97 protein-coding genes and 2 pseudogenes (2 of these 99 running past the window's edge) are annotated in these 115343 nt (G+C 69.9%); 69 read left to right on the top strand and 30 right to left on the bottom strand.

Annotation, left to right across the window (positions count from 1 at the left end):
- A protein-coding gene (locus G361_RS0111085; protein WP_019927150.1) for a LuxR family transcriptional regulator crosses the window boundary here: on the top strand, positions 1–1207 show its 3' end. 1571 nt of this gene lie to the left of the window's left edge; 1207 of the gene's 2778 nt are visible here — the last part of the coding sequence; its start codon lies beyond the left edge, outside the window; the stop codon is at positions 1205–1207.
- A 12-nt stretch (positions 1208–1219) separates the two neighbouring features.
- Here the strand turns inward: G361_RS0111085 and G361_RS0111080 are convergent, their stop codons facing one another.
- Complete coding sequence (locus tag G361_RS0111080; RefSeq protein ID WP_019927149.1) at positions 1220–1960, bottom strand: MerR family transcriptional regulator; 741 nt, start codon at positions 1958–1960, stop codon at positions 1220–1222.
- 160 nt (positions 1961–2120) lie between these two features.
- Between G361_RS0111080 and G361_RS0111075 the strand changes: the two genes are divergently transcribed.
- From G361_RS0111075 to pdxS, 16 genes are all read left to right on the top strand, one after another.
- The gene (locus G361_RS0111075; RefSeq protein WP_019927148.1) at positions 2121–3572 is read left to right on the top strand and encodes an amino acid permease; all 1452 of its coding nucleotides are present in this window, start codon (positions 2121–2123) and stop codon (positions 3570–3572) included.
- Positions 3573–3697: 125 nt separating this feature from the next.
- Positions 3698–5557, top strand: coding sequence for a serine/threonine-protein kinase (locus tag G361_RS43180; protein ID WP_019927147.1), 1860 nt, complete (start codon positions 3698–3700; stop codon positions 5555–5557).
- A 42-nt stretch (positions 5558–5599) separates the two neighbouring features.
- Complete coding sequence (locus G361_RS0111065) at positions 5600–7039, top strand: aspartate ammonia-lyase (RefSeq protein WP_019927146.1); 1440 nt, start codon at positions 5600–5602, stop codon at positions 7037–7039.
- 56 nt (positions 7040–7095) lie between these two features.
- Positions 7096–7368, top strand: coding sequence for a hypothetical protein (locus tag G361_RS0111060; protein ID WP_019927145.1), 273 nt, complete (start codon positions 7096–7098; stop codon positions 7366–7368).
- Positions 7369–7482: 114 nt separating this feature from the next.
- Positions 7483–8022: a hypothetical protein gene (locus G361_RS0111055; protein ID WP_019927144.1), complete on the top strand. Its 540-nt coding sequence runs from the start codon at positions 7483–7485 to the stop codon at positions 8020–8022.
- Between the two features lie 134 nt (positions 8023–8156).
- Positions 8157–9047, top strand: coding sequence for a cyclopropane mycolic acid synthase family methyltransferase (locus G361_RS0111050; protein WP_026342922.1), 891 nt, complete (start codon positions 8157–8159; stop codon positions 9045–9047).
- A gap of 264 nt (positions 9048–9311) precedes the next feature.
- Positions 9312–11528, top strand: coding sequence for a bifunctional SulP family inorganic anion transporter/carbonic anhydrase (locus G361_RS0111045; RefSeq protein ID WP_019927142.1), 2217 nt, complete (start codon positions 9312–9314; stop codon positions 11526–11528).
- Positions 11529–11786: 258 nt separating this feature from the next.
- Positions 11787–14030, top strand: coding sequence for a bifunctional SulP family inorganic anion transporter/carbonic anhydrase (locus tag G361_RS0111040; RefSeq protein ID WP_019927141.1), 2244 nt, complete (start codon positions 11787–11789; stop codon positions 14028–14030).
- Between the two features lie 304 nt (positions 14031–14334).
- Positions 14335–15099 (top strand): (2Fe-2S)-binding protein, encoded by a 765-nt coding sequence (locus tag G361_RS0111035; RefSeq protein ID WP_155981647.1) that lies wholly within the window; start codon positions 14335–14337, stop codon positions 15097–15099.
- 169 nt (positions 15100–15268) lie between these two features.
- Entirely contained in the window at positions 15269–17368 is a 2100-nt protein-coding gene (gene thrS / locus G361_RS0111030) for a threonine--tRNA ligase (RefSeq protein WP_196814460.1), read from the top strand.
- Between the two features lie 29 nt (positions 17369–17397).
- On the top strand, positions 17398–18021 hold the full coding sequence (locus G361_RS0111025; protein WP_019927138.1) for an HIT domain-containing protein: 624 nt from the start codon (positions 17398–17400) through the stop codon (positions 18019–18021).
- A complete protein-coding gene (pgsA, locus tag G361_RS0111020; protein ID WP_019927137.1) occupies positions 18022–18693 on the top strand; it encodes a phosphatidylinositol phosphate synthase in 672 nt (223 codons plus the stop codon).
- 9 nt (positions 18694–18702) lie between these two features.
- Positions 18703–19707, top strand: coding sequence for a phosphatidylinositol mannoside acyltransferase (locus G361_RS0111015; RefSeq protein WP_019927136.1), 1005 nt, complete (start codon positions 18703–18705; stop codon positions 19705–19707).
- Entirely contained in the window at positions 19704–20828 is a 1125-nt protein-coding gene (locus tag G361_RS0111010) for a glycosyltransferase family 4 protein (RefSeq protein ID WP_019927135.1), read from the top strand. The genes G361_RS0111015 and G361_RS0111010 overlap by 4 nt, the downstream gene beginning before the upstream one ends.
- Positions 20828–21871 (top strand): NUDIX domain-containing protein, encoded by a 1044-nt coding sequence (locus G361_RS0111005; protein WP_026342919.1) that lies wholly within the window; start codon positions 20828–20830, stop codon positions 21869–21871. The genes G361_RS0111010 and G361_RS0111005 overlap by 1 nt, the downstream gene beginning before the upstream one ends.
- A gap of 370 nt (positions 21872–22241) precedes the next feature.
- On the top strand, positions 22242–23168 hold the full coding sequence (pdxS, locus tag G361_RS0110995; protein ID WP_019927132.1) for a pyridoxal 5'-phosphate synthase lyase subunit PdxS: 927 nt from the start codon (positions 22242–22244) through the stop codon (positions 23166–23168).
- A 129-nt stretch (positions 23169–23297) separates the two neighbouring features.
- Here pdxS and G361_RS48225 read toward each other — a convergent pair whose 3' ends face one another.
- Together G361_RS48225 and G361_RS0110990 are read right to left on the bottom strand one after the other, a co-directional pair.
- On the bottom strand, positions 23298–23561 hold the full coding sequence (locus G361_RS48225; RefSeq protein ID WP_196814458.1) for a hypothetical protein: 264 nt from the start codon (positions 23559–23561) through the stop codon (positions 23298–23300).
- Entirely contained in the window at positions 23558–24562 is a 1005-nt protein-coding gene (locus G361_RS0110990; RefSeq protein WP_019927131.1) for a GlxA family transcriptional regulator, read from the bottom strand. Before G361_RS0110990 ends, G361_RS48225 begins: the two co-directional genes overlap by 4 nt.
- A 70-nt stretch (positions 24563–24632) precedes the next feature.
- Here G361_RS0110990 and G361_RS0110985 point away from each other — a divergent pair, with 70 nt between their 5' ends.
- Positions 24633–25598, top strand: coding sequence for an NADP-dependent oxidoreductase (locus G361_RS0110985; protein ID WP_019927130.1), 966 nt, complete (start codon positions 24633–24635; stop codon positions 25596–25598).
- Positions 25599–25684: 86 nt separating this feature from the next.
- On the opposite strand, the gene G361_RS0110980 is transcribed toward G361_RS0110985, so the two are convergent.
- The 3 genes from G361_RS0110980 to G361_RS0110970 form a co-directional block, all read right to left on the bottom strand.
- A complete protein-coding gene (locus G361_RS0110980; RefSeq protein ID WP_019927129.1) occupies positions 25685–26437 on the bottom strand; it encodes a YebC/PmpR family DNA-binding transcriptional regulator in 753 nt (250 codons plus the stop codon).
- Between the two features lie 81 nt (positions 26438–26518).
- Positions 26519–27148: a pyridoxal 5'-phosphate synthase glutaminase subunit PdxT gene (gene pdxT, locus G361_RS0110975; RefSeq protein WP_019927128.1), complete on the bottom strand. Its 630-nt coding sequence runs from the start codon at positions 27146–27148 to the stop codon at positions 26519–26521.
- Positions 27149–27197: 49 nt separating this feature from the next.
- A complete protein-coding gene (locus G361_RS0110970; protein WP_019927127.1) occupies positions 27198–28019 on the bottom strand; it encodes an acyl-CoA thioesterase II in 822 nt (273 codons plus the stop codon).
- A 64-nt stretch (positions 28020–28083) separates the two neighbouring features.
- On the opposite strand from G361_RS0110970, the gene G361_RS0110965 reads away from it, so the two are divergent.
- Positions 28084–28701 carry a hypothetical protein gene (locus G361_RS0110965; RefSeq protein WP_019927126.1) on the top strand — a complete coding sequence of 206 codons (618 nt, stop codon included), beginning with the start codon at positions 28084–28086 and terminating at the stop codon, positions 28699–28701.
- 58 nt (positions 28702–28759) lie between these two features.
- On the opposite strand, the gene G361_RS0110960 is transcribed toward G361_RS0110965, so the two are convergent.
- The 3 genes from G361_RS0110960 to G361_RS48220 all read right to left on the bottom strand — a co-directional run bounded on the left by G361_RS0110960 (position 28760) and on the right by G361_RS48220 (position 32790).
- Entirely contained in the window at positions 28760–30223 is a 1464-nt protein-coding gene (locus G361_RS0110960) for an alpha/beta hydrolase family protein (RefSeq protein WP_081635354.1), read from the bottom strand.
- Positions 30224–30306: 83 nt separating this feature from the next.
- Positions 30307–31677, bottom strand: coding sequence for a DUF2254 domain-containing protein (locus G361_RS0110955; RefSeq protein WP_019927124.1), 1371 nt, complete (start codon positions 31675–31677; stop codon positions 30307–30309).
- Positions 31678–31815: 138 nt separating this feature from the next.
- On the bottom strand, positions 31816–32790 hold the full coding sequence (locus G361_RS48220; protein ID WP_196814457.1) for a phosphatase PAP2 family protein: 975 nt from the start codon (positions 32788–32790) through the stop codon (positions 31816–31818).
- A gap of 111 nt (positions 32791–32901) precedes the next feature.
- Between G361_RS48220 and G361_RS49315 the strand changes: the two genes are divergently transcribed.
- The 5 genes from G361_RS49315 (at position 32902) to ruvB (ending at position 36678) form a co-directional block, all read left to right on the top strand.
- On the top strand, positions 32902–33576 hold the full coding sequence (locus tag G361_RS49315) for a TetR/AcrR family transcriptional regulator (protein WP_019927123.1): 675 nt from the start codon (positions 32902–32904) through the stop codon (positions 33574–33576).
- A 175-nt stretch (positions 33577–33751) separates the two neighbouring features.
- Positions 33752–34264, top strand: coding sequence for an O-acetyl-ADP-ribose deacetylase (locus G361_RS0110935; RefSeq protein ID WP_026342917.1), 513 nt, complete (start codon positions 33752–33754; stop codon positions 34262–34264).
- 120 nt (positions 34265–34384) lie between these two features.
- Positions 34385–34954 carry a crossover junction endodeoxyribonuclease RuvC gene (gene ruvC, locus G361_RS0110930; protein WP_019927121.1) on the top strand — a complete coding sequence of 190 codons (570 nt, stop codon included), beginning with the start codon at positions 34385–34387 and terminating at the stop codon, positions 34952–34954.
- Positions 34951–35556, top strand: a complete 606-nt coding sequence (gene ruvA, locus G361_RS0110925; protein ID WP_019927120.1) for a Holliday junction branch migration protein RuvA — start codon at positions 34951–34953, stop codon at positions 35554–35556. The genes ruvC and ruvA overlap by 4 nt, the downstream gene beginning before the upstream one ends.
- Positions 35557–35562: 6 nt before the next feature.
- The gene (gene ruvB / locus G361_RS0110920) at positions 35563–36678 is read left to right on the top strand and encodes a Holliday junction branch migration DNA helicase RuvB (protein WP_019927119.1); all 1116 of its coding nucleotides are present in this window, start codon (positions 35563–35565) and stop codon (positions 36676–36678) included.
- Positions 36679–36718: 40 nt separating this feature from the next.
- Here ruvB and G361_RS51595 read toward each other — a convergent pair whose 3' ends face one another.
- On the bottom strand, positions 36719–37258 hold the full coding sequence (locus G361_RS51595; protein WP_019927118.1) for a DivIVA domain-containing protein: 540 nt from the start codon (positions 37256–37258) through the stop codon (positions 36719–36721).
- 130 nt (positions 37259–37388) lie between these two features.
- On the opposite strand from G361_RS51595, the gene G361_RS0110910 reads away from it, so the two are divergent.
- From G361_RS0110910 to G361_RS0110880, 7 genes and pseudogenes are all read left to right on the top strand, one after another.
- Complete coding sequence (locus tag G361_RS0110910) at positions 37389–38897, top strand: NAD(P)/FAD-dependent oxidoreductase (protein WP_019927117.1); 1509 nt, start codon at positions 37389–37391, stop codon at positions 38895–38897.
- A 165-nt stretch (positions 38898–39062) separates the two neighbouring features.
- Positions 39063–39401 (top strand): annotated as a pseudogene (yajC, locus tag G361_RS50865) (preprotein translocase subunit YajC); the annotation flags it as partial.
- A gap of 273 nt (positions 39402–39674) precedes the next feature.
- Complete coding sequence (gene secD, locus G361_RS0110900; RefSeq protein WP_019927115.1) at positions 39675–41567, top strand: protein translocase subunit SecD; 1893 nt, start codon at positions 39675–39677, stop codon at positions 41565–41567.
- Positions 41567–42769 carry a protein translocase subunit SecF gene (secF, locus tag G361_RS0110895; RefSeq protein ID WP_019927114.1) on the top strand — a complete coding sequence of 401 codons (1203 nt, stop codon included), beginning with the start codon at positions 41567–41569 and terminating at the stop codon, positions 42767–42769. Before secD ends, secF begins: the two co-directional genes overlap by 1 nt.
- Before the next feature lie 3 nt (positions 42770–42772).
- Entirely contained in the window at positions 42773–44485 is a 1713-nt protein-coding gene (locus G361_RS0110890; RefSeq protein ID WP_026342915.1) for an ABC transporter substrate-binding protein, read from the top strand.
- 26 nt (positions 44486–44511) lie between these two features.
- The gene (locus G361_RS0110885) at positions 44512–45084 is read left to right on the top strand and encodes an adenine phosphoribosyltransferase (RefSeq protein WP_026342914.1); all 573 of its coding nucleotides are present in this window, start codon (positions 44512–44514) and stop codon (positions 45082–45084) included.
- Between the two features lie 48 nt (positions 45085–45132).
- Positions 45133–45531, top strand: coding sequence for a hypothetical protein (locus G361_RS0110880; RefSeq protein ID WP_019927111.1), 399 nt, complete (start codon positions 45133–45135; stop codon positions 45529–45531).
- 34 nt (positions 45532–45565) lie between these two features.
- Here G361_RS0110880 and G361_RS0110875 read toward each other — a convergent pair whose 3' ends face one another.
- Positions 45566–45862 carry a hypothetical protein gene (locus tag G361_RS0110875; RefSeq protein WP_052172772.1) on the bottom strand — a complete coding sequence of 99 codons (297 nt, stop codon included), beginning with the start codon at positions 45860–45862 and terminating at the stop codon, positions 45566–45568.
- Positions 45863–46046: 184 nt separating this feature from the next.
- Between G361_RS0110875 and G361_RS0110870 the strand changes: the two genes are divergently transcribed.
- On the top strand, positions 46047–46460 hold the full coding sequence (locus G361_RS0110870; RefSeq protein WP_019927109.1) for a hypothetical protein: 414 nt from the start codon (positions 46047–46049) through the stop codon (positions 46458–46460).
- 13 nt (positions 46461–46473) lie between these two features.
- Positions 46474–48621 carry a hypothetical protein gene (locus G361_RS0110865; RefSeq protein WP_026342912.1) on the top strand — a complete coding sequence of 716 codons (2148 nt, stop codon included), beginning with the start codon at positions 46474–46476 and terminating at the stop codon, positions 48619–48621.
- Between the two features lie 490 nt (positions 48622–49111).
- Here the strand turns inward: G361_RS0110865 and G361_RS0110860 are convergent, their stop codons facing one another.
- The 3 genes from G361_RS0110860 to G361_RS0110850 all read right to left on the bottom strand — a co-directional run bounded on the left by G361_RS0110860 (position 49112) and on the right by G361_RS0110850 (position 53115).
- Positions 49112–50041: an NADP-dependent oxidoreductase gene (locus tag G361_RS0110860; RefSeq protein ID WP_019927108.1), complete on the bottom strand. Its 930-nt coding sequence runs from the start codon at positions 50039–50041 to the stop codon at positions 49112–49114.
- A 67-nt stretch (positions 50042–50108) separates the two neighbouring features.
- Positions 50109–51200: a hypothetical protein gene (locus tag G361_RS0110855; RefSeq protein WP_019927107.1), complete on the bottom strand. Its 1092-nt coding sequence runs from the start codon at positions 51198–51200 to the stop codon at positions 50109–50111.
- A gap of 151 nt (positions 51201–51351) precedes the next feature.
- The gene (locus G361_RS0110850) at positions 51352–53115 is read right to left on the bottom strand and encodes an FAD-dependent oxidoreductase (protein WP_196814456.1); all 1764 of its coding nucleotides are present in this window, start codon (positions 53113–53115) and stop codon (positions 51352–51354) included.
- 440 nt (positions 53116–53555) lie between these two features.
- Here G361_RS0110850 and G361_RS0110845 point away from each other — a divergent pair, with 440 nt between their 5' ends.
- The 3 genes from G361_RS0110845 to G361_RS0110835 all read left to right on the top strand — a co-directional run bounded on the left by G361_RS0110845 (position 53556) and on the right by G361_RS0110835 (position 55227).
- Positions 53556–54125 (top strand): TetR/AcrR family transcriptional regulator, encoded by a 570-nt coding sequence (locus G361_RS0110845; protein ID WP_019927105.1) that lies wholly within the window; start codon positions 53556–53558, stop codon positions 54123–54125.
- A gap of 103 nt (positions 54126–54228) precedes the next feature.
- Complete coding sequence (locus G361_RS0110840) at positions 54229–54678, top strand: nitroreductase family deazaflavin-dependent oxidoreductase (protein WP_019927104.1); 450 nt, start codon at positions 54229–54231, stop codon at positions 54676–54678.
- 60 nt (positions 54679–54738) lie between these two features.
- Positions 54739–55227 (top strand): GNAT family N-acetyltransferase, encoded by a 489-nt coding sequence (locus tag G361_RS0110835; RefSeq protein WP_036494903.1) that lies wholly within the window; start codon positions 54739–54741, stop codon positions 55225–55227.
- Positions 55228–55242: 15 nt separating this feature from the next.
- On the opposite strand, the gene G361_RS0110830 is transcribed toward G361_RS0110835, so the two are convergent.
- Positions 55243–55575 carry a YnfA family protein gene (locus tag G361_RS0110830; protein ID WP_026342911.1) on the bottom strand — a complete coding sequence of 111 codons (333 nt, stop codon included), beginning with the start codon at positions 55573–55575 and terminating at the stop codon, positions 55243–55245.
- Positions 55576–55894: 319 nt separating this feature from the next.
- Between G361_RS0110830 and G361_RS0110825 the strand changes: the two genes are divergently transcribed.
- Positions 55895–56926: a Gfo/Idh/MocA family oxidoreductase gene (locus G361_RS0110825; RefSeq protein WP_019927101.1), complete on the top strand. Its 1032-nt coding sequence runs from the start codon at positions 55895–55897 to the stop codon at positions 56924–56926.
- Positions 56927–56933: 7 nt separating this feature from the next.
- Here the strand turns inward: G361_RS0110825 and G361_RS0110820 are convergent, their stop codons facing one another.
- Together G361_RS0110820 and G361_RS0110815 are read right to left on the bottom strand one after the other, a co-directional pair.
- Positions 56934–57257, bottom strand: a complete 324-nt coding sequence (locus G361_RS0110820; RefSeq protein WP_019927100.1) for a hypothetical protein — start codon at positions 57255–57257, stop codon at positions 56934–56936.
- A 31-nt stretch (positions 57258–57288) separates the two neighbouring features.
- Positions 57289–57939 (bottom strand): TetR/AcrR family transcriptional regulator, encoded by a 651-nt coding sequence (locus G361_RS0110815; protein ID WP_019927099.1) that lies wholly within the window; start codon positions 57937–57939, stop codon positions 57289–57291.
- 139 nt (positions 57940–58078) lie between these two features.
- Between G361_RS0110815 and G361_RS0110810 the strand changes: the two genes are divergently transcribed.
- Together G361_RS0110810 and G361_RS43160 are read left to right on the top strand one after the other, a co-directional pair.
- Positions 58079–58939, top strand: coding sequence for an SDR family NAD(P)-dependent oxidoreductase (locus G361_RS0110810; RefSeq protein ID WP_019927098.1), 861 nt, complete (start codon positions 58079–58081; stop codon positions 58937–58939).
- A 62-nt stretch (positions 58940–59001) separates the two neighbouring features.
- Entirely contained in the window at positions 59002–59754 is a 753-nt protein-coding gene (locus G361_RS43160; RefSeq protein WP_019927097.1) for an alpha/beta fold hydrolase, read from the top strand.
- Between the two features lie 7 nt (positions 59755–59761).
- On the opposite strand, the gene G361_RS0110800 is transcribed toward G361_RS43160, so the two are convergent.
- The gene (locus G361_RS0110800) at positions 59762–61522 is read right to left on the bottom strand and encodes a serine/threonine protein kinase PknE (RefSeq protein ID WP_026342910.1); all 1761 of its coding nucleotides are present in this window, start codon (positions 61520–61522) and stop codon (positions 59762–59764) included.
- 378 nt (positions 61523–61900) lie between these two features.
- On the opposite strand from G361_RS0110800, the gene G361_RS0110795 reads away from it, so the two are divergent.
- A complete protein-coding gene (locus G361_RS0110795) occupies positions 61901–64192 on the top strand; it encodes a RelA/SpoT family protein (RefSeq protein ID WP_231387015.1) in 2292 nt (763 codons plus the stop codon).
- A 77-nt stretch (positions 64193–64269) separates the two neighbouring features.
- On the opposite strand, the gene G361_RS0110790 is transcribed toward G361_RS0110795, so the two are convergent.
- Positions 64270–65148: a DMT family transporter gene (locus tag G361_RS0110790; protein WP_026342909.1), complete on the bottom strand. Its 879-nt coding sequence runs from the start codon at positions 65146–65148 to the stop codon at positions 64270–64272.
- 718 nt (positions 65149–65866) lie between these two features.
- Here G361_RS0110790 and G361_RS0110785 point away from each other — a divergent pair.
- The 14 genes from G361_RS0110785 (at position 65867) to G361_RS50860 (ending at position 81326) form a co-directional block, all read left to right on the top strand.
- Positions 65867–66856: a hypothetical protein gene (locus G361_RS0110785; protein WP_026342908.1), complete on the top strand. Its 990-nt coding sequence runs from the start codon at positions 65867–65869 to the stop codon at positions 66854–66856.
- A gap of 16 nt (positions 66857–66872) precedes the next feature.
- Positions 66873–67742 carry a hypothetical protein gene (locus tag G361_RS0110780; RefSeq protein ID WP_019927093.1) on the top strand — a complete coding sequence of 290 codons (870 nt, stop codon included), beginning with the start codon at positions 66873–66875 and terminating at the stop codon, positions 67740–67742.
- Positions 67739–68389 (top strand): hypothetical protein, encoded by a 651-nt coding sequence (locus G361_RS0110775; protein WP_036494102.1) that lies wholly within the window; start codon positions 67739–67741, stop codon positions 68387–68389. The genes G361_RS0110780 and G361_RS0110775 overlap by 4 nt, the downstream gene beginning before the upstream one ends.
- Positions 68386–68682 carry a hypothetical protein gene (locus tag G361_RS0110770; RefSeq protein WP_019927091.1) on the top strand — a complete coding sequence of 99 codons (297 nt, stop codon included), beginning with the start codon at positions 68386–68388 and terminating at the stop codon, positions 68680–68682. Before G361_RS0110775 ends, G361_RS0110770 begins: the two co-directional genes overlap by 4 nt.
- Before the next feature lie 11 nt (positions 68683–68693).
- Positions 68694–68942 (top strand): hypothetical protein, encoded by a 249-nt coding sequence (locus G361_RS0110765; protein WP_019927090.1) that lies wholly within the window; start codon positions 68694–68696, stop codon positions 68940–68942.
- A gap of 19 nt (positions 68943–68961) precedes the next feature.
- Positions 68962–69798 (top strand): hypothetical protein, encoded by an 837-nt coding sequence (locus tag G361_RS0110760; RefSeq protein WP_019927089.1) that lies wholly within the window; start codon positions 68962–68964, stop codon positions 69796–69798.
- Between the two features lie 11 nt (positions 69799–69809).
- Complete coding sequence (locus tag G361_RS0110755; RefSeq protein WP_036494101.1) at positions 69810–71297, top strand: hypothetical protein; 1488 nt, start codon at positions 69810–69812, stop codon at positions 71295–71297.
- Positions 71294–72787: an SCO6880 family protein gene (locus tag G361_RS0110750; RefSeq protein WP_019927087.1), complete on the top strand. Its 1494-nt coding sequence runs from the start codon at positions 71294–71296 to the stop codon at positions 72785–72787. The genes G361_RS0110755 and G361_RS0110750 overlap by 4 nt, the downstream gene beginning before the upstream one ends.
- Positions 72788–73753: 966 nt before the next feature.
- The gene (locus G361_RS0110745; RefSeq protein WP_019927086.1) at positions 73754–75976 is read left to right on the top strand and encodes a hypothetical protein; all 2223 of its coding nucleotides are present in this window, start codon (positions 73754–73756) and stop codon (positions 75974–75976) included.
- The gene (locus G361_RS0110740) at positions 75973–76281 is read left to right on the top strand and encodes a transposase (RefSeq protein ID WP_026342906.1); all 309 of its coding nucleotides are present in this window, start codon (positions 75973–75975) and stop codon (positions 76279–76281) included. The genes G361_RS0110745 and G361_RS0110740 overlap by 4 nt, the downstream gene beginning before the upstream one ends.
- 76 nt (positions 76282–76357) lie before the next feature.
- Entirely contained in the window at positions 76358–78043 is a 1686-nt protein-coding gene (locus G361_RS0110730) for a peptidoglycan DD-metalloendopeptidase family protein (RefSeq protein WP_019927084.1), read from the top strand.
- A gap of 29 nt (positions 78044–78072) precedes the next feature.
- On the top strand, positions 78073–78615 hold the full coding sequence (locus G361_RS0110725; protein ID WP_019927083.1) for a hypothetical protein: 543 nt from the start codon (positions 78073–78075) through the stop codon (positions 78613–78615).
- 42 nt (positions 78616–78657) lie between these two features.
- Entirely contained in the window at positions 78658–80553 is a 1896-nt protein-coding gene (locus G361_RS0110720; protein WP_019927082.1) for a TraM recognition domain-containing protein, read from the top strand.
- Positions 80550–81326, top strand: a complete 777-nt coding sequence (locus G361_RS50860; protein ID WP_019927081.1) for a DUF4913 domain-containing protein — start codon at positions 80550–80552, stop codon at positions 81324–81326. The genes G361_RS0110720 and G361_RS50860 overlap by 4 nt, the downstream gene beginning before the upstream one ends.
- Before the next feature lie 65 nt (positions 81327–81391).
- Here the strand turns inward: G361_RS50860 and G361_RS0110710 are convergent, their stop codons facing one another.
- Positions 81392–81955: a hypothetical protein gene (locus tag G361_RS0110710; RefSeq protein WP_019927080.1), complete on the bottom strand. Its 564-nt coding sequence runs from the start codon at positions 81953–81955 to the stop codon at positions 81392–81394.
- A 307-nt stretch (positions 81956–82262) separates the two neighbouring features.
- Positions 82263–83126, bottom strand: a complete 864-nt coding sequence (locus tag G361_RS0110705) for a peptidylprolyl isomerase (protein ID WP_019927079.1) — start codon at positions 83124–83126, stop codon at positions 82263–82265.
- Between the two features lie 171 nt (positions 83127–83297).
- Here G361_RS0110705 and hisS point away from each other — a divergent pair, with 171 nt between their 5' ends.
- The 3 genes from hisS to G361_RS0110690 all read left to right on the top strand — a co-directional run bounded on the left by hisS (position 83298) and on the right by G361_RS0110690 (position 86575).
- Entirely contained in the window at positions 83298–84575 is a 1278-nt protein-coding gene (gene hisS, locus G361_RS0110700) for a histidine--tRNA ligase (RefSeq protein WP_019927078.1), read from the top strand.
- A gap of 98 nt (positions 84576–84673) precedes the next feature.
- Entirely contained in the window at positions 84674–85318 is a 645-nt protein-coding gene (locus G361_RS0110695) for a hypothetical protein (protein ID WP_019927077.1), read from the top strand.
- Between the two features lie 249 nt (positions 85319–85567).
- Positions 85568–86575: a malate dehydrogenase gene (locus tag G361_RS0110690; RefSeq protein WP_019927076.1), complete on the top strand. Its 1008-nt coding sequence runs from the start codon at positions 85568–85570 to the stop codon at positions 86573–86575.
- Between the two features lie 54 nt (positions 86576–86629).
- Here G361_RS0110690 and G361_RS0110685 read toward each other — a convergent pair whose 3' ends face one another.
- From G361_RS0110685 to G361_RS0110675, 3 genes are all read right to left on the bottom strand, one after another.
- A complete protein-coding gene (locus tag G361_RS0110685; protein ID WP_019927075.1) occupies positions 86630–87499 on the bottom strand; it encodes a TIGR03619 family F420-dependent LLM class oxidoreductase in 870 nt (289 codons plus the stop codon).
- Between the two features lie 855 nt (positions 87500–88354).
- Complete coding sequence (locus tag G361_RS0110680; protein WP_019927074.1) at positions 88355–90052, bottom strand: hypothetical protein; 1698 nt, start codon at positions 90050–90052, stop codon at positions 88355–88357.
- Between the two features lie 3 nt (positions 90053–90055).
- Positions 90056–90394, bottom strand: coding sequence for a type VII secretion target (locus G361_RS0110675; RefSeq protein ID WP_231386838.1), 339 nt, complete (start codon positions 90392–90394; stop codon positions 90056–90058).
- A 215-nt stretch (positions 90395–90609) separates the two neighbouring features.
- Between G361_RS0110675 and G361_RS0110670 the strand changes: the two genes are divergently transcribed.
- The 4 genes from G361_RS0110670 (at position 90610) to G361_RS0110655 (ending at position 95804) form a co-directional block, all read left to right on the top strand.
- Complete coding sequence (locus tag G361_RS0110670; protein WP_026342905.1) at positions 90610–91599, top strand: NAD-dependent epimerase/dehydratase family protein; 990 nt, start codon at positions 90610–90612, stop codon at positions 91597–91599.
- Positions 91600–91630: 31 nt separating this feature from the next.
- Positions 91631–92650, top strand: a complete 1020-nt coding sequence (locus tag G361_RS0110665) for an Rv2578c family radical SAM protein (RefSeq protein ID WP_036494895.1) — start codon at positions 91631–91633, stop codon at positions 92648–92650.
- A 110-nt stretch (positions 92651–92760) separates the two neighbouring features.
- Positions 92761–94725, top strand: coding sequence for a 2-oxoacid:acceptor oxidoreductase subunit alpha (locus tag G361_RS0110660; protein WP_019927070.1), 1965 nt, complete (start codon positions 92761–92763; stop codon positions 94723–94725).
- Positions 94725–95804 (top strand): 2-oxoacid:ferredoxin oxidoreductase subunit beta, encoded by a 1080-nt coding sequence (locus G361_RS0110655; protein ID WP_019927069.1) that lies wholly within the window; start codon positions 94725–94727, stop codon positions 95802–95804. Before G361_RS0110660 ends, G361_RS0110655 begins: the two co-directional genes overlap by 1 nt.
- A gap of 52 nt (positions 95805–95856) precedes the next feature.
- Here G361_RS0110655 and G361_RS0110650 read toward each other — a convergent pair whose 3' ends face one another.
- On the bottom strand, positions 95857–96777 hold the full coding sequence (locus G361_RS0110650) for a neutral zinc metallopeptidase (RefSeq protein ID WP_019927068.1): 921 nt from the start codon (positions 96775–96777) through the stop codon (positions 95857–95859).
- Positions 96778–96965: 188 nt separating this feature from the next.
- Here G361_RS0110650 and aspS point away from each other — a divergent pair, with 188 nt between their 5' ends.
- Positions 96966–98795 (top strand): aspartate--tRNA ligase, encoded by a 1830-nt coding sequence (gene aspS, locus G361_RS0110645; protein ID WP_026342903.1) that lies wholly within the window; start codon positions 96966–96968, stop codon positions 98793–98795.
- 54 nt (positions 98796–98849) lie between these two features.
- On the opposite strand, the gene G361_RS43145 is transcribed toward aspS, so the two are convergent.
- A complete protein-coding gene (locus tag G361_RS43145; RefSeq protein WP_019927066.1) occupies positions 98850–100112 on the bottom strand; it encodes a hypothetical protein in 1263 nt (420 codons plus the stop codon).
- A gap of 239 nt (positions 100113–100351) precedes the next feature.
- Between G361_RS43145 and G361_RS0110635 the strand changes: the two genes are divergently transcribed.
- Positions 100352–101521 (top strand): phosphotransferase family protein, encoded by a 1170-nt coding sequence (locus G361_RS0110635; protein ID WP_026342902.1) that lies wholly within the window; start codon positions 100352–100354, stop codon positions 101519–101521.
- Between the two features lie 91 nt (positions 101522–101612).
- Here G361_RS0110635 and G361_RS0110630 read toward each other — a convergent pair whose 3' ends face one another.
- The gene (locus tag G361_RS0110630; protein ID WP_019927064.1) at positions 101613–103277 is read right to left on the bottom strand and encodes a CocE/NonD family hydrolase; all 1665 of its coding nucleotides are present in this window, start codon (positions 103275–103277) and stop codon (positions 101613–101615) included.
- Positions 103278–103444: 167 nt separating this feature from the next.
- Here G361_RS0110630 and G361_RS0110625 point away from each other — a divergent pair, with 167 nt between their 5' ends.
- Genes G361_RS0110625 through G361_RS0110605 form a run of 5 tightly spaced genes read left to right on the top strand, consistent with a single transcriptional unit; the run spans position 103445 to position 111244 of the window.
- A complete protein-coding gene (locus tag G361_RS0110625) occupies positions 103445–104794 on the top strand; it encodes a replication-associated recombination protein A (protein WP_019927063.1) in 1350 nt (449 codons plus the stop codon).
- A 49-nt stretch (positions 104795–104843) separates the two neighbouring features.
- Complete coding sequence (gene alaS, locus G361_RS0110620; protein ID WP_026342901.1) at positions 104844–107507, top strand: alanine--tRNA ligase; 2664 nt, start codon at positions 104844–104846, stop codon at positions 107505–107507.
- Positions 107507–108097, top strand: coding sequence for a Holliday junction resolvase RuvX (gene ruvX / locus G361_RS43140; protein ID WP_036494100.1), 591 nt, complete (start codon positions 107507–107509; stop codon positions 108095–108097). The genes alaS and ruvX overlap by 1 nt, the downstream gene beginning before the upstream one ends.
- On the top strand, positions 108094–110397 hold the full coding sequence (locus tag G361_RS51775; RefSeq protein ID WP_019927060.1) for an endolytic transglycosylase MltG: 2304 nt from the start codon (positions 108094–108096) through the stop codon (positions 110395–110397). Before ruvX ends, G361_RS51775 begins: the two co-directional genes overlap by 4 nt.
- The gene (locus tag G361_RS0110605; RefSeq protein ID WP_019927059.1) at positions 110387–111244 is read left to right on the top strand and encodes a shikimate dehydrogenase; all 858 of its coding nucleotides are present in this window, start codon (positions 110387–110389) and stop codon (positions 111242–111244) included. Before G361_RS51775 ends, G361_RS0110605 begins: the two co-directional genes overlap by 11 nt.
- 5 nt (positions 111245–111249) lie before the next feature.
- Here G361_RS0110605 and G361_RS0110600 read toward each other — a convergent pair whose 3' ends face one another.
- A complete protein-coding gene (locus tag G361_RS0110600) occupies positions 111250–111468 on the bottom strand; it encodes a hypothetical protein (RefSeq protein WP_019927058.1) in 219 nt (72 codons plus the stop codon).
- A gap of 179 nt (positions 111469–111647) precedes the next feature.
- Here G361_RS0110600 and G361_RS0110595 point away from each other — a divergent pair, with 179 nt between their 5' ends.
- Positions 111648–112100 carry a B-4DMT family transporter gene (locus G361_RS0110595; protein ID WP_036494889.1) on the top strand — a complete coding sequence of 151 codons (453 nt, stop codon included), beginning with the start codon at positions 111648–111650 and terminating at the stop codon, positions 112098–112100.
- A 324-nt stretch (positions 112101–112424) separates the two neighbouring features.
- Here the strand turns inward: G361_RS0110595 and aroB are convergent, their stop codons facing one another.
- Both aroB and G361_RS50855 read right to left on the bottom strand, forming a co-directional pair.
- Complete coding sequence (gene aroB / locus G361_RS0110590) at positions 112425–113543, bottom strand: 3-dehydroquinate synthase (RefSeq protein ID WP_019927056.1); 1119 nt, start codon at positions 113541–113543, stop codon at positions 112425–112427.
- 1528 nt (positions 113544–115071) lie between these two features.
- Positions 115072–115343, bottom strand: a pseudogene (locus G361_RS50855) (shikimate kinase); its annotated part runs 241 nt beyond the window's last position; the annotation flags it as partial.

The following is a 115343-nucleotide window of genomic DNA, read 5'->3' as shown; positions in this document are numbered from 1 at the left end:
CTGCCCGCCCGACGACGCCCAGCTCACCGCGATCTTCAGCATCGCCGACCCGCTGACCGAGTACCAGACGGTGGCCGACCGCCTGGCGCGGGTGCGGCTGGAGAGCATCACCGACCCCGCGGCGCTGTGGCTCTACGGTATGGCGGCCGCCGCGATCGCCGACCCGGTGCTCTCGGTCGACTTCCTCGGCCGCGCCGAGACCGTGCTGCGGCAGCAGGGCCGGCTGGGCCTGCTGTCCCAGGTGCTGACCATGAGCGTGATCGACAGCATGGAGATCGGCGACTGGGAGCACGCCTGGGCGGCCGGCGAGGAGGGCCGCCGGCTGGCGGTGGACACCGGGCAGGCGATCTGGGACGCCAGCTCGCAGGCGCTGTACGCCATGTTGCTGGCGTTGCGCGGCGACCACGAGCAGGCAGAGGCGATCGCGGCCGACGCGGAGCGCTCGGCGGCGGGCCGGCGACTCAGCAACCTGCTGGCCCTCGCCCAACTCGCCCGCGGCTTCGCACACATGAGCGCCGGCCGCCCCGAGCCCGCCTACCACGCGCTGCGGCGACTGTTCGACCCCGACGACGCGGCCTTCCACGTGCACGAACGATTCCACGCCGTCAGCTTCCTCGCCGAGGCCGCCGTGCACGCGGGCCTGGCCGACGAGGCCCGCGTGGTGATCGCCGACCTGGAGGTGGAGGCCCGCACGGTCCGCTCACCCATCCTGGTCCGCCAACTCGGTTACGCCCGTGCGGTACTGGCCCCCGAGGACGAGGCGGAGGAGGCCTTCCTCGGCGCGCTCAGCGCGGACCTGACCCGCTGGCCGTGGCTGCGGGCCCGGCTGGAACTGGCCTTCGGTCAGTGGCTGCGCCGCCAGCGCCGGGTCGCCGAGGCCCGCCGGCCACTGCACTCGGCGCAACTCACCTTCGACCTGATCGGTGCCCGCAGCTGGGCCGAGACGACCAGGATGGAACTGCGCGCCGCCGGCGTCCGTACCCAGTCCGCCGCCGGCCAGGCCGCCGGGCTCGCCTCGCTGACGGCCCAGGAACTACAGATCGCCCGCCTCGCGGCAGAAGGTCTGTCGAACAAGGAGATCGGCGTCCGCCTCTACCTGTCGCATCGCACGGTCGGCTCCCACCTGTACCGCATCTACCCCAAACTCGACGTCAGCACCCGCGCCCAACTCGCCGCCCTCCTGGGCACCCGGAACACCGGCGCCTGACTGCCGGATCGGCTAATCGGTCAGTACTCCGGGTAGGTCCCGGCTCACCGCCGACCGGAGATAGCGGTCCACCATGCGGTCGATCAAACCCGTTGCCACCGCACTCGGGCGGGTGCGTGCGACGGCCAGTTCCTCGGCCAGCTTGTCGATGTCGCGCTCCGATCGCGCGGATCGCCGGTACGACCGAATTGCCGTGCGGGCGAACAGGTCGGTGAACTGCCGGGCAATGTGGTCGCAATCGGTGCGCAGCATGTCGATCTCGTCGAGCGCGCGATCGATCGGCAAACCGTCCGCCACCAGTTGGTCGAACAGTTCGATGAGCGCGGGATCGCCCGGCCGGTAACTGATCTCGTCGATCGGCTCGTACAGTCCGGCGGCGACGGCGGCGGCCAAGCCGTCCGGGACGGTTCGGAACCGCTCGGCCAGTTCGGCGGCGGAGATCGTGGCGGTGGCCGAGACCACCGGTGGCGGTGGTGATGTGGCGCCCGCGGATACGCCGAGGATGTCGGCGAGGTCCTCGCCCCGGTCCCACGCTTCCAGGAGGCTCCGCACCCCGGTCAGGGTGATGCCACGGTCGAGCAGCCGGGTCACGATGCGGACCCGGTCCAGGTGCTCGGCACTGTAGAAACCGGTGCGGCCCTTCATCTTCGCGGGCGGGAGGAGGCCGCGCTCGTGGTAGTCGCGCAGCGTGCGAACCGTCATTCCGGCCTGTTCGGCCAGCTCGGCGATCGTCAGTTCGTCGTCCACACTCATGTCCCCCAGCAAACCACAGCGGCACAGGCGAACCGCGCAGACCGCGGCCAGGTTTCGGCGACGTTACGGCTTCGCCGAACTCTTGCTATCTGCCGTCAAATGACGGTAAATAACATCAATCAATGGCACGATCCACCGTTCACCGAAGGAAGACCACCTCATGACCACTGTGAAACCGCCGCGGAGCCAGGACGCTCCCGCGGTGACGTACGACGAGGACGCCGGGTATCACAAGGCGTTGCGGCCCCGGCAGTTGCAGATGATCGCCGTCGGCGGCGCCATCGGCACCGGCCTGTTCCTCGGCGCGGGCGCCCGGTTGAAGGATGCGGGCGCGGGACTGTTCCTGACCTACGCGGTCTGCGGGATCTTCGTGTTCTTCATATTGCGCGCACTGGGAGAACTGGTGCTGCACCGTCCGTCCTCCGGCTCGTTCGTGTCCTATTCCCGTGAATTCTACGGGGAGAAGATGGCTTTCGGCGTGGGCTGGATGTACTTCTTCCACTGGTGCATGACCGGGATCGTCGACATCACCGCGATCGCGACCTACGTGCACTACTGGGGGGCGACCAAGGTCATCCCGCAGTGGACGATCGCGCTGATCGCGCTGGTGATCGTGGTCGCCGTCAACATGGTGTCGGTCAAGTGGTTCGGCGAGATGGAGTTCTGGGCCGCGCTGATCAAGGTGGTCGCGCTGGTCGCGTTCCTGGTCATCGGCATCGTTTTCCTGGTGGGGCGCTTCAAGATTGCGGGCGAGGTCACCGGGCCGAGCGTGATCTCCACGCACGGCGGGCTGTTCCCGCGTGGGGTACTGCCCCTGGTGCTGACCACGACGGGTGTCGTCTTCGCCTATGCCGCAGTCGAACTGGTCGGCACCGCCGCCGGTGAGGCGGAGAATCCGGAGAAGATCATGCCGCGGGCGATCAACTCCGTGATCGCGCGGATCGCGCTGTTCTACGTCGGTTCGCTGGTTCTGCTGTCGATGTTGTTGCCCTACACCGCGTTCAAGTCCGGCACCAGCCCGTTCGTCACGTTCTTCTCGCGGCTCGGCGTGCACGGCGCCGGTTCGGTGATGAACCTGATCGTGCTCACCGCGGCGTTCTCCAGCCTGAACGCGGGGCTCTACTCGACCGGGCGGATCCTGCGCTCGATGTCGGTGAACGGCAGTGCGCCGGCGCTGGCTTCGCGGATGTCGAAGGGTGGTGTGCCCTACATCGGCATCCTCGCCACCGCCACGGTCGCGCTGGCCGGGGTCGGGCTCAACGCGGTGGTACCGGCCAAGGCGTTCGAGATCGTGCTGAACATGTCGGCGCTGGGCACCATCGCCGCGTGGGGCGCGATCCTGCTGTGCCAGTTGAAGTTGTGGTACCTGGCGAAGCAGGGCAAGGTCGAGCGGCCGTCGTTCCGCCTGATGGGCGCGCCGTACACCAGTATCGCGGCGCTGCTGTTCCTGGTGGTGGTGCTCGGCATCATGGCCTTCGGCAAGGACGGCACGCAGCGGGGTGCGCTGATCTCCATGGTCGTGGTGGTGCTGCCGATGATGGTGGGGGGCTGGTTCCTGGCCCGCCGCCGGGTCGCGGCGCTCGCGGCGGGCCGAGAGCACCCGGTGCGATGAGGGGCCGGCCGACTCCTGTTGCACGACGGCGAGTTTCGATCCAGGATCGGCCAATGCCGCGCGACCGTACCGCCCGGTGTGGTCGCGCGGCGCCCCCGCCGTCGAGTCGGAACGGTGTGTCGAGCATGAACGAATTCACTGCGCGCGAGGCGATCGAGCGGGATGAGGACCCGGAAGCCATGCTGCTGGCGAAATGTGAAGTGCCCGAACACAAGCGATTCTGCTGGAGCTGCGGGCAACCGGTCGGACGCGGTGGCGGATCGGCCGCCGCGCTGCGGGGCGCCTGCGAACAGTGCGGTACCCGATACAGTTTCGGACCCGACCTGTTCTCCGGTGATCTGGTCGCGGGCCAGTACGAGGTCCGGGGCTGCCTGGCCTACGGCGGGGTCGGCTGGATCTACCTCGCCCGGGACCGCCGGGTGGGCGGGCGGTGGGTGGTGCTGAAGGGGTTGCGGAATCCGGGTGATCTCGAGGCGCACATCGCGGCGCTGGCGGAGCGGCAGTTCCTGTCCGAGGTGGTGCATCCGGCCATTGTCAAGATCTTCAACTTCGTCACCCACCACGACGCGGCGGGTGTCGGCTGCGGCTACATCGTCATGGAGTACGTGGCCGGACGGTCGCTGGCCGGGGTGCTCGATCAGCGGGGTGCGCCGCTGACCCCGGCCGAGGCGATCAGCTTTCTGCTGAAAGTCCTTCCCGCACTGGACTATCTACATTCGCTGGGGCTGGCCTACAACGATCTGAAGCCGGACAACATCATGGTGAGCCCGGACGAGGTCAAACTCATCGACCTCGGCGCGGTCGCCGCTGTGAATTCCGGCGGATTCCTCTACGGGACACCGGGATTCCAGGCGCCGGAGATCACGCGGACCGGCCCGACGGTGGCCACCGACATCTACACCATCGGCCGGACGCTCGCGGCCCTGACCCGGCCGCCGGGTGCGCCCCGCGATCGGCTCGCCGATCCGGAGTATCCGGCGTTCTCGAAGTTGCTGCGCCGCGCGACACATCCCGATCCGGCGGCGCGCTTCCCTTCCGTCCGAGCCCTCATCGGGCAACTGACCGGGGTGTTGCGAATGATGGTGGTGCAGTTGACCGAAAGCGATCAGCCGCGGGTCTCGGCGGTGTTCGCCGAGCCACGGCAGTCCGATTTCGGCGTCGATCTGATGCTGCGCACCCTGCGCTCGGCGGCCGATGGCGGCCGGCCACAGTTGACCGCAGCGGCGGTCGCGGCCGCGCTGCCCGTCCCGGCGGCGGCCACCTCGGCGCTGGACGATTCGCGCGATCACCGGGGTGGCGACTGGCGGTTCGAATGGTTCGCCGGTCTGACCGAACTGACCGCGGAGGCGCTCGACGCGGCCCATCGCCGGTTCGAGGCGGTGAACGCCATGCTGCCGGGAGAGACCGCTCCGCTGCTGGCGCTCGCGGCCACCGCGGAACTGCTCGGCGACGCCGCCGATCCCGGCGATCGCGACCGCTGGTTCGGCATCGCCACCGAGCACTACCGGACCGTCTGGCAATCCGATCGCACCATCGTGAGCGCCGGGTTCGGGCTGGCCCGGCGACTGCTCGCCGCGGGCGACCGGGAGGCGGCGATCGCCACCCTGCGGCAGGTGCCGGTCCGGTCGAGCGCGTACGACCGGGCGCGGATGACGATCAGTCTGCTGCTGGCCGCGCGGCCACCGGCGGATCTGACCCAGGACCGGCTGGACGAGGCAGCGGCACGCCTGGCCGATCTGGCCCGGGAAGCACGGGTCCTGGAACTGTGCTCGGTGGTCCTGGACAGTGCGCTGCACTGGTTTCTGGCCGGTGGCCGCCCGCAGCGGCCGACGGACACCATCCTCGGTTGCGCCTACGCGGAGCCGGATCTGCGCCGCGGACTGGAGTCGGCGCTGCGCGCGGTGGCGCGGGCGACGCCCGACACGCTGGCCCGGTTCGCGCTGGTGGACCGCGCCAATACGGTCCGCCCGCGCTCGTGGTACTGACCACGCCCCTCGCATCCCATACAGACGAACTGGAGTCTTCACATGACCGACGACCATCGAATCGAACGTGATTCGCTCGGCGAGCTACCCGTGCCGGCGGACGCCTACTACGGTGTGCACACCGCCCGGGCGGTGGCGAACTTCCGGATCACCGGCACCACCATCGGACAGTATCCTGCTCTCATCTCGGCCCTGTCATCCGTGAAAATGGCCGCGTGCGAAGCGAATCGGGTACTGGGCCGGTTGGACGAACGGCGGGCCGACGCCATCGCCACAGCCTGCGCCGAGTTGCGCGTGGGCCGGTTCCTCGACCAGTTCCCGATCGATCCGGTCCAGGGCGGGGCCGGCACCTCGTCGAACATGAACGTCAACGAGGTGATCGCCAATCGGGCCCTGGAGATCCTCGGCCACCCGCGCGGTACGTACACCGAGATCGATCCGATCATGCACGTCAACCTCGGTCAGTCGACCAACGACGTCTACCCCACCGCCGTCAGGCTCGCCGTGGTGACCCACATCCGGGAACTGACCGCGAGCCTCGACGGCCTGACGCGATCCTTCGCCGGTAGGGCCGACGCATTCGCGGACGTGATCAAGATGGGCCGCACCCAACTCCAGGATGCCGTGCCGATGACACTCGGCCAGGAGTTCGCGGCGTACGCGACCACCGTGCGCGAGAACCGGGACCGGCTGGCCGAGGGTGCGCTGTCGCTGCTGGAATGCAATCTGGGCGGCACCGCGATCGGCACCGGAATCAACGGTCATCCCGACTACCCGGCGCTGGCATGCCGCTTCCTGCGGGAGATCACCGGCGAGCCGGTGGTGCCGGCTGCCGATCGGATCGCGGCCACTTCGAATTGCGGTGACTTCGTGCAGATCTCGGGCACGGTCAAACGGGTCGCGGTCGAGTTGTCGAAGATCTGCAACGATCTGCGGCTGCTGGCGTCCGGGCCGGCGGCCGGTCTGGGCGCGATCAATCTGCCTGCCGCACAGGCCGGCTCGTCGATCATGCCGGGCAAGGTGAATCCGGTGGTGCCGGAACTGGTCAACCAGGTCGCGTTCGAGGCGATCGGCAACGACCTGACGGTGACCCTGGCCGCCGAGGGAGGCCAATTGCAGCTCAACGCCTTCGAGCCGATCATCGCGTACAGCCTGCTGCGCACCGTGGGTCATCTCACCGCGGCGGCGGACACCCTGGCCGCCGGCTGCGTCGACGGAATCACCGCCAACCGTGACCATCTCGCCGAGGAAGTGCACCGATCGGCCGGGCTGGTCACCGCGCTCGCACCCTATCTCGGCTACGCGGCCTGCGCGCGGGTGGCGAAACAGGCCCTGCGCAGCGGGCGTTCCGTCGCGGAGATCGTGGTGGACGAGGGCCTGCTCGACCGGGACCGGGTCGCGGAACTGCTCGCGCCGCGGCGATTGGCCGGACTGCCGCCGGCGGCGAGTGCCGTGCAGGTCCTCGATCCGGTCGTATCGTGAAGGGGCCCACAGTGATTCGGCAGGTCAGCGCACCACGACGAAGGATCGGTGCTGTCATGGACGAATTCGGTGACGACTCGGCCGTCGAGCGGGCCCAACTCGGACAGGCGCGGGTGTTCCAGATCGCGCTGCTCGCCGAAGCCGAACTCCTGCAAGAGGAACTGAATGCGCTGTACGAGGAGATGCGCGAGATCCATCGCCATTTGAGCACACTGCGGCGGCGGTTTCCCAGCCTGCCCCCGGAACCGATGCCGACCGGCCGGGCGCCCGTCGCACTCGTGCCACCGGCCACCGGTTCCTGGCCCGGCTCCCGCGGAGCCGGCAGGTGACGTCACGCCCCGGCCGTGGCAATGCCGCACACTCGGCGGCCGTCGGCGTTCCGGCCGTTCCGGGGCGGGGCTGTTCCGGGCGCGATGACGGTGGGGCTGTCTACGATGCGGCGCATGAATGGTTTCGTTCGCGTGTGCCTCACCGATATCGATCGGGTGATCGGGTCGATCGGATCCCACGACGAGGAACTGCTCGAGCGAATCATCCGACGGCACGAGGACGACTTCGTGGCGGACGCGGCGGAGCGCACGGCCGGGGAGGTCGGCGAGTTCGACGCGGTGCGAATGTTGATCCGCGAGGATCCGGGCAGCTATCCGTGGTCGGACGCGCACAACAGTGCGTTCGAGACGATCATGGGGATGTTCGACGGGCGGTGGCTCGCCGATGTCGAGCACGGCCGGCTGGAACAGATCGGCGAGGGGTTCGCGAGCCTCGGGGTGGACGCGATCTACGCGAATGATCTGACGTGCGGGACACCGTGGGCCAACGAGGACTGCCGGCAGGCGTGGTGGCAGTGGCGCGCGGCGACACCGGAACAGCGGGGCGAGGTGGAGCCGGAGGTGCTGGTCGCGATCGACGAATGGATGCAGTGGTTGCACGAGGCGGCGTCGACAGCGCATCTCGGAGTGCTCGGCGCTCTGTGGTGGGGCTGAGCACGGCGGCGTGTCGGGGGTTGTGGGCAGCGGTGGACTGATTGAATGCTCGTCGCTCGGTGCGGACCTGGTCCGCGGTCGCGGTGTGGCAGTTCAATGTCGATCAAATGTCCATGTATCCGACGGGAGCCTGCATGACCCAAACGCCCTTCTACGCCGATGTCCAATCGCATTACGACCTGTCCGACGATTTCTTCGCGCTGTTCCTGGATCCGACCCGGACCTACAGTTGCGCCTATTTCGAGCGGGACGACTACACCTTGGAGCAGGCGCAGATCGCGAAGATCGATCTGGCGCTCGGCAAATTGAATCTGCAGTCCGCCTCGACCCTGCTGGACGTGGGCTGCGGCTGGGGTTCGACGATGGTGCGCGCACTGGACACCCATCCGGATCTGACGGTCACCGGCCTGACCCTGAGCCGTAACCAGTACGAATACGTCAGCCAGTTGCTGGTGAGCCGCGGCTACACGGATCGGGCCGAGGTGCGGCTGCAGGGCTGGGAGGAGTTCGACGGCAACGTCGACCGGATCGTATCCATCGGCGCCTTCGAGCATTTCCGGCACGAGCGGCACGCCGACTTCTTCAAATTCGCGAAGGCGGCGCTGCCGGCCAAGGGCGGCCGAATGCTGTTGCACACCATCGTGTTGTATCCGTTCGGGTACGTCCGCGACATGGGAATTCCGTGCACCAAGGAGGATATTCAGTTCTTCCGATTCATCCGTGACGTCATCTTCCCGGGCGGGCAGTTGCCGTTCCCGGAGAAGGCGGGCTTCCCCGGCGTGAAGGATTTCGCCGAGGGCGCCGGGTTCCGTGTGGAGCGGATGCACGCGCTGCAGCAGCACTACGCGCGGACGCTGGACTGCTGGTCGGCCGCCCTGGCCGAGAAGCGGGCGGAGGCGGTGGAGCTGTGCGGGCAGGCGACCTTCGACACCTACATGAAGTACCTGACCGGATGTGCCGGCTACTTCCGTCAGGGCAGTATCGATGTCATGCAGTTCACCTGTGTCGCAGACGATTCCGTGTAGCCGGAACGCGGCGTAGCGCCGGATCTACACGCGGGTGGTCGCCTCGGGCCGCCGTGCCGGACAGGGTCCCTGTCCGCCACGGCGGCCTCCGTGTATCATCACCGATGTGATGTGCGTCACAAATTAGTGCCAGTATGCGGGATCTCTTGGAAAAGACTTTCCAAATTCTTTGCGGCTTCTTTACACTCGTGTCGGCCACAAGCCTTCGATGCGTGTACATGTTCCACCGATGAACCGGACCGGGAGGTCCGGCGAAGGAGAAATATGTCGACCGACACCGATCCGGCCCGCCGGATGCTCTTTCCGGGCCTCTCGTCCGTGCTCCGGCACGATCTACCCGCCTCCGTCGTGGTCTTCCTGGTCGCGCTACCCCTGTCCATCGGCGTGGCCGTGGCCACCGGCGCCCCGGTGGCGGCCGGACTGCTGGCGGCCGTCGTCGGCGGCCTGGTGGCCGGGGTACTCGGCGGCTCGTCGCTACAGGTCAGCGGGCCCACCGCGAGTCTCACCGTCGTCGTCGCGCAGAGTATCGGCCAATACGGCTGGGCGGCAACGTGTTTCATCACCATCGGGGCCGGGGTACTGCAGGTCCTGTTCGGGCTGAGCCGGCTGGCGCGCGGGGCGCTGGCCATCGCGCCGGTCGTGGTGCACGGCATGCTCGCCGGTATCGGCGTCACCATCGCGCTGCAGCAGATGCACGTCCTGCTCGGCGGGGAGTCGCACAGTTCGTCGTGGGCGAGCATCGTCGACCTGCCGCGTCAGCTGATGTCCGTGCACAGCGGCGACGCGCTCGTCGGCGCCATCGTCATCGCGATCCTGCTCGGCTGGCGGTACCTGCCGCCGATCCTGCGCATGGTGCCGGCGCCGCTGGTCGCGGTGGTCACCGCGACCGGGCTGGCGATGGTGGTACCCACCAGCGTCGAGCGAATCTACGTGGCGGGCACGCTCTTTCGCGACATCAGCCTCCCGGCGCTGCCGCGCGGCGGCTGGGGCGGTATCGCGCTGGTCATGGTGACCGTCGCGCTGATCGCCAGCGTCGAGACGCTGCTGTCGGCGGTCGCGGTCGACCGGATGCAGCCGGGCCGCCGCTCCGATATGGACCGCGAGCTGATCGGGCACGGTATCGCCAACGTCGTCGCCGGTGCGGTCGGCGCGTTGCCGGTGGCCGCGGTCATCGTCCGCAGCATCACCAACGTGAAGGCCGGCGCCCGGTCCAAGGCGTCCACCATGCTCGCCGGTGTGTGGGTGCTGGTGTTCGCGGTCGCTCTCGTCGACGTGGTGAAGCAGATTCCGCAGGCCGCGCTGGCCGGTCTGCTCATCGTCATCGGGATGAGCCTGATCAAGCTCGCGCACATCCGGCTGGCCCGGCGCGCCGGCGACCTGTTCGTCTACGCGGCAACGGTTCTGGTGGTGGTGTTCGCCAATCTGCTGCTCGGCATGCTGGTCGGGCTGGCGCTGGCCTTCGCACTGCTGCTGTGGCGGGTGGTGCGGGTGGTCGTCGTCGCGACGCCGGTCCCCGGCACCGAGAATCGCTGGCTGGTCGCCGTCGACGGCACCTGCACCTTCCTGGCCCTGCCGCGGATGACGGCGGAGCTGGCCCGGGTGCCCCGGGATGCCGTCGTCACCATCGAGATGACCGTCGATTTCATCGACCACGCCGCCTCCGATGCCCTGTACGACTGGGTGCAGCAGCACCGAAACCTGGGCGGCACAGTCGAATTGGTGGAGATGGGTGCGGCGCGGCTGGCGGATCTGGACGGTGGCCCACCCGCCCGTGGCCACGCCCGGCGCATGCTCGACGACGTACTCGGGCCGTGGCGGCGGACCCCGCGGGTGGATCCGGTGGTGGCCGGTATCGCGGCCTACCACCGCAGCCACGCGCACGTGGTGCGGCCGCATCTGGGTGAACTGCTCGAGGGACAGAATCCGGACGCGTTGTTCCTCACCTGCGCGGATTCCCGGATCGTGCCGAACGTGATCACCAACAGCGGTCCGGGCGACCTGTTCACCGTCCGCAACATCGGCAATCTGGTGCCCGCCGACGGTCGTGACACCTCGGTGGAGGCGGCGATCGTCTACGCGCTGGAGAAGCTCGCGGTGCGCTCGGTGGTGGTGTGCGGGCATTCGAAATGCGGTGCGATGGACGCGCTCTACCACGAGCGGGTCACCGGGCCGGGCCTCGACGACTGGCTCGCGCACGGCCGGCCCACCCTGCAGCAGTACCGGCACGGGCATCCGGTGGCGGCCGCCGCGGCGGTGGCCGGATTCGGGCCGGTCGACCAGCTGGGCATGGTGAACGTCGCGGTGCAACTGGAGACGCTGGCCGCGCATCCGGTGGTTCGCCGCGCGATGCTCGATCGCGGAGTTGTGTTGTCGGGCTTGTTCTTCGACATCTCCAGCGCTCGGGTCATGGAGATCACGCCGTCGGGTATCGGCCACATCGACGACGCGAGCGGACCCGTCACGGTGCTGCCGGTGCAGTAGGCCCGCTCGGCCGGAGTTCGGCGGCGCCCCGGGTCCGCGCACCCGGGGCGCCGCCGCGTCCGGATCGGCGCTCCGACCTCGGCCGATACGGACCGAAATGAACATTCTTTTTCTCAGACTTTGCTAAGCCTTTACGTTTAGCCTTGCGGGGCACGTCCGGGTGATCCAGCGGACACCGGAGTCCGCCGGCCTCTCGCTGCCTGGAGAACATGTTCGACCGACCGCGGCCGGAGTCGACCGGCGCGGTGAAGGAGAAATATGTCCGCCGACACCGACTCGACCGTTCCGCCCGCGTCCGCGGGCCCACCGGTGCGGACCGACCGGCTCGCCGAGCTGATCCGATACGATCTGCCGGCTTCCATTGTGGTTTTCCTTGTCGCGCTGCCGCTTTCGCTCGGCATCGCGGTCGCCTCCGACGCCCCGATCACCGCTGGGCTGATCGCCGCCGCGGTCGGTGGCATTCTGGCGGGCCTGCTCGGTGGCGCCCCGCTACAGGTCACCGGACCGGCCGCGGGCCTGACCGTGGTGGTCGCCGAGGTGATCCACGAATTCGGCTGGCAGACAGCCTGTTTCATCACCGTCGCGGCCGGTGTGCTGCAGATCCTGTTCGGGCTCAGCCGGATCGCCCGCGCGGCGCTGGCCATCGCGCCGGTCGTGGTGCACGCCATGCTCGCCGGTATCGGCGTCACCATCGCACTGCAGCAGGTGCACGTCCTGCTCGGCGGCGCCTCGCACAGCACGGCCTGGGAGAACCTCGCCGAACTGCCGGGTCAGTTGCTCGACCTGCGCGGCGGTGACGTCGCCATCGGCCTCGTGGTCATCGGCATCATGCTCGGCTGGCGGTATGTGCGCGGACCGGTCCGGGCGGTGCCGGGGCCGCTGGTGGCGGTGCTCGTCGCCACCGTGCTCGCCGTGATCGTGCCGGGGAATCCGGCGCGGATCGTCATCGACGGCTCGCTGTTCGACGCGATCGGATTGCCGAGCCTGCCCAGCGGCGACTGGGACGGCGTGCTCATGGCGGTGCTGACCGTCGCGCTGATCGCCAGCGTGGAGAGCCTGCTGTCGGCGGTGGCCGTGGACAAGATGCACACCCGGGCGCGCGCCGACTTCGACCGTGAGCTGATCGGCCAGGGCGTGGCGAATACGGCCTCCGGCCTGCTCGGCGGCCTGCCGGTCACCGGCGTGATCGTGCGCAGCGCGACCAATGTGCAGGCCGGTGCGCGCACCCGAGCCTCGGCGGTCCTGCACGGCATCTGGATCCTCGTGTTCTCGGTGGCGCTGGTCGGTGTGGTCGAACAGATTCCGAAGGCCGCGCTGGCCGGGCTGCTCATCGTGATCGGCGTCCAGCTGGTGAAGCTCGCGCACATCCGGACCGCCCGCCGCACCGGCGATCTCGCGGTCTACGCGGTGACGATCGCCGGGGTGGTGTTCCTCAACCTGCTCGAGGGCGTGCTGATCGGACTGGTACTGGCGTTCGCGCTGCTGCTGTGGCGGGTGGTCCGGGTCCAGGTGCACGCCGTACCGGTCGAGGCGACCGGGCGCTGGCTGGTCACCGTCGACGGCACCTGCACCTTCCTGGCGCTGCCGCGACTCACCTCACGGCTGGCCTCGGTACCCGCCGGCACCGATGTCCAGGTGCAGCTGACCGTCGACTTCCTCGACCATGCCGCGACCGAGGCGCTGCACGACTGGGCCCGGCAACACGAGAGTACCGGCGGCACAGTGGAATTCGTGGAACTCGGCACCGCCCGGATGAGCAGCGCGCTGGCCGCTCCGCCGCGCCGCGACCGGGCCCGCGGGTTGCTCGACGGGTTGCTGGCCCCGCGCGGCGCGCGGACGCGAGTACCGCGCGACCGCGATGCCGAGACGATCACCGCGGGTGTCGCGGAGTACCACCGGGGTCACGCGCACCTCGTACGGCCGCATCTGGACGATCTGCGTCACGGACAGGATCCGGACTCGTTCTTCCTGACCTGTGCGGACTCCCGGATCGTGCCGAACGTCATCACCTCCAGCGGGCCGGGTGATCTGTTCACCGTCCGCAACGTGGGCAATCTGGTGCCCGCCGACGGCCGGGACTCCTCGGTGGAAGCCGCGCTGAGCTTCGCCGTGGAACGGCTGTCGGTGCGCAACGTCGTGGTGTGCGGGCACTCCGGATGCGGTGCGATGCAGGCGCTGCTGACCGGTACGCGGCCGCCGGGCGGGCTGGGCGACTGGCTCGCACACGCCGAACCCGTGCTGGCCCGCTTCCTGGCCGGACATCCGGTGGCCGCCGCCGCAGCCGCCGCCGGTTTCCGGGAAGCCGACCAGTTGAGCATGGTGAACGTGGCGATGCAGGTCGAGGCGCTGTACCGGCATCCGACGGTGCGCCGGGCGGCGATGACCCGGGAGCTGGAGGTATCCGGATTGTTCTTCGACATCGGCACCGCGCGGGTATTGCACATCACTCCCACCGGCATCGCCGAAATCCCCGATCCCGCACCGGAATTCGCCACGCTGTAATTCGGTCGCCGCGAGTCCGCCCGCCGAGGGGTCGGGCGGACTCGCGCCGTCACCGGGGTGTAGACCCACCGCGGTGCTGCGGTGCGTACCGGTGTGCGGTGCCGGACAAGGCGGCGAACGTGCGTAATCGGACAGGCTTGCTGGCGTGGCGACCGGGTGTCGGGGTCGGGGACGACCTACGCTGGTCGGCGGCCTCCCGGTGCGGGTGGTATCGCCGCAATGGCGGAAAACTCCTGGCTCGGGCGGACGTGGTCGTGCCAGGCTGGTGTCAGGCGCAACTTCGATGGATCGGAGTCGGATGGAGATGGCGGCGGTGTCCGAGACCCTGGTGCCCGGCGTGGCACTCACCCGGCCGGAGTGGCTGGGAGAGCGGATCGCCGATATGGGCATCTCGTGGGGGACGGGTAATTCGCGGGTGTCCGGCACGCTGTGGTGGTGCATGGCCGCCTCGTCGCTGGTCGATCCGATCGCCACCGCCTACGCGGAGAACCGGCCCGCGCCGGATCCGCAGTTGGAGCGCCTCGTCTGCGAGGTGCGCCCGGACGGGGGCATCGAGCGGGTGTTCCCGGATCCGGCGGCGCCGGCACGCACGGCCCAGCCGGTCGAAAGTCGTTGCACGGCAGATGAACTCGCCTCCGCCGAGCAATCGTGCGCAGCCGCGGACAGCACCGGTGCGACGCCCGGGACACCGGCGCCGGAGACTGTGACGCCCGCGCCGGAGACCTCGACGGTCGGTGCGACGCTGCGGGAGACGCTGGGCCGCATCATTCCGGTGGTCGCCGAGGTCTCCGGCGCGGGTGTGCCGTCGCTGTGGGCGATCGTCGCCGATGCCATCGGCAACCGGGCCCTCGACGCCGGTGCGCCGGAGGCCGGAACCCGGCTGGCCGCGGAGGTCGCGGGGCAACTGCCGGTGCCGCGCTTCACCGATGCCGGCGGCCGGACCTTCGTGCGGCGCATCTCGTGCTGCCTCGTGTACGAGGTGTCCGGCTGCCAGATGTGCACCAGCTGCCCGAAACGGCCTGCCGCGCAGCGGCTGGAACTGCTGACGGCGCTGGCCACGCGCGGCTGACCGCCGGATCCCCGCCCGGTTGCGACGTTTCGCCGGGCTACCGGGTGCGAGATGCGGTCCATCGGCGCATCCGTCGTAGGCGCCGGATAGCATGGTCGCGCCGGACCGAATGCACCACCGGCCGGGCCCGGTACCGGGTCCGCCGGGCGGGTCACCACCCGTCCGAACCATGCGGGCAGCACGCCCGCCCAACACTGCCAAGGAGAGCGCAGCCGTGACCACCTCAGCCCGCACCGACCCAGCCGCCCTCGTTCGGGTGCCGGCCGGGACGACGGCGGGCGCCGCGCTGCGCGAGGCGGAACTGCCGAACAAGGGCCCCGACGCGGTGATCGTCGTCCGCGATCCGGAGGGCAATCTCAAGGATCTGTCCTGGACCCCCGACACCGATGTCGAGGTCGAGCCGATCGCGGCCGGTTCCCCGGACGGCCGCAACGTGATCCGGCACTCCACCGCACATGTGCTGGCCCAGGCCGTCCAGCAGGAGTTCCCCGGCGCCCGCCTGGGCATCGGTCCGTTCATCAAGGACGGCTTCTACTACGACTTCCAGGTCGACCGCCCCTTCACCCCCGAGGATCTGGCCAAGCTCGAGTCCCGGATGAAGAAGATCATCAAAGGCGCGCAACGGTTTTCGCGCCGCGTGGTCGAGGTCGAGGAGGCCCGGGTCGAGCTGGCGAAGGAGCCGTTCAAGCTCGAACTGATCTCCGACAAGTCCGGTATCGACGATCCGGAGGTCATGGAGGTCGGCGGCAACGAGCTGACCATCTACGACAACCTCGACCCGCGCACCGGCGAGCGGATCTGGGCCGACCTGTGCCGCGGCCCGCACTGCCCGACCACCAAGTACATCCCGGCCTTCAAGCTGACCCGCAGCTCGGCCGCCTACTGGCGCGGCGACCAGGACCGCGAGGGTCTGCAGCGCGTCTACGGCACCGCCTGGGAATCGCCGGAGGCCCAGGACGAGTACCTGGCCATGCTGGCCGAGGCCGAGAAGCGCGACCATCGCAAGCTGGGCCTGGAGCTGGACCTGTTCTCCTTCCCGGACGAGCTGGGCTCGGGCCTGCCGGTGTTCCACCCCAAGGGCGGCATCATCCGCAAGGAGATGGAGGACTACTCGCGGCAGCGCCACGTCGAGGGCGGCTACGAGTTCGTCAACACCCCGCACCTCACCAAGGCGCATCTGTTCGAGACCTCCAAACATCTCGAGTGGTACGCCGACGGCATGTTCCCGCCCATGCATCTGGACGCGGAGTACAACGAGGACGGCACCGTCCGCAAGCCCGGCCAGGACTACTACGTCAAGCCGATGAACTGCCCGATGCACAACCTGATCTACCGGTCCCGCGGCCGGTCGTACCGGGAGCTGCCGCTGCGGCTGTTCGAATTCGGCTCGGTGTACCGGTACGAGAAGTCCGGCGTGGTGCACGGCCTGACCCGCGCCCGCGGCTTCACCCAGGACGATTCGCACATCTACTGCACCCAGGAACAGGTGCAGGAGGAACTGACCACCATCCTGAACTTCGTCCTCGACCTGCTGAAGGACTACGGCCTCGACGACTTCTATCTGGAGCTGTCGACCAAGGATCCGAAGAAGTACGTCGGCGCCGACGATGTCTGGGAGGAGGCGACCGAGACCCTGCGTCAGGTCGCCGAGGCGTCGGGTCTGCAACTGGTGCCGGATCCGGGCGGCGCCGCGTTCTACGGTCCCAAGATCTCGGTGCAGGCCAAGGACGCCCTCGGCCGCACCTGGCAGATGTCGACCATCCAGCTGGACTTCTTCGAGCCGGAGCTGTTCGAACTGGAGTACACCGCCAACGACGGCACCAAGAAGCGCCCGGTGATGATCCACCGCGCGCTGTTCGGGTCGATCGAGCGGTTCTTCGGTGTGCTCACCGAGCACTACGCGGGCGCCTTCCCGGCCTGGCTGGCCCCGGCGCAGGTGGTCGCCATCCCGGTGGCCGACACCTTCGTACCGCATCTGGACCAGGTCGTGGCGCGGTTGAAGGCCGCGGGCGTGCGCGCCGAGGTCGACCGCAGCGACGACCGGATGCAGAAGAAGATCTTCAACCACACCGCGCAGAAGGTGCCGTTCATGCTGCTGGCCGGCGAGCGCGATGTCGCCGCCGGCGCGGTGAGCTTCCGGTTCCGCGACGGCACCCAGGTCAACGGTGTGCCGGTCGCCGATGCGGTGGCCACTGTGGTGGACTGGATCCAACGGCGGGAGAATACCTCGCCCACCGCGGAGGGTTTCGAGATCCGGAAGGGTTCCTGAATGACCGCCCGCCGGACACAGGATGGGGTATGAGCGAGCGCACTGTGGAACAGGCTGCCGCCCGGGCCGATTCGGCCGCGGAGTCGGCCGGGAGCATCGTCGACCGGGGCGTCGGCGAGCCGGATCGGTTGCAGCGGTTGTGGACTCCCTATCGGATGTCGTACATCACCGGTGCGATCGCCGAGCGCGAGGGCGAAAACCGGGAACCGGCGGGCGATTCGGGTAAGTCCGGGCATCCGTTCATCGAAATTCCGAAGATGTCCGACGAGGACGGCCTGGTGATCGCGCGCGGGCAGTGGGTGTACGCGGTGCTGAACCTGTACCCGTACAACCCCGGCCACATGATGGTGGTGCCGTACCGCCGCGTCGCCGACCTCGAGGATCTCACCCTCGACGAGAGCACCGAGCTCATGGCCTTCACCCAGCAGGCGATCCGGGTGATGAAGAAGGTGTCGCGCCCGGCCGGATTCAACGTCGGCCTGAACCTCGGCGGCGTGGCCGGCGGTTCGCTCGCCGACCATCTGCATCAGCACATCGTGCCGCGCTGGGGTGGCGACGCGAATTTCATCACCGTCGTCGGCGGGGTGAAGGTGATGCCGCAGTTGCTGCGGGAGACCCGGGCACTGCTCGCGGAAGCCTGGGAGGAGAGGTAGGTGCTGAGCTTCTTCGGTCGCGAGACCTTCGCCAAGGCGACCGCGCCGCTGGGCCGGGCGCTGGTCGGCACCGGGCTCACGCCGGACGCGATGACGGTGATCGGCACCACCGCCTCGATCGCCGCCGCGGTGACGCTGTTCCCGACCGATCACCTGTTCTGGGGAACGATGGTGATCTGGTTGTTCGTCATGTTCGACATGCTCGACGGGGCGATGGCCCGCGCGCGCGGCGGCGGCACACGTTACGGCGCCGTTCTGGACGCCACCTGTGACCGGGTGGCCGACGGCGCGATCTTCGCCTCGCTGGCCTGCTGGTCGGTGTACCACGAGCACAGCAAGCACCTGTTCGTGGCGACCCTCGTGGTGCTGGTGACCTCGCAGGTCATCTCGTACGCGAAGGCCCGCGCCGAGGCCAGCGGGCTGTCCGCCGACGGTGGGCTGATCGAGCGCCCGGACCGGCTGGTGATCGTGCTCGTCGGTGCCGGATTCACCGGTATCGGCGGTTATTTCGGCATCGACTGGCTGACCTACGCGGTCTATGTGGCGATGTACATCCTGGCCGTGCTCAGTATCGTCACGGTGTTCCAGCGGGTACTGGCGGTGCGGAATTCGGCGGGCGCACGCGAGGTGATCGCCCCGGTGGGCAAAGTCGAGCCCGGGCCGACGAACTAGGCGGCGGCGATGACGGAGATGAAAGCCGCGCTGACGGATCGAGCGTACGCGGCCGGGTGGCGGCTGATCCGGGGCCTGCCGGAGGGCACCGCGCGCCGGCTGTTCGACGCGGGCGGCAACTGGGCGGGCCGCCGGGCGAATCGGGCCGCGCACCGCGACGGCACCCCGAATCAATTGCGCCGCAACCTTTCCCGGGTGCTGGGGGTCTCGCCGATGGCGGTGCCCGACGAGCTGATCCAGGCGAGTATGCGTTCCTACGCACGGTACTGGCGAGAGGCGTTCCGGCTGCCGTCGATGGATCATGCGGCGATCACCGCACCGGATCGGATGCCGCCGGTGGAGAACATCTACCGGCTGGATACGGCACTGGCGGCGGGCCGCGGGGGGATCTTGGTGCTGCCGCACTCCGGCAACTGGGATATGGCCGGGCTGTGGCTGGCACAGCATTACGGCACCTTCTCGACGGTCGCCGAGCGGCTGCGACCGGAATCGCTGTTCCGGCGCTTCGTCGCCTATCGGGAGAGTCTCGGTTTCGAGGTGTTCCCGCTGACCGGTGGCGAGCAGCCGCCGTTCACACAACTGGCCGAGCGGCTGCGCGCGAATCGGGTGATCTGCCTGCTGGGGGAGCGCGACCTCACCGGGAACGGCGTGCCGGTGACGTTCTTCGGCGAGCGGACCTGGATGCCCGCCGGCGCCGCGAAACTGGCGGTCGACACCGGTGCGGCACTGCTGCCGGTGCACGCCTGGTACACCGACGTCGACGGACGCGAAGGCTGGGCCGTGCGGGTCGATCCCGAGGTCGACGTGTCCGGCGGAATCGCGGCCGCGACCCAGGCGCTGGCGGATCGGTTCGCCGCGAACATCGCCGCACATCCGGCCGATTGGCACATGTTGCAGCCGCTGTGGGAGGCCGACCTGTCGGCCGAGCGCCGCGCCCGCATCGCCACCGCGCAGGCGCAGCGGACACCGTCCCCGCAGGATCCGGCCGATAACGCGGGAGACGACCAGCGATGAAGATCGGCATGGTCTGCCCCTATTCGTTCGATGTGCCCGGGGGCGTGCAATCGCACGTGGTGGAGCTCGCGCAGGTGTTGCTCGAGCGCGGGCACCGGGTGAGCGTGCTCGCCCCGGCCGCCGACGACACCCCGCTGCCGGATTTCGTGGTGTCGGCCGGACGCGCGGTCGCCATCCCCTACAACGGGTCGGTCGCGCGACTGTCGTTCGGGCCCACGGCCTATACCCGCATCCGCCGCTGGATCGCCGACAACGATTTCGACGTCCTGCACATCCACGAGCCGAACGCGCCGAGCCTGTCGATGCTGGCGCTGAAGATCGCCGAGGGGCCGATCGTCGCCACCTTCCACACCTCGACCACCCGATCGCTGGTGCTGGCCACCTTCCAGGGGGTGCTGCGGCCCTACCACGAGAAGATCGCCGGTCGCATCGCCGTCTCCGAGCTGGCCCGGCGCTGGCAGGTCGAGGCGCTCGGCGGCGACGCGGTGGAGATCCCCAACGGGGTCGACGTGAAGGCGTTCTCGAACGCGCCGCCGCTGCCCGGCTATCCGCGCGAGGGCGGCACGGTGCTGTTCCTCGGCCGCTACGACGAGCCGCGCAAGGGGATGGCGGTACTGCTCGGCGCGCTGCCGCGGCTGGTGCGGCGGCATCCGGACGTGCAGATCCTCATCGTCGGGCGCGGCGACGAGGACCGGCTGCGCCGCGAGGCCGGCGAGCTGGCCGGTCATCTGCGCTTCCTCGGTCAGGTGTCGGATGCGGAGAAGGCGTCGGCGATGCGCAGCGCCGACCTCTACTGCGCACCCAACATCGGCGGCGAGAGTTTCGGCATCGTGCTGGTGGAGGCGATGGCCGCGGGTACCGCGGTCGTCGCGAGCGATCTCGACGCCTTCCGCCGGGTGCTGCGCGACGGTACCGCCGGGCGGCTGGTGCCGGTGGGCGACGCGACCGCGCTGGCGGGTGCGTTGGACGATCTGCTCGGCCACCCGCAACGGCGGGCCGATCTGATCCGCACTGCGAATCAGGTTGTGGGCGAATATGATTGGCCCGTGGTGGCCGAGCAGATTCTGCGGGTGTACGAGACGGTGACCGTCGGCGACGCCCGGGTGCGGACCGCCGGATGATCACCTTCTCCGCGACCTCGATCCTGATCCTCGCCCTGGTCGCGGCGGTGGTGGTCGCCGTCGGCGTCTGGGCCTACTCGACCGCGAACCGGCTGGACCGGTTGCACGTCCGGGGCGATCAGGCCCGGCACGCACTGGAATACGCGCTGGCCCGGCGGGCGGTGGTGACCCGCACGGTCGCCGTGGCGGTGGCCGGCGCGAGCCCCGACGACGCGGTCGCCGAACGCGCGAAACGCCTTGTCGCCGTGGCCGATCGGGCCGAGCGAGCGGACTGGGCGGATCGCGAGACCGCGGAGAACCAGCTCGCCGCCGCGCTGTCGGCGCTCGACATCACCGGCCTGCCCACCCAGCTGGTGGCCGAACTGGCCGACGCCGAGGCCCGGGTGCTGATCGCCCGCCGCTTCCACAACGACGCCGTCCGCGACACGCTCGCGCTGCGCACCCGCCGGCCGGTGCGGCTGCTGCACCTCGGCGGTACCGCGCCGCTGCCGACCTATTTCGAGATCGCCGAACGGGCCACCCCCGCCGCGGGTACCGGCCTGGAGGTCGACACCGTCCGCACCTCGGCGCGGGTGGTGCTGCTCGACGAGTCCGGCCGGGTGCTGTTGCTGCGCGGTTGCGATCCGATGACCCCCGACGTGCCGTTCTGGTTCACCGTCGGCGGCGGGGTGGAACCGGGAGAGACGCTGCGCGCGGCCGCGGTGCGCGAACTGTGGGAGGAGACCGGCCTCACGGTGGACGCCGCGGCGCTGCGCGGCCCGATCTGGCGCCGGGTCGCGGTATTCCCGTTCAACGGGGAGCTGATCCGCTCGGAGGAGCTGTTCTTCGTCACCCGGGTCGCCTCGTTCGATCCGTCCCCGGCCAGCTTCACCGTGCTGGAGCGACGCAGCATCAGCGGCAACAAGTGGTGCGATCCCGCCGACATCACCGCACTGGACGCCTCCGGCGAGACGGTCTACCCGTACGAACTGGACCGGTTGCTGCCGGAGGCGGTGGCCGCCGCGGCGGCCGATACCGACCCGCAGGTCCGTTCCATCCGCTGATTCCGCGCCGAGCGGGCGGAACCTGTGAGACCGCCCACCGTCGTGACCGATCGGTTATGGTCGGAAGCGATAGTGCCGCCGAGGCCGGCGGCGACCTGATGGAGGTGAGGTTCCCATGCCGATGTCGTATATCCTGCACGACTTTCTGCTGCCCTACCTCGGCGAAGAGGCGGCAACCTATTGGGCGACACTGCTGGTGATCGACCCGCTCTGACGATCCGCGGGTAGCGGGTGGCTAGCCGCCGATCGTCGCGGCGGCCACCCGCTCCTACGGTCGGCGGTCCAGTGCCGTCCAACTGGCTATCAAGTGGCCTGATCGGGCTGCCTACAATTGGGGTGTTCGCATTCGCACTGATCCCGATTGGCCCCGATGACCCAGGAGTTTGCCGTGACCGAGACCACCCCGACCGGAGAGACCGGAACCGGCACCGCCCGCGTCAAGCGGGGTATGGCCGAGATGCTCAAGGGTGGCGTGATCATGGACGTCGTCACCGCGGAGCAGGCCAAGATCGCCGAGGATGCCGGTGCGGTCGCTGTCATGGCGCTGGAGCGGGTGCCCGCCGATATCCGCGCGCAGGGTGGTGTCGCCCGGATGAGCGATCCGGATCTGATCGACGGCATCATCGAGGCCGTCTCGATCCCGGTCATGGCGAAGGCCCGCATCGGCCACTTCGTGGAGGCGCAGGTGCTGCAGAGCCTCGGCGTCGACTACATCGACGAGTCCGAGGTGCTCACCCCGGCCGACTACGCGCATCACATCGACAAGTGGCAGTTCACCGTGCCGTTCGTGTGCGGCGCCACCAATCTCGGTGAGGCGCTGCGGCGAATCACCGAGGGCGCGGCCATGATTCGTTCCAAGGGTGAGGCCGGCACCGGCGACGTGTCCAACGCCACCACCCATATGCGCACACTCCGCGACGAGATCCGCCGGCTGAGCTCGCTGCCCGAGGACGAGCTGTTCGTCGCCGCGAAGGAGTTGCAGGCGCCGTACGAGCTGGTGCGTGAGATCGCCGCGACCGGCAAGCTGCCGGTGGTGCTGTTCACCGCCGGCGGTATCGCGACCCCGGCCGACGCCGCGATGATGATGCAACTCGGCGCGGAGGGTGTGTTCGTCGGATCCGGCATCTTCAAATCGGGCAATCCGGCGCAGCGGGCCGCCGCCATCGTGAAGGCCACCACCTTCTACGACGATCCGGACGTGCTGGCGAAGGTGTCGCGCGGTCTGGGCGAGGCGATGGTCGGCATCAACGTCGAGGAGATCGCGGAGCCGCACCGGCTCGCCGAGCGCGGCTGGTGAGCGGCGCTCGCCCGGCGGTGCTCGGAATCTGAAACCGTAACGGCCGCCCCACCTTTCGGTGGGGCGGCCGGTGTTTCTCCCGCACCGGAACAGGTCCGGGAATCCTGCGTACCGTCGATTCACCGAGAATCAACGTGGCCGGCGTTGTGTGCGCGAGGTAGGCAGCCGACACTGGCCGCTGCCGCTGCCGCTGCCGCTGCCGCTGCCGCTGCCGCTGCCGCTGCCGCTGCCGCTGCCGCTGCCGCTGCCGCTGCCGCTGCCGCTGCCGCTGCCGCTGCCGCTGCCGCTGCCGCTGCCGCTGCCGCTGCCGCTGCCGCTGCCGCTGCCGCTGCCGCTGCCGCTGCCGCTGCCGCTGAGCTCTGCCCGGTGTCGAATCACACCGGAAATCCTCATGTTCGGCCGAATGTTGCGAGCGTGGCCCCGTTGTGTGGGTCGTCTGCCGGGCCCGCACGGAAGGTGCGGCGGTACATCAGCGGGGAGACGCCGATCGCCTCGTGTAGATGCTGCCGCAGTGATGCCGAGGTGGCGAAACCCACCTCGGCGGCCACCCGGTCGATCGGCAGATCGGTGGATTCCAGCAGTTCGCGGGCCCGGAACAGGCGTTGCTGGATCAGCCAGCGGCCCGGACTGATGCCGACCTCCTCGCGGAAGCGGCGGGCGAAGGTGCGGCCGCTCATCCCGGCCCGGCGGGCCAGATCACTCAAGGTCAGCGGCAGATTCAGATGCCGCAGTGCCCAGTCGCGGGCCTCGCCGGTACCCGTGGAGGTGGTCCGCGGCACGGGCTGCTCGATGTACTGGGCCTGGCCGCCGTCGCGCCACGGCGGCACCACGCACCGGCGGGCCACGGTGTTGGCGACCTCGCTGCCGTGATCGAGGCGGATCAGGTGCAGGCAGAGGTCCACGCCGGCGGCCGCGCCGGCCGAGGTGAACAGGGTGCCGTCGCCGACGTACAGCACATCCGGATCCAGCCGGACCCGGGGGAACGCGGTGCGGAACCGTTCGGTGGCATTCCAGTGGGTGGTCGCCGGGCGGTCGTCCAGCAGGCCGGCCGCGGCGACCACTGCGGCGCCGGTGCAGATGGATACCAGCCTGGCGCCCACCGGGATTCGCGCGAGCGCGGCCGAAAGCGGCGGCGGCAGGCCGTCTTCCATGATGGCGACGATGTCGCAGGGTGGAATCACCACGGTGTCAGCGGTTTCCAGTATGGCGGCGTCGTGCCGGACCGCGATGTCGAAGTCGGCGCCGGACCGGACCGGCCGGCCGTCGACCGAGCAGGTGAGCACCTCGTAACGGTCGTCGGCGGAGCCGAACACCCGGGTCGGGATGCCGAGTTCGAACGGGTACACGCCGTCGAGCGCCAGCACGACGACGCGGTGCGGTACCGCGACGGTCATGGCACGATCCTATCGAAGAGTGGCAATCATGCCATTTCGCGGGTGGCGCGGCCCACGGCATGCTGGGTTCATGACCACGAACCCGATTCCGGACACCATGCGCGCCATCGGCCAGGACAGCGTCGGCGGACCCGAGGTATTGCACGAGATCGAACTGCCGGTGCCGCAGCCGGGCCCGAGCGAGATCCTGGTCCGGGTACGGGCGACCGCCCTCAACCCGACCGACTGGGCCCACCGGGCCCGGACCGGCCTGTTCCTCCCGCCGCCACCGTACGTCCTGGGCTGGGACGTCTCCGGCGTGGTCGCGGCGACCGGCCTGGGCGTCACGCTGTTCCGGCCCGGTGACGAGGTGTTCGGCATGCTGCCCTATCCGCACGGCCACGGCGCGGCGGCCGAATACGTGGTCGGCCCGACCCGCGCCTTCGCCCGCAAGCCGCGCAATCTCGACCACGTGCGGGCCGCCGCGATCCCACTGGCCGCCCTGACCGCGCGGCAGGCCCTGGTCGACACCGCGGATCTTCAGGCGGGACAACGGATCCTGATCCACGCCGCGGCCGGTGGGGTCGGGCACTTCGCGGTGCAGATCGCGAAGTCGCTGGGCGCGTACGTGATCGGCACGGCGAGCGCCGCCAACCACGAATACCTGCGCGGTATCGGCGCGGACGAGGTGATCGATTACCGCGCCGTGGATTTCGCGGAGGTGGTGCACGACGTCGATGTCGTGCTGGACGCGATCGACGCCGCGAACGCGGTCCGCTCGATCGCGACGCTGCGGCCCGGCGGGCTCGTGATCACCCTGCGTGCCCGCGACGACGCCGACACGCTCCGCACGGCCGCCGAGCAGGCCGGGAAACGGGCCGAAACCCTGCTGGTGGAGGCGGATCACGCCGGGATGGCCGCGCTGACCGAACTGGCCGAATCCGGTGCGCTGCGGCCCACGATCGCCGGGGTGTACCCGCTGTCGGAGGCCGCCAAGGCACATGCCCTCGGCCAAACCGGCCGCACCGTAGGCAAATTGGTGCTCACCGTCGACTGAGGTATTCCGGCGCAGCAGCATCCACCGCGCAGGCCGCCTCTCCGTAGCGAGGCGGCCTGCGCGGTGGTGCGAGAAGTCCCGGCGGGCTATGCGTCGAGTTCGGCCAGAACCTCGTCGGACACATCGACATTCGTGTACACGTTCTGCACGTCGTCGCAGTCTTCCAGCGCGTCGACCAGCTTGAACACCTTGCGGGCCAGTTCCGCGTCGGCGGGTACCGAGACCGAGGGCTGGAAGCCGGATTCGGCGGAGTCGTAGTCGATTCCGGCCTCCTGCAGCGCGGTGCGCACCGCGATCAGATCGCTCGGGTCCGAGATGATCTCGAACTCCTCGCCGAGATCGTTCACGTCCTCGGCGCCGGCGTCGAGCACCGCACCCAGGACGTCGTCCTCGGACAGGCCGTTCTTCTCCAGGGTGACAACGCCTTTGCGGCCGAACAGGTAGGCCACCGAACCCGGGTCGGCCATGTTGCCGCCGTTGCGGGTGACCGCGACGCGGACCTCGCCGGCGGCGCGGTTGCGGTTGTCGGTGAGGCATTCGACCAGGACCGCCACGCCGCCGGGGCCGTAGCCCTCGTACATGATGGTCTGCCAGTCGGCGCCGCCGGCCTCTTCACCACCGCCGCGCTTGCGGGCGCGCTCGATGTTGTCCAGCGGCACCGAGCTCTTGCGCGCCTTCTGGATGGCGTCGTACAGCGTCGGGTTTCCTCCAGGATCACCACCGCCAGTACGGGCCGCGACCTCGATGTTCTTGATCAGCTTGGCGAAGAGCTTGCCGCGCTTGGCATCGATTCCGGCCTTCTTGTGCTTGGTGGTGGCCCATTTGGAGTGGCCGCTCATTCCCTACTTCCTTCACGTCGGTTGCTCGAAGTCCGGGCAGACAACTGTGCCAGTCTACTGTCCCGGCCGGGTGGGATTGTGCTACCGGGGCGCGCCGACCCCGCCCCGGATGATCGAATCCACGAACAGGCGGTGAAACCGCAGGTCACCGGTCACCTCGGGATGGAACGAGGTGGCCAGCACCGCGCCCTGCCGTACCGCCACGATACGACCCGCGAACGGGCCGTCCGGCACGCGGGCCAGCACCTCGACGCCGTCGCCGGCCCGCTCCACCCAGGGCGCCCGGATGAACACGGCCCGGACGGGCCCGTCGTCGAGCCCGGTCACGTCCAGATCGGTTTCGAAGGAGTCGACCTGGCGGCCGAAGGCGTTGCGCCGCACCGTCATATCGATACCCTCGAGGGTCCGCATATCGGGCCGGGTGTCGAGCACCTCGGTGGCCAGCATGATCATGCCCGCGCACGAGCCGAAGGCGGGCATACCCGCGCGCAGCCGCTCCCGCAGCGGCTCCAGCAGCTCGAACACCTGCAGCAGTTTGCTGATCGTGGTCGACTCGCCGCCGGGCAGGACCAGCCCGTCCACCTCCGCCAGTTCGGCGGGCCGGCGCACGGTCACCGCCTGCGCGCCGCATTCGGCCAGCGCGTGGAAATGCTCGCGCACATCGCCCTGCAGGGCCAGCACGCCAATCGTCGGTGTCACGAAAAACAGCATACGAGCAGGCCACGCCCGCCTTTTCCGCACCCGCCGACTGTGCTCCCGGTCACGTCGTGCGCTGGTAGCGGATCATGCCCTCCTGCACCACGGAGGCGACCAGTTCGCCGTTCTCCTTGAAGATGCGACCCCCGGTGAGGCCGCGGCCCCAGCCCGCGGAGGGGGAGAACTGGTCGTACAGCAGCCACTCGTCGGCGCGGAACGGGCGCAGGAACCACATGGCGTGATCGAGCGAGGCGTTCTGGGTGTGCGCGTCCGGGTGCGGTACCAGCGAGCTGCTCAGCAGGGACATATCACTCATATATGCGAGCGTGCAGACGTGGAACAGCGGGTCGTCGGGCAGCGGGTGCCGATAGCGGAACCAGATCTGTTGCTGCGCAGCGAGACTGCTGTGGTGCGCGGCCGCCGCGGCCGGAATCGAGCGGATGTCCCAGTGCTCCCATTCCCGCATCCGCCACGCGCGCTCCTCGCTCCAGCTCGCGCTGTCCTCCGGGACGTCCTGCGGCCCCGGCACTTTCGGCATCGCGTCCTGATGGTTGGGCCCTTCGTCACCGACGTGGAAGGAGGCCGACATGGTGAAGATCGCCTCACCGTCCTGGACGCCGGTGACCCGGCGGGTGGAGAACGAGCGGCCGTCGCGGATGCGCTCGACGAGGAAGACGGTGGGTTCGGCGGGATTACCGGGCCGGAGGAAATAGCCGTGCAGGGAGTGCACCTCGAAGCGGGGTTCGACGGTGCGGACCGCGGCGACCAGCGCCTGCCCGGCAACCTGCCCGCCGAAGGTCCGCGGCAACTGGGTCCGGACCGACGCGCCGCGGAAGATGTCCCGCTCCAGGCGTTCGATCTCCAATGCCTCCTCGATCGTGGCCATGTCTCGTCCTTCCCTCGCCGGTCGAGCTCACGCTACGGTACGGCGAATCGGACATGATGGATCGGTGCCCGAGTTCACCGCCATCACCGCCGACGCCCTGAGCGACCTGGTCACCGAGCGGGCCGCGGCGCGCACCGGCCACACCGTGGTGGCGATCGAGGGCGCCGACGCGGCCGATCCGGCGGCCTTCGCGGGCGGGATCGCGGACCGGTTGCGCACCCGCGGCCGCGCCGCCGCGGTGGTGTCGCTGCACGATTTCGTCCGGCCCGCGTCGCTGCGCTACGAGTTCGGTCGCGACGAGATGTCCTATCGGACAGCCTGGTTCGACTACGCGGGACTGGACCGGGAAGTGCTGCAAGCACTCCGGCGCGACAACCGCTGGCTGCCCGCGCTCTGGGACGAGCGCACCGATCGCTCCGCCCGCGCGAGAACCGTTGCGGCGAACGGGGATACGGTGCTGCTCGTGGCCGGGCCGATGCTGTTGGGACGCGGCCTGGACTTCGATCTGACCGTCGAGCTGCGGCTGTCGGAGGGGGCCCTGCGCCGCGCGGCGGATCCGGCGACCGCCTTCACGGTCGAGGCGCTGCTGCGGCACCGCCGCGACACCGCGGCCGAGCCGGACATCCTGGTGGCCTGGGACCACCGCGACCGGCCCGCGGCCCGGATCCGGCAGCCCCGCTGAACCGCCCGGCACGATCGCGGTGCGACCGTGCCGGGCGGGTGATCACTGCGGTGCGAGTTCACTGCGTGACGGCGACCGGCAGGCCCAGCCGGGCCGTCACCCACGGTAGCGACGAGCGGAACGCCGCGGAGGCGAACTGCCAGGTGTGGCCGCCCTCGGTGGTGTGGATCGTGCAGTCGATGCCGAGCGCGTGCCCGGTCTCGCACAGCTTCTCGGCCGCGCCGACCTCACCGGTGTCCATGACACCGTCCTGACCGCCGAAGCCGACCTGATCCTCCGACACCTTCGGCATCTGGAAGTTGGGCGTCTTGCCGCTGCCGCCGGTCATCCGCTTGGGCGGGGTCAGATCGTCGAACAGACCGGCCACCCCGGTGTACGGGCCGTGCTTCTGCATCACGGTCACCGGATCGAAGGCCTCCCAGGCGGCGGCGTTACCACCGAACAGCCGGTTGATCGTCTGCTCCTTGTTGCCGGACACCGGGCCGATGTCACCGGCGATGTCGACGAAGGTGTGGAACAGCTCCGGATGCATGACGGTCAGGTCGATCGCGCAGGTGCCGCCCATCGACCAGCCGATCACGGCCCAGTTGGCCGGATCCGCGGACGCGTTGAACTTCTGCTCCACATAGGGTTCGACGTCCTTGGTCAGATGGTCGGCGGCGTCGCCGCGCGGGCCGTTGACGCATTCGGTGTCGTTGTTGAACGAGCCGCTGGAGTCGATGAACACCATGATCGGCGCCTGCCCGTTGTTGGCGGCGGTGAACCTGTCGATATCGGGCATGATCTGGCCGCTGCGCAACCAGTCACCGGGCGTGTTGAATTCGCCGGCGATCATCATCACCACCGGCAACTTGGGCGGGGTCGGCCCGGCGAACCAGGCCGGCGGCAGATAGACGTCCTCGGTGCGGTGCGGGAAGTGGCTGCCGCTGGTGGGGATGTCCACCGGCACGACCACGCCGGTCTTCGGATTCGTGTTGCGCATACCGGCCAGCGCGTTGAGCGTGGTCTGATGCGGCAGCGGGCCGGCGGTCAGCGCGTTCCAGGCCGACTGCACGCTCGGGTAGTAACCCACCCACTGGTTGAGCACGACGGCCGCGCTGGCCGCCGTCACCGGCACCGCGAGGATGGCGACGGCGCGGTACCACCAGCGGGCGCGCGGCCAGCCGACGATCGCGATCGCGATCGCGGCGGCGGTGGCGCCCACGCACACCCACAGCAACGCGGGCGCCGGATCGGAGGCCAGGCCCTGATCGTTCATGTAGTAGAGGCCACCCAGGGCCGCCACCAGCGCGATCACCAGGCAGATCGGCACCCGGATCAGCCACCAGCGCCGGCCCGGCCGCACGATCGCGATGATCAGCAGTGCGAGCGCGACCAATTCGATGGTCAGCGGGAGCCAGCCGTGCAGCAGCGACAACCCTCGGTGGAAACCCCCGTACGGGTTGAGGTTTGCCGAGGGAAGCTGAGGGGGCGGGGGAGGGGCGACGCTCGTTGTCGGCAGCGGCGTCGTCGGTACGTCCATCGGCGCAGGAAACACGCCCGTAATTCTTGATCGTATTTCTGAACGCGAGCTGTGAATCATCTCCGAGTACGGTGGATTCCCCGCTATCGGAGCGCGATCGTGGCGGTTTCGGCGTTCGTTCCGTCCGGCGTGTCGCCGGTTCCGGGCGTCGCGGCGGCGGCGTGGAACACCCGGCAGCGTCGCAGGACGTCGGCGCGGTCGGCGGGTTCGGGGATGGTGTCGTCGATCTGGCGTTCGATCATCGCGGCCTGCTCGATCAGTACCCGGCGGCGCTCGGGATCCGGGTTGCTGTCGGAGATCCGGGCCAGCGCGTCGAGCAGCCGGATCATCACCGCCGGATCGCCGCGACCGGCCTGGCGGATCTTCTCGAAGGCCCGCTGCACGAGCCGCTCGTAACTGACCTGGGACGCGATCACCCGGACCCGCCCGAACCGGTCCCGCCGCACCGGCGCCGGATCCCAGGCCACGGCGATCCGGGCCAGACATTCGCCGAGCCAGTCGATACAGGTCAGCACCGTGAAGATGTCGTTGGTGGACGAGCCCAGCGCCCGCAGCGCGATCTCCACCAGCTGATCGATCCCGAACGAGATGTCCTGCACCAGACTGCGGGTCGAGCCCGTGACATGCCCGCGGACGAAGTTCTCCGCGATCCGGTCGACCGCCTCGGCGGGCCAGACCGTCGCCACCACCTGCCCCTCGGCGAGGAAATGCCCGGGGCGATAGGGCAATCGGATGACCGCGTCGGCGTCGGCCGCCAGCCGGACCAAGCGCTCGTACCGGATGTACTGCAGATATCCGCTGCTGGTGGTGCGCACCTCACCGCCGGATTCGGCGAGCAGGGCGAGCAGTTCGTCGGTCGAGGGCCCACGCTCGGCGGTCGTGGGGGTCAGATCGCGGTTGGCGTCGACGGCGACGTTGACATCGCGGGCGATATCGGCGATCACGTTCGGCAGCTGGATCTGCATCGCGATGTGGTTGATGAAGTAGATCAGCACGGCCAGATCCAGCACCAGCGACGCGATGGACACCGTGACCCCGATGTGCGGCACGAAGTCCGGCCCGAGCACCACCAGCACCGCGATCGCGTACACGAAGGTGGCGACGAAGGTGCCCAGGGTGATCTGGGTGCCGCGATCGCGGATGAAGTTGCGCAACATGCGCGGACCGAACTGGGTGGAGGCGAGGGTCAGCGCCACGATCGTGATCGAGAAGACCACGCCGACCACGGTGATGATCGCGGCCGCGATCGCGGTGAGCACCTGACGCGCCGCGTCCGGGGTGCCGCCGATCACCCACGAGGGGATCCGGAACGCGCCGTGCGAGGCCGCGCGGTCCAGGCTCAGGGTGATCGTGAAGATCAGCACCCCGACCAGGACCTCGAGGGTGGGTACGAACCAGAGGTTGGTACGCAGGCGTTCCCGCCAGCGATCGGCCTCCCACCAGATGCCGCGCACAACCGTCTCCCTCCGACCTGCCCTCCGGATCATCCGGGCACGTCGGCTGAGAATCTACCGCCGTCGCGCGCCGCGCACCGGCCGAAGACCGACCGGGCGGTCGCATCCGGTCGCGGCTCGCCTCGGCCGCACGCGCCCTCAGGCCGATTTTCGATGCGGCGGTCCCACCAGTGGCGAAACCCGCACCACGTCCGCGCGTCGCTCGACCGGGGTCACCCGGGCGAGGGCGACCGGAACCGGGGTCGGGTGCCGGATCCCGAGTGGTCCGGAGGTGTGTTCGGCCTGGCCGAGTGCACCGGTCGCGGGCGTGGACAAGGGCGGCTCGGGTGCGCGGTGCACGAGTCGTGGGGTGGTCGGTGCGCGCAGGGCAGCGGTCATCGCATCGAATCGCCGCAGGTACGGGGTGGCGGCCCAGCCCGCGAGCAGCATGAGGACGGCGCCGGCGATGCCGTCGAGGAGGTAGTGGTTGGCGGTGCCCATCACGACGAGCAGGATCAGCATCGGATAGGCCGCGCCGAGTGCGCGCACCCAGGGTCGCCGGGCGTGGCGGAGGATCATCAGCCCGCACCACACGGCCCAGCCGACGTGCAGGCTGGGCATGGCGGCGAAATCGTTGGTCATCGAATCGAGTGCGCGCGGCGCGCTGGTGTCGGCCCACCAGCCGACCGCCGCGTGCTGGGACATGACATCGATGTACTCGCCGGTGGTGAGCAGCCTCGGCGGCATGGTCGGGAACAGGACGAATCCGGCCAGCCCGGTGACCGTCGCCAGCGCCAGTTGGGTGCGGCCGTGCCGGTAGGCGGTGCGATGCGCGCGCCACAGCCAGATCAGCACCGCCGCGGTCATCACGTAGTGCAGCGTCGCGTAGAGGTAGTCGGCCGGAACGCCGAGCCAGGAGTGCGTGGCGAACAGCCGGTTCAGCCACTGCTCGGGGTGCAGGCGCACCAGGTTCTCGAGCCGCAGCACCGTGTGCGCGTCCTGTTCGGCGGCGTCGGCACCGCCGCGGACCAGGTACCGGGTGCCGTCGTAGGCGGCGTAGAGCGCCAGCACCAGACCGGCCTCGGCGAGATGTACGCGATACCTGGTCAGGGAGGACCGGTTGAGCACGATCATTGCGCCGACCTCCACTTCGAGTGCCGCGTACGATGTACCGTACGCAGTACGGAGCAACATTACCAGCAGACTGTTACCGGACCGCAACCCATCCGTTCCGAGGAGCACGTCGTGACCCCACCCGCCGAATCGCGCCGCCGGGCACCGCGCAACACGCTCAGCGCCGACCGGATCGTCGACGTGGCGCTGCATCTGCTCGACACCACGACGGCGGAGGAACTGTCCATGCGCACGCTCGCCGCCGAGCTCGGCGTGGGCACGATGACCCTGTACACCTACTTCCGCAGCAAGGACGAGATCCTCCAGGCGGCCCGCGACCGGGTGCTCGACAGCTTCCATCCGCCGACGGTCGAGGGCGACTGGGAGGAGCAGGTCCGCGCCTGCTGTACGGCGCTGTACGGGTTGCTGGTCGAGCGCCCCGCGGTGATGCGGGTGCTCGCCACCGGTATGCACGGTGACGACGAGTTCGCCGATACCGCCACGGCCGCACTGGAATTCATCGTGCGGCAACTGCGGGACGCGGGCCTGGACCGCGACCGCACCGCGCGTGGCTATGTGGTGTTGTTGCAGTACACCTTCGGCGCGGCGCTGGGCCGGGTGCGTGCCGCCACCCACGAGCCCGGCGCGATGCCCCGGCTGTCGCCGCAGGCGCATCCGATGATCGCCGACCTGGCGCCGGAACTGATCCGGGTCCGGACCTGCGGCGTCGACCAGTACCTGTTCGGCCTGAACCTGCTGCTCACCGGCCTGCGCGAATCCGCCGCGGCCACAACCGATCCCGGCTGACCTGCCGCGCCGCCCCGGCGCGAATCCGCAGCGGCCACAACGGATCCCGGCTGATCCGGCGGCACCGGAGGCGCGAATCCGCCGCGGTCACCCGACCCGACGGACCCGGTCACTGCCGACCGGGCCGGTGGTCGGCGTCCGGGAATGCCGCGCCGCCCGATGCGAGAATCGCGGTATGCCGGAACTGACGCTCGTGCGCGGGGACATCACCGAACAGCAGGTGGATGCCGTGGTGAATGCGGCGAATTCGGGTCTGCTCGGCGGGGGCGGGGTGGATGGCGCGATCCATCGCAAGGGCGGCCCCGACATCCTCGCCGCCTGCCGGGAACTGCGGGCCGCGGACCTCCGCGACGGCCTGCCGACCGGCCGCGCGGTGGCCACCACCGCCGGAAAGCTGCCTGCCCGCTGGGTGATCCACACCGTCGGACCGGTCTGGTCGGCGCGCGAGGACCGTTCGGCACTGCTGGCCTCCTGCTATCGCGAATCCCTGCGCATCGCAGACGAACTGGGAGCGCGGACGGTCGCCTTCCCGGCGATCTCGACCGGGATCTACGGCTGGCCGATCGACGACGGCGCCCGGATCGCGGTCGAGACGGTCCGGACCGCCGAAACCGGGGTCGTCGAGGCACGTTTCGTACTCTTCACCCCGGATGCCCACCGGGCCTTCGCTTCCGAGTTGCGGGCCTGAAATCGCCCGGCGCACAGTGGTCGGGCGGCGGAGCCGATCCCGCCGTGTCGGTGGTCCGGACGGGCCGCCCGCTCCGCTAGACTTCGAACAACTGTTCGCGAACTCGACAGGGGTGCTTACGTGCGGGTGATGGGTGTCGACCCCGGGCTCACCCGGTGCGGCGTGAGCATCGTCGACGGCGCGCTGGGGCGTCAGGTCACGGCGGTCGCGGTCGACGTGATCCGCACACCTCCGGAAATGGCGCTGCCGCAACGACTACTGCTCGTCGCCGACGCGGCCGAGGAGTGGATGGACCGGCACCGGCCGGAGGCGGTCGCCATCGAGCGGGTGTTCTCCCAGCACAACGTCCGCACGGCGATGGCCACCGCGCAGGCCGGCGGCGTCATCGCGCTCGCGGCGGCCCGGCGGGAGATCCCGGTCGCCTTCCACACCCCCAGCCAGGTGAAGGCCGCCGTCACCGGTAACGGCTCCGCGGACAAGGCCCAGGTGACCGCGATGGTGACGCGCATCCTAGGCTTGGCGACCGCGCCGAAACCCGCCGATGCGGCCGACGCCCTCGCGCTGGCGATCTGCCACTGCTGGCGGGCGCCGATGCTGGATCGGATGGCGAAGGCCGAGGCCCAGGCCGCGGCGGCGCAGCGCAAATACCTGGAACGGGTGGATCGGCAACGGAAGGCGGTGCTGGGGTGATCGCGTCGGTACGCGGTGAGGTGCTCGAGATCGGGCTCGACCATGTGGTGCTCGAGGCCGCCGGTGTCGGCTACCGGCTCAACGCCACACCCGCGACCCTGGCCGCACTCACCCGCGGCGAGGAGGCGCGGCTCTACACCGCGATGATCGTCCGCGAGGATTCGATGACGCTGTTCGGTTTCGCCGACACCGAGGCGCGCGATCTGTTCGGCCTGTTGCAGACCGTCTCCGGTGTCGGCCCCCGGCTGGCGATGGCGGTGCTCGCGGTACTCGAACCGGAGTCGTTGCGAAAGGCATTGGCGGAGGGCAACATCGGCGCGCTGACCCGGGTGCCGGGCATCGGCAAGCGTGGCGCCGAGCGCATGGTGGTCGAACTGCGCGACAAGGTGAATCTCGTTCCGGTGCAATCGGGTCCGCCGGGTGCGGGGCCCGCGGCGGTCGTCACGCCGGTGCGCGATCAGGTAGTGGAGGCGCTCATCGGGCTGGGATTCCCGGTGCGGCAGGCGGAACCGGCGGTCGACGCGGTGCTCACGGAGGATCCGGATCTGGGCACCTCGAAGGCACTGCGGGCCGCACTGGGCCTGCTCGGCAAGAATCGGTAGTCCGCCGTGACCGCACCCGACGACCACGACCTGCCCGGCGACCTCGGCGACGAGGACGAATCACCGGTCACCCCGGCCTATCTCAACTCCGACGGCGAGGTCGAGGCGGGCCTGCGCCCGAAGTCGCTGGACGACTTCATCGGTCAGCCGCGGGTCCGCGAACAGCTCGCGCTGGTGCTGCGCGGCGCGAAACTCCGGGGCGGGACCCCGGATCACGTACTGCTGTCCGGCCCACCGGGATTGGGCAAGACCAGTATGGCGATGATCATCGCCGGCGAACTCGGCTCCGCCTTGCGGATCACCTCGGGCCCGGCGCTGGAGCGCGCGGGCGATCTGGCGGCCATGCTGAGCAATCTGGTCGAGGGCGACGTGCTGTTCATCGACGAGATCCACCGCATGGCCCGCCCCGCGGAGGAGATGCTGTACCTCGCGATGGAGGACTTCCGGGTCGACGTGGTGGTCGGCAAGGGGCCGGGGGCGACCTCGATCCCGCTGGAGATCGCGCCGTTCACCCTGGTCGGGGCGACCACCCGGTCCGGCGCGCTGACCGGTCCGCTGCGCGATCGGTTCGGCTTCACCGGTCACATGGACTTCTACGAACCCGACGAACTACGGCACATCCTGCTGCGCTCGGCGCGCATCCTCGACATCCGCATCGATGCCGAGGCCGCCGCCGAGATCGCCGGCCGCTCCCGCGGCACGCCGCGCATCGCGAACCGGCTGCTGCGCCGGGTCCGCGACTACGCCGAGGTCCGCGCCGACGGCCGGGTCACCCGGGAGATCGCGGGCGCCGCGCTGGCCGTGTACGACGTGGACGGCCTCGGGCTGGACCGGCTGGACCGCGCGGTCCTCGGGGCGCTGGTGCGCGGCTTCGGCGGCGGCCCGGTCGGGGTGTCGACGCTGGCCGTCGCGGTGGGGGAGGAGGCGACCACCGTCGAGGAGGTGTGCGAGCCGTTCCTGGTGCGGGCCGGCATGATCGCCCGCACCCCGCGCGGCCGGGTCGCCACGGCCGCGGCCTGGGAACATCTGGGCCTGGTACCGCCGCCGGATCTGGTGTTCGGCTCGATCGAGGTCCGCGGCCGCGAACCGCATCCCACCCTGGATCTGTTCGACGGCACGTAGCGGCGTCGGCCGCGCGGCTCGGACCGCGCGGCCGGTGCGCTCACGCCGCCGACAACGCCCGCAATACGACCTCGAGGAACGCGTCGACCTCGTCGATGCGGTAGGCGGCGGTACCCGCATGGGCCAGGCCGAAATTCACGGTGCGGACATCGGCGCCGGTCAGCCCGTTGGGGCCGATGTGGGCCAGCGTCGCGGCGACCCGATCCAGGAATACGTCGACCTCGTCGGCGGCGTATCCGGCATGCCCGAACGGCGGTCCGGAGAACTGCGTGCGCTGCACGTCGGCGGGGGTCAGCACCGTCCGGTCGTCCGGTGGCCGGGCCGTGCCGCGCCGCGCGAATTCCAGTTCCGCACAGGCCTGATCGAGGAATTCGTCGACCTCGTCGCGGTCGTATCCGCGATGGCCCAGCGGCGCGGTCCGGAATTCGACACCGCGAATCGTGGCGGTGGACAGGCCGGCGTACCCGCCGAGCGCCCGGGCCACCGATTCCAGGAACGCGTCCACCTCGGCGGCGTCGTAGCCGCGATGCCCGATCGGCGCCCGGCCGAACCGCATCCGTCGCACTTCGTGGGGATTCACCGGCCTATTGTCGCAACCGATCGGCCGGACGCGGGCCGGCCGGGCCGGTTTCCGCCCATTGCCCGGCGGGGCCGGTGCAGAATAATGTGTCATCCTGTAACGGATACTTTGAGTAGCGGGGAGGTTCGTCGTGGCACCTCAGTACGATGCGATCGTGGTCGGCGCCGGATTCGGCGGGATGGGCGCCGGTATCCAGCTGGACCGGCTCGGCCTGCGCGATTACCTGATCCTGGAACGGGAGGACGACCTCGGCGGGACCTGGCACGTCAACCGCTATCCCGGTCTGGCCGTGGACATCGCCTCGGTCACCTACTCGTATTCCTTCGAACCGAATCCGTACTGGTCGCGGCTGTTCGCGCCCGGCGCGGAGCTGAAGCGCTACGCCGGGCACGTCGCGGACAAGTACGACCTGCGCCGGCGGATGCGGTTCGGCCGCAGCGTCTCCGGCGCGCGCTGGGACGAGGAACAGCAGCACTGGGTGGTCACCGTCGACGAGCCGGCCACCGGCGGCACGCAGACCCTCACCGCCCGGTACCTGCTCACCGCGACCGGCTTCCTGTCCCAGCCCTACACCCCGGCGTTCCCGGGTATCGACGCCTTCCGCGGCCGGATCCTGCACACCACCGCGTGGGACGACGACTACGACCTGCGCGATCGCCGCGCCGCGATCATCGGCACCGGCGCGACGGCGGTACAGCTGGTGCCGGAGGTGGCCGAGCGGGCCGCCGCGCTGACCGTCTTCCAGCGCACCCCGATCTGGGTGGTGCCGAAGGTCGACACCGCGATTCCCGGAACCGTGCAGCGGCTGTTCGCGCGGGTGCCGGTCACCCAGAAGGCCGCCCGGCTGGTCAACACCGGTGCGCTGGAACTGCTGATGGTGACCGGGGTGTTGCACTTCAAGCAGGCCCGGCTCGGCAACCGCGCCGCCGCGCTGCTGGCGAAGGCGCATCTGCGCGCGCAGGTCCGCGACGCGGAGACCCGCCGCAAGCTCACCCCGCACTACGACTTCGGATGTAAGCGGCCCACCTTCTCCAACACCTACTTCCGGACCTTCAACGAGCCGCACGTGCGACTGGAGACCGGCGCCATCGACCACCTGGAGGCCGACGGCATCGTCACCGCCGACGGGCGCAAGACGGAGATCGACACGCTGATCCTCGCCACCGGATTCAACCTGTGGGACGTCAACTTCCCCGCCTTCGAGATCATCGGCCGCGAGGGGGTGAACCTCGGAAAGTTCTGGCGCGACAGCCGATTCCAGGCGTACGAGGGCATCACGATCCCGCGGTTCCCGAACTTCCTGTCGCTGAACAGCCCGTATTCGTACAGCGGCCTGTCGTACTTCACGACCATCGAGGCGCAGATGAAGCATATGGGCCGGTTGTTCGGGGAGTTGTCCCGGCGCGGCGAGCGGGTCTTCGAGGTCACCGAGGCGGCCAACACGCGCTTCCTCGACCGGGTGACCGCCAAACTGGATTCCTCGGTGTTCTACGCGGGCAGTTGTGCCACCGCGCGCAGCTACTACTTCAACCAGCACGGCGAGGCGGCCCTGCTGCGTCCGAACAGCACGGTCACCACCCATCGCGAGGCGGTGAGCTTCCCGCTCGACGACTACACCTACGGTCGCGGCGCCGCCTGACGATTCCGGACCGCCGTCCGGGATCGGACGAAACGGGTGCGAACGCCCCGACCACCGACAATTCTGCGGACTCCAGGCGTGCGAATGTGGCAGGACCCGTAGTAGCTGGCAGACTGTGGGGGTACGCACCCAGACCACCCCAGAGACTAGGGACCGACGACGACGATGGAACTGCTGTTTCCGCTGCTACTGGTAGCCCTGCTCGTGCCGATGTTTCTCGGCGTCCGCCGCCAGAAGCGCGAAGCGGAGAAGGTCAACACCATGCAGGCAGCCCTGAAGGTCGGCGACCGCGTCACCACCACGTCGGGGCTGTTGGGCACCGTGGTCGAGGCCGACGACACCACGGTCGACCTGGAGATCGCGGAGGACGTCGTCACCACCTGGCTGCGCGCCGCGGTCCGTGACGTCCGCACCGAGGACACCGCCACGGTGACCGACGCCGACGAGCCGATCGACGAGGAGTCCGCGGTGACTCCCGAGATCGACGCGGTGGCCGACGACACCACGGAATCCGCCGGCGGCACCGCCACGGAGTCCACCGGCGGCACCGCCGCGGAATCCACCAACGGCACCGCCGCGCACACGACCAACGGCACGACCGCGACCAACGGCACCGGCGGGTCCGCCGAGGGTGCCGGGTCGGGCGATGCGGCCGAGGACCCCACCCGGCTGACCAAGGACTGATCCGCGACAGCGCCGGCGCACCCCTCCCGAGTGGTGTGACGGCGCTGTAGCGTGTCCGCAGTTCCACCGACGACCCGCCTAGGAGAAACGACTGTGCCACCTTCCAAGGGACAGGGGCATCCGCTGCGACTGATCGGCGTCTACGCGGCGCTCGTGGCGTTGATCTATGCGCTGATCTTCTTCACTGCGGACAAGTCTCCGCAGGCCAAGCTCGGCATCGACCTGCAGGGCGGCACCCGTGTCACCCTCACCGCGCGCACCCCCGACGGGGGTAAGCCGAGCCAGGACAGCCTGAAGAAGGCCCAGCAGATCATCGAGTCCCGGGTCAACGGTCTCGGCGTCTCCGGGTCGGAGGTTCGGGTCGACGGCGACAACGTGGTGATCACGGTGCCCGGCGCGGACGGCGCGCAGGCCAAGTCGCTCGCCACCACCGCCAAGCTGTACGTCCGGCCGGTCCTACAGTCCGGCGCGGCCCAGCGTGGCGCGGCCGGTACCGCACCGCAGCAGCAGACCCCGCCGCAGCAGCAGGCTCCCGTACCGGCCACCGACGCACCCGTCCCGGGGGCGGCCCCGCCGGCGGATCCGCTCGCGCCGCCGCCGGGCGAACAGCCCGCCCCGGCCGCGGCGCCCGTCCCGGCCCCGCCGGTCGCCGGTCCGGCGCCCACCGAGGCGGTCCCCGACGACAGCGCCGGGCCCGCGGCACAGAACCGGGTGTTCCCGGCCCAGGCCCCCGAACCGGTTCCGGCGCCGGAGGAACCCGTTCCCGCGCCCGCCCCGGCGGCGAGCACCGCGCCCGTCCCCGCCCCGGCCACCGGCGCCCCGGTCACCTCGACGCCGGCCCCCGCGCCGGCCGGTGATCTGAGCCCGCAGCAGCGCGCGCAGAAGGAGATCGCCGACGCGAAGACGTTGCGGCAGAGCACCGATCCGCAGATCCAGGCGCTGGCGATGCAGTCGCTGGACTGCAGCAAGCCGGATCCGCTGGCGGGCAACGACGATCCGAATCTGCCGCTGGTCGCCTGCTCGACCGACGGCACCGGCGTGTACCTGCTCGACAAGAGCAAGCTCGACGGCCAGGAGATCGACGGCGCCACCGCGAATCTGAACCAGCAGTCGTCGCAGTGGGTCGTCGACGTGACCTTCAAGTCCGGCGGCGCCAAGACCTGGGGTCAGCTGACCTCGGACTACTACCAGAAGCAGCTGGCGTTCACCCTGGACTCGCAGGTGGTCAGCGCGCCGCAGGTGCAGGCGGCCGGTCAGGTCGGCGGTAACACCGAGATCTCCGGCAAGTTCAGTCAGACCCAGGCCAAGGAACTGGCCAACACGCTGAAGTACGGCTCGCTGCCGCTGTCGTTCGCGACCTCGGAGGCCGAGACGGTCTCGGCCACCCTGGGCCTGTCGTCGCTGCACGCCGGCCTGATCGCGGGTGGTATCGGCCTGATCGCGGTGCTGCTGTACTGCCTCGCCTACTACCGGATGCTCGGCTTCCTGGCCGGATTCTCGCTCGTCGCTTCGGGTTTCGCGGTGTACGGGATCATCGTGCTGCTGGGCCGGTGGATCCACTTCACGCTGGATCTCGCCGGTATCGCGGGTCTGATCATCGGTATCGGTATGACCGCCGACTCGTTCGTGGTGTTCTTCGAACGCATCAAGGACGAGATGCGCGAGGGCCGCAGCTTCCGTTCGGCGGTGCCGCGCGGCTGGGCACGCGCGCAGCGCACCAACCTCTCGGGTAAGACGGTCAGCCTGATCGCCTCCGTGGTCCTCTACATCCTGGCCGCCGGACAGGTGAAGGGCTTCGCGTTCACCCTCGGCCTGACCACCGTCCTCGACGTGATCGTGCTCTATCTGGTCACCGCGCCGCTGATGATGATGGCCTCGCGGGCGCCGTTCTTCGCGAAGCCCTCGGTCAACGGTCTCGGCGCCGTGCAGCAGATCGCCCGCGAACGCAAGGTCGGCGCCCGCGTGCCGGCGGGGAAGGAAGCGTAATGAGCAACTCCACTCCGGTCCTCGACGACGCCGCGGTCGACGAACCGATCGAGGAGGGGCCGCATCACGGCTTCTTCGAGCGGCTCTACACCGGCACCGGCGGATTCCGGATCGTCAGCCGGCGCCGGTTCTACTACGCGCTGGCGGCGGCGCTGCTGGCAATCTCGCTGCTGAGCATCGGCCTGCGCTGGTTCACCCTCGGCATCGACTTCGTCGGCGGCACCCGCATCCAGATGCCGACCAACGGCACGGTCACCACCTCGCAGGTGGAGGACGTCTACGCGCAGGCCATCGGCCACAAGCCGGTCGCCACCCAGCGGGTCGGCGCGGGATCCGCCGCGGCGATCGAGATCCGTTCCGACACCCTGACCGGGGACCAGCCGCAGAAGGTGCAGGACGCGCTGTTCTCGGCCTTCCACCCGAAGGACGGCAGCGGCACGGTGAGCCGCAACACGATCAGCATCGCCGAGATCAGCTCCACCTGGGGTGGTGAGGTCACGCGGAAGGCGCTCATCGCGCTGGTCGTATTCGTACTGCTGACCATGATCTACATCTCGATCCGGTTCGAGCGCGACATGGCCTTCGCCTCGATCGCCTCGCTGTTCTTCAACCTGATCATCATCGCGGGCATCTATTCGCTGGTCGGGTTCGAGGTCACCCCGGCGGCGGTGATCGGCCTGCTGACCATCCTCGGCTTCGTGCTGTACGACAACGTGGTCGTCTTCGACAAGGTCGAGGAGAACACCCGCGGCGTCCTGCATCTGACCCGGCGCACCTACGGTGAGCAGGCCAACCTGGCGGCCAACCAGACGCTGATGCGGTCGATCAACACCACGATCATCGGTGTGCTGCCGATCGTCTCGATGCTGGTGATCGCGGTGTGGCTGCTCGGCGTGGGCACGCTGAAGGATCTGGCGCTGGTACAGCTGGTGGGCATGATCGTCGGCGCCTACACGTCGATCTTCTTCGCGGTGCCGCTGCTGGTTTCGATCAAGGAGCGCTACGGCCCGGTCGCCAAGCACACCAGGCGGGTGCTGTCGAGGCGGGCCGACGTCGCCAACGCGCGGATCGGCGCACTGGCCGCCGAGCGCGCCACCGCGGCCAGCGCTCGTGCCCGCGAGGCGGCCGCCGCCGCCGACGCGCCCGCCGTGCCGAGACCCGGTGCGAGGCCCAGCGGGAAGCGGACCAAGAGAAGGAACTGAGCGATGGGGTGGGGGCGGCGAGCGCGCCGTACGAGTCGCCGGGTGTGGGCGGTACTGGCGGCGGGCGCGCTCGCCGCCGGGCTGCTCGCCGGATGTGCCGGCAAGAATCAGGTGCCCTCCATCGGTTACGCGGTGGACGCGCTGCCCGCCAGCTACAACGGCGGCAGCACGCTGGGTGCGAGCGGCGGTGCGGCGGCGTTGTTCCCGCGCGTGCTGACCGGTTTCTACTACACGGGCCCGGACGGGCAGCTGATCGCCGACACCGACTACGGCACCGCCAAACAGGTGCCCGGCGATTCCCAGACCATCCAGTACCGGCTCAATCCGGACGGTGTCTACTCCGACGGTGTGCCGACCAGCTGTGACGACATGGTGCTGGAATGGGCCGCGCGCAGCGGCCGGTTCACCCGGCCCGGCGGCGCCCCGATGTTCGATGCCGCCAGCACCGCGGGCTATTCCGATATCGAGCGGGTGGACTGCCAGCCCGGCGCCAAGAGCGCGACGGTGACCTTCCGGCCCGAACGGCACTTCCTGGCCTGGCAGACGCTGTTCACCGCCGCCGATCTGATGCCCGCGCACGTGGCCGCCCAGGCGGCCGGGGTCCCGGATGTGGTGAAGTCCGTGCAGAGCGGCGATCAGGCGGTGCTCGAGAAGCTCGCCCAGTTCTGGAATTCGGGCTGGGAGCTGAAACAGGGCGCGGCCGATCCGAAGGTGTTCCCCTCCTCGGGCCCCTATCGGATCGAATCCGTCAGCGACACCGACGGCATCGTGCTGGTGAAGAACGACCGCTGGTGGGGTAATGCGGCCCGCACGCCGCGAATCGTGTTGCTGCCGAAGAACATCGATCTGCGCAAGAAGCTGGCCGACAAGGCGGTCGCGGTCGTCGACGTCGGCGCCGATTCGGTGAAAGACCTGAGCCTGAGCGGATTCTCGGCCCAGCAGGTGCCCAGCCGCGGCGCCGAGCAGCTGGTGCTGTCGACCAGCGGCCTGTTCGCCTCGGCCGACGCGCGGCGCGGATTCGCGCTGTGCGTGCCGCGACAGTCGTTGTACGACAAGCTCGGTCACCCGGGCTTCGACGTGAAATCCGGCCTCGGCGCCGGACCGCTCAATTCCCGTCTCGTGCAACCGGATTCGCTCTACTACCCGATCGTGACCGGTGCGGCCGACAAGTACCGCAACGGCGACGCGGCCGCCGCCGGCCAGTCCCGGGCGCTGGGCGCGAATCCGACCGTGCGCATCGGCTATCTGGCTCCCGACGACCGCCGCGCGCAGACGGTGGCGATGATCGCCGACGCCTGCAAGGCCGCGGGGATCACCGTGGTCGACGCGGGCGCACCGGATTTCACGCCGACCGAACTCGGCGACAAGGTGGACGCGGTCCTCGGCGGCACCGCGGGTGCGCCCGGTCCGTCCGGATCGCTGACGGGAGTGGGTGCCACGGTGTCGCTGCACAGTGGTCAGGGCCTCAATTTCGGCCATTACAGTAACGGCCGGTACGATTCGCTCACCGATCAGCTTGCGGCGGATGACTTTTCGGCGGACGTACTCGGTGCGGACGCCGAAGCCGAGAATCTGCTGTGGACCGACATGCCGTCGGTACCATTGTTCGCCACGCCACGCACCGTCGCCTTCGGTGCCGGCCTGGTGAACGGGATCGTGAGCCCCACCAAGGCCGGTGCGGGCTGGAACATGGACCGCTGGGTGTTGCAGCGGTGAGCACTTGGGATGAGGAGTGGGTGCGGATGAGCAAACACACGATGACGGAGACGGCGGAAACCGCCGGGGAACGGTCCATCCGGGCCGCGGCGGCCGTCGAGCGGCTGACCCGCTGGCACGACGACTTCCCGACCCCCGGTGTGCGTTTCGCCGATCTGACACCGGTTTTCGCGGATGCCGTCGGATTCCACGCGGTGATCGACCATCTCGGCGATGTCGCCGGTGACGCGGATCTGGTGGCCGGGATCGACGCCCGCGGTTTCCTGCTCGGCGCGGGTGTGGCGGCCGTTCGCGGCACGGGCGTGGTGGCGGTGCGCAAGGCGGGTAAGCTACCGCCGCCGGTGATTTCGCGCGAATACACCCTGGAATACGGTTCCGCGGCGCTGGAGATCCCGGCGAACGGGATCGATCTGGCGGGCCGGCGGGTGCTGCTGCTGGACGATGTGCTGGCCACCGGCGGGACGCTGGCCGCGGCGGCCGAACTGTTCGCGGCGGCGGGTGCGCAGGTGGTGGCCGCGGCGGTGGTGCTGGAGCTGAGTTTCCTCGGCGGCCGGGAGCGGCAGGGTGACTATCCCGTGATATCGATCGTCCGCCAGTAGGTACTACTGGTTGTCGTATTACATGTTCGACAGTAAGCTCGGTTCGTCATGAACCGGATCACCGTAGGACTCGGGTGTGCGGTCGGCGCGATTCTCGTCGTCGGTGCCGCGACGGCATCGGCGGCGCCCGCGGCCGCCATGCACGGCGGTCATACCGTGACGGCACACGTGACCGGCGAGAAAGCCGGTCACGTGTGCCGTATCGCGGGGGCAGGTCTCGATATGTCGTGGCAGCCGGTAGGTGCCGACGGCACGGTCGATCTCGACACCGGCCCCGTGAGTGGGGGCCGTCACGAGGCCAGGGTGGTCTGCGAGGATCCGACACTGGGTGATGCGTCGGTGCGCACGGTCGGCCACGAGGACGACGTGTTCACCGGGCACTGGGCACCGGCCTTCGAATTCCTCCACCACCACCGGCTGGAGTTCCTCACTCCGCGCGAACACTGAGCGCGATCGCACCGAGTCGGTCGGAATCGGCCGGTTAGATGCGAGCCACCAGTCGTGCGATGATGCCGGTCACGACCAACCAGAAGATCGCGGCCAGACCGTAGTTGAGGATGATGTTCAGGTCGGCGTTGTCCAATGTGAACAACCCCGGGAAGAACAGTGCCAGCGGTTCGGCCAGCGATTTGATGAAACGGAAGAATCCGTTGCCCTGATTCGCGTGCAGCAGCAGCATCAGGATGTAGACGGCTTCGACGAGTGCGAAGATTCCACCGACGGCGCTCACGATCCCCGCAGCAGTGGCGGGCCCGCGATATGTGTAGCGTGTGCTCATATCCGTAGCTTGCCCGCGCGCAATCCCCTGAAACGGGCCGATTTCATTGTGCCGGGCGTGTTTCCGCGCGTCGTTCCCGGACTCCGGCGATATCGCGCCGAACGGATCGGACGCGGTTCCCAGCACCGAGAATGCCGGATAGTAGGCAGTGCTCCGAACCGCTTCCGAAGAACGGATTGACAGCATGACTGACACCTTTCATGCCGACACGGATGCTGCGCACGAGGCCGCGGTGGCCTTCGACCAGGGCGTCCAGAACGCCTGGGGCGTCTTCCAGTCGGCTGTCGGAGAACTGCGGAACTCCGTCACGGGCTCGGCCGCGAGTCCGATCGACGACGCGGTGCTCGGCCAATTGTCCGCGGTGATCCCGGCGTTGAACGGCGCCGCCTACGCACCACCGTCGGACTACGGGTCGGGTTATGCCGACGTGGTGCGCGGCGTGGGCGACCATATGGCGGAGATTGACGAGCAGGCCGGCCGCGCGATCACGCACGCGCCGACCGAGGCGCCGCCGCGCCGGCAGTCCGCGTACGAGACCCCCGAGGGCACCCAGGCGATGCTGGACCTGGCCATCATGGGCTCCGGCTCGGTCGTCTGACGAGCGTCCAGCCGTGCCGGAACCCGGACAGGGCCCGTACTGGTCGCTGATCGTCGGGGACAACTGGCCCCAGCGGCAGTGGGAACATCTGGCGTCGTCGGTACGCTCCGCGGCCGATGCCTTCGACCACGGCCCCGCGGAGCAGGCATGCCGCCGCTTCGACGAGGCCGTGACGTCCAGCCGTGGCCTGACGTCGATCCGGCAGGCGATGGACACCCGCACCGCCGATCTGCACGACCTCGGCGGCGCCCTGTACGCGCTGACGGAGATGCTCGACAACTTCGTCGACATCACCGCCCGCACCCGGCACAAGATTCTCGACCTGCACGACGAGGCGGTCCGGCGGATCGACGCCGTGACCGCCGCCCGGCAACGCCAGCAGACCCCCGGCGCCGGCCGCAACCCCGTCGACAGCCGCTCCGAGATCGACGCCATCGTCGAGGAGATCCGCGACCAGGTCCAGCGCGTGGCGCGCAGTTCCGCCACCGCGGTGTCGGACGCGGCCCGCCCGCACGCCGACCGATTCGACCAACTGCTGCGCCGCTGGGACCCGCACAGCACCGCCCCGCCGGCCGGGTCGTCCGGCGCGCCGAACGATGCCCGGTCCACGACCTCCGCACCGGCCTCGGACACCGGTGGCCCGTCCGCCGACGTGACCGCGCCCGCCGCCGGGCCGCCCGCCGACGCCGCCCCCGCCGCCGCAGCGTTCGACGGAACTGTCGCGCCCCCCGAGGTCGCCGCCCCGAGCGATACGTCCACACCCGGCAATCCCGTATTCCCCGGCAGCAGCACCGATTTCGCTGCCCCCGCCGCCCCGGCGGCAGTCCCGGGCACCGCCGCGGCCTCTCCCGCCGCATCGGCAGTGGCGACCGCGGGCCTGTCGGGCCTCGAGAGTGCCGCCGTGAGCGCGATGGCCGGCCTCGGCGCGGCATCCAACGCCACGATGGCCGTCTCGCGCCGGGCACCCGGCGGAGTCGCCGACCCCCGCCCCGGCATCGCCGGATTCGACGGCATCGTGACACCCGAATCGGCCGGGCCGCCCGGCGACACCGACCTGGTCGGCGGCGCGGTCGCCACCCCGGACAACGCAGCCGCCCAAGTGTTCTCGCCACTGGCGGGCAACGCGGCCCAGACATCCCGCGGTGCCCCCGACGAGCCCGCCCCCGGCCCGAAGGCGGGGACAGGCGAACGCCGGACCACTCCCGACGACCGCGCCGACGCACGGAAGCCGGACGCCGCGCCGCAAGGCGCCAGCACCACCGGAAACCGTTCCGGCACCACCGGAAACCGTTCCGGCGCAACGGCACCGGACGCGCCACGGCCCGGAAATGACCAGCGGCCCGGAAGCGACCGGCAGACCGAAAGTAGCGAGCAGTCCGGCCGTGGCGAGCAGTCCGGCCGTGGCGAGCAGGCTGGACGTGGCGAGCAGCCCGTGGGCGGTCGGCACGGTGGAAGTGACCGGCAGGCTAGGAGCGGCGGGCAGGTAGGAGATGGCCAGCAGGTAGGAAGTGGCCGGCAGGTAGGAAGTGGCCAGCGGCCCGAAAGCCGCGAGCGGGCTGGGAGCGGCGAGCGGGCTGGGAGCGGCGAGCGGGTCGAATCCGCTGGACGCCGTGCCGCAGAAGATCATTCCGGCGCACGCGCGGGGGACGCGGCGCAACCGGATTCCGACCACCGCGCCGATGCCCGCGACGCCACGGAGAAACGTTCCGGCGCAAGGATATCCGCGAGCGCGGAGCAGCAGCGGCGGGTGGGCGCAGGCCGAGAACGTGCGAGTGTCGACCGGCCCGCTCCGGATGTGTCGCCGAATGCCCAGCGGCGGAACGGATCCGGAGGACGTGTGTCGACCGGCGATCGGTCCGGACAGGACGGTCGCAACTGGGTGTCGGCGACGAGCCGGACGAACGCCGCGGACACCCCTCCCGCCGATGACTCCGACAGTCCGGTCACGCCATGGACACGGGCGGTCACCGTGAATCGGCGCCGCGCGGACGGACCCGGCGGACCTGCGGGAAGGACGCGCGCGATGCCGGAGCAGTGGGCACCGTCGCCCGCCCATTCCGACCAGAACGCGCCCCGCGACTCACCGCCGCGCTCGGCCGCCGAACGCCTGTCCTCGGTCGGTGCCGAAACCGACCGAGACACTCCGTCAGCGAACGGCTGATCGGTCCATCGGAGAACGGCCGACCGGCCGCCCAGGCACCGTCGATCACGTCGTCAGCGAGCGGTTGATCGCCTCGCCAGGAACGCTCGGTGGCGTCGTCGGCGAGCAGTTGGCCGGTCCGTCGGCGAGGGGTTGGCCGTGTCGTCGGCGGCCAATTCGGCCGATCCGCCGGGCGAGCGGTCGACTGCGTCGTCGGCGAGCAATTCGGCCGATCGGCCGCGTGAACGGTCGACTGCGTCGTCGGCGCACGATTGACCGGTCCGCCGGGCAAGTGATTGATGCCAGCGCGCGATCGACCGATCGGCCGGATTGAACTGGTTGATTGCGTCGTCGGCGAACGATTGATCGCTCCGCCGGGTGAGCGGTTGGCCGCGTCGTTAGCGCGCGATCGACCGATCGGCCGGGTTGAACCAGGTGAACGCATCGCCAACGCACGATTGGCCGGTCCGCCGGGCGCGGCACGCGCGGATTCGGGTGTCGCAGGACCGGCTCAGACCGTGATCACGATCTTCCCGTGGGTGTGGCGGTCGGACTGGAGTGCGACGGCGTCGGCGATCTTCTCCAGGGGGAAGGTTGCGGCGATCGGGACGGTGAGGTCGCCTCGGCGGATCGCGTCGGTGATCCGCAGGAGGTCGTCGGGGCCGGCTTGGCTGCCGCCGGTGGCGCGTACGCCGCCGGGTGGGTTCGGGCCCGCGGCGATGGTGGCGATGCGTTCGGGTGAAATGCCCAGTGCGAGAGCGGTTTCGGCGGTTTCGATGCCGAACAGGTCGGCGGCGGCGGTGATGCCGGTGGGGGCCAGTTCCCGGACGCGGTCGGCGAGGCCCGGTCCGTAGGTGACGGGTTCGGCGCCCAGGTCGCGCAGGAAGCCGGCGGTGGCCGCACCGGCGGTGCCGATCACGCGGGCCCCGGCGAGCTTCGCCAGTTGTACGGCGAAGATTCCCACGCCGCCGGCCGCGCCGCCGATGAGGACGGTGTCGCCGGGCCGCAGGCCGATCGCGGTGAGTACGGCGGCGGCGGTCAGCCCGGCGACCGGCAGGGTCGTTGCCACCTCGTCGGTGATGCCGTCCGGGGTGCGGAATACGGCATCGGGCCGGGCGGGCGGGATCGGGACGACGATGTGGTCGGCGGCGGCCCTCGCCATCGCACCGCCGAACACTCGGGTGCCGACGGTGAATTCGTCTGTGCCGGTGCCGATCTCGTCGACCACCCCGGCGAAGTCGAAGCCGTATCCGGCCGGGAGGGTGACGCCGAACGCTGCGGCGGCCTGCGGGTTCGAGGCGATGATCCAGTCCATCGGGTTCAGGCCGACGGCCGTCACGCGGATCCGGATCTCGCCCGGTCCGGCGTGCGGCTCGGGCACCTCACGCAGGTGCAGGACTTCGGGACCGCCGAAGGTTTCGTAGACGACGGCTCGGCTCATGAGGGACCTCCGGATCGGGACCGCCAGTTACGGTACTTGGTCCCATCACCCTACACGCGGCGGCGGATCACCGGCCCGTACCCTCGTGATACTTCCGGGCCTGGAAGGTGTCGAACCGGATGTGCTCGTAACTGCCCATCGAACCCGCGACGGTGTGCACCGGCATTTCGGTGTAGGCGAAATGGCCGCCGTCGAAGTAGTCGGCGCTGTCGGGAACGAAGGTCTTCGTCATCTGCGGACCCTGGCCGGGCGCGCAGGTCACGGTGATCCGGCCGGGGATCGTGTACTGCTGGTAGGGCGCGGTGGTGTCGCCGTACATGGATCGGCCCCACCGGTAGTCGTCGAACCGCACGTCGACGCGGTCGCAGATCCGGATGTCGCCCGGCCGGCCGTCGACCATATAGCCGCGGAACACCCCGGTCGAGTCGATGATGCCCTGGAATTCGCTGTAGCCGCCGTCGGGTTCGAAGGTGTGCACCCATTCCCAGCCACCCCAGGCGGTTTCGGGATGGACCTGCGAATCGGCCACGGCGGGGAAGTTCATGCGCCAGTACTGGGCCCGCCAGCCGTTCAGGTCGTAGATCCGGTCGCCGAGGCGGGCCGTGCCGGTGACCCGGCTGTTGGCCACCGGGGCGATATTGGTGGCCTCGAGCTGTCCGCTCGGGCCGAAATAGGGCCCGTACGAGCCCGGTACGACCTCGTCCACCGCGAAATCGGCGGCGGCGGCCGCACTTTCGGCCCGGACCTGCCAGCCGTTCGATTCCGGGGAATGGTCGACGGTGTAGTTGTCGCCCCGCAGCCCGGGTCGCCCGTCGATCCGCACGGTCTCCCGGGTCGCGCCGCCGGGCAACCCGTGCGCGAGGTCGAGAATGCCGTTGCCGAACGGGAATCCGGCCTGCTGCGCGTTCTCCTCGTCCAGCAGCAGCCAGGTGATCTCGCCGCTCTGCCCGATCGCGCGCGGCTGCTGCCAGCCTGCCTCGACCTCCAGCAGGATCAGCGAGCGCGCCGGATCGTGCGGATCCTCGAGCAGCCACCAGGAGGCGACGAGATCACCGTTGTTCGCCTCGAGATTCGAATCCTCCGGGATCGCCACGCGCAGTGGATGTCCCGCGGGCTGATGCCCGGCGCTGTCGTAGGCGCGGGGTTCGTACTTTGCCATTCCGGGATGGGCCCGTCCGCGCTCGCGACCGGTGTGGCGGTGACGCAGGCCAGGGTCAGGACGGTCGCGCCGAGCACGGCGAGGGGGGAGCGGGCACGGGTCATCGCGGTGGTACTTCCGTTTCTGCACAAGGGATTTCGGGCACGATGGATCACGGCATACGGGCCGGTGCGATGGTGTCGAACATATTGGGCAGTCCGGCCCGGAACAGCGCGTCGTCCTGCTCGCGCAGCGCGCGCAGTTCCGGCGGCGGACCGGTACCGGGCAGGGCAGCCGGGGGCGCGTCCACCCCGGACCGTTCCAGCAGTGCGTTGGTGGCGACCTTCGCCGAATAGGCGGCCGATTCCATGCAATCCAGTCCGAACGGCGTCGCGGTGTGCCCGCCGACCAGGAACAGATTGGGAATCGCGCGGGCCTGCCCGGGGAAATACCGGGTGGTGCCGGGTGCGGAGGCGGTGCGCTGATCCGGCACGGTCCAGCCGCGGGCATCCCAGTTCAGGGTGGGATGCGGCCGCCAGCCGACGAAATTGTCTCCGGCGAAAAGCTTTTCGCCGCCCGGGAAGCCCTCGACGAGTTGCCGGCGGATCTCGGCGAAGGCCTCGTCGTGGCCGAGATCCTTGATCGGCTTGCGATATGTCGGGCCCGGCGAGTCGTAATAGGGATGGTTGTTGAACTCCACCGACATCATCCCGCGGGCCCGGCCGTCGCCGTACTCGCGCAGGTCCAGGTCCCAGATCTCCGACAGCCCGACCACGGTGAGCAGCCAGTCGTCGTCGACGTCGCGGTTGGTGACCTGGCCGCCGAGGGTGCCGAGCGGATCGCGGAAGAACAGCTCGAAGCCGGATTCCACCGACAGGTCCAGCCGGTCGATATCGGCCAGGCCGGGATCCGCGGCGCGCAGCGCCGGGCCGAGCAGGGGCGCGAGCCGGTCCGGCGGCATCGCCAGCACGAACCAGTCCGCGTCCACCCGCAACGTCGCGCCCTGTTCGTCCACCACCGTGGCGCCGGCGATCCGGCCGCCGTCGACGCCGAGTTCGGTGAGGGTGCGCCGGGTGTGGAAGGCGGCGCCCAGGCTCTCCAGATGGCGGGCCCACGGGTCGAACCACACCTCGGTCTCCGGGCCGTTCATCAGGATTCCGCCCGTCCGGCCGGGTGGGAGCCGGCCGGCGGCCAGATTCATGTTCTGATCGACCAGGGAGGTGAGCAGGGTCAGCGCGTTCAGGCCGCGAGTGGGGGAGTCGGTGGAGGTGGTCTGGCACAGATCGCGGATCAGGGTGTGCGCGGTCGGCGACAGCCGATCCGACCGGAAGAACCCGTTCTCCAGGTCGATGAATTCCAGCTGCCCGGCCCGGCGCAGGTCACCGCTGGTGATCCAGGCGGCGACCTTACCGGCCAGCAGCTCGGCGTCGGTGGGCCACACCCCGGCCCGTGCTGCGAGCACGCCCTGGACCGAGTGCAGCACCTGGTCCAGGGAGAAGTCCCGCAGCCGGTCCGGCGAGGCCGGTACACCCAGGCCGAGCAGGGCGCCGTCGAGACCGATCCCGCCGCCTGTCATCTCGTGCGAGGACACCGTCAGCCGGTCGATCACCTGCCGCCCGTCCCCGGTCGGTATGCGCCGCAACAGATCCGGCATCGCCGCGTAGCCGGGCAGGAAGAAGTGACCCCCGCAGGTGTTGGGCAGCGAGGGCCGGCCGTCGGTGCCGCCGCCGGGCGTCACGAAGGACCGCACACCGCCGCCGAGCCGGTCCAGTCGTTCGTATACGTCGACCCGAAAACCACGTTCCGCCAACTCGTGTGCCACGCTCATGCCGCCGGGACCGGCCCCGAACACCGCCACCCGGCGTCCGGTGGGTGCGACGGCCGCTCGGCCGGGAGCGACGGCCGGGACGGTGGCGGCCGCAGCCAGAGTGCCCATCCCGCACAGCATCCGGCGTCGGGATATCCGGTGATCGTTCGATCCGGACGGTCGCATCGGCGTTCCCCGCATGTAGAGAGTCTGTTTGCGCAGACGATCTGTGACGGCGGCCCGCCGTGTCAAGATCGGAAATCCGAAAATCACTCGGCTGGAGGGGAAACGACGAAGAATTCATCCGGCGGAAACGATGTCGATCATGTCGATGTAAACAAGAATTCCGCTGTCGTGTGGTGTGGAGCACGTTCGTCCACCGGTCGGAACGGCACCTTGCGCGACAGTTCGGCATCATGTTCGTACCGATGTATCGATCGATATATATTCCGGCACAGAGTATTTCATTTCGATCGAGCGAAAATGACTCGCTGCCAGTATGTTTCGTCCGCTCCCGAATCGCGACGCCGGTGCCGCAGTGACGGGACCGAGTGCCCTATCCTGGGCGAATGGCCCGCTGGCAACCGAACGCATCCGATCGACTCGTGCTGGCCGCGCTCGAGTTGTTCGAGGAGCGCGGTTACGAGGCGACCACGGTGGTCGGGATCGCGGAACGCGCGGGGCTGACCAAGAGCACCTTCTTCCGGCACTTCCCGGACAAGCGGGAGGTGCTGTTCGGCGGGGACACGATGGCCGGGATGCTCGCCGCCGGCGTCATCGCGGCGCCGTCGGACGCCACGCCCTCGGCGGCGATCGCACACGCGCTGGACGCCGTGGGACGCGAGGTGTTCACCGCCGAGCGCCGCGAATTCGGTGCGCGCCGCCAAGCGGTGATCGACGCCGCTCCCGAACTGCGGGAACGGGAGGCGCTCAAGGGCCTCGGGCTCACCGCCGCGATGCGGGAGGCCCTGGAACGCCGCGGCGTCGCGGCCCTGACCGCGCGCGTGGCGGCCGAACTGGGCGCGCTCGCCTTGACGATCGGCTACGAGCGATGGATCCGCGGGGCGGACGAGGACGGCTTCGGCGTCGTCGCGCGCCGGGCACTCGAGGACCTCCGCGAGGCCGGCGCCGCCTGCTGAGGCTGCCAACGGAAAAAGTGAGCACTGCTCTTGACGAGACGCTCCCGTGGGTGCAGACTTGGTTACAGACAGAGAGCATCGCTCTCAAAAGTGAGGAGTAGTCATGAACGCCGCCGGCACCCGCTACATCGGCCCCACCGGATTCGATCCGATCTTCAACAAGGTCGCCAACTGGCTGCCCCGGCTCGGAATCAGCGTCGCGGGGTCGCGGCTGCTGGCCGTACGCGGCCGCAAATCCGGCGAATGGCGCACCACCATGGTGAACCTGCTGGTCGACGCGGATGGCGTGCGCTATCTGGTCGCCCCGCGCGGCAACACCCAGTGGGTGCGCAACCTCCGCGCCGCCGGATCGGGCGAGTTGCGGCTGGGCCGCTCCACCGAGACCTTCACCGCTGTCGAGGTCGCCGACGCCGACAAGGTGCCGGTGCTGCGGCTGTACCTGCAGAAATGGGGCTGGGAGGTCGGCCGCTTCTTCGAGGGCGTCACCAAGGACGCCACCGACACGGAACTGACCGATATCGCACCCGGTTTCCCGGTGTTCCGGATCGCCTGAGCGGTACCCGGCGAATCAATGGTGTTGCGGCCGTCGCGGTCCGGCTGCCAGGCTGTCCGGATGACCGGACCCGAGCCGGATCGGCGGATCCGCGTGGCCACCGCCTCCGACGCCACCACCGTCGCCACCCTGCTGGACGATTTCAATCGCGAATTCGACACGCCCACACCGGGAGTCGAGATCCTCGCGGCACGCCTGCGCCGCACCCTGGCCGGTGGTGACCTGGTCGCCCTGCTCGGCGGCGACCCGGCCACCGGCGTCGCGATCCTCTCCTTCCGCCCCGCCGTATGGGCCGACGGCCCGGTGGCCCTGCTGGAGGAGTTGTACGTGCGTCCCGCCCTGCGCGGCCGCCGCATCGGCCACGCCCTATTGGAAGCCGCATGCGACCTGGCCCGCACTCGTGGCGCCGAGGAACTACAGATCAACGTCGACGGCGAGGACACCGACGCCCGCCGTTTCTACGAGGCCCACGACTTCCGGCACACCGAACCCGAAGCCGCCGAACCGATGTACTTCTACTACCGCGAACTCACCGGCCCCACCGTGTGAGCGTGGTCCACGCGATCACCCGCGCGGGGCGTACATGATCACCGCGACACCGGCCAGGCAGAGGGCCACGCCGATCAGGTCGAACCGGTCCGGGCGGAATTTGTCCGCGATCATCCCCCAGGCCAGCGATCCGGCCACGAAGATGCCGCCATACGCGGCGAGGATCCGGCCGAAATGGGCGTCGGGCTGGAAGGTCGCCACGAACCCGTACGCACCGAGCGCGACGATCCCCGCCACGATCCACAGCACGCCGCGATGCTCGCGCCACCCCTGCCACACCAGCCACGCACCGCCGATCTCGGCCACGGCCGCGAGCGCGAACAGCGACAGCGAGCGCAGAACGGTCATGACGCCGGACATTAGCGGATCCCGTCCGTCTCGCACACTGTGAAGGCCGGTGAAACAAGGATCTGTGGGTGCGGCCCGGGACATGAGCACGACGAGGCGACCTGGGGCAGCATTTCGCGGGTACCGATCGGTATGCCCTGGACCGGACGCTGGGCACGAGCCGGTCCCGGCGGCGCCGGTGGTGCGGCGGCCGACCGGTAGAGCTGCTCTATAGTGCGAATTCGTGGCCGCCGGTCACGGCGGGTACCGGAACCGCGCGGTCGCGAAAGCGCGCCGCGGTGGCGGTGGCTCGGGCGAATGTCGGTGAAAGGGCCTGCGCGTGACGCACATTCGGGTGGCAGTGGTCGGATACGGTCTGGCCGGCGCGGTGTTCCATGCGCCGCTGATCGCCGCCGAGCCGCGGATGCGGGTGGCGGCGGTGGTGACCTCTTCGGCCGAGCGCGCGGCGGCGGCGCGGCGCGAGTATCCGGACGTGTGGGTGGCGGCGTCGGTGGGGGAGTTGCTCGCCGATCCGGGCCGGATCGATCTGGTGGTGGTCGCCACTCCCAACAAGACCCACGCGCCGATCGCCGAGCAGGCGATCGCGGCCGGACTGCCCGTGGTGGTGGACAAGCCGTTCGCGGTCACCACCGCCGAGGCGCGCGAGTTGATCGCGGCCGCCGAGCGGGCCGGCGTGGCACTGTCGGTGTTCCAGAATCGCCGCTGGGACAGCGACTTCCGCACCGTCCGCCGGCTGGTCGAGGAGGGGAGCCTGGGCGAGGTGCGGCGATTCGAATCCCGGATGGAGCGGTGGCGCCCGGCGGTGAAGGGCGGCTGGCGCGAGGTCGGCTCCGCCGCGGACGGCGCGGGCTATCTCTACGACCTCGGCAGTCACCTGGTGGATCAGGCGCTCACCCTGTTCGGGCCCGTCACCGACGTCTACTGCGAGCTGGATCGCCGCCGTCCCGGGGTGGCGGCCGACGACGACGCCTTCCTCGCGCTCACCCATGCCGGTGGGGTGCGATCCCATCTGTGGATGAGTGCCGTTGCGGGACAAGCGGGTCCGCGATTCCGGGTATTGGGCTCCGAAAGCGCCTATGTCGTAGAGGGACTCGATCCGCAGGAGGCCGATCTGCGCGCCGGTCGCCGGCCCGGTGACGGAAAGCCTTGGGGCACGGTCGAACCCGAACAGTGGGGGCGGCTCGGTACCGAGGACGGCGCCGAGCCGGTCCGCACCGAATCCGGCGACTACCCGGCCTTCTACCGCGCGATGGCCGCCACCCTGCGCGACGGCGCCCCCGTCCCGGTCGATCCCCGCGACGCACTCGACACCCTGACGGTGCTCGAGACCGCGCGCGAGCGGGCTCGGTGAACCCGAATCACCCGCAGCAGAACGGGTTGTCGCACGGATCGCCGATCTCGCTGCCGTAGGCGACGAACGACCGGATCGGTGTGAGGATCCGTCCGGTCGTGACGGTGTCCAGGGTCGTGGCGGATCGGTCGGCGGGTTCGCCCCAGGTCGGGGGTGCGTCGTCGATGTCGAGGGCCCGTTCCCCGTCGATGAACAGGGTCCACAGCGGGTGATCGGGAAAGCAGTTGATCCGCAGCACCCACCAGTGGCCGTCGACGAGGGCGGCGCTGGGGAAGTTCGGGTCCCCGGTGCGCCGCCACCGGGGACGCGCGTGCAGCGCCGGGTGCGACATCCCGCCAGTCTCCCGCACCGGCGGACCGGTGTCAGTCGTCGCCGGTGTGCGCCACCCCGGCCAGGACCACCCGGGTGCGGTCGCGCAGGGTGTGTTGCAGCCAGGTCTGCGTCCGGTCGCTCACACCCCAGCGGATGATCGCCTCCATGGTCACCGCGGTCAGCATCGCCGCGGTCTCCTCCGCATCGATCGCGGCCGCCAGTGCGCCGGTCCGCTTGCCGTAGTCGACCAGGGCCTCGAAGGCGGCGCCGAGCCGCGGCCCCGCGAGAGTCACGTCGCCGCTTCGTGATTCGTAGCCCAGCGAGCCGGCCTTCACCGCGGCCGCCCGCGGGCCGCGCGCGACGCGGTCGGCCATCGCGAACATGACCTGTTCGGTGAGCGCGGCCAGGGGGATGTCGTCGCGGATCCCGGCCTCGATCCGGTCGATCATGGCATGGGCCGTCGCGCCGGCCATCTCCCGAAGGATGTCCTCCTTGCCGGCGAAGTGGAAGTAGAAGGTGCCCTTGCTGACTCCCGCGGCCCGCGCGATATCGGCCGCCGAACTGGCCTCGTACGCCAGGTCGAAATCCCCCTCGGTCCACAGCCGCAGCGCGGCGCGCACGAGGGCCTGCCGGGTCTCCCGCGATCTGGTGTTGCCCAGCGTGGCGCGCTGGCGCGGCTGGGCGGGAGGTCGGGCGGGCATCAGGGCAATGATACGCAGCCGCGCGCCGGACCCGGCCCTGCCGGCGTCGCCGGATCGACGCGGGGGCTTCCGGGCGGGCGACGTCGCCGCTACGATGTTTTTGAACTCAGTTCAAAAAGATGGGAAAGGCTGGTTCGCCGTGGAGCGACAAGAAGAACTGGATCTGGCCGGGAAGGTCGTGCTCGTCACCGGAGCGAGCCGGGGTATCGGACGGCAGACGGCCCTCGACTTCGCCCGCCGCGGAGCGCGGCTGGTGCTGGCCGCACGCACCACCGAATCCGGTGGTGTACTGCCCGGCACCGTGAGCGAAACCCTCGCGCAGATCGAGAAGTTGGGCGCCGAGGGGCTCGCCGTGCCGACCGACCTGGCCGACGAGGCGGCCCTGGAGGATCTGGTCGAGGCCGCGATCGAGCGGTTCGGCGGGGTGGACATCCTGGTCAACAACGCGGCGGCCACCGCGGGCGATTTCTGGTCGACCCCGTTCCTGGAGCTGTCCCGGGAGGACTGGCTCTACCAGTTCGATGTCAACGTGCACGCGCCGTTCACGCTCATCCAGCTGGTGACCCCGATCATGCGGGCCCGCGGCGGTGGCCGCATCCTCAACGTCACCACCGGCAGCGGCGAGGTGTTCCGGCTGCCGGAGGAGCCGCCGAAGCTCGAGAAGGTCGGCGACTTCAGCCTCGCGGTGCCCGGCTACTACGCCAGCAAGCGGGCGCTGGACCGGCTCGGCAACACCCTCGCTCCCGAACTCGCGCAATGGAACATCGCCGTCATCGGCCTGATGCCGGGCCTGGTGGCCACCGAGATCGTCGAGTGGCGCGCCCGCGAATCCGGCCTCGACACCAGTGTGGCGGTGCCGATGTCGGTGCCCGCCCGGGTGCTGACCTATTTCGCCGCGTGCGTGAATCCGATGGAATACACCGGCCGGCTGTTCTGGGCGCAGCGCGAACTCGAGGATATGGGACTCGAACCGGACGAGGCGCCGGCCGTTCCCGCCTGATCCGGGCGATGGCGAGGACCGGCGGGCGGTATGGTTCGAATCCGGCAGACGAGGAGGTAGCCGTGACCCGTGCGAGCGAGCCCGTATCCGGCGGCGCGGCATCGGTTTTCGTCGGCAACGGCGAGATCCGGCTGCACGTGCTGGACAACGACCGCCGGGATTCGGCCGCACGGCCGGTCCTCGTGATCCCCGGAATGGGCGAGTACGCAACGGAATACGCGTGGCTGTCGGACCGGCTCGGCGACCGGCGGGTCGTGGTCGCGGATGTGCGCGGGCGGGGCCGCAGCGACGCACCGGAACGCGGCTACACCTGGGAGGACCACATCGGCGACCTGCGCGCGGTCGCCGACGACCGCGCGCTGCGGCGGCCGATCCTGGTCGCGTTCTCCAGAGGTTCGTCCTACGCCCTCGGCTACGCGCTGGAACGCCCGGACGAGGTGGCGGGCCTGGTCGTCGGCGACTACCAGGCCCGCCACGTCGGCCTGCCCGAATCCGTCGTGGAACAGCAACTGCGCATGCGGATCCGCGGCACCGAGGTCGCCGAGCGGATGTCCCGGCACGCGGTCCGGGGCGTCGCCGCGGAGAGCCGCGAGGTGCCGCTGTGGGACCGGCTGCCCGAACTGCGTTGTCCCGTCCTGGTTCTGCGCGGTGACCGGCCCAGCACCATCGTCACCGACGAACTCGCCGACCGGTGGCGGGCCGCGCTGCCGACGGCGGAGGTCGCGACCATCGCCGGCGCCGGGCACGACCTGTGGAGCCGCGATCCCGGCGCATATCTCGCGGCCCTGCTGCCGTTCCTCGACCGGATCGGTTGAGGCGCAATCAGTTCAGCCGGGTGACCCAGTCCGAGCGGCCGGTGTCGACCTTGACCGAGCCCTGGAAGACCGCGGGGGTGGAATAGCCCGAGGGCTCCAGCTGTTCGAGTTTGTCCTCGCCCTGCACCGCGGTGGCCCGCGCCAGATCCATCAGCCGGCCGGAGGTGATGCAGTCCGTCGTGGCGGTCGAGGCGCCCACGCTGCGGGCCAGTTGCGCCAGTTCGAGATCGGTGTGATCGGACCTGCTGTCCTCCGTCGGTTGGAAGGCCGGGGTGAACAGGCCCTGATAGGTCTTCAGATAGACCATGGCATCACCGGATTGGGCCACGCATCGGGTCGCCGCGACGGCGCGCGTGGAGTAGTTGTGGCTGGCCGAACGGTCGTCCAGGAAATGCAGCAGGTGGAATCGGACCGCGAGCCGGCCGGAATCGATGCCGCTCTGGAGGTCGGGGGAGTAGCTGGTGAGCAGTTTGCCGCACGGCGGGCAGATCGGCTCGTTGAACATGTCGATCGTCTTGGGCGCGTTGGCGACACCGATACGGACGCCGTCGTCGAGCAACTGGATACCGGCCGGCGGCGGTGTGGTCACCGGTGGCGTGGTCGTGACGATGGAGATCGGATCGTGGCGGTGGCGGCTGTAGTACACCCCGGCGAGGACGCCGCCGACGGCGAGCACCACCATCAGCAGCGCGGCCGGGACGGCGATGCGGGACCGGCCGGGCCGCGGTGACGGATAAGGCTGCGGCACAGGCGGATACGGACCGGTATGCGGCCCCGGCGGGGGACCGGTGTGCGATCCCTGCGGACCGGTGTGCGGTCCCGGCGGGGGACCCGTGTGCGGGCCGGTGTGCGGTCCCGGATAAGGAACGATCGGATACGGCTGGGACGGAAAGGGCGGGCCCGGACGGGGATTCACCACGGTCCGGCGTGACGCCTCGTCCAGCACCCGCTGCGCGGCCTCGGCGAGGGCCACACAGGTGGGGTAGCGATCGGCGGGCCGCTTGGCCAGCGCGGTCGCGATCACGGCGTCGAATCCGGTGGGCAGGCCGGGCCGGGCCAGCGAGGGCCGCGGCGGTGGCTCGTTCAGATGGGCCGCGATCATGGCGCCCGGCGCCGTACGCGGGAAGGGCGTACTGCCGGTGAGCATTTCGTACAGGGTGCAGCCGAGGGAGTAGACGTCGGCGCGGGTGTCCACCGGCTCGCCGCGCAGCCGTTCCGGCGCGACGTAGGCGAAGGAGGCGGTGGTGCCGGTCGTCGTCTCGGCCTCGTCGAAGGCCCGGGCGATCCCGAAATCGGTGAGTACCGCGCGTTCCTGGCCGCGCTCGTCCTGTTCGACCAGGATGTTCGCCGGTTTCACGTCGCGGTGCAGGACGCCGTGCTGATGGGCGTAGTCCAAACCGTATGCGGCGCCGGTGATCAGCCGCACCGCGCGCGGCGGCGGCAGCGGTCCGCCGGAGCGGGCGAGCAACTGCGCGACGTCGCCGCCGGGCACGTGTTTCATGGAGATCCACAGCGTGTCGGAATCCGGGCCGCTGCGGTCGTAGACCGGCACGATGTCGGGATGGTCGAGCCGGGCCGCCAGCGTGGCCTCGCGCTCGAACTTCGCGCGCACCCGGCCGTCCTCACTGACGTTGGTGCTCAGCACTTTCAGGGCGATCGATCGTTCCAGGCGCGGATGCCGCGCGAGGTAGACCACCCCCATCCCGCCGACGCCGAGCACACGCTCGATGGTATGACCGGCGAAGACCGATCCTGCTTCCAATGGCATCCGCGTGACCCCTCGCCGTGCTCGCGTCCCCAGCATACTGTCGGCGGTCCGGAGGTGTCAGGGGATCCGTGCCGGGCCGGCGCCCCGGCGGCCGATCGCCGGGGCGGTGCCGCGCCGGTGCCGCCGACGTACCGCCGAACTCCCGGTGACGACGCGGGAAACCTCAGGTCGCGGCGCGGCTCCGCGGTTGTCGCCCCACGGGACTAAAGTTGTGGTCTGAGCAGTTGGACCGGTCGGATAGGGTGATCCGATCGCGTCGGGAGAGGTGGTGGCATGACTCAGCATCTGGAGAAGGCGAATGCCGGGCAATCGACCGGTAGTGACGCCTCCGATGCGGCTGCCGATACCCCCGATGTGAGCGTTCCCACGCCGCGCAGCATGCCCATGCGCCAGCCCGGCAGCCCCGCTGCCGTTCCCACCTCCGCCTCCCGGCGGGTGCGCGCCCGGCTGGCCCGCCGGATGACCGGTCAGCGCGGTATCGCCGCGGTCAAGCCGGTGCTCGAGCCGCTGGCCACGGTGCATCGCGAGCTGTACCCGAAGGCCAATCTGCAATTGCTGCAGCGCGCCTTCGACGTGGCCGACGAGCGGCACGCCCACCAGTTCCGAAAATCCGGCGATCCGTACATCACCCACCCGCTCGCGGTCGCCAACATCCTCGCCGAGCTGGGTATGGACACCACCACGCTGGTCGCCGCCCTGTTGCACGACACGGTCGAGGACACCGGCTACACCCTGGAGGAACTGACCGACGAGTTCGGTCAGGAGGTCGCCCACCTGGTCGACGGCGTCACCAAGCTGGACAAGGTCAACCTGGGTTCCGCGGCCGAGGCCGAGACCATCCGCAAGATGATCATCGCCATGGCCCGCGATCCGCGGGTGCTGGTCATCAAGGTCGCCGACCGGCTGCACAACATGCGCACGATGCGTTTCCTGCCGCCGGAGAAGCAGGCCAAGAAGGCCCGCGAAACCCTGGAAGTCATTGCGCCGCTGGCACATCGGCTCGGCATGGCGACCGTCAAATGGGAGCTCGAGGATCTGGCCTTCGCCATCCTGCACCCCAAGAAGTACGACGAGATCGTGCGCCTGGTGGCCGACCGCGCACCCTCGCGCGACACCTACCTGGCCCGGGTGCGCGCCGAGATCGTCAACACGCTGCAGTCGAGCCGCATCACCGCGGTGGTCGAGGGCCGCCCGAAGCACTACTGGTCGATCTACCAGAAGATGATCGTCAAGGGTAAGGACTTCGACGACATCCACGATCTGGTGGGTATCCGCATCCTGTGCGACGAGGTGCGCGACTGCTATGCCGCGGTCGGCGTGGTGCACTCGCTGTGGCAGCCGATGGCCGGCCGGTTCAAGGACTACATCGCCCAGCCGCGCTACGGCGTGTACCAGTCGCTGCACACCACCGTGGTCGGCCCGGACGGTAAGCCGCTGGAGGTGCAGATCCGCACCCAGGAGATGCACCGGACCGCGGAGTTCGGTATCGCCGCGCACTGGCGCTACAAGGAGACCAAGGGTAAGCACTCCGGCGATATCGCCGAGGTCGACGATATGGCCTGGATGCGGCAGCTGCTGGACTGGCAGCGGGAGGCCGCGGATCCGGCGGAGTTCCTGGAGTCGCTGCGCTTCGACCTGAAGTCGCCGGAGATCTTCGTGTTCACCCCGAAGGGCGACGTCATCACGCTGCCGCAGAAGTCCACCCCGGTCGATTTCGCGTATGCGGTGCACACCGAGGTCGGGCACAAATGCATCGGCGCACGGGTCAACGGGCGGCTGGTCGCGCTGGAACGGCAGCTGGAGAACGGTGAGGTCGTCGAGATCTTCACCTCGAAGGCGCAGAACGCCGGTCCCAGCCGCGACTGGCAGAACTTCGTGGTCTCCCCGCGCGCGAAGGCCAAGATCCGGCAGTGGTTCGCCAAGGAGCGCCGCGAGGAGGCGCTGGAGGCGGGTAAGGAGGCGATCAGCAAGGAGGTCCGGCGCACCGGACTGCCGCTGCATCGCCTGATGGGTGTCGACGCGATGACCGCGCTCGCGCACGAACTGCACTACGCCGACATCTCGGCGCTGTACACGGCCGTCGGCGAGAGCCAGGTGTCCGCGCATCACGTGGTGCAGCGGCTGGTCACCCAGCTCGGCGGCGTCGGCGATGTGGAGAACGAGCTCGCCGAGCGCAGCACGCCGTCCACGCTGCCGTCGCGGCAGCGCACCCTCGGCGACGCCGGTGTGGAGATCGAGGGCGCCCCGGGCACGGTCGCCAAGCTGGCCAAATGCTGCACCCCGGTACCCGGCGACGAGATCATGGGCTTCGTCACCCGCGGCGGTTCGGTCAGCGTGCACCGCACCGACTGCACCAACGCCGACTCGCTGCAGGCGCAGGCCGAGCGGATCATCGCGGTCAAGTGGGCGCCGTCGCCGTCGTCGGTGTTCCTGGTGGCGATCCAGATCGAGGCGCTGGACCGCACCCGGTTGCTGTCCGATGTCACCAAGGTGCTGGCCGACGAGCGGGTGAACATCCTGTCGGCCTCGGTCATGACCTCCGGCGACCGGGTGGCGATCAGCAAGTTCACCTTCGAGATGGGCGACCCGAAACACCTGGGTCACCTGCTGAACGTGGTGCGCAACGTGGAGGGCGTCTACGACGTCTACCGCGTCACCTCGGCCGCCTGAGCCGGTCAGCGCACCTCGGCCGAGCCCGGTCAGCGCACCTCGGCCGAGCCCGGTCAGCGCACCTCGGCCGAGCCCGGTCAGTGCACCTCGGCCGGGGCCTGCTCCGGATTCTGGGCCTTGGCCTGCTCCCGGGACAGCCGCACCGCCTCCACACACATCACCAGCACCGCGAGTAGCACGAAGGCGGTACCGAGCGGTCCGCTGCGCAGCCGTTCCTGCAGGACGGTCATCCCGATGATCGCCGCGCCGAGCGGTTCGGCGACCGTGAAGGCCGGGAACGAGGCCGACAGCGGGCCGACCTGGTAGCCGCGCTGCTGTAGGTACAACCCGAGCACCCCGGTCACGACCACGGCGTAGAGCTGCCAGCCGGTCAGCACGGTCGCCACGCCGTGGTCGAGCTGCTGCATCACGTACTCGGTGAGCGCCGACGACACCCCGAACAACAGACCCGCCGAGGTGCCGAGCAACAGGGCCTGCAGGGCCGGGACGCGGAACGTGGTCGCCACCACGACGGCGATCGCGACGGCCGCCAGCAACAGCCCCATCGGCAGCACCCAGTGCCGCCACGGCACCTCCGAGACGCCCTGCGTGGGGTCGCCGACGACCAGGAACACGGCGAGCGCCACCGAGAGTGCGGCGGCCTGCAACCACATCATCGGGGTCACCCGCCGGCCGCTGTAGTGCGCGGCCAGCGGCAGCGCGAACACCAGCGCGGTCACCAGGATGGGCTGCACCACCAGCACCGAGCCGAACGCCAGCGCCGCGATCTGGAATCCGAATCCGCCCGCATCCCCGATCAGACCGGCCCACCAGCGCGGGTTGCGGGCCAGCCGGGCCAGCAGCGCCTCGCCCTCGGGCACGTCGGCGGCGGCCCGCTGCTGCGCCACCGCGGCCACGGCGAACAGCACAGCTCCGGCGAACGCACAGGCGACGGCGATAATCGGTCGATCGTTCACCCGGCCAGTCTGCCGGGTGCCGGTCCGCGCGCCGCACCGGCCCCGCGATCGCCGGTCCGCGCCCGTGCATCCGCCGGGCATGGCATACCGCCGCCGGATTCGCGGCGGCGATACCGCGATCGGAATCCGGCAAACCGTCGCACGAGTTCCGTTCGCTCCGAACGGATTACCGACCGATATTCGCCGACAGTTAGCTGCTGTCCCGAAATGTGCTGTGTCAAGCCAGATTTCCCGATTCGGGTCCGTCGACACCGGGCCGTATGCCTGCGATGCGGCGTCTATTCTGTTACGGTCTATGGCGTTTCGAGGCGTGCGCGGCGGGTGCGCCGGCTCGGGACCACCGACCGATCGCTGCAACGGGTCGCCGCGGTTTCCGGCCCTCCGAACTGTTGAACACAACTGGTGAAGGGGGTCCGGTATGCCGGCCATGCGCGTGCGGGGTGACACGCCGATCGCATCGGTACATGTTGCCGTGTGTCGCGGTGGTTCGTACCCGGTTTTCGGAAACTCCGTTCTATCGCCCGGCGCGTCGTGTTCGCCGAATCTTCCGGTTCCTGGACAATTTCCATTCGGGAGAGGTCTCGGCGCGGCCGCCGTCGGCGCGCCGGAGCCGAGGCCCGCCGGTTCCGCCGACTACCACTACCCGATCTCCACGAACTGATCGCCGAGAGGGTCCGACGATGTCTTACGACGTGCCCGGTTCCGCGGGAGTGGGGGAATGTTGAAGTCGTACAAAGAACTGCGGCGCTGGTACCCCGCGATGGAGCCGCCCACCGGCGCGCCGCGGACCGCCGGCCGGGCCGAGCGGACCGCCGCACCCGTTCCGGTGATCGCCGACGAGGGTGCGCCCCGCTTCCCGCACTACATCCGCGACACCGAACCGGAACCGTTCGACATCCCGTTCCCGGACCAGCCGGTCGGCAGGCGCAGTGAATTCACCGGCGGCTGGGCCGATTGGGTGGACGATCGCGATCGCGACGAGGAGCGTCCCGAGGCGGATCTGCTGCGGTTGTGGCGCGACGAGGACGACGAGGCGGACCGGGCCGAGGCCTCGGCCCGCGCCGACGCGGAGGCCGTCCGGCGCACCTCGGGGGTGCGCCGCCGCCGTGGCGCGCGCGGCCGCCGCGAGGGTCCCGGCGCGGCCACCGCGCCCCGCACGCTCCGCGATCATGTGCGGCCGAAACGTCCGCGCCGCCTGCTCGCCGGATCGGTTGCCGTGGTGTTGCTCGGTGCGCTGGGCGGCGCCGCCGTCTACGTCGTGCAGTCCGGCCGGGTGCTCGCCCGGTCGTCCGGTCCGGCCACCTCCGCGGCCGGTGCGCCGGCCGGTGCGGAGACCGCCGGCGACTGCCCGACCGAACAGCGCCCCACGGTGATGCGCGGCACCGAACCCGGCGGTACCGACACCGGACCCGACGCGATCATGTGGTTCCAGCACTCCTACTACGTCGAACGCTCTGCCGATCGGGCCTGGCAGGTGGTGGCCCCCGGCGCGGCGGTGTCGCCGGCGGCGGTGATCCAGCGCGGCATCGACTCCGTGCCGGCCGGCACCGGTTACTGCGTGTGGGTGGTCACCCTCGATCCCGCGAAGTACTCGGTACAGGTGACCGAGCGACGGCCCGGCGCCGCCCCGACCACCTACGACAAGCAGACCGTCACCACGGCGGTCGTCGACGGCCGCACCCTGATCACGGGAATCACGGCCGGGTAAGAGGAGAGCTGGGACCATGGCAGAGGACTGGAGCCAATGGCTCGACGAGGCACCCGAATCGGGTGAGCGGGACCGGGCGGCGAGCGCGAAGGCCCCCGTGGTGCGGTTGCGCGGCCGTGACGACGATCCGGAGGGCGCCGGGCGCCCGCGGCCGATCCTCGTCGTCGGCGGATGCGGCGGCGCCGGCACCACGACCACCGCACTCGGTATCGCCGGCGAGCTGGGTGCCACCGGCGAGCAGACCGTCGCCGTCGACGCCACCGGCGCGGGCAGCGATCTGGCGCTGCGCGGCGCCGACGAACAGCTGAACCCGATCAGCCTGCAGGCCTGGCTCTACGGCCGCGGCGACGACGAGCCGGCCCCGCTGAAGGAATGCCTGTCCCGTGCCACCTCCGGTGTCGGCCTGCTGTGGCGCGACGCCGCCCCGCTGCGCCGCCGCGCGAGTTACCTGACCGTCGCGCGCGCGATCGCCGAGTCCGGTTGGACCGCGGTGTACGACGGCGGCAGCCCGATCACCGCCCGGCAGTTGCGGCCGCTGCTCGAGGACGCGGATATCGCTCTGGTACTGGCGATTCCGGCGCGCGCCGACGCGGCGAACCGGTTGCGCATCACGCTGGAATGGCTCGACGACGAATTCGGCGGCCATGCCGAGGGACAGGGCGGCGGCATCGTGGGGGACACCACGATCGTGGTCTCGCATCAGGCGCCGGGCCCGGAATCGCCGGTCGCGGAACATTTGCGGGAACATCTCACCGGCTGGGTGCGGGATATCCGTGAGATACCGTGGGATCCGCATCTGGCCCGCGGGGAACTGGTGCGGCACAACGCACTCGCGGCGGGCACGCGCAGGGCATATCGCATGTTGCTGGCGGGGGTGGCATCATGACCGCGATCATGAATGACCGTCGCTCTCCCGAAACCCCGCCTGCGGCAGGTGTTGTCGCCCCGCCCGAGCATCGCCGCGCCCCGATGTGGGAGCGGCCGGTGCCGGGTGCCGGTCGCGCGCCGCTGGTCTGGTTGCTGGGTGTCCACGGTGGCGCCGGAACCAGTACTCTCGCACATGTGCTCGCGCCCGCGGCGGATTCGCACCGTCGCTGGCCGGGAGTGTTCGACCGCGAATCCCCTTTCGTGGTGCTGGTGGCCCGCGAGACCATCGTCGGGCTCACCCGTGCTCACGACCTGTTGCGCCAGCACCACGCCGGGCTGGCCGGACCGAGCGAGGTGCTGGGACTGATCACCGTCGCCGCGCGTCCGGGCCGCCTGCCCGCCGAGATCCGCCGCTACCGCGACGTGGTGGCCTCTTTGGCCGGAAACGTCTGGCAGGTGCCGTGGTACGAGGAATGGACCCTGGTCGAGCCGGATCAGTTACCGGTGTGGTCGCCCAGTGATCCTCCCCCGCAGCAGAAGAAGCGCAAGCTGGATCCGCTGGAGGAGGTGCCGCACGATGTGGACACCCTCGGCGCCGAAATCGTTGCCCTTATCCGGGAAAAAGTAAACGCGAGTTCGCATTTCGATGAAGAGGACACCCCATGAGTACCATCCTGGCCGCTGTGCACGAGACGTACGGCGTTGTGCTCGCCCAAGTCGGGAATCCGACCCCGGAGGCGCCGCCCGCGTCGGACAAACTACTCAAACTGGTGCGCTACTTCACGTGGTTCGTGCTCCTGTCCGGCGTGCTGGGCATCACCTACGCCGGCGGTAAGTTCGCGTGGGAGAAGTGGACCGGTGGCGGTCTGGAATCGCCGAAGATGGTGGCGGGCGCGATGATCGGGGGCATCGTCGCGACGAGTGCCGGCACGATCATGAACGCGGTGATCGGGTCCTGAGGGCGCCGGCGATGGTATTTGCCTACAAGCCGATGCCGGCGGAGGTCATCGCGCCGATCATGCAGCTGATCGACTGGCTGCTGTGGTGCGTGCTGCTGCTGTGCCTTGCCTGGCTGATCGTCTCGGCGGGCAAGTTGTGGTCGGCGTTCCGGGACGACATGGCGATCAACAACGCCACGCACGGCATCCTCATGAGCCTGCTCGGCGCGATCGTGGCGAGTTCGGCGAGCGCCATCGCACTGGCCTTCCTGCCCCAGTGACCGGGATCGGAGACACGACATGAGCGAGAAGGGCACGGGCCGCGCGAAAGTCGACGACGAGCGCGGCATCTCGTTCGGCATGATCGCCTCCGCCGCGATCCTCGCGCTGATCGTGGTCGCGGGCGTATACGTGTGGATCGGCCACGGTAATTCCGGACCGAAACACGTGGACCCGGCGCCGGCCCCCGCGGCCGGCAGCGGCGCGACCGGATTCGCCGACCCGCAGGTCGACCTGTTCGGCCGGCGGGTCGACGTCCCGAACAATCCGGACGGCCAACCGCTGCTACAGGATTCGGGCACGCAGCACAAGGCGACGGACGGGGACTGGCTGACCGCGGCCCCCGCGGGGACGACGGATCCCCGTGGCTGGCAACGGGTGTACGGCGCCTCGGTGCCGTTCTCCACCAGCGACGGTCCCGCACGCATCGAAAACGGTCTGGCGGTGGGGTATTCGCACACCCCGCAGGGGGCCGTGCTGGCCGCCGCGCAGATCACCTACCGCTTCAACGCCCGCCCGGCCGACCGGGACCTGTACGTGCGACAGGTGCGGGCGACGGCGCCGCAGATCGCCGCGTACGACAAGGCCCGCACCGACGGCAAGCTGCCCGATCAGCAGCCGGAGCGGGTGACGCGATATCTGGTGGCGCCGGACGCATTCCAGATCGAGAACTACGCCGACGACATGGCGATCGTGCGGCTGGCCGCGCGTGGGCCGATCAACGACGGCAAACAGTTGTGGGCGGCCATCCGGCTGGTCATGGTCTGGGACAGTGGGGACTGGCGGCTGAAGCCGACCGAATCCCGCAGTGCCCAGACGGAATACGTGGATTCCCTGGCTGGGTGGACCAAATGGTGAGAGGGGCGACCATGTTGAGGCGCATCATGACGATCCTGGCGGTGGTATTCACCGTCATGGTCGCGACGCCGACGGTGGCTTACGGACAGACCTACGGTTTCGACCAGGCGTGCAACGAATTACACGACGACCTGGACGGTATCGGGGTGCCGGGCATCACGCTCGGCGACGCCGCCTCCGCCGCCTGCAAGGCGGGCAACGCCGCCACCCATCCCGGCGACGCCGCGGTGGCCGTGCGGGACAAGGCCTGGGACTCGACCTTCGGCAAGGTGGTCGACTCGCTCATGAGCGGCCTCGGCCAGGCGCTGATCCTCGGGCTCACCTTCTGGATGAAGGTGCCCAACGAACGAATAAGCGACGCGGGCAACCTGTTCCGCAAGATCAACGACTATACGTACCAGGCCCAGATACTCCTGTTGATCATCTCGGTGATCCTCACCGGTGGCAGACTCGCGGAGGCCAGACGCGGCGCCGCCCTCAGCGAGGCGGCGGAATCGTTCCGGATGTTCGCCCGGGTGGTGTTCAGTTCCTGGATGCTGGGCGCGGTGATCGTGGCCGGCACGCAGGCCTCGGATCGCTTCTCCTCGTGGGTGATCCAGGACGCCACCAACGGCAATGCCAAGGACATCGCCGAGCTGATGGTGAAAACGTCCAAGCTGCAGGCATTCTCGCCGGGCCTGGTGCTGATCATCGCGATCGTCGGACTACTCGGCGCGCTGGCGCAGATCGTCCTGGCGATCGTCCGGCAGGGGATGCTGGTGGTCGCCGCGGGCGTGCTGCCGCTGGTGGCGGCCGCGGGTGGTACCAGTACCGGTAGATCGGCGTATCCCAAACTGCTCGGCTGGATCATCGCCTTCATGCTGTGGAAACCGGTGGCGGCGATCGTGTACATGATCGCCTTCGTGACCGCCGGCTACACCGACCAGAGCAATCCGACCGCGGGCCTCCCGGACGCCGATCAGGCGCAGCGGATGCTGGTGGCGCTCGTCCTGCTGGGCACCGTGGCCTTCGTGCTGCCGGCGCTGATGCGCCTGGTGACCCCGGCGGTGGCGATCGTCGGCAGCGGTGGCTCCGGCCTGAACGCGACCGGCGGCCTGCTGCTGGGTGCGGCGGCGCTGGGTGCGGTGGGCACCAAGGCTGTCGGTGTGCGCGCCGCGGCCGCGGTCGGCCAGCCGGGTTACGTCGGTGGCCGCGGCGGCGGCCCGCGACCGCCGGGTGGTGCCGGGGGCACGCGCGGCGGCGGCGGTCCCGGACCGGGCGTCCCGCCGCGGGGTCCCGCGGGCGGCGGCGCGGGCGCGGCGGCGACCGCGCGTCCTGCCGGAGCGGGCGCGACCAGCGCAGTAGCATCCGGCGCATCCCGGGCGATGACCCGGATCACCAGTACCGCCCGTGCCGCCGGCGCCGGCATGCACCGGGCCGACTCCGCGGCGGGCGACGTCGCGGGCGACCGCTGGGCCAACCGCGCACCCGACCTCGGTAGGAGCACCATTCCGCGATGACGATGACGAGCGACGGGTACGAGCACCGCTCGTACGGTTTGTGGCAGAAGCCCCGCAGCGCAGGCCTTTTCGGCCTGCGGTGGGGGGAGACCGTCCTCGGCTTCGTCGTGGTGATCTCGGCCCTGCTGACCGCACTGGTGGCCGGTCCCAAGCCCGCGTTCTTCGTCGCGGGAATCGGTGCGGTCGTGATGGTTCCACTGGTGTGGCGGACCGGGGGCCGCTCCGGCTACGAGACGGGATTGATGATGTTCCATTGGTTGCGGGGACGCAGCAACGGCGAGCACGTCTATCGGGGCGGCCGGTTCTCGCGGATCCCCGGCGGCGTGGCCCGGCTGCCCGGGTTGATGGCGCCGTCGAAGCTCTACGAGGGTATCGACGCGGGCGGCTACAGCTTCGGGATGATCCACCTGCCCCAGTTCGCCCAGTACACCGTGGTGTTGCGGGCCTGGCCGCAGGGGCACGAGGCGGTGGACCAGCCGGTCATCGACCGGTGGGTGTCCGCCTGGGGCACCTTCCTGGCCTCGCTGGGGCAGACCTCCGACATCATCGCGGTGGTGCCGGTGATCGACACCGTGCCGGAGACCGGCAACCGGTTGCTCACCGAGGTCTCGACGATCACCCATCCGGACGCGCCCGCGCTGGCCCAGCAGATCATGTACGAGCTGGCGACCGAATTGCCGCAGGAGCGTGTGCAATTGCTGCCGCGGGTGGCGATCACGTTCAAGGCGACCACGGCCGAGCGCCGCAAGAATCCGGCCGAGGAGGCCGTCGAGATCGGCCGCCGGCTGCCCGGTATCTGCGCGGCACTGGCGGAGGCGGGCGTCCGCTCGCAGCCGATGTCGGCGGACGAGGTGATCGCCTTCATCCGCCGCAGTTACGATCCTGCGGCACAAGCGGATCTGGAGGTCGCCGTCGGTGAGCCCGGCGGCCACGGCCTCGACTGGGCGGACGCCGGGCCGATCTCGCACGAGGAGCGCTGGGACCACTTCCTGCACGACGGTGGCCGCTCGGTGACCTGGGAGATGGACATGGCGCCGGAGGGCGCGGTGGACGAGCGGGTGCTGCAGCGGCTGCTGGCCCCCAATCCCGAGGTGCCGCGCAAGCGGATCGCCATCGTGTACCGGCCGCACTCGGCCGCCGACGCCGCCGAGATCGTCGACGACGACTACAAGAACGCGCTGGTGGCCCAGCAGAGCGAACGCGGTGTGGTCTCCGCCGCGGCCACGCTGCGCGTCGGCGCCACCCAGCAGGCCCGCGAGGAGCAGGCCCGCGGGCACGGCGTGACCCGGTTCGGCGTGCTGGTGACCATCACCGAACCCCTGCGCGGCGATCTGCCGCGCGTCGAGGCGATCACGCGCGACCTGTCGACCCAGGCGCGCTTGAGGATCCGGCGTTGCTACCGCTACCAGGCAGCCGCGTTCGCGGCATCGCTCGGGTGCGGGGTGATCCTGCCGGAACACGCGACAATTCCCAAGGCTCTGGCGGGGTGATCGATCATGGCGAGTGAGTTCGGCGAGCCGCCGGTCCGGTATCGCGGTGAACCCCCGCGCTACGGCGACCGGGTCGTGGATCCGGAGAATCCGTTGCCGCCGCGGCGTACACCGCCGCGCGACGGCGAAAAGGGCTGGGCCATCGAGTCGTACACGCCCGGTGAACCACGCGCCGGACAACCCGCCGACTGGGACGACGCCCCGGTCCGCCCGGCCCGGCGCGGCGAGGTCCGGGCACCGTCCGGCGTCGCAGTCGAAACCCCCGCTCCCACAGCGGAATTCGTCGACGGCACCGAACCTGCCCCCACCGGGGAGCAGGCGCGCCGTCGGCCGGTGGATCCCGGGATACCGGCCGAGGCCCCGCAGCGGTCCCGCCGCCACGCCGACACCGGCGCGACACCCGCCGAAGCGTCGCAGCATCACGATGCGACCGGCAATACCGAAGTCCCAGCAGGGAATTCGCGCCGCCCGCACCCCGAGGACGGTCCGGCCGAGAGCCCGCACCGGCCCGTCGGGAACGCGGACGGCTCGGCTGGAACCTCGCAGCGTCCACACGAGGGTGCGGCCGGAAGTCCGCGGCGCCCACAGGGGAACGCGGACAGTCCCGTGGGGAACTCGACGCGCTCGCACCAGCCCGGCGAGAGCGTGGCGGGAACGGCCGGGAGTTCGCAGCGTTCACGCCACGCAGTCGGCAACTCGGCGTCCCCGTCCGAGGGATTGCAGCGTTCACAACATCCTGCCGGGGGCGTGGAGGGTCGGTCCGGAGGATCGCAGCGCTCACCTCATCCTGACGAGAATGGGGAAGGCGCAGCGGGGAGTTCGCCGCGCTCGCACCACCCTGACGGGAATGGGGAAGGCGCGGCCGGGGGTTCGCCGCGCTCACACCACCCTGTGGGGAATGCGGAGACCCCGCCCGGAACCTCGCAGCGCCCTCGCCGTGCCTCCGACACCGGGGAGACCAGGGCCGTGACCCGCCGGTCCGCAGCGGATTCCGAGGCCGCCGACCGCAGGCTGCCCGCGCGTCGCGACGACGTCGAGCGCTCGGTGTCCGCGGCGAATTCCGGAGGGCCCGATGGCGTACGGAACGCGCAGCGCCGCAAGGGAATCGACGATTCGCACGATCACCGTCCGGCCCGCCGCCCGGGTTCCGGCGAGGGCGCGCGCCGCACGGGTGGTGAGCCGCGGCGCACCACCGGCCGCGGCGAGGCGGGTGCGGAGGGCCGGGACACCGGCAATCGCAGCCTGCCGCCGTCCGGCCGCGTCGGCGGTCCGCGCGCGGAGCGCAAACCCTACGGTCAGCTCGAGCCCGGCCGGAAAACGCAGGGCCGCATCGGACTTCCCGACTCCGGCCGATCGGGCCGCGGCGGCCGGGACGCCGCTGCCCCGCCGCCGGGCGACCGCCCGGTCAAGCGCAAGCCCGCCAAGCCGAAGAAGAAGCAGGGGCCGCCCCTGCTCGACGATATCGCCCGTGCTCAGCTGGAGGCCGTGGCCCGTGAGCGCAGCGGCCTGCGGGCGGGCTGGGCGGCGTTCCGGCTCCGCACCGACGACCTGCGCCGGGTCAACGCGCTCGCCCGCACCGAATCCATCGTCGAGGACGAATTCGACCGGGAGACACTGCAACTCACCGATCGCGGCTATATCGGCGAGGGCGGCGGCCGGATGAACGTGGTCGGCCGCCCGGTCGAGTACCGTGCCACCACCGCGCAGGTCGCGGGCCTGTGGCCGTGGTCGGTCGGCGCCGGCGCGCCGCTGATCGGCACCCCGCTCGGCTCGCATCTGCACACCGGCGCACCGGTCTGCTTCGACCCGATGAACTGGTTCATGCGCGGCAGCTTCATCACCGCGCCGAGCCTGTTCGTGCTGGGGCTCAACGGTTTCGGCAAGTCGTCATTGGTCCGGCGGATCGTGCTCGGCGGTGTCGCGCAGGGCATCACGCCGCTGATCCTCGCCGACGTCAAACCCGACTACCGGCGCCTGGTGGAGGTGGTCGGCGGCCAGGTCATCGACCTCGGATACGGGCACGGTCAGGTCAACCCGCTGGCCGCGGGCGTGCTCGGTTCCATCGTGCCGATGCTGGACGACCTCCCGGCGTTGCAGGTGCAGGTGATCCAGGAACTGCGCGCCCGTCAGGTCACGCTGATCGCGGGCCTGGTGGAGCTGGTGCGTGGCGCGCGCGTCGCGGACTTCGAGGAGACGCTGATCTCCACCGCGTTGCGCATCCTGTACCGCGAGGGCAGCGGCTTCACCCCGGACCGGCCGCCGATCATGGAACACCTGCTCGAGGTGATCATCGACGGCGGCGACGAGCTCATGCTCGACGCCGGCGCGGACAATCCGGACGAGTACCAGGAGGCGATCAAGAACCTCCGGCGGTCGCTGCGCGCGCTCACCCAGGGCCCGTTCGGCGCGGTGTTCAACGGGCAGACCACGACGCCGATCGATACGTCGGCGGTCGCGGTGTGCATCGACGTCTCGCACATCCCCAACGGCGACAAGAAACTCAAGGCCGCCGTGATGCTGGCCTGCTGGGCCGACGGTTTCGCCTCGGTGGAGGCCGCGCACGTGCTCGCCGACGCCGAGATGGGCCCGCAGCGCTACTTCCAGGTCGTGATGGACGAGCTGTGGCAGGTGCTGGGCCTGGGTGACTTCATGGTCGACCGCGTCGACGAGCTGACCCGTCTGCAGCGGTCCATCGCCACCTCGTTGATCATGATCAGCCACACCATCAAGGATCTGCAGTCGCTCGGTTCGGAGGCCGCGATCGCGAAGGCGCTCGGCTTCCTGGAACGCGCGCGCGCCAAGATCTTCGGCGCGCTGCCGCCCGAGGAGATCAAGCGCCTCGATTCGACGGTGCCCTTCACCTCCGCGGAGGAGGAGATGGTCACCGGATGGTCTGCGCCGCAGGCGTTGACGGGCGAGGCGCTCAAGCCGGGCCAGATCCGGCCGCCGGCCCCCGGCACCGGCAAATTCCTGCTGAAGGTCGGCGAGGATCGGCGGCCGGGCATCCCGTTCCACATGAACTTCACCCCGTCCGAGCAGGAAAGCGGGATTCACGAGACCAATCAGCGGTTCAGTGAGTTCGGCGGAACCGCCGAGGGCGCAATGGATTACGAGATGGACGAGGAGGCGCCCACCGGCGGGGACGACGGCACGGCCGGTCCGGGCGGAGACGAGGGGAACGTCGCATGATGCCGCACAGATCGTATCGAAGAGTTTCGCCGCGGGTCCGGGAGGCGGCGGTGGAACAGGTGCTCGCGCTGACCGGCACGCTGCGCAGCGAGTCCGAGGCGTGCCGGGTGGTGGCCGAACAGATCGGCGTGCACACCAACTCGGTACGCAACTGGGTCCGCGCCGCGGAGGAGGCGGGCCTGGACCGCATGGACGCCGCGGCGTTACGCCGGAAGGTGGCGCTGTTACAGCAGCAGCTGGCGGCCGCCGCCGAGATGAACCGCACCCTCGTCGAATCCCTGAACGAAGCCGAACACCAGACATGACCCGTGCCACCCGCACCGCGGCCGATCCGGTCGCCCCTCGCGCGGTGCTCCGCCGCGCCGACCCGCCGGGGGTGCGGTGAACGCGAAAACGCTGCTGTGGGTGGGCATCGGGACCGTGATCGCGATGATCGTCCTGGTCGTGGTGATCGTGCTGCCCGCGGTCGAGGACCAGTGCGCCGATCAGCCGACGGTCACCCCCACCACCGTGCAGCCCTCGGACGGCGCCCCGTCGTCCGTGCGTGCCGAGGGTTCGGCGACCGCCACCGCCCCGAGCACCCCGACGCCCGCCCCCGGTGCGGCGAATGTGCCTGCGGCGGCATCGAATTCGGCGATCACCCGGACCGCGTCGCTCGCCTCGGGGCTGGGCCCGATCCGGCGCAGCTGGCCGTTGCCGCAGGGTTCGTTCTTCATCTCCGATCCGTTCGGCGCGCGCAACGGCACCCATCTCGGGGTCGACCTGGCCGCGCCCGACGGCACCGCGATCTATTCGGTGGCCGACGGCACCGTGGTGGCCGCGGGACCGGCGACCGGATTCGGCAACTGGATCGTGATCGACTCGGTGGACGTCAACGGCCGGCCGTTCTCCGCGGTGTACGGGCACGAGTGGGACAGCGGGATCCGGGTGCGCACCGGACAGCAGGTGCACGCCGGCGATCAGATCGGCGCGGTTGGTTCGGCGGGTGAATCCACCGGCGCCCATTTGCATTTCGAGATCGTGCCGGGCGGGCGGTTCGCCGGCGGTCACCAGATCGATCCGCTGCCGTGGCTGGACGGGGCACCCACCCCGGAATCCGCCGGCGCCTGGCCGTTCTCGGCGAATCCGTTGTGCGCCCGGGGTTTCGGCACCGCCGGCGGCGCACTGGCCGCGGGCAAGGTGCCCGCCGAACTGGAGCTGTGGTACCGGCGCGCGGGCTCGCTGTGTCCCGAGATCACCCCCTCGATCCTGGCCGCGCAGGGCCGGCAGGAGTCCGGTTTCCGGCGCGGGCTGACCTCACCGGCCGGCGCGCAGGGCCTGGCCCAATTCCTGCCCGGCACCGCGGCGTCCATCGATCCGGACGACGGCAAACCGTATCTGCTCGACGTGGAGGGCAACGGCAATCCGAGCCTCTGGGACGACGGCGACGCGATCATCGCGCAGGGCCGGTACATGTGCTCGCTGGCGCATCGCATCGAGCACTGGATCGGTGAGGGCAAGGTGCACGGCGATGTCGTGCCGCTGGCCCTGGCGGCCTACAACGCCGGCGAGGGCGCGGTGCTGGCCTCCGGCGGTATGCCGAACCAGGTGCCCGCGCACTTGTCCGAAACCCAGCCGTACGTGGCGAACATCCTCGCGATGGAACCGCAGTACCGGGCGCCGGGGTCGACCGGCCGGTTCCAGCCCGACGGCCGGGCCGGTGGCCAGGAGATCCTGGCCGCCGCGCAACAGTTCCTGGGCACGCCGTACGTATGGGGCGGAGGCGGTCCGGAGGGTCCGACCGGTGGCGGGCTGGACGGGCCCGGCCTCACCTCGGCCGCGGTCTTCGCCGCCTCGGCCGGCACGGTGACCCTGCCGCGCACCGCCGAACAGCAGTGGGAGGCAGGCGGAGAGGTGCCGATGAGCCGCGCGCAGCCGGGCGATCTGGTGTTCTCCCGGTTCGGGGTGCGCGGCCCGTCGGAGGTCGGCGTATATGTCGGTGAGGGCATGATGATCCGGTCCGCGGACCCCTCCGGTGTGAGCGAGGTTCCGGTGCCCGGCGACGCGCGATTGCGGAGGGTGCTGTGAGGTGTCGGTCCGGCCGGATAGCCTGGAAGGTGACGGCACGACGCGCGATCCTGGGGGTGATGCTGATGGGGAGCGTCACGACGCTGGCCGGTGCCTGCGGCAGCTCCGATAGCGGATCGCCGGCCGAGTCGCCCACCTCCACCACCCGTCAGCTGGCGGCCGTGCCCGCACCGGATCCGAGCACGCCGGACGGGGTCGCGGTGGCGGCGTTGCAACAGGTCTACACCTGGGTACCGGCCACGGAGGCCCCGGGCGCGTCACTGGCCCGGGCCCGGAAGTGGCTGGGGCCGAGCCTGATCCGTACCCTGGACACCCCGCCGAGCGGGGTCGAGACGCCGAAACCGTCGCTGCAATGGGCGGATTGGGGTCGGGCGGGTGCGCACGTCGAGGCCTTCACCTTCGCGTCCGGGGAGAAGGCGCCGGTGAGCGATCCGGACCACGAGCAGTACAAGATCGGAATCGAGCAGACCGTCGTCTATCCCGACGGGCGGCGGGAATCGCTGCCACCGTCGACGGTCATCGCCACCGTCGTCCGCACGCCGGACGGCTGGCGGCTCGACGGATTCCGCTGAGCGGCAAGAGAACACAGTTCGAACCACCACAGGAGGTTCCAGATGGCGAAAAAGCTGCAGGACCCGGCCGTCCCGGGCCCCGATCACCAGCTCATCTTGGTGTACATCGGTTTCGCCACGTTCGGCACGCTGTGGGTGGCACTACAACTCGGTAATGCCCTGTCGGTGACCAAGCAGAACATCCCCGTCAATCCGATCGCCATCGTGATCCAGTTGGTCAAGGGGCAGATACATTGGCCGCTGGTGTCCACCGCGATCGTGCTGCTGGTCATCGCGGCCTATGTGGCCTACCGGGTCTGGCGCAAGGAGAAGAAGAAGCGCGCCGGCCGGGGCAAGCTCCCGGTCGACGACAAGGCCCAGCACATGGGCAGCGGCGGCGCGATCGCGGCGCTCACGGCAGCGGGTGCGCGGGAGAAGGCCACCCAACTGGGCCAGACCCTCGGTGAGGACGATGAGCCGGGTATTCCGATCGGCATCTCGGTGGCCGACGGCGTCATGCTCTACGGATCCTACGAGGATCTGCACATCGATATCTGGGGTCCGCGGCAGGGCAAGTCGACCTCGCGGGTCATCCCGGCGATCCTCTCCGCGATCGGCCCGGTGATCGTCACCTCGAACAAGCGCGACGTGGTGGACGCGACCCGGGATGTGCGGGAGGCCAAGGGATCTCCGGTGTTCGTCTTCGACCCGACCGGTGTCGCGGGCGAGGAGCCGCGCTGGTACTGGGATCCGTTGTCCTGGGTCGACCCGCGGCACGAGGGCGCGGAGATGCGCGCGGCCCGGCTGGCGGGCCACTTCGCCGACGCCGACAGCGGTTCCGACGCGGGTGACTCCTTCTTCGATCCCGAGGCCGAGGATCTGCTGGCCGGTCTGTTCCTGGCGGCGGCCGTCTACGGCAAGCCGATCACCCAGGTGTGGGAGTGGGTCACCAATCCGCTCGACCCGGAGCCGGTCGAGGTGCTGCGTGCGGCGGGCGACCATTTCCACCTGAGCGCCTCCGGCCTGTCCGCGCAGTACAACGTCGACCCCCGTACGCGCAGTGGCATTTTCGGCACCGCCAAGAAGATGGTGCGCTGCCTGAAGCTGTCCAATGTGCACAGCTGGCTGCAGCCGGGCAGCACCCCACTGCACGACGGCGGCACGGTCACCCGGGTTCCGTTGGACGAGTTGAACTTCATCGAGGACAACGGCACGCTCTACAGCCTGTCGCTGGAGGGCCGTGGTTCGGCCGGCCCGCTGGTCAGCGCGCTGACCGAGGCCATCATCGATGTGGCGATGCGCCGGGCCTCGCGGTCCTACGGCGGCCGGCTGCCGGTCCCGCTGCTGGCCGTGCTGGACGAGGCCGCCAACGTGGTGCGCTGGAAGGATCTGCCGAAACAGTACAGCCACTTCGGTTCTCGCGGCATCGTCGTGATGACGGTGCTCCAGTCCTGGGCGCAGGGCGTGCGCTGCTGGGGCGCCGCGGGGATGGAGGCGCTGTGGTCGGCGGCCAATATCAAGGTCATCGGCAGTGGTATCGACGACACCGACTTCCTCACCGAGCGGTCCGAGGCGATCGGCGACTACGAGGTCATCTCGCAGTCCATGTCGGAATCCAAGGGCGGCAAGAGTTATTCGCGGTCGCTGAGCTCCTCGCGCACCTTCAACGTGAACGCGCTGGTCACGCTGCCGCGCGGCCGGGTCATCGTGTTCACTTCCGGCGCGCCCGCGACGCTGGTACGGACCGTGCCGTGGTGGGAGGGGGAGTACGCTGACGCCGTACGCCGCTCGATCGAACATCACAACCCGGCCCGGCCGCACCGGACGGATATGAACGATCTGATCGCCCAGCGTGAATTGATCACGGCGAATACGCCGGAGGAGCCCGCCGCTCCGGCCGAGCCCTATTATGGTCAGCCCCAGCAGCACGGACAGCCCGAGGAGGTCCGGCCCCTGTGACCGAGCCGGAGCAGTTCCCCACGTATTACCCCCATGTCGCCGCCTTCGTCGAGGGCTATCTGGTCCAGATCTATCAGCGCCAGGTGACCGATACGACCGACGCCGTGTGGTGCCCCGAGTGGTGGAAACACACCGAGGCGGTCATCCGGATGGAGGCATTGTGGCGGGCATGGGAACACTTCCGCCGCAATCCGCGTACGGGCCTGAGCATCTGGTTCCTGGACCACGCCGATCGGCACATGACCAAGTTGTTCGATCCGAACGGTCCCTTCAAGTACTGCGGTGTGCGCAAGGGGCATCAGGAGCTGTTGTCACCGCTGATCCTGACGCAGCCGCCGAAGGGGATGTTCCACGACATCGAGGGCACCGGCACGGCGTACAAGTCCGTGGTCGAATTCGTCGAGAACTATCTCAGCCTGCTGTACCAGCGGCAGGTCAGCGATACCACCGACAGTGTGTGGTGCCCGTCGTGGTGGGAGCACACCGAGGCGGTCGCGCGGCTGGACGCCACCTGGCGGGCCTGGGAGCGCTATCGGCAGGTGCCGGAAACCGGTCTGAGCGAATGGTTCAACGAGCATTCCGATCCGCACATGGCCGTCCTGCTCGATCCGCGCGGGCCGTTCCGGTATTGCAGTGTGCGACAAGGACACAAGTCGCTACTCGGCCCATTGCCGACCAAGATCGCAGCGCCGGAGATGTTCGCGGATCTGGACGATCGGGAGCGATACGTGATCGATCGGGATGTCCCGCAGCCGCAGGCCGGCTCGGACTGAGCGGCTGACGGCGCACCGGCGCCGGGTGGGTTTCCGCAGCGGAACCCACCCCGGGACACCGACTTTCAGCGACTGCGCTCGAGCCCGCGCTGGCGGGCCAGTTCCTGTTCGCGCAGCCGCTTGGCCAACCGCTCGTTGTCGTCGGGAACCGAGCGGACGGCCTCGGAGGCGGGCTGTGCCTGGCCGACCTCCATGAGCATCCGGATCGCCCGGAGTTCCGGTGCGACACCGATCTTGGTGAGGTGGGCGGCCAATGCCGTGCGGCGCTCGGGGGAGTCGTACCGGACGGTCGGCGTGGCGGCCGCAGCGGCCTGGGCCTCGCTGCGGGCCGTGCTGGCCTCGGAGGAGAACCGGTCCCGCTCCAGCGAGATGCCACCGCGTTCCAGCGGGGGGCGGTCCAGCATCCGAGTGAGTTCGACGTTGCGCGGATCCTTGGCCTTGGACTCGCGCGCCTCGCGCAGGGCGAGTTCCTTGGCGTCCTTGATGCGCTGTTCGGTGACCTTGACGCGGGCTTCGGCTTCCTTCTGACCGCGTTCGCGGGTACGCAGCGCGACCAAGGTCGCAAGCTGCAACATTTGCTTCATCAACGCCGCGGTTTCGCGGCCGATGTCGTCGAGTTCCTCGGCCATTGCCTGCTCCCCGATGTTGCAGTGAACACTATGGATGATGTGGTGCGCACGTTCGCCACGTCACGTTGTACTCCGTTATACGAGGTTACAGCGGGACCGGAGGCAATCCTTACTCGAACTGTGCAACGAATACATATAACTCACATTTCCGGCACCCCGGTCCTGACGCCGGATCTTCTCCGGCAACAGGATGCCGCAACCGTAGGTCCTGTGCCAGCATCATCGGGCATGTCGGGCGAAACCCGTCGGGAAGCCGCGACCGGCCCGGTGCTGGGCACCGGGCCGGTCGCGTGAAAGATGTTCCGGGTCAGCCGATTCGGGCCGAATTGAAGGTGACCGGCAGATTCGGTTTGCCGCCGCCGGCGCTGTTCGCGAGCGACTCGTCGTCGCCGCCCGCGGCGATCTTGTCGAGGGTGGCCAGGCCGGCCTGGTCGACGGTGCCGAAAATCGTGTACTGCGGCGGGAGTTGGGAATCGCCGTACATCAGGAAGAACTGACTGCCGTTGGTGTCGGGACCCGCGTTGGCCATCGCGACCACGCCGCGCTGATAGCCGACCGGTTGCTTCAGCGCCGGATCACCTTGTGCGAACTGGTCGGTCGGGTACTCGTTGGCGAACTGGTATCCGGGACCGCCCTTTCCGGTGCCCGACGGATCGCCGCACTGCAACATCTTCAGGCCCTGCGTGCTCAGCCGGTGACAGGGGGCGCCGTTGTAGAAGCCCTGCTGCACCAGGCTCTCGAAGCTGTTCGCCGTGCACGGCGAGGCAGCGGCGTTCAGGGTGATGCCGATCGGGCCCTGGGTGGTGTCGATGTTCACCTTCGGCGAGTCCTGGGTGGACACCTGGGTCTTCTCCGGCTTGGTGGCCGGTTTCGCCGCGGGGTCGCCGTCGGTATAGGTGCAGGAGACCGTTGCGGCCTTCGCCTTGGGCGCCGGCGGCGGCGCGATCTGCGGCGTGCTGGACAGCGAGGCGTCCGGGGCGGCGGTGGTCTTGTCACCGTCGCCCTTGGTCAGAAAGTAGATCCCGACGCCCGCCGCGATGACGACGACGACGCCGACCAATGATCCGGCGATGGTGAGCTGCTTGCGCTTGCGGGCCCGCTCCGCCTGCCGCTCCAATCGCCGTTCCAGCTTCCGTTTCGCGGCCGCCCGTCGTTGCTCGTTGCTCGGCACTACCAGATCCCTTCCTGTGTCGTGGCGCCGCCCCCGTCGTGACACCACCTGCGGCATCGCGGTCGCGAGCTCCGGCGTAAGAGTCTGCCATCACTTCCTGAGGAGAGCCCGAGACGGCGCGCTCGGAACCGGTTGGACTTGGCACGTCCCGGTAGGGGAGACTGGACGATCGTGACCAAGACCAGCAGTTTCGCCGCTCCGAAGGGTGTCCCGGACTACCTGCCGCCCGCCTCCGCCGAATTCGTCGCCGTGCGCGACGGGCTGGTGCAGGCCGCGCGACTGGCCGGATACGGGCATGTGGAGCTGCCGATCTTCGAGGACACGGCGCTGTTCGCTCGTGGTGTCGGCGAGTCGACCGATGTGGTCAGCAAGGAGATGTACACCTTCGCCGACCGCGGTGAACGCAGCGTCACATTGCGGCCGGAGGGTACGGCCGGCGTCATGCGCGCGGTCATCGAGCACGGTCTCGACCGCGGCCAGCTGCCGGTGAAACTCTGCTACGCGGGCCCGTTCTTCCGCTACGAGCGGCCACAGGCCGGCCGGTACCGGCAGTTGCAGCAGGTGGGCGTGGAGGCCATCGGGGTCGACGATCCGGCGCTCGACGCCGAGGTCATCGCCGTGGCCGATGCCGGCTTCCGCTCGCTGGGCCTGGACGGGTTCCGGCTGGAGGTCACCTCGCTCGGCGACGACACCTGCCGGCCGCAGTATCGGGAACTGTTGCAGGAGTTCCTGTTCCGGCTGCCGCTGGACGAGGAGACCCGCCGTCGTGCCGAGATCAACCCGCTGCGGGTGCTCGACGACAAGCGTCCCGAGGTCAAGGAGATGACCGCGGCCGCGCCGCTGATGATCGACCACCTGTCCGAGTCGGCGAAGACGCACTTCGAGCAGGTCCTCGGATACCTGGACGTACTCGGCGTGCCGTACGTGGTCAACTCGCGGATGGTCCGCGGCCTGGACTACTACACCAAGACCACGTTCGAATTCGTGCACGACGGCCTCGGCGCGCAGTCCGGGATCGGCGGCGGCGGCCGCTACGACGGGCTGATGGCCGAGCTGGGCGGGCAGCCGCTGTCCGGGATCGGCTTCGGTCTCGGCGTCGACCGCACGATCCTGGCCCTGGCCGCGGAGGGTAAGACCGCCGCCGGTCCGGCCCGGGTCGACGTGTTCGGCGTCCCGCTCGGCGAGGCCGCGAAACAGCGCCTGGTGGTGCTGGCCGCGCAGTTGCGCGCGGCGGGGGTCCGCGTCGACCTCGCCTACGGTGGCCGCGGTGTGAAGGGCGCGATGAAGGCCGCCGACCGCTCGGGTGCCGCCTACGCGCTGGTCCTCGGCGACCGCGACCTCACCGAGGGTGAGATCGGCCTGAAGGATCTGGCCAGCGGCGAGCAGCGGCAGATCCGGATCGACGAGGCCGTCGCCACGGTCGCGGCCGCGCTGACGGCGGATCGGTAGTACGGTCACTGGGCCACCAACTGTCGTGTCGCACTGCGCAATTCGGGCGCGGCACGGCAGTTGCCCGGCTGTCGACCCGGAACGGACGAGTGGGACGCGTGACCGACGAACCGAAACCCGAACCGCCGCAACCGATCGGCCTGGATCTCATCGCCCCCGAGATGTACACGCCGATGCTGCGGCGGTTGGCGCTGGCCGCGATCGGGATCGGCATCGGGATGGCGCTGTTGCTGGCGCTGGCGGTGCCGTGGCTGTACGCGGTCGCCGCGGGCCTGGTCCTCGGTGCGCCCACCGCGCTCTACGCGCTGGCGGTGCAGCGGCGGCGAATCTGGCTGGCGGGCACCGTGATCCGGGCCCGCAGGATATTCGGGACCCGGCGGCTGGACGTGGCCGAGGCCACCGGGGTGGAGATCCTGGTCTTCCCGGGCCGGTTGTCGCGGATCGTGTTGCGGGTCACCGCGGGTGGGGCGCGGCAGGTGGTGCCGCTGGCGATGTACACCGATGCGGGCAGCGGCCGCGAACTGCACATCCTGGGCCTGCGGAAGCTGGCGGACGCGCTGGCGGCCAGTCCGCTGGCCGCGGCGCTCGCGGTATCGGGCATGCTGGTCGGTCAGTTGCGCGCCGAGGCTCGTGACGCGGTGCTCGAGGAACGTCCGCTGTTCCGCGCGGTGCAGTCGGTGCGGGCCCGCGACAGTGTGCAGCCGGTGGTGCTCAGCGATCGCGACATCGCCGCGCTGGGGTGATCCGCGGCGGTCCGGATAACACTTCGGTAACGCGAAATACGGTACGGGTCAACAGTTTTCGCCACTTTTCGCCCGATTTGCCGCATTGTCGCGCGGTGTGGGTGTCGTCTTCCTCACTGGCCGGCGTCCCCGGCGGTGAACAGGATTAGGGTGAGGTCGACAGGCCATCGGGACGAGCCCGAGCCGCCGCGCCGACACGCGGGCCGGCCGGTGCGAGCCCGCAATGTACTCGGATCGCTAGGAGTTTTCGTGAGTGTTGTCGCCCGGACTCCCGTCACCGTCACCGTGACCGGTGGTGCCGGCCAGATCGCCTACGGGCTGCTCTTCCGCATCGCCGCGGGAGATATGTTCGGACCCGACACGCCGGTGCGATTGCGGCTATTGGAGATCCCGGCCGCGGTCGGGGCGCTGGCGGGCGTGGCGATGGAGCTGGAGGACTGCGCCTTCGGGCTGCTGGAGTCCGTCGACATCAGCGACGATCCGTGGGACGGCTTCTCCGGGGCGAACGTCGCGGTGCTGGTGGGCGCTCGCCCGCGCACCGCGCGGATGGAGCGCGGCGACCTGCTGGCGGCCAACGGGCCGATCTTCACCGACCAGGGCGCCGCCATCAGCGCCAGTGCGGCCGACGATGTGCGGGTGCTGGTCGTCGGCAATCCGGCGAACACCAACGCCTACATCGCGATGAGCAACGCCCCGGATGTACCGGCGGATCGCTTCACCGCGCTGACCCGCCTCGACCACAACCGCGCCATCGCGCAGCTGGCCCGCCGTACCGGCGCCGCGGCCGCGGATATCGCGCGAATGACGGTGTGGGGCAACCACTCCGCCACCCAGTACCCCGACCTCGGACATGCCACGGTCGCGGGCCGGCCGGCCCCCGAGGCGGTCGGCGATCCGGGTTGGGTGCGCGACGAGTTCATTCCCACGGTCCAGCGGCGCGGTACCGCGATCATCGAGGCGCGCGGCGCGTCGTCGGCGGCGAGCGCCGCGGCGGCCGCGATCGACCACATCCGCGACTGGACCCTGGGCACGGCCCCCGGCGACTGGGTGTCGATGGCGGTGCCGTCGGATGGCTCCTACGGTGTCCCGGAGGGCCTGATCAGCTCGTTCCCGGTCACCTGCGCGGCAGGGGAGTACACGATCGTGCCGGGCCTCGAGATCGACGAGTTCTCCCGCGCCCGCATCGACGCCAGCGTCGCGGAGCTGGAATCCGAGCGCGAGGCCGTCATCGGCCTGGGCTTCGCCAAACGCGCCTGAGCGCGGCGCCGCCGCCCGGCCTCGCCACCTGCGAGCCGGGCCGGCGGCGGGCCGTCAGCACTTCGCGATGACGGAATTGCCGTAACGCTCGAGGTGCGCGATCTTCTTGGCCAGCGGCTCGGTGTCCTCGCCGGCGACGTACGGGTAGCGGAAACCGACGATCACATCGGTGACCCCCTTGTCCTCCAGCCGCTTGATGCCGTCGGGGGTGTAGCCGTCCAGCGAGGCGACGTGGATCTCGAACGGGATGTTGCTCTCCCGCTCGGGCAGCAGTTCGGTGAGCCGGGTGAGCATCCGGTCGAGGTCGGCGGGATCACCACCGGCGTGCATCCAGCCGTCGCCGAGCCGGGCCGCGCGGCGCAGCGCCGCCTCGCTGTGCCCGCCGATCAGGATCGGCACCGGCTGGGTGGGCGCCGGGGTGATCTTGATCTTCGGGAAGTCGTAGAACTCGCCGTGGTACTCGAAATACTCACCGCTGCACAACCCGCGCACGACCTCGATGCACTCGTCCATGCGCTTGCCGCGCTTGGCGAACGGCACCCCCATGATCTCGAAGTCCTCCGGCCACGGACTGATCCCCACCCCGAGCCCGAACCGGTTGCCGCTCAGATACGCCAGCGACGCGGTCTGCTTCGCCACCAGCACCGGCGGCCGGATCGGCAACTTGATCACGAACGGCGTGAACCGCAGCCGGGTCGTGGCGGCGGCCAGCGCCGCGGACAGCACGAACGCCTCGATGAACGGCTTCCCGTCGAGGAACTCCCGGGACCCGTCCGGCGTGTACGGATACGTGGAATCCGACTCGGCCGGGTAGGCGATGCTGTCGGCGATCGACATGCTGTGGAACCCGGCCGCCTCGGCGGCCTGAGCCAGCGGAATGTAGTGCGCGGGATCAGTCATCGCCTCCGCGTAGGTGAAGCGCATCGGTGCAGTCCTCTCGAATTCGCAAAAAACTAGAACAGATTCTAGTTCTCACCGCGATGCTAGCGGCCACCCCACCACCCCGGCACCATTTCCCCCGACCGGAACCGCGGATGCGCCACCATCCTCCCGACCACTCACCCCCCGGATCGGCACGCGGCACGACTGGATCGTCTCCCGGTCGATACCCGGCCCTGCCATTCCCCACATCCGGCCTACTCTCGAATCCCCAACTGCCGCAAGCTGATCCGCTCGTCGCGCGGGCCGCAATCATCGAGTTCGCCGACGAGTATCCAGCTGCTGACCCCCGCTCGGGCTCGATTCCGGCGTCGGAGGCCGCGGTGGTCGGAGATTCGTCGGTCGTCCGCGACCGGGAGGCTGCCGAGCGCGCTCGGATACCTCGGAGGTCCGAATGAGGTCGTCAGTGGCCGCGTTGCGCTGAAGGCTCGTCAGTCGTCCGCGGGAGAAGCGAACTTGCTCGGATACCTCGGGCTTCGATTCCGGTGGTCGGGGCCGGCCCACGGATCGGAGGCTCGGTGGTCGTCCGAGACCCGGAAGCTGTCGGACTTGCTCGGATACCTCGGAGGTCCGAATGCGGTCGCCGGTGACCGCGTTGCGCTGAAGGCTCGTCGGTTGTGTGCGGGAGGGTAGCGAACTCGCCCGGGTACTTCGGGCTTCGTTCAACTGTCGGTGGCCTGGCTCGGTGGTGGGGCTCGTCAGCCGTCTGCACACTTACGCATGGCGGTTGAGCAACTGGGTGCCGGGCGTGGCCGATGGGATCGGGAGCGGCCGGGTCGGCGGCGGAAACCGGGAATCGGCGGTGGTCCGGTTGGCCCGTTCCGTAGGTTCGACGCGGTTCTAGAGGCGGTCGTTGTCGTATTCGTAGATGATCTCGTCCTGGTGGGTCTGGCCGATCACCTCGGGGGTGGTCTCGCCCAGGGAGCCGGTGAGGTCGCTGTTGCCGGTGGCGCTGTGGTACGGCTGGACGGTGCGGGACTTCTCGTCCTCGTTGTCGCGCTGGGCGGCTGCGCCGGGGGCGCCGAGGAAGCCGCCGCCGCCCGCGCCCTGGCCGGGTGTGCCGGGCATGCCGGGGCCGAACGGGATGCCGGGGGTGCCGGCGGGTCGCAGGCCGGGGACCGAAGCGCCGGGGCCGCCGGGGTGGGGGCCGCCGCCGACACCACCGGCATATCCGCCGCCGTAGCCGCCGGCGGATCCGAGGCCGTAGCCGTAGGAACCGGGATGGGCGCCGTTGTAGCCGCCGTAGCCCGCGGCGACGGTGGAATCGCCGGTGCCGAGGTGGGAGCCGAGCGGATCGTTGGTGAGGCCGACGGTGCGGGCGTTGTCGCCGGAGAGGATCTGCTGGGCCTCGTCCAGCATCGGCTGGCCGATGTTCTGGGCGGCGGCCTGGGCCGCGTCGTTGAGCGTGCCGGCGTCGACGCCGGTCAGTTGTTGCACCACGCCTGCCAATTGGGCTGTGTAGCCGGACAATTCGGCGCGGGTGGCGTTGACGATGGATACCGCCTGGCCGAGTGATTCGGTGGCGGTGGTGATGAGCGTGGCCTGTCCGGGCGGGGTGAAGACGACCGGCGCCAGCGCGGTGGCCTCGGCCGCGAATGCCTGTGCGATGGCGGTCAGTTGGACGTTGCCGCGCTGGATCACGCCCGCGGCCTGTTCGGTCAGCTGTGAGATGTCCAGGCCGCGCTGGCTCGTGTCCTGACCCTGCGCCTGGGCCCGTTGGCCGGCATCCTGTGCGCTGCGTGCGGCCTTGCCCTGCCACACCTGGTCGACGGTCTTGAAGGCGCCCGCGCCGACCTGCATCGCGGCCTGGATGACCTGCGAGCCCTGGCCGATGATCGATGCCGGGTTGACCGCGCCGAGTACGCCGGTACCGAAGCCGCTCAGTAGATCGAGGAACGGTTTGAGCAGGGCGTCGGCGCCGGGTACGGCGGGCAGGGCCAGACCGTGCAGCAGCGCGCCGACCGGGTCGGCCGGGAGGGCGGGTGCGACCGCGGGGGTGGTGGGTACGGCGGCCGCGGCGCCGGTGCCGGCCGCGTTGTGTGCGGCGAGCGTTGCGGTGGTGGCGGAGTGCGTCGCGTCGACCGGTTGTGCGGCGCCGAGTGCGCCGGAACCGGGATCGGCCGTCGGTGCGGCGCCGAGCGCGGCGGGTGCGGTGCCGGCCGAATATGCCGGTCCCGCAAGGACATTCGCCGAGGATGTGTCGTGGGCCGCGGCCAGCACGCCCGGCGTGTCGCCGGGGGCGGGATGGGCCGTGCCGAGCAGGGGATCGTCGAGGCCGGCGGCGTGCGTCGGCGCGGCGGCGCCGGGGAGGCCGCCGAGGCCCGCCGGATGCGCGCCGAGCGTCGCGGTGCCGTCCTCCTCGAACTCCTTGTGCGCGAGCGCGAATGCGGGCGGATCGAGAGGGGGCAGGTCGTCGGGCCATTGCGGCAGCGGCAGATCGAGCATCGGGCCGTGCAGACCGCCCGCGGTGACCAGTTCCTGCACCGGCAGCGGCTCGGCCCGGAGGCCGATCACGCCGGTGTCGTATCCGGAGTCCATGGTTCAGCCCCCGATCTGCTGTCCGAGGGCGCCGAGTGCGCCGGCGAGCGAGCCGTCCGCGTCGTCGAAGGTCGCCGCGGTACCGAATGCCGCCTTGCCGATGTGGTCGACCTTGGCGGACAGATCGTTGACATCGCTTGCGTGCAGGACCTGCGCGGCGGCGAACATCGCGAGATAGTCCGCGCCGATGAGCCCGAATACCGGAGTCATGGCGACGATGTGCTGGGTGGCGTCGTAATTCGCGGTGCCCGCGATGTCCGCGGCGACACCCTGATTGGTGGCGGCGAATTCGCGCACCGCCGTGGTCTCCACCGAGAGATCGGCCATCGGTGTGCCCCCCATCTGTGCTCGGTCCTGACATTGTCCGCCCGGCCGCCGGGATTCGCGAACGATAACCTCGAGCAAACCCGGACCGGGCCGTGGCGCTCGGGGTACTCGGGTGTGACTGGGCCTCAATATAACCGACGGGCCCGACAGGTTTCGACCCCCGAATCGCGCGCCTGAGAGCAAAATTAGAACTTGTTGCAAATTAGAACGAGTTCTATATTCTCGTGTTCATGAAGGTCGCAGTCACCGGCGCAGCCGGGTTCCTAGGCACGAACCTGCTCCACCAGTTGGTGGAGCGCGGTCACGAGGTGACCGCCATCGACCGGGTTCGGCCCACCGGCGCCGTGGATCCGAATATCGAATGGGTCTCCGGTGACGTGCTGGATCCGATCTCGATGCGCGCGGCGCTGGCGGGCGCCGAGGTGGTGTATCACCTGGTCGCCGTGATCACCCTGGCCCATCGGCACGATCTTGCCTGGCGGGTGAACACCGAGGGTGTGCGGGTGGTCGCGGAGGCCGCGCGCGAGGTCGGCGTGCGCCGCTTCGTGCACACCAGCTCGATCCACTCGTTCGACCAGTACAGCTGCGGCGGCCGGATCGATGAGCAGTCGTCGCGGTCGATCGGCGCGAACCTGCCGGTCTACGACCGCTCGAAATGGCGGGGCGAGGTCGAACTGCGCACGGTGATCGACGCCGGGCTCGACGCGGTGATCTGCAATCCGACCGGCGTGTACGGGCCGATCGACCACACCGGTTCGCGGATCAACACCACGCTGCGCGACGCGGCCCGCGGCCTGACCCCGGTCATGATCGGCGGCGGATTCGACCTGGTCGACGTGCGGGACGTGGCCGCCGGTCTGCTGCTGGCCGCCGAACACGGCCGCACCGGCGAGAACTACCTGCTGGCCGGCGAGATGGTCTCGATGCTGGAGCTGACCCGGCTGGCGGCCGCGGGTAACGGCAAGCGCGGCCCGGCGTTCGCCATCCCGCCGAAGGTGATCTCGGCGGCGATCCCGGTGCTGGAGCCGATCGGCAAGCTGTTCGGCAGCGATCGGGTGTCGCGGGCGGCGATGGGCGCGCTGCTGGCCGCCCCCGTGGTCGACGGCGCCAAGGCTCGTGCGGAACTGGGCTACCGGCCCCGGCCGACCGCCGACACCGTGCGCGATCTGATCGCCTTCTACAACGGTGATCTCCCGGACCTCGCGGGTGCGAATGCTTGACAGGTTTTAGAACGCCTGTTCGAATGTGGGGGTGCGGTGGCAGCGGCAGACCCTGAACGCCGACGACGGCGCCCTGCCCGGCCTGGAACGGGCCGGGTTCGTGCGCACCGTGCGCACACCGGAATTCGAGGGCATCACCTTCCACGAGGTGCTGTGCAAGAGCGCGCTGAACAAGGTGCCGGCCGGTTCGGGGGTGCCGTTCAACTGGACCGTCAACACCATGCGCGGCTGCTCGCACGCCTGCACATACTGTTTCGCCCGCAGCACCCACGAATATCTGGATCTGGACGCCGGCCGCGATTTCGATTCCCAGATCGTGGTGAAGACCAATGTCGGTGCGGTACTGCGGCGCGAACTGGCCCGGCGGTCCTGGCATCGCGAACCTGTGGCGCTGGGCACGAACACCGATCCGTATCAGCGTGCGGAGGGCCGATATCGGCTGATGCCCGGCATCATCCGGGCGCTGGCCGATTCCGGCACGCCGTTCTCCATCCTGACCAAGGGCACGCTGCTGCGCCGCGATCTGCCGCTGTTGCGCGCGGCCGCCGGTCAGGTGCCGGTGCGCCTGGCGGTCTCGATCGCGATCCTCGACCCGGATCTGCACGGCGGCCTCGAGGCGGGCACGCCGAGCCCGCAGGCCCGGCTGGATCTGGTGCGGGCCCTCGCCGACGCCGGATTCGCCGTGAATGTGATGGCGGCCCCGATCGTTCCGTACCTGACCGACGGCAGCGCTCATCTGGAGGAGCTGTTCGGGTCGATCGCGGCGGCGGGCGCGGCGAGTGCCGTCGCCATCCCGATGCATCTGCGCGGCAGCACGCGCGGCTGGTTCCTGGAGTGGCTCGCCTCACACCATCCGGCGCTGCTGCGGCGTTATCGGCAGCTGTACGGTCGTGGGGCATACGTCACACCGGAGTACGCCGAGTGGCTGCGGGGCAGGCTCGATCCGCTGCTGGACCGGCACGCGCTACGGCCCACGCGCCCAGTGGAATCCGAATCACCGCAGGTGCCGGTGGCTCAGCGCGAATCGCAATTGTCGTTATTCACAGTGTGAATCGCGTCGCAGCGTGGCAACCCGGGTGTGTCCCGGTGCGGGCGGAGTAACTTGGCGTGTGGTATCGCAGACCAGGCGAGCGGCCGACTCAGAGGAAGTGATGCAGGCGCATGGGCACCGGCACGGAGCACACCGGTTCGGAGAACACCGGGCACAACAGCATAGAGAAGCTGGAGAAGGTCGTCATCCGGTTCGCCGGCGATTCCGGCGACGGTATGCAGCTGACCGGTGATCGGTTCACGCACGAGGCCGCCGCCTTCGGCAACGATCTCGCGACCCAGCCCAACTTCCCCGCCGAGATCCGCGCGCCACAGGGCACATTGCCGGGCGTCTCGTCCTTCCAGATCCAGATCGCGGACTACGACATCCTCACCGCGGGCGACCAGCCGGACGTGCTGGTCGCGATGAATCCCGCTGCGCTGAAGGCCAATATGGAGGATCTGGCCCGCGGCGCGACGATCATCGTCAACACCGACGAGTTCACCAAGCGCACGCTGGCCAAGGTCGGATACGCCGCCGATCCGCTGGCCGACGGCACGCTGGCGGATTTCGTCGTGCACCAGGTGCCGATGACCTCGCTGACGCTGGGCGCGACCGAATCGACCGGGGTCGGCAAGAAGGACGGCCAGCGCGCCAAGAACATGTTCGCGCTCGGACTGCTGTCCTGGATGTACGGCCGGCCGATCGGCGGCACCGAGCAGTTCATGCGCGAGAAGTTCGCCGCCACACCGGGCATCGCGGAGGCCAACATCCTGGCGTTCCGGGCCGGCTGGAACTACGGCGAGACCACCGAGGCCTTCGCCACCACCTACGAGATCGCACCCGCCGCACTGCCGCCGGGCACCTACCGGCAGATCACCGGCAATACCGCGCTGGCCTACGGCCTGGTCGCGGCGGGGCAGCTGTCCGGCCTGCCGGTGTTCCTGGGGACGTATCCGATCACGCCGGCCTCGGACATCCTGCACGAGCTGAGCAAGCACAAGAACTTCGGCGTCACCACCTTCCAGGCGGAGGACGAGATCGCCGGTATCGGTGCGGCCCTGGGCGCGTCGGTGGGCGGGGCGCTCGGGGTGACGAGTACGTCCGGGCCGGGCCTGGCGTTGAAGAGCGAGACGATCGGTCTGGCGGTGATGACCGAACTGCCGTTGATCGTGGTCGATGTGCAGCGTGGCGGTCCGTCGACGGGTCTGCCGACCAAGACCGAACAGGCCGACCTGCTGCAGGCGCTGTACGGCCGCAACGGTGAGTCGCCGGTGGCCGTCGTGGCGCCGCGCTCGCCCGCGGACTGTTTCGCGGCCGCGGTCGAGGCGGCCCGGATCGCGCTGACCTACCGCACCCCGGTACTGCTGCTGTCCGACGGCGCGATCGCGAACGGTTCGGAGCCGTGGTCGATTCCGGTCGTCGCCGACCTGCCGCGGATCGAGCCGGGGTTCGAGCCCGAACCGGAGGAGGCCACCGAATTCCGGCCCTACGCCCGCGATCCCGAGACGCTGGCCCGGCCGCTGGCGGTGCCCGGCACCAAGGGCCTGGCGCACCGCATCGGCGGGCTGGAGAAGGCCGACGGCAGCGGCAACATCTCCTACGATCCGGCCAATCACGAGCTCATGGTCCGGTTGCGGCAGGCCAAGATCGACGGCATCACCGTGCCCGACCTCGAGGTCGACGATCCCTCCGGCGCGGCGGAACTGCTGATCATCGGCTGGGGTAGTTCCTACGGGCCCATCGGTGAGGCCTGCCGCCGGGCCCGCCGCCGCGGCGTCCCGGTCGCGCAGGCGCATCTGCGGCATCTGAATCCGTTGCCCGCCAACACCGGTGACGTGCTGCGGCGGTATCGCGTCGTGGTCGCGCCGGAGATGAACAACGGCCAGCTGTCGATGCTGCTGCGGGCCCGCTACCTGGTCGATGTGCGACCCTGGACGAAGATCGCGGGCACCGCCTTCTCGGCGCAGGAACTCGTCGGCGTCATCGATGCCGCGCTCGACGGCTCCATCGCGGAACTGGAACAGGACAAGGCGTTCGCCGCGCGTGCGCGGGCGACGTATCGCACCACCGTGTCGCAGACAGGGGGAAACTGATGACCATCATCGAAACCTCGCTGGTCGGAACCGATCTCGGCCTCACCGGACTGTCGGGGGTACCCGCGGCCGAGGGTCCGCAGAAGGTCAAGGACTACACCTCCGATCAGGAGGTGCGCTGGTGCCCGGGCTGCGGCGACTACGTCATCCTCGCCACCGTGCGCGGCTTCCTCGCCGACCTCGGCCTGCGCCGCGAGAATCTGATGTTCGTCTCGGGTATCGGCTGCTCCAGCCGTTTCCCGTACTACCTCGACGCGTACGGCATCCATTCCATCCACGGCCGCGCCCCGGCCATCGCGACCGGTCTCGCCGTCACCCGGCCCGACCTGTCGGTCTGGGTGGTCACCGGCGACGGCGACGCGCTGTCCATCGGCGGTAACCATCTGATCCACGCGCTGCGCCGCAACGTGAACATGACGATCCTGTTGTTCAACAACCGGATCTACGGCCTCACCAAGGGGCAGTACTCGCCGACCTCCGAACCCGGCAAGATCACCAAGTCGACCCCGATGGGGTCGGTCGACCACCCGTTCAACACGCTGTCGGTGGCGCTGGGCGCCGAGGCCACCTTCGCGGCGCGGGCACTGGATTCCGACCGGGCCGGGCTCACGGAGGTGCTGCGGGCCGCCGCGACGCATCGCGGCACCGCATTCGTGGAGATCCTGCAGGACTGCCCGATCTTCAACGACGGTTCGTTCGACGTGCTGCGCCGCGACAACGCGGAATCGCATCTGATCCGGCTGCGGCACGGCGAGCCGATCCGATTCGGCGCCGAAAGCGAATTCGCGGTGGTGCGCAACGGTTTCGGGCTCGAGGTGGTGTCCGCCGACTCCGTCGCCGAATCCGACATCGTGGTGCACGACGCGTACAGTGACGATCCGGAATACGCCTACGCGCTGTCGCGGCTGTCCGATCAGGAACTGACGCACGTGCCGGTCGGCATCTTCCGCAGCGCGTCGCGGCCCACCTACGACGACGGGGTGCGGGCACAGTCGGAGATCGCCCGGGAACGCAAGCCCGTCGGCCCGGACTCCCTGCAGAACCTGTTGTCCGGCAAGGAGACCTGGACCGTCGGCTGAGCCGAACCGCCGCGGCCGGCCGTTCGGGACGGCGTCGGCCGCGGCGGATCGGTCAGTTGCGCACCGCGGGCGGGTTGTTCAGATCGGCGGCGGAGAAGGTGTCGCAGGCGCGTACCTGACCGGTCTGATAGCCGGTCAGGAACCAGGCCTGGCGCTGATTGGCCGCACCGTGCGTCCAGGATTCCGGATTGACCCGGCCGGTCGCGGCCTTCTGGATGCGGTCGTCGCCGACGGCCGCGGCCGCGGACAGCGCGTCCTGGATGTCCTTGTCCGTCAACGGCTTCAGGAACGGCTGGTTGCTGCCCGGGGCGTTCAGCTTGTCGGCGTAGGAGGCCCACAGGCCCGCGTAGCAGTCGGCCTGCAGTTCGGTGCGGACCGAACCCGATTGCGGCCCACGCGGATCGCGCTGCGAGCGGCCGGAGTCGCCCAGCAGGTTCTGGATGTGGTGCCCGACCTCGTGGGCCACCACGTACTCCTGGGCCAGCGGTCCGCCGCTGGCGCCGAACTTGCTGACCAGTTCCTGGAAGAAGCTGGTGTCGAAGTACGCGGTGCGGTCGGGCGGGCAGTAGAACGGCCCGACCGCGCTCGACGCGTTACCGCATCCGGTACCGACCGAGCCGGTGAACAGCGTGACGGCCGGCTTCACGTAGTTGCGGCCGGTCTGCTTCGGCAGTTCGGTGGCCCACACCGCGTCCAGGCTCTGCGCGGTGAGCGCCACCCGGCAGTCGACGTACTTGTTGGCGTCCGCGCCGGTCTTGCAGTGTGACGGCATATTGTTCATCGCGGCGGGCGGTTTGTTCTGCGCGCCGGTGAACTGACCCAGCAGCGAGCCGGGGTCGCCACCGAACAACAGCGCCAGGACCAGCAGGATCAGGCCACCGGCGCCACCGCCCAGGGCGATCATGCCGCCGGTGCCCGGACCGCCGCGCCCGACCCGGTCCGGATCGATCTGCATTCCCTCGTTGAAGGACATCGCTACCCTCTCGCCACGGCCGGCGGTCGCCCATCAGGTACCGGCGGAGCCGCTGCCTCCGGCCCCGCCCCCGTACAGCTTGGCACGGCGAGACGGATATCGGTTTCCATCCCCCGGACGTGTCTCTCTACGATGAAGACGCGCCGGCCGCCGTCCGCCGGCGCGACCGAGCCGTCGAAAGGAATCCCGTGCTGCGCACCCACTTGGCCGGCTCGCTTCGCAGCGAGCACGCCGGTTCGACCGTCACCCTCACCGGTTGGGTGGCCCGGCGGCGAGACCACGGTGGCGTGATCTTCATCGATCTGCGCGATGCGTCGGGGGTCTCGCAGGCGGTGTTCCGGGAGGGCGTACCCGCCGAGCAGGCGCACCGGCTGCGCGTCGAGTACTGCGTGAAGGTCACCGGCGTCGTCGAGGCCCGGCCGGAGGGCAGCGAGAACCCGAACCTGCCGACCGGCGCGATCGAGGTGAACGTCGCCGAACTGGAGGTGCTCAACGAGAGCGCCCCGCTGCCGTTCCAGCTCGACGAGCAGCCCGGCGAGGAGGCCCGCCTCAAGTACCGCTACCTGGACCTGCGCCGGGAGGGCCCGGCGCACGCCATCCGGCTGCGGTCCAAGGTCAACGCCGCCGCCCGCGAGGTGCTGGCCCGGCACGCGTTCGTCGAGGTCGAGACGCCGACCATGACCAGGTCCACGCCCGAGGGCGCCCGCGACTTCCTGGTGCCCGCCCGCCTGCAGCCCGGCAACTTCTACGCGCTGCCGCAGTCGCCGCAGCTGTTCAAGCAGCTGCTCATGGTCGGCGGCGTCGAGCGGTACTACCAGATCGCCCGCTGCTACCGCGACGAGGACTTCCGCGCCGACCGCCAGCCCGAGTTCACCCAGCTGGACATCGAGATGAGCTTCGTCGAGCAGGAGGACGTGATCCTGCTCGCCGAGGACATCCTCGCCGGGCTGTGGAAGCTGGTCGGGTACGAGCTCCCGGCGCCGATCCCGCACATGACCTATGCGGAGGCGATGCGCCGCTACGGTTCGGACAAGCCGGACCTGCGGTTCGGTATCGAGATCACCGAGATGGCGGAGTACTTCGTGGACACGCCGTTCCGGGTGTTCCAGTCGCCGTACGTCGGCGCGGTCGTGATGCCGGGCGGCGCGAGCCAGCCGCGGCGGCAGCTCGACGCGTGGCAGGAGTGGGCCAAGCAGCGCGGCGCGAAGGGCCTGGCGTACATCCTCATCCAGGAGGACGGCACGCTCGGCGGCCCGGTCGCGAAGAACCTCAGCGACGCCGAGCGGGAGGGGCTGGCGAAGTACGTCGGCGCCGAGCCGGGCGACTGCGTCTTCTTCGCCGCCGGCGACGCGAAGACCGGCCGCGCGCTGCTGGGCGCCGCGCGTGGCGAGATCGCCCGCCGCTGCGGCCTGATCGACGAGAACGCCTGGGCCTTCGTATGGATCGTGGACGCCCCGATGTTCGAGCCGGCCGCCGACGCGACCGCGAGTGGCGATGTGGCCCTCGGTCATTCGGCCTGGACCGCGGTGCACCACGCGTTCACCTCGCCGCGGCCGGAGTCGCTGGACACCTTCGACACCGATCCGGGTTCGGCGCTCGCCTACGCCTACGACATCGTCTGCAACGGTAACGAGATCGGCGGTGGTTCCATCCGTATCCACCGCCGCGACGTGCAGGAACGCGTCTTCACGGTGATGGGTATCGGCCACGACGAGGCGCAGGACAAGTTCGGCTTCCTGCTCGACGCGTTCTCCTACGGCGCGCCGCCGATGGGCGGTATCGCCTTCGGCTGGGACCGCATCGTCGCCCTGCTGGCCGGGGTGGACTCGATCCGCGAGGTGATCGCGTTCCCGAAGTCCGGCGGCGGCGTCGACCCGCTGACCGACGCGCCCACTCCGATCACCGCGCAGCAGCGCAAGGAGGCCGGGCTGGACGTCGTGCTCGGCCCGGACGGCAAACCGCTGCGCAAGGACGACAAGGGCGGCAAGGCAACCGAATCGAAGGACGCCGCCGAGTAACGCTCGCCCCTCGTGACCGCCCGGATGCCGCACTCGGCATCCGGGCGGTTCGCGCTACGCGACCGGACCGCCGCTGAGCACCCGGTAGGAGTAGGTGACCCCGATGGCGGTGATCGGGCCGACGACCAGCAGACCGACACCGCAGAGCAGGCAGGCGAGGAAGGTCAGCAGCGCCACCGCGAGCGCCAGCAGGATCAGCGATCCGACGTGGGCGATCACCAGCCGGGCGCTGGCCTTGATCGCGTCGAACGGGCCGAGGTCCTGATCGATCACGAAGTGCAGCGAGAACATGCACAGGAAGCCGACGATCAGCGCGGGCAGGAGGCACAGTGCCGCCGCGATCGTCGCCAGCACGAAGACCAGCAGCGCCGTCAGCAATACGTTGCCCGCGTTGACGAATCCGAAGAAGGACTGGAAATCCGGTGGCGCGCCGTCGGTTTCGTGCAGTGCGCCCCGAATCATGGCCGCCTGCAACAGCCATACCACCACGGCGGCGATCAGGAACAGCAGCAGCAGCGCGGGCAGCGACTGTACGTTGCCGACCCGGATCACCAGGGTCACCGCCAGATAGGCCAGGAAACCGACCAGCGTCACGGCCACCCACGGAATCGGGTTGGCGCGGAAGCGCTCCCAGCCGTAGCCGAGCGCTCGCCCGGCGCCGTACTCGTTCCCGTACGCGGGCCGTCCGTACATCGGCGCCGTGGCGCCCGCGCCGGCCGCCGCCCAGCCGCCCGGCGGATAGTCACCCGGCGGGTAGCCGCCGGGCGGGTACTCACCCGGCCGGTACTCGCCCGCAGGGGGATACGACCCCGGTGGGTAGTCGCCGGCCGGATAGGGCTCCGTGGGGTACGCGCCGGGGGGCGGGTAGGAACCCGGGGGCGGATACTGCCCGGCCGGGTATCCGGCCTGCTCCGGACCAGAACCGGGCGGTCCGTACACCGGTTGACCGGCCCCGTGGATCGGCGCGCCGCCGCCCGGCGCGCCGGAGGGGATCGAGGCCCCGCCACCGGGGCCCGCACCCGGGATCGGAGCTCCGCCGCCCGGCCCCGCGGGCACCCGGCCACCGGGCGGAATCGGCGCGCCACCGCCGGCCGCGGACGCGGGAACGGGTGCGCCACCGGCCGGGGGGAGGGTGCCGTACTGCCCCGCCCCGGCACCGCTGAGCTGGGAATGTTCGACCGAACCAGGCAAATCGGGCCTCGGCCGGGCGCTGGCATACGGACCGGTTTGCTGATGCCCTTCCGCCGGTGCGGGGTGTCTGTGCTCACCACCGTCCGCGGGCAGTTCGCCGGACGCGGAGTGCGGGCTGTCGGTCATCGTCGCGAGCCTTTCGAATCACCCGGGTTATGGTGTGGCGCACAGCAGTTGCGGGACGACACAACCGGACCCCTCCGATTGTGTCAAGCACGCCGCGCGGGTGTCGACGTACCCCGGGAGCCGCTGCGTTCAGCGTGCCGTGGCGGTAGCCTGACGGTGACAATGACACGCCGGGCGACGCGCGAAAGGTTGCGTAACCGCTCGCTGAAAGTGACCCGATGCGAGTACCTTGGGACGCGATGACCGCACTATTGGCCGAACGCGCCGCCGAAGTCGTGTCCGCGGCACAACAGTTGCTCACAAAGCGAATGGGTGCTCCGGTAAAGCTGAGTGATCCGATCGAGCTCAGTGGCAGTGGCAGAACGACGGTACTTCGCGTGCGTGTGGCGGAGAACTCCTTTTCACTTCCTCGGACCCTGATCGTGAAGCAGGCCCGCGGGGCCGGTGACGACCGCCGAATCGGCGGTCTCGCCCCCGGAGTGGCCAGCCTCGACTCGGCGTTCCTCCGCGAGGCGGTGTCGTACCAGTTCACCACCGCACTGTCGAGTGAACACCGCCCCGGCGCCTACCTGCTGGCGCACAGCCGGCCCGACCGCCTGCTCATCCTCAGCGACCTCGGCGAGAACACCTCGCTGACCCAGGTGCTGCAGAACGCCTCCGAGCCGACCCGGCGCAATGCGCTGATGGCTTTCGCGCAGGCGCTGGGCCGGATGCACGCGGCGACGATGGGCCGCGAGGAGGATTTCGTCGCGCTGCTACGCCGCGCCGCCGTGGTCCACCGCCTCGACGGCATCGCCGAGCAGGCGGAGGCCGCCGTCACCGAGGTGCCGCGGCTGTTGCAGCGCGAACTCGGCATCGAGGTGCCCGGCGAGATCGCCGAGCGCATCGTCCGCGGTAACCGGCTCTTCTCGGCCGGTCGGTTCCGGGCGTTCAGCCCGTCGGACCTGTGCCCGGACAATGTCATCCTCAACGACGAGGGCGCGCGATTCCTCGACTACGAGTGGGGCGGTTTCCGCGACGCCACGCTGGACATCGCGTACGCGCTGGTCTCGTTCCCCGGCTGCCTGTGCGATTTCGAGCTGTCCCGCGAGCGCGGCCGGCAGATGGTCGAGGCGTGGCGCTCCGAGGTCGTCGGCGTCTGGCCCGCCCTCATGGACGACGACATGCTGGCCGAGCGGATCCTCGAGGCCCGGCTGATCTGGGTCTGGCTGACCACCTACTGGTTCCTGCCCGCCGATCACGCCCGGATCGCCGCCGCCCGCGAGCACGGGCTCTCGATCCCGCGCTCGGCGGCGCTGATCAACCGCTGGGCCGCACTCGCCGAGGACGCGCGCTGCACCGGCGACGACCCGCTGGGTGACTTCGCCGAACATGTGTCGGCGACGTTGGAGGAGTACTGGGAGGAGTGACCGCGCCGCCGCCGGGAATCCGGCGCGGCACGGCATTGCGAGCACGTCCGGCCCGGTGCCGCCGCATTCCGCGGCCGGCACCGGGCCGTTCTCAGCTCACGACCGGCAGTACCAGGCAGGACGGGTGCTGCGCGTCGTACTGCACGGTGTGCGTCGACGGCCGCAGTTCGGAGCCGGTGCCCGGATTCTCACCCGTGCCCAGATTGCGCGCGAACTGCGGATGGGAGCCGCCGGCGACGATCAGCCGGATCCGGTGTCCGGGCTCGAACCGATGGGCGGTCGGGCGCATCCGGACGATGACCGGACCTTCCTCGCGCTCCGGATCCAGCCGTACGTAACCCTCGGTGATGCTGCGGGAGCGGCCCTGGCCGTCCACGTCGCTGAGCCGGACGAACAGGTCGGCGTGTGGGTTGTCGGTGCTGTGGTCGAGGTCCACGACCGGCGTGCCGAACACCTGGACGGACTTGGTGAGCAGATCGCCGGTGAAGGTGAGGACGTCGTTGCGGGCGACCAGTTTGCCGTCGTCGCGGTAGCCGCCACCGCGCATCAGCGGTCCGCCGACCGTCGGCGTCGGCGCCGCGGGATCGAAGGTGAAGCTCAGCGGCGAGGTGGGTTGCAGCGACGGCTGCTCGACCAGCGCGCGGCCGGGTCCGAGGAACAGCTCGAAGTCCTCGGTGTCCGGCGGCCAGGTCTCCAGATCCTCGCGCCACTCGTCCGCGCCGGTGACATACACCTGGACCGCCGCCTTCCGGGTGGTCCGGTCCTCGCGTTCGGCGAGATGTTCGTCCAGCCACTCCAGGGTCTGGGTGGCGATCAGGCCGGCGGCCTTGGTCGCCATCTCCAGGTGGGTCCAGGGCCCGATGGTCAGCGCCACGTCGACGTCGCGCTCCTGCAATCGGGTGTACTGCCGCACGGTCTGCTCGAGGAACAGGTCCTGCCAGCCACCGATCAGCAGGACCGGCGTCTCGACCTTCTCCAGCGCCGCTCGCTGCTGCAGCGGCGCCCAGTACGGATCCGACAGATCGGGGTGGGTGACGATGTCGCGATACCACGGGGCCGCACCCCCGAAGTGCTTCTCCGCGACGTCGGCCAGCGGCAGCCCGTCCAGCACCGGGCGCATGGCCCGCGCGGTGCGGAGGCGGCGCAGCGGATTGCGCGCGCCCGGGTCCTCCTGGTGCGCGATCATCTCGCTCCAGGCGAGCATGTCCAGATTGAAGGCGCCGGTACCCCAGTGATGGCGGCTGAAGTCGTGCGGGGCCATCACCACCACGGCCGCGGCCGGCTGCACCGGCGTGTCCGACATCAGCGCCCACTGCGTGAAGCCGAGATAGGACGCGCCGACGGTGGCGAAGGAGCCGGTGTACCAGTCCTGTTTGTACATCCAGAACAGCACGTCCTGGCCGTCGTCGGCCTCGGTGCGGGCCGGCTGGAAGATGCCGCCCGAGCCGAACGTGCCGCGGCTGGACACGAACAGCACCTGATAGCCGTGGGACGCGCACAGGCGTGCCGTCGTCAGCGTCATGGTGAGACCGCGGCCGTAGGGCCCGCGCACCAGCACCGTCCCGATCGGATCGTCCAGCGGCCGATACAGGTCGGCCGCCAGTTCCAGCCCGTCGCGGGTCGGAATCCGCAGGTCACGGGTGATCGTATAGTCCACTGTCCCGGTGGGGAGTTTCAGAAGTCTGCGTGCGGCGTCATCGACCAGTCGGTCGAGGAGGCCGCGTCCGGTGGGAATGCTGTCGTCGATGACCGTCATGCTCCGCGATTTCGTCCTGAGGATCGCCCGGTGGCGACCCGGTTTCCGAAGGAAAGATAGCCGGTGCGTGGCGGAGTTGTCGGACAACGGCGGTACCGTCGGTTCGTGAGCGAGGGCCGGGTGGTTGTCGGGGGAGTCGCGGCGGTGCCGCACGGGGTGGTCGCGGCATGACCGAGGGCCTCTTCGACGCTCCGGGGGAGCCCGCGGACGGCGCCGCCGGCGAGTTCCGGATGGGCGAATCGGCCGGGCAGTCGGCCCCGCTGGCGGTGCGGATGCGCCCGCGCAGCCTCGACGAGGTGGTCGGGCAGCGGCATCTGCTCGGTCCGGGCTCACCGCTGCGGCGGCTGATCGACGGTTCGGGTGCGGCGTCGGTTCTGCTGTACGGGCCGCCGGGCACCGGCAAGACCACCCTGGCCTCGCTGATCTCGCAGGCCACCGGCCGCCGGTTCGAGGCGCTGTCGGCGCTGTCGGCCGGCGTGAAGGAGGTGCGCGCGGTCATCGACGTGGCCCGTCGGCGCCTGCTCGCCGGGGAACAGACCGTGCTGTTCATCGACGAGGTGCACCGCTTCTCCAAGACCCAGCAGGACGCGCTGCTGGCCGCGGTGGAGAACCGGGTGGTGCTGCTGGTCGGCGCGACCACCGAGAACCCGTCGTTCTCGGTGGTGTCCCCGTTGCTGTCCCGGTCGCTGGTGTTGCAACTGCAATCGTTGTCCGACAACGATATTCGCGAGGTGCTGCGGCGCGCGATCGCGGATCCACGAGGTCTCGGCGGCGCCTACACCGTCACCGAGGCGGCACTGGACCACATCGTCCGCATCGCCGGTGGCGATGCGCGGCGTTCGCTGACGGCGCTGGAGGCGTCCGCGGAATCGTCGCTGGACGGCACGGTCGACGTCGATCTGGTCGAGGCCAGCGTCGACAAGGCGGCGGTGCGCTACGACCGCGCGGGCGACCAGCACTACGACGTGATCAGCGCGTTCATCAAATCGCTGCGCGGCTCCGATGTCGACGCCGCGCTGCACTATCTGGCCCGGATGATCAGCGCGGGCGAGGATCCGCGGTTCATCGCCCGGCGGTTGATGATCCAGGCCAGCGAGGAGGTCGGCATGGCCGATCCCACCGCGCTGCAGACCGCCGTGGCCGCCGCACAGGTCGTCCAGCTCGTCGGCATGCCCGAGGCGCAGCTGGCGCTCACCCACGCCACCATCCACATCGCCACGGCCCCGAAATCGGGTGCGGTACCGGCCGCCATCGGCGCGGCCCTCGCCGATATCCGCGCGGGCAAGGCCGGCGCCGTGCCGCCGCATCTGCGCGACGGGCACTATGCCGGCGCGGCCGCGCTGGGGAACGCGCAGGGCTACCGGTATCCGCATGATCACCCCGACGGCGTGCTGCCCCAGCAGTACCCGCCGGACGAGCTGGTGGGCATCGACTACTACCGTCCGACCGACCACGGATACGAACGTGAGGTCGGCCCGCGGGTGACCAAGCTGCGCCGCATCGTGCGGGGAAAGTAGCTCCTGCCGCGTAAAACCGGTCGGCCGGCGCCCGGTAGGCTAAATGTTCGTGCAGACCCACGAGATTCGACGGCGCTTCCTGGACCATTTCGTCCGTGCCGGACACACCGAGGTACCGAGTGCTTCGCTGATCCTGGCCGACCCGAACCTGCTGTTCGTCAACGCAGGCATGGTCCAGTTCGTCCCGTACTTCCTCGGTCAGCAGACACCGCCGTTCGACACCGCGACCAGCGTCCAGAAGTGCGTGCGTACCCTCGACATCGAGAACGTCGGCATCACCACCCGGCACAACACGTTCTTCCAGATGGCCGGCAATTTCAGCTTCGGCGACTACTTCAAGCGCGGGGCCATCGAGCTGGCCTGGTCGTTGCTCACCAAGCCGATCACCGACGGCGGTTACGGGTTCGATCCCGAAAAGCTCTGGGCCACTGTGTATCTCGACGACGACGAGGCCGAGCAGATCTGGCTGTCGCTCGGCCTGCCGTCCGAGCGCATCCAGCGCCGGGACATGGCCGACAACTACTGGTCCATGGGCATTCCCGGACCGTGCGGTCCGTGCTCGGAGATCTACTTCGACCGCGGGCCCGAATACGGCCGCGACGGTGGTCCCGAAGCCGACGAGGATCGGTACCTGGAGATCTGGAACCTCGTCTTCATGCAGAACGAGCGGGGCGAGGGCCGCGGCAAGGACAATTTCGAGATCCTCGGCCCGCTGCCGAAGAAGAACATCGACACCGGTATGGGCGTCGAGCGCGTGGCCTTCCTGCTGCAGGGCGTCGACAACGTCTACGAGACCGACCTGCTACGCCCGATCATCACGAAGGCCGAGGAGCTGACCGGTAAGTCGTACGGCATGAACCACGCCGACGACGTCCGCTTCCGGGTCATCGCCGACCACGCCCGCAGCGCGGCCATGCTGATCGCCGACGGCGTCAATCCGGGCAACGACGGCCGTGGCTACGTGCTGCGCCGGCTGCTGCGCCGGATCGTGCGCTCGGCCCGGCTGCTCGGCGCCGAACGCCCGGTGATGGCCGAATTCGTGAAGATCGTCAGCGAGCTGATGGCGCCGTCGTATCCGGAGCTGGGTACCGACTTCCGGCGCATCGAGAACGTGGCCGTCGGCGAGGAGACCGCCTTCCTGAAGACGCTGTCCACCGGCACCAAACTGTTCGACGAGACCGTCGACGAGGTCCGGACCACCGGCGGCAAGCGGATCTCCGGCACCGACGCGTTCACCCTGCACGACACCTACGGCTTCCCGATCGACCTCACCCTGGAGATGGCCGCCGAGGCCGGGCTCGAGGTCGACGAGGCCGGTTTCCGGGAGCTGATGGCCGAGCAGCGGCAGCGCGCCAAGGAGGACGCGCAGTCGCGCAAGCACGCGCACGCCGATCTGACCATCTACAAGGAATTCGTCGATCGCGGGCCGACCGAGTTCACCGGTTTCGACGAGCTGGCCTCCGAGGCCACGGTGCTCGCCCTGATCGCCGACGGCGTCCGGGTCCCGGTCGCGCACGCGGGTCAGGACGTCGAGGTGATCCTCGACCGCAGCCCGCTGTACGCCGAGGCCGGCGGCCAGATCGCGGATCGCGGCACCATCACCGCGGGTGGCCTGAAGCTGCGCGTCAACGACGTGCAGAAGATCGCCAAGCAGTTGTGGGTGCACAAGTCGACCGTCGAGCAGGGCCAGATCACCGAGGGCGACGCCGTCCTCGCCCAGGCCGATCCGGCCTGGCGGCGCGGCGCCACCCAGGGTCACTCCGGCACCCATATGGTGCATGCCGCGCTGCGGCAGGTGCTGGGCCCCAACGCGGTCCAGGCCGGCTCCCTGAACCGGCCGGGCTACCTGCGCTTCGACTTCAACTGGCAGGGCCAGCTGTCGGAGGGGCAGAAGGCCGATATCGAGGCGGTGTCCAACGACGCCGTCGGTGCCGACTTCCCGGTCAACACCTTCGTCACCGATCTGGACAAGGCCAAGAAGATGGGCGCGATGGCCCTGTTCGGCGAGAACTACGGCGACGAGGTCCGGGTCGTGGAGATCGGCGGCCCGTTCTCGATGGAGCTGTGCGGCGGCACCCACGTCGGGCACTCCTCGCAGATCGGCCCGATCACGCTGCTGGGCGAGTCGTCCGTGGGCTCCGGGGTGCGCCGCGTCGAGGCGTTCGTGGGCCTGGACTCGTACAAGTACCTGGCCAAGGAGCGCGCGCTGCTCGCCGGGGTGGCCGCCTCGCTGAAGGTGCCCTCGGAGGAGGTGCCCGGCCGCGTCGAACAGCTCGTGGAGCGGCTGAAGGTCGCCGAGAAGGAGCTCGAGCGCACCAAGGTGCAGGCCGTGCTCGCGCAGGCCGCCAGATTCGTCGACGACGCCGAGCGGACCGGCCGGGTGCTGCTGGTGGCCGCCGCCGCACCGGAGGGGGTCGGCGCGGGCGATCTGCGCACGCTGGCCACCGATATCCGGGGCCGGTTCGGCAGTGAGCCGGCCGTGGTGGTGCTGCTCGGCCACGCCGACGGCAAGGTGCCGTTCGTCGTCACCGTCAACAAGCCCGCGCAGGAGCTGGGACTGAAGGCCGGCGATCTGGTCGCCAGCTTCGGGCCCAGTATCGCCGGGCGCGGCGGTGGCAAACCGGAGATGGCCCAGGGCGCGGGTGCGGATCCCGCGGGGATACCGGCCGGACTGGCCGCGGTGCGCGCACGGGTGGCCGAGCTCGCCGCCTGATGGACAGTTCCGAGCACTCGGAGTCGTCGCCCGACCCAGCCCGAGTGGGTAGCGATCGACCCAGTGCCGCAACCGATCCCGGCCGTGGCAGGCGGATCGGCATCGATGTGGGCACCGTCCGCATCGGTGTCGCCGCCAGCGACCCGGACGGGATTCTGGCGACCCCGGTGGAGACCGTGGTGCGGCCCGGTGGCGGCAAGAGCGGGCCCGGCCGGGCGGGCGGCGGAAAAGGTGCGAAAGCACCCGATCTCGCGAGGATTGCTGAAATTGTGCTGGAATATGAGGCCGTCGAGGTCGTGGTCGGTCTTCCTCGCACGCTTCGGGGTGAAAACGGCACGTCAGCGCGCTTCGCTGTCGATTTCGCGAAGAGTTTGCGAGAGCTGTTACCCCAGCTACCCATACGACTTTCCGACGAACGTTTGACTACCGTGTCAGCTGCACGTGCGTTGCGGGAGAGCGGAGTTCGCACACGTGGCCAGCGGCGGATGATCGACCAGGCGGCCGCTGTCGCGATCCTGCAGGGCTGGTTGGACGAACGGAGTGCGGTGTTGAGGTCGGCCGGTGACGGACGCGGCGAGGTGCTCGAATGAGCGACCGCTGGACTCGGGCCGAAGAGCGAATCCAACAGGAGACCGAGGCGCGCCGGTACCGGCGCGAGGATCAGGACTGGGGAGACGACGATCGGCCGGTGCCGACCCGCCGCCGGGCCCGGCATGCGGCCGTGTCCGACGACGACGAGTACGACTACGCCGAACCCGGCTACCCGAGCCGCGACTATCCGGACCTCGGCTACGCGGACCCGGACGGTGTCGCACCCGGCTACGCGGATCCCGACTATGCCGCGCCGCGTCATGCCGACCCCGGCTATGCCGCACCTGTCGACCCCGGGTATCCGGCGCATGCGGCGGCGCCTGTCGACCCCGGCTATCCCGCGCATGCGGCAGTACCTGTCGATCCCGGCTATGCGGCGCGGGTGGCGGCACCCGTCGATCCCGGCTATCCGGCGCACGCGGTGGCGCCTGTCGATCCCGGTTACGCGGCGCGGGTGGCAGCACCTGTTGATCCGGGGTATCCGGCGCATGCGGTGGCGCCTGTCGATCCCGGTTACCCGGCGGCCGTACCTGTCGATCCCGGGTATCCGGCGCATGCAGTGGCGCCTGTCGATCCCGGCTATGCGGCGCGTGCGAACGGAACCTATGCCGATCCGGGCTATCCCGCGTCCGGCCCGATGAATCCCGCGTACGCCGCTGCCGCACCCGCGGATCCGGCGTACGGCCGGCCGGCAGCCGGCTATCCGGACCCGGACGACGAGTACGACGAGGACGAGTACGACGACTACGAGGCCCCGGGCCACGATCCGCGCGATCGTGACGTCCCCGCGGCCCGTGCGGCGACGACGCCGGTATCCCGTCCCCGCCGGGCGTCCGCTACCGCGCCACCCAGCCGGGAGACGCCCGCGGTGCCCCCCGCGCGGGAGACGCCGCCCGCGGGCCGGCGGAATTCCGGCCGGGGACGTGGCAGCCGCGACCGCGCCGACCGGCCGTACGACGTCTACGAGGACGACGACACGACCGTAATTCCGCGTTATCGGGACGATGCGTACGATACGGACGAGAATTTACCCGTGGTCACCACACCGTCATCGCGCACCCGGACGGGGTCCGCGCGGTCGGCGAAGCGTGCGAAATCCGGTGGCGGACGCGGCAGCCGCAGCTCCCGGGCCGCGTCCCGCCGCGCGGCCGAGCGGAAGCGCCGCCGCCGCAACACGGTTCTGCTCAGCACCCTGATCGCGGTCCTGTTCGTCACGGCCGGCGGATATGCGGGATTCAAGTTCATCAGCGGGAAATTCGGTGGGCCCGAGGACTTCTCGGGTCCGGCGGGCCCGCTGGTGGTCGTCCAGGTGCAGCCGGGTGACACCTCGCAGCAGATCGCCAAGACCATGCTCGCCAAGGGGGTCGTGGCCAGTACGGGCGCCTTCTACGAGGCGGCCGTGCGCAACACCGAGATGAAGTCGGTGCAGCCGGGCTTCTACGCGGTGCCCTCGCACAGCAAGGGCACCGACGCGGCGGCCGCGCTGGTGAGCAAGGACGCCCGGGTCGGCAATGTGGTGGTGTCCAGCGGACGTCAGCTGCACGACTCGAACGACGTCAACACCGGCGCGCGGATGGAGGGCATCTACCGCAAGATCGCCGACGCCAGCTGCATCGGCACGAACGCCGACAAGAAGTGCGTCACCTACGACCAGCTGGATGCCGCCGGTGCGGGCGATCCGGCCGGACTGGGGGTGCCGGCCTGGGCGATGGACTCGGTCCGGCAGGCGCCGGACCGCAGCCGTCAGCTGGAGGGCCTGATCGCGGTCGGCACCTTGGATTTCGACCCCAGCGGCACACCCGCGCAGATCATCGCGCAGCTGGTGGCCGCGAGCGCGCACGGCTACGAGTCGACCGGGCTGAGTACCGGCGCGGGCGCCAACAACCTGAATCCGTATCAGGCGTTGACGGCGGCGTCGCTGGTGGAGCGGGAGGCGTTGCCGGCCGACATGTCGAAGGTGGCGCGGGTCATCGTGAACCGGCTCGCGGTCAACCAGCCGCTGCAGTTCGACTCGACGGTCAACTACACCCTCGACCGCACCGAGGTGGCCACCACCGACTCCGACCGGGCGAAACGGACACCCTGGAACACCTACGCGATGTCCGGCCTGCCCGCGACGCCGATCTCGTCGCCGTCGCTGGACGCGCTGCGAGCCATCGAGAATCCCGCCCCCGGGCCGTGGTTGTATTTCGTGACCGTCGACAAGCAGGGAACCACCCTGTTCACCGACAGTTACAGCGAACATCTGCGCAATATCGAACGCGCCCGGCAGAGCGGAATTCTGGACAGTGGACGATAGCCGGCCCGACGCGGTGGAACTCGCGGTCGACGGCGGCAGCCGCCACGGCCGCCGCGCGGCGGTACTCGGCAGCCCGATCGTGCATTCGCGCTCACCGCAGCTGCATCTGGCCGCCTATCGGGCGCTCGGCCTGGATTGGACCTACGACCGCATCGAATGCACCGGCGAGCAGCTGCCGGGCCTGGTCGACGGGCTCGGGCCGGAGTGGATCGGCCTGTCGGTGACCATGCCGGGCAAGGTCGCGGCGCTGGAATACGCCGCCGAGCACACCGAGCGGGCGTTGCTCGTCGGCTCGGTGAACACCCTGGTCCGCACCACCGGCGGGTGGTACGCGGACTGCACCGATATCGACGGCGTGCGCGGCGCGCTGCAGGAGGGTGGCGTCGAGAAGATCGACAGCGCGGTGCTGCTGGGCGCCGGCGGCACTGCTCGCCCGGCGCTGCTCGCACTGTCCGAACTGGGTGCGCGTGCCGTCACGGTGGTGGCCCGCGATGCCGGCCGGGCCGCGAGCACTCTCGAACTGGCCGCGCGCCTGGGCTTGGAGACGGCACTGATCGGATTCGACGACGCGTCGATCCGCGCGGCCGCGTCGGTGGCCGACGCCGCGGTGAGCACCGTGCCGTCCGCCGGAGTAGCCGCCGTGGTGGACGCGGTCGCCGTCGCGCCGGTGGTACTGGACGCCATCTACGACCCGTGGCCGACCGCACTGGCGCAAGCCGTGCGGCGGGCCGGTCACACGGTGGTCAGCGGCCTGGACATGCTGCTGAACCAGGCGTACCGGCAGGTCGAGCATTTCACCGGCCGCCCGGCGCCGAAGGCCGCGATGGCCGCGGCTCTCGACGCCTGAGCCCGCTAGCCCGCACTCCCGGTGGACAGCAGACGCGCCCAGCCGGCGACCGGAACCGTGGCACCGCTCCCGGGTACCAGCACGGGCACCTTCGGCGAGTCCTCGCAGAACCCCTCGTGGCACTCGTCGACGGCGAGCGTGGCATGGCGAATCCCGTTGCCGCTCATGACGATCAGTGCACCGAGCAGGGCTGCGACGACGAGGCGGGCGATGGTCGTGGACATGGTCCTCCTCCCTCCGCCGGGGATTTCCCGGCCTCGAGGGCGGTGTGACCCGTTACCGGCACGCTCAATCACAAGACCGATCGGTTCGTGTCATCTCGGGAGTCCGGTACCGGCGACGTTCCTGGAACCGGTTACTGTTTATCGGATTTCTTAGACAGGTTCGGGTTAGGGTGGTCGACATGGGTGCGTGGGTGTTGCGTGCGACGGCGTTCGGTGTGCTGGTGGTGGTGCTGCGGGCCCTGCTGGGTTTCGCCATGATCTACTGGCCGACCGAGGGCTCCTGGCTGCGCATCCTGTGCCTGGCGGTCATCATCGTCGCCGTCGCGGCCTGGGGCCTGGCCGACGGCCGCAGCGACCGCCAGGCGAATCCCGACCCCGACCGAGGCGGCGCCGACCTCACCGTGCGCTGGCTGAAGGCGGGCATCGCCGGCGGCCTGGGCAGCGGCCTGGTGTCCTGGCTGCTCGACCTGGTGCCGAAACTCGACCTCGGCGGCAACAGCCTCGTCTTCGAACTCACCGCGGGCGCATCCTTCATCGTCCTGCTGATCTTCGTCCCCGCCATGGCGGGCGTCGCCCTCGGCCGCTTCCTGGCCGGCCGCGAACACCGCAGCGGCGCCGCGGTGACCGCCTGACGGTCCGGGCTGGAGCGGCTGCCTGATCGCTGAGTCGGACCGGCTGTCCGTGGGCCATGTCGGAGCGTCCGTCCGACTGGGTACGTTGGGTCGGCTGTCTGATCGCTCAGTACCAGGTGGGTGAGGCATCCGGTCGCGCTCGATGCGGTCGAGTGAAGCGGCTCGGGTGGTGTCCTGCGCTGGCTGGTGACTCGTTCGAAGGGCCGGGTAGCTCGAGGAACCTCGATGCAGGCCGTCTTTACCCCATGCCGAAATCCTCGATGACCAGCCCGTCTGTGGTGGTCCTCGAGGACTGGCGGGCCTGGGCCGGCCGTCGGCGCGCGCCTACAGGAGGATTGCGCCGCCCTCGGGGCCGGCGTCGCGGCCCATGGTGGCGTAGGCGGCGGCGAGGAGGCTCGGGTCCGGGCCTTCGAGGCGGCCCGGTTTGGCGAGGCCGTCGAGTACGACGAAGCGCAGGACGCCGGCGCGGGTCTTCTTGTCGGTTTGCATGGTGTCGAGCAACTGGGGCAGCGCGTCGGCGTCGTAGCTGACGGGCAGGCCGACGCTGGTGAGGATGCTGCGGTGCCGGTCGGCGGTGGCATCGTCGAGACGTCCGGCCAGCCGGCCCAGTTCCGCGGCGAACACCAGGCCCACGGAGACGGCGGCGCCGTGCCGCCACCGGTAGCGCTCGCGGCGCTCGACCGCGTGGCCCAGGGTGTGGCCGTAGTTCAGGATCTCGCGCAGGCTGGATTCCTTGAGGTCCGCGGCCACGACGTCGGCCTTCACCTGGATCGACCGGCGGATCAGTTCCGGCAGTACGTCACCGGAGGGATCGAGCGCCGCCTGCGGGTCGCGCTCGATCAGGTCCAGGATCACCGGATCGGCGATGAAACCGGTCTTGATGATCTCGGCCATACCGGCGACGATCTCGTTGCGCGGCACCGTCTCCAGCGTCGCCAGGTCGACCAGCACCGCCGACGGCTCGTGGAAGCAGCCGACCAGGTTCTTACCCGCGTCGGTGTTGATACCGGTCTTGCCGCCGACGGCCGCGTCGACCATCGCCAGCAGGGTGGTGGGGATGTGCACCACCTTCACGCCGCGCATCCAGGTGGCGGCGACGAAACCGGTCAGGTCGGTGGCCGCGCCGCCGCCGAGGCTCACCACGACATCCTGCCGGGTCAGCCCGATCCGGCCGAGCACCTCCCAGCAGTATCCGGCGACGGGCAGTTCCTTACCGGCCTCGGCGTCCGGAATCTCGATCCGGTGCGCATCGATTCCCTTGTCCGCCAACGCCTGTCGCACGACCTCGGCCGTCTCGGTGAGCGGCGGCTGATGGAAGATCGCGACCGTGCGCACCCCGCGGTGGCCGGTCACCTGGTCGACCAGATCGCCCAGCAGCGCGCGCCCGATGATCACCGGGTACGGCTGCGCGGTGCGGACCTCGATACGGGTCGGCTCACTCATGGGTGTGCGGCTCCGATTCTGCTAGGGCTGATGGGGAATTGGTCCGGCCGCCGTGCGGCTCATGCGATTCATCCTGCCGGACAACCTGATTCGACGTGACGCCGCCCGGCTCCGGCGTCGACGCGGAGGTCGGCGGCCCGGAAGGCCGCCGTGCGGTGCGGCGCTGCGAGCGCCGCGCACTATTTCCGGAGTCGGCCCGGCCCTCGGCGTCCCCGGCATCGGCAACCTGCTGCGACCCGGATCCGTGTGCCAACGCGGACAGCACGGCCGCAGGCGCCAGACGGCGACTCCGGCTCCGTCGAGACCGGGCATTACCGTCCCGATGAGCGCTCACCGTACTGTCACCGGAGCCGGACGCGTCGGCACTGCCCGGATCCGCCTGTCGCTCGCTCGTCGTCCCGGCTGCAGCGCTGTGCCGCTGAGAGCGGGTCTTGCGACCACCCGCACCACCGTCCTGGGATGTGGCGCCGTTGTCGGTGTCCACCCGTCGGCCAGTCTGCTCGCCGGTGGTGTTGCCCCGCTGGGGAGTACGAGTCCTGTTGCCGGAGACAGCGTTCGCGGATGTGACGTCGTCCGTGGACCGCCCGGCCGTGACTGCGGACGCTCTGCCGCGCCGGGAGGACTGCCTCCCCGCGCGCGAACCGGCGTTTCCGGAGTTCGCGGCGCCGTCGGCATCGACTCCGGACCGTGCCGCGTCGACCGGATCGTCCGGTACCGGATTGTGAGAATGCTCGCCCGAGTTGCTGTTTCGCGATTCGGGCGAGAGTCTGCCGGCTACCGCATCGCCCGACTCGGAAGAACTGCTCCGCCGTCGGCGCCGAGGGCGCCGCCTACGCTGCTGCGCAGGTGCCGAGCCGCTGCCGTAGCGCTCATCGTCGCCGTCATCCGATCCGGATATCCGACCGGAGTGGGTTGCGTCACCTGCCTGGGCAGCGCGGCCGGTGTCGGTCGATCGCGATGTGGCAGGGCCGCTTTCGGTGGTCCCGCCGAGCCCGCGGGTGGCATGGCTGTATTCGGCGGTGCCGCCGGCCGCGGATGTGGCACTGCCGGTTTCCGCGGCACTGCCGAATCCCGATGAAGTACGGTCTGCTTCCGGGGCACTGCCGAGCCCCGAGGTGGCGCGGTCCGTTTCCGTGGTACCGCCGAGTCCGGATGTGGCACGTCCTGCTTCCGCGGTATTGCCGAGCCTCGATGTGGCGCTGCCGGTTTCGGAGGCCCGTGGTGCGGTATCGCCCGATCCGGTCGTCCCGTCGGCTCGGCGGTCGGTGTCTCCGAATTCGGTTGTGGCCGATGGAGTTTCGCCGGAGTCGGTCGGCTCGATCCCGGTGGGTGTGGCGGCGCCACGGCGTGAGCGGCGGCCGCCGCGGCGGCGGCGTTTGGTGGCCGGGGTGCCGGGGCCGGGGGTCTCGGTGGAGGAAACGGTGGGGGTGGTCGAGTCCGTGGCGCGGGAGCGCCGGCGTGGGCGGGTGCGGGGGGTGCGGGCGGTTTCGGGGTCCGGTTCTTCGGTGGTGGATACCGGTTCCAGGTCGAGTTTCGCCATGATGTGGCGCACCACGCGGCCGGGGCTGCGGCCGTCGGTGCGGACGCGCACCGAGGCCACCTCGCGGTACAAGGGGCGGCGGTGGCGCATCAGGGTGCGGTACTTCTCGCCCGGGTCGTCGCCTGCCAGCAGGGGGCGATTGTTGTTCGCGCCGGTGCGGCGCAGGCCCTCGGCGATGCTGATCTCCAGGTACACGACGGTACGGCCGCGCAACAGGTCGCGGGTGGCATCCGACAGGACGGCGCCGCCGCCGAGCGAGA

The sequence above is a fragment of the Nocardia sp. BMG111209 genome (assembly GCF_000381925.1).
Classification (GTDB): domain Bacteria; phylum Actinomycetota; class Actinomycetes; order Mycobacteriales; family Mycobacteriaceae; genus Nocardia.
This window is presented reverse-complemented; position numbering and strand designations above follow the sequence as displayed.

Bases quoted from the DNA above. Each gene is read 5' to 3' on its own strand.
- G361_RS0111035 (WP_155981647.1), top strand. From the start codon at position 14,335: ATGGCGGCGGTGTCCGAGACCCTGGTGCCCGGCGTGGCACTCACCCGG.
- G361_RS0110675 (WP_231386838.1), bottom strand. From the start codon at position 90,394: ATGGGGGGCACACCGATGGCCGATCTCTCGGTGGAGACCACGGCGGTG.
- G361_RS51775 (WP_019927060.1), top strand. From the start codon at position 108,094: ATGAGCGACCGCTGGACTCGGGCCGAAGAGCGAATCCAACAGGAGACC.
- G361_RS0110710 (WP_019927080.1), bottom strand. From the start codon at position 81,955: ATGGCCGAGGAACTCGACGACATCGGCCGCGAAACCGCGGCGTTGATG.
- G361_RS0110890 (WP_026342915.1), top strand. From the start codon at position 42,773: ATGGGGTGGGGGCGGCGAGCGCGCCGTACGAGTCGCCGGGTGTGGGCG.
- G361_RS0110835 (WP_036494903.1), top strand. From the start codon at position 54,739: ATGACCGGACCCGAGCCGGATCGGCGGATCCGCGTGGCCACCGCCTCC.
- G361_RS0110655 (WP_019927069.1), top strand. From the start codon at position 94,725: ATGACCATCATCGAAACCTCGCTGGTCGGAACCGATCTCGGCCTCACC.
- G361_RS48220 (WP_196814457.1), bottom strand. From the start codon at position 32,790: ATGATCGTGCTCAACCGGTCCTCCCTGACCAGGTATCGCGTACATCTC.
- G361_RS0110970 (WP_019927127.1), bottom strand. From the start codon at position 28,019: ATGGCCACGATCGAGGAGGCATTGGAGATCGAACGCCTGGAGCGGGAC.
- G361_RS0110815 (WP_019927099.1), bottom strand. From the start codon at position 57,939: ATGCCCGCCCGACCTCCCGCCCAGCCGCGCCAGCGCGCCACGCTGGGC.
- pdxS (WP_019927132.1), top strand. From the start codon at position 22,242: ATGACCCAGGAGTTTGCCGTGACCGAGACCACCCCGACCGGAGAGACC.
- G361_RS0110845 (WP_019927105.1), top strand. From the start codon at position 53,556: ATGGCCCGCTGGCAACCGAACGCATCCGATCGACTCGTGCTGGCCGCG.
- G361_RS0110600 (WP_019927058.1), bottom strand. From the start codon at position 111,468: ATGTCCACGACCATCGCCCGCCTCGTCGTCGCAGCCCTGCTCGGTGCA.
- aroB (WP_019927056.1), bottom strand. From the start codon at position 113,543: ATGAGTGAGCCGACCCGTATCGAGGTCCGCACCGCGCAGCCGTACCCG.
- G361_RS0110775 (WP_036494102.1), top strand. From the start codon at position 67,739: ATGACCGCGATCATGAATGACCGTCGCTCTCCCGAAACCCCGCCTGCG.
- G361_RS0110750 (WP_019927087.1), top strand. From the start codon at position 71,294: ATGACGATGACGAGCGACGGGTACGAGCACCGCTCGTACGGTTTGTGG.
- G361_RS0110960 (WP_081635354.1), bottom strand. From the start codon at position 30,223: ATGGACGTACCGACGACGCCGCTGCCGACAACGAGCGTCGCCCCTCCC.
- G361_RS0110635 (WP_026342902.1), top strand. From the start codon at position 100,352: ATGACCGCACTATTGGCCGAACGCGCCGCCGAAGTCGTGTCCGCGGCA.
- ruvX (WP_036494100.1), top strand. From the start codon at position 107,507: ATGGACAGTTCCGAGCACTCGGAGTCGTCGCCCGACCCAGCCCGAGTG.
- G361_RS0111065 (WP_019927146.1), top strand. From the start codon at position 5,600: ATGACCGACGACCATCGAATCGAACGTGATTCGCTCGGCGAGCTACCC.
- G361_RS0110980 (WP_019927129.1), bottom strand. From the start codon at position 26,437: ATGAGCGGCCACTCCAAATGGGCCACCACCAAGCACAAGAAGGCCGGA.
- G361_RS0110770 (WP_019927091.1), top strand. From the start codon at position 68,386: ATGAGTACCATCCTGGCCGCTGTGCACGAGACGTACGGCGTTGTGCTC.
- G361_RS0110670 (WP_026342905.1), top strand. From the start codon at position 90,610: ATGAAGGTCGCAGTCACCGGCGCAGCCGGGTTCCTAGGCACGAACCTG.
- G361_RS0110660 (WP_019927070.1), top strand. From the start codon at position 92,761: ATGGGCACCGGCACGGAGCACACCGGTTCGGAGAACACCGGGCACAAC.
- G361_RS0110630 (WP_019927064.1), bottom strand. From the start codon at position 103,277: ATGACGGTCATCGACGACAGCATTCCCACCGGACGCGGCCTCCTCGAC.
- G361_RS0111050 (WP_026342922.1), top strand. From the start codon at position 8,157: ATGACCCAAACGCCCTTCTACGCCGATGTCCAATCGCATTACGACCTG.
- G361_RS0111080 (WP_019927149.1), bottom strand. From the start codon at position 1,960: ATGAGTGTGGACGACGAACTGACGATCGCCGAGCTGGCCGAACAGGCC.
- G361_RS0110850 (WP_196814456.1), bottom strand. From the start codon at position 53,115: ATGGGCACTCTGGCTGCGGCCGCCACCGTCCCGGCCGTCGCTCCCGGC.
- G361_RS0110885 (WP_026342914.1), top strand. From the start codon at position 44,512: ATGAGCAAACACACGATGACGGAGACGGCGGAAACCGCCGGGGAACGG.
- G361_RS0111060 (WP_019927145.1), top strand. From the start codon at position 7,096: ATGGACGAATTCGGTGACGACTCGGCCGTCGAGCGGGCCCAACTCGGA.
- G361_RS0110625 (WP_019927063.1), top strand. From the start codon at position 103,445: ATGACCGAGGGCCTCTTCGACGCTCCGGGGGAGCCCGCGGACGGCGCC.
- G361_RS0111040 (WP_019927141.1), top strand. From the start codon at position 11,787: ATGTCCGCCGACACCGACTCGACCGTTCCGCCCGCGTCCGCGGGCCCA.
- G361_RS0111045 (WP_019927142.1), top strand. From the start codon at position 9,312: ATGTCGACCGACACCGATCCGGCCCGCCGGATGCTCTTTCCGGGCCTC.
- G361_RS0110840 (WP_019927104.1), top strand. From the start codon at position 54,229: ATGAACGCCGCCGGCACCCGCTACATCGGCCCCACCGGATTCGATCCG.
- G361_RS0110785 (WP_026342908.1), top strand. From the start codon at position 65,867: ATGTTGAAGTCGTACAAAGAACTGCGGCGCTGGTACCCCGCGATGGAG.
- G361_RS0110860 (WP_019927108.1), bottom strand. From the start codon at position 50,041: ATGAGCCGAGCCGTCGTCTACGAAACCTTCGGCGGTCCCGAAGTCCTG.
- pdxT (WP_019927128.1), bottom strand. From the start codon at position 27,148: ATGCTGTTTTTCGTGACACCGACGATTGGCGTGCTGGCCCTGCAGGGC.
- G361_RS0110820 (WP_019927100.1), bottom strand. From the start codon at position 57,257: ATGTCGCACCCGGCGCTGCACGCGCGTCCCCGGTGGCGGCGCACCGGG.
- G361_RS0110755 (WP_036494101.1), top strand. From the start codon at position 69,810: ATGTTGAGGCGCATCATGACGATCCTGGCGGTGGTATTCACCGTCATG.
- G361_RS0110780 (WP_019927093.1), top strand. From the start codon at position 66,873: ATGGCAGAGGACTGGAGCCAATGGCTCGACGAGGCACCCGAATCGGGT.
- thrS (WP_196814460.1), top strand. From the start codon at position 15,269: ATGCGGGCAGCACGCCCGCCCAACACTGCCAAGGAGAGCGCAGCCGTG.
- G361_RS0110880 (WP_019927111.1), top strand. From the start codon at position 45,133: ATGAACCGGATCACCGTAGGACTCGGGTGTGCGGTCGGCGCGATTCTC.
- G361_RS0111025 (WP_019927138.1), top strand. From the start codon at position 17,398: ATGAGCGAGCGCACTGTGGAACAGGCTGCCGCCCGGGCCGATTCGGCC.
- G361_RS43180 (WP_019927147.1), top strand. From the start codon at position 3,698: ATGAACGAATTCACTGCGCGCGAGGCGATCGAGCGGGATGAGGACCCG.
- G361_RS0110685 (WP_019927075.1), bottom strand. From the start codon at position 87,499: ATGCGCTTCACCTACGCGGAGGCGATGACTGATCCCGCGCACTACATT.
- G361_RS0110680 (WP_019927074.1), bottom strand. From the start codon at position 90,052: ATGGACTCCGGATACGACACCGGCGTGATCGGCCTCCGGGCCGAGCCG.
- G361_RS0110720 (WP_019927082.1), top strand. From the start codon at position 78,658: ATGGCGAAAAAGCTGCAGGACCCGGCCGTCCCGGGCCCCGATCACCAG.
- G361_RS0110870 (WP_019927109.1), top strand. From the start codon at position 46,047: ATGACTGACACCTTTCATGCCGACACGGATGCTGCGCACGAGGCCGCG.
- G361_RS0110990 (WP_019927131.1), bottom strand. From the start codon at position 24,562: ATGACCGTCGCGGTACCGCACCGCGTCGTCGTGCTGGCGCTCGACGGC.
- G361_RS0110830 (WP_026342911.1), bottom strand. From the start codon at position 55,575: ATGACCGTTCTGCGCTCGCTGTCGCTGTTCGCGCTCGCGGCCGTGGCC.
- G361_RS43145 (WP_019927066.1), bottom strand. From the start codon at position 100,112: ATGACCGACAGCCCGCACTCCGCGTCCGGCGAACTGCCCGCGGACGGT.
- G361_RS48225 (WP_196814458.1), bottom strand. From the start codon at position 23,561: ATGAGGATTTCCGGTGTGATTCGACACCGGGCAGAGCTCAGCGGCAGC.
- G361_RS0110765 (WP_019927090.1), top strand. From the start codon at position 68,694: ATGGTATTTGCCTACAAGCCGATGCCGGCGGAGGTCATCGCGCCGATC.
- secF (WP_019927114.1), top strand. From the start codon at position 41,567: ATGAGCAACTCCACTCCGGTCCTCGACGACGCCGCGGTCGACGAACCG.
- G361_RS0110760 (WP_019927089.1), top strand. From the start codon at position 68,962: ATGAGCGAGAAGGGCACGGGCCGCGCGAAAGTCGACGACGAGCGCGGC.
- G361_RS0110650 (WP_019927068.1), bottom strand. From the start codon at position 96,777: ATGTCCTTCAACGAGGGAATGCAGATCGATCCGGACCGGGTCGGGCGC.
- G361_RS0111010 (WP_019927135.1), top strand. From the start codon at position 19,704: ATGAAGATCGGCATGGTCTGCCCCTATTCGTTCGATGTGCCCGGGGGC.
- G361_RS0111055 (WP_019927144.1), top strand. From the start codon at position 7,483: ATGAATGGTTTCGTTCGCGTGTGCCTCACCGATATCGATCGGGTGATC.
- G361_RS0110985 (WP_019927130.1), top strand. From the start codon at position 24,633: ATGACCACGAACCCGATTCCGGACACCATGCGCGCCATCGGCCAGGAC.
- G361_RS0110800 (WP_026342910.1), bottom strand. From the start codon at position 61,522: ATGCCATTGGAAGCAGGATCGGTCTTCGCCGGTCATACCATCGAGCGT.
- G361_RS0110935 (WP_026342917.1), top strand. From the start codon at position 33,752: ATGCCGGAACTGACGCTCGTGCGCGGGGACATCACCGAACAGCAGGTG.
- G361_RS0110595 (WP_036494889.1), top strand. From the start codon at position 111,648: ATGGGTGCGTGGGTGTTGCGTGCGACGGCGTTCGGTGTGCTGGTGGTG.
- G361_RS0111015 (WP_019927136.1), top strand. From the start codon at position 18,703: ATGACGGAGATGAAAGCCGCGCTGACGGATCGAGCGTACGCGGCCGGG.
- G361_RS0110875 (WP_052172772.1), bottom strand. From the start codon at position 45,862: ATGAGCACACGCTACACATATCGCGGGCCCGCCACTGCTGCGGGGATC.
- G361_RS0110740 (WP_026342906.1), top strand. From the start codon at position 75,973: ATGATGCCGCACAGATCGTATCGAAGAGTTTCGCCGCGGGTCCGGGAG.
- G361_RS0110795 (WP_231387015.1), top strand. From the start codon at position 61,901: ATGCCCATGCGCCAGCCCGGCAGCCCCGCTGCCGTTCCCACCTCCGCC.
- G361_RS0111075 (WP_019927148.1), top strand. From the start codon at position 2,121: ATGACCACTGTGAAACCGCCGCGGAGCCAGGACGCTCCCGCGGTGACG.
- G361_RS0110855 (WP_019927107.1), bottom strand. From the start codon at position 51,200: ATGGCAAAGTACGAACCCCGCGCCTACGACAGCGCCGGGCATCAGCCC.